Raw genomic sequence first — 115,343 nt, 5'->3', positions numbered from 1 at the left:
GCGCGGTCGGTCCGCAGTCTGGTCGACATCGATGTCACCGACGAGCGCAGCCTGGCCGCCGCGGTGCGTGACTCCGTCGCCCAAGCCGCGCCCGTTTCGCGCTAGTCGCACCCGATACCCGTGTGCCGTACCGGGTACGGTCGTCGTCGTGTCTGCGGTTGCGGCGATGTCCTGGTGGCAAGTCATTTCATTGGCGGTGGTGCAGGGTTTGACCGAGTTCCTGCCGGTGTCTTCCTCGGGGCATCTGGCGATCATGTCGCGGATCTTCTTCAGCGACGACGCCGGCGCCTCGTTCACCGCGGTCACCCAGTTGGGCACCGAAGCCGCCGTCCTGGTGTACTTCGCGCGCGATATCGTGCGGATTCTGCGGGCCTGGGTAGACGGTCTGGTGGTGAAGTCGCATCGCAACGCCGACTATCGCCTGGGCTGGTACGTCATCATCGGGACCATCCCGATCTGCATCCTGGGATTGTTCTTCAAAGACGAGATCCGCTCGGGGGTGCGCAACCTGTGGGTGGTGGCGACAGCCATGGTGGTGTTCTCGGGGGTGATCGCGCTCGCCGAATACCTGGGTCGCCAGCGCCGTCACGTGGAGCAGCTGAACTGGCGCGATGCCGTGGTGGTCGGCATCGCGCAAACCCTGGCGTTGGTCCCCGGCGTCTCGCGGTCCGGGTCGACCATCAGTGCGGGCCTGTTTTTGGGGCTCGATCGCGAGTTGGCCGCCCGATTCGGCTTTCTGCTGGCCATCCCCGCGGTGTTCGCCTCCGGGCTGTTCTCGTTACCGGACGCCTTCCACCCGGTGACCGAAGGGATGAGCGCCACCGGGCCGCAGCTGCTGGTGGCCACCCTGATCGCGTTCGTGGTCGGCCTTTCCGCGGTGGCGTGGTTCCTGCATTTCCTGTTGCGGCACAACATGTATTGGTTCGTGGGTTATCGGGTCTTGGCCGGCGCGGCAGTGCTTGTGTTGCTGGCAACCGGGACGGTGGCCGCGACATGACCGTCATCCTGGTGCGCCACGGTCGTTCCACCTCGAACACAGCCGGCATCCTGGCCGGGCGGTCCGAGGGCGTCGACCTTGACGACAAGGGGCGAGAGCAGGCGGCGGCCCTGATCGACCGGCTCGGTGACTTGGCGGTCCGGGCGGTGGTGTCATCTCCGATGCTGCGGTGCCGCAGCACCGTCGAACCGCTGGCTGATGCGCTGTGTCTGGAGCCGCTCATCGATGACCGGCTCGCCGAGGTCGACTACGGCGAATGGACTGGCCGCAAGATCGGCGACCTGACCAACGAGCCGTTGTGGCGGGTTGTTCAGGCACATCCCAGTGCGGCGGTGTTTCCGGGCGGCGAGGGGCTGGCGCAGGTGCAGGCCCGCGCGGTGGCCGCGGTTCGCGAGCACGACCGGCGGCTGGCCCTGGAATACGGGGGAGAGCACGGTGGCGACGTGTTATGGCTGGCCTGCACCCATGGCGACGTCATCAAGGCGGTGATCGCGGACGCCTACGGAATGCATCTGGACAGCTTTCAACGGATCACCGCCGATCCCGCGTCGGCGAGTGTGGTCCGCTATACCGAATTACGACCCTTCGTGCTGCACGTCAACCACACCGGGGCGCGGCTGTCGGCGGGGCTGCGTGCGGCGCCCCCGCCCAAGGAGGACCTTGGCAACGAGCAGACCGCGGAGTCGGACGGTCAGGTGCCATCCGGCGATGCGGTCATCGGCGGCTCCGCCGATTAGCACGATCGGCCCCCGCCGGCCCGGTCGATCCAGGGGCGTCCGCACGGTATTTTGGAGATGCCATGGCGCGCGCTATTCACGTATTCCGCACACCCGACCGCTTCGTCGCCGGGACCGTTGGCCAGCCCGGAAATCGCACGTTCTACATCCAGGCGGCTCATGACGACCGGGTGGTCTCGGTGGTGCTGGAGAAGCAGCAAGTCGCGGTGCTGGCCGAGCGCATCGGCGCGCTGCTGCTGGAAGTGAACCGCCGCTTCGGTACGCCGGTGCCCCCGGAGCCCGCCGAGGTCGAGGATCTGAATCCGTTGATCATGCCGGTGGACGCCGAGTTTCGAGTCGGGACCATGGGACTGGGCTGGGATTCCGAAGCCCAGACGGTGGTCGTGGAGCTGTTGGCCGTCACCGACGCGGAGTTCGACGCCTCGGTGGTGCTCGACGACACCGACGAGGGTCCCGACGCCGTACGGGTGTTCTTGACGCCTGAGTCGGCACGGCAGTTCGCTACCAGGTCCAACCGCGTCATCTCGGCGGGCCGTCCGCCGTGCCCGCTGTGTCAGGAGCCTTTGGATCCGCAGGGACATATCTGTGCACGGACCAACGGGTACCGGCGCGACCTGTTGTTCAGGTCTGACGATGAACCCGGGCAATGACGCATGTGAGGTGTTGCGCGACGGCGAATTGACGGTCCTGGGTCGCATTCGCTCGGCGAGCAACGCGACGTTTCTGTGTGAGGCGACGCTGGGCGACAGTACCGTCCATTGCGTCTACAAGCCGGTGTCGGGTGAGCAGCCGCTGTGGGATTTTCCCGACGGGACGTTGGCCGGTCGCGAACTCAGCGCCTATCTCGTGTCGGCGTGGTTGGGCTGGAACATCGTGCCCTACACCGTAATTCGCGATGGACCGGCGGGGCCGGGCATGTTGCAGCTGTGGGTGCGGCAACCCGGTGATTCGTTAGACGCCGATGCGCGTCCCGGGCCCGATTTGGTGGACCTGTTTCCGACGGGCAAGCCGCGGCCGGGCTATCTGCCCGTGCTGCGCGCCTACGACTACGCCGGCGACGAGGTCGTCCTGATGCACGCCGACGACGACCAGTTGCGGCGGATGGCGGTGTTCGATGTCCTGGTCAATAACGCCGACCGTAAGGGTGGCCACATCTTGTGCGGGATCGACGGCCGGGTGTATGGCGTCGACCATGGCGTGTGCATGCATGTGCAGGACAAGCTGCGCACGGTGTTGTGGGGGTGGGCGGGCAAGCCGATCGACGACCAGACGCTCGAGGCGGTGGCCAGGCTCGCCGAAGCCCTTGCCGGACCGTTGGACGATGCGCTGAGGGGCCACGTCACCAGCGCCGAGATCGCGGCGCTGCGCCGGCGGGCGCATGCCCTGCTGGACAGTCCGGTGATGCCCGGACCTAACCGTCATCGTCCGATTCCGTGGCCGGCGTTCTAGGGCATGCGATTGGCCATTGCCTATTCGGTGATACTGATCCGATGAGTCCGGCCGCCGATGACCAGCGTGCCGACCTGACAGACGCCGCACTGGCCGCTGACCTCGCCGCGGAAGCGGGTGAGCTCTTGCTCGCCGTGCGGGAGGAGGTCGGTTTCGACTACCCTTGGGCGCTCGGTGATGCCGGTGATGCCCGGGCGAACTCACTGCTGCTGCGCCGCTTACGCGAGGAGAGGCCACGTGATGCGGTGCTCAGCGAGGAAGCTCACGACGATTTGGCCCGGCTGAAATCCGACCGGGTGTGGATCATCGACCCACTGGACGGTACGCGCGAGTTCTCGACGCGAGGCCGCGATGACTGGGCGGTTCATGTCGCTTTGTGGCAGCGCACGACAAACGGCAGACCGCAGATCACCGACGCGGCGGTTTCATTACCGGCCCGCGGAAACGTCGTGTACCGCAGTGATACCGTGACCTGCGACGCGGCGCCCGCCGGTATTCCGGATGTCATCAGGGTCGCCGTCAGCGCCACCAGGCCGCCTGCGATCCTGCACTACATCCGGCAGACGGTGGACGTCGAATTGGTGCGGATCGGCTCAGCGGGAGCCAAGGCAATGGCCGTGATCGACGGCAACGCGGACGCCTACTTGCACGCCGGTGGCCAATGGGAATGGGATTCGGCGGCGCCGGCCGGAGTGGTGCTCGCCGCGGGAATGCACGCATCACGGTTGGACGGCTCGCCGTTGCAGTACAACCAACTCGATCCCTACTTGCCCGACTTGTTGATGTGTCGCAAGGAGCTGGCACCCGTTCTGCTTGGTGCTATCCGGCGCGCGTGGTGGTACGGCGCCCGGTAGTCGTCGAGTGTGGTCCGGTGGCGTCGAGTGTGGTCCGGTGGCGTCGAGTGTGGTCCGGTGGCGTCGAGTGTGGTCCGGTGGCGTCGAGTGTGCTGTGGTGGCGTCGAGTGTGGCCCGGTGGCGTCGAGTGTGGTCCGGTGGCGTCGAGTGTGCGCGCAGGGCGGCTGACGCGCCGTTCAAGCGCCGTAGCTGCACTATCAAAGCCCTACATTCACACTCGATGCGCCCCGCTACGCGGGCCGCTCGGAACGCTGGGGTCGCCGGGCTCGACCCGATCGCCCGGCTCCTCAACGCCCCGCTACGCTGGGGTCGCCGGGCTCGACCCGATCGCCCGGCTCCTCAACGCCCCGCTACGCAGGCCGTATCGTCGCCGGGCTCGACCCGATCGCCCGGCTCCTCAACGCCCCGCTACGCAGGCCGTATCGTCGCCGGGCTTAAAGTCGAGGGCATGCGGTCGTGGTCTTCTGCCCCGGTTCCGAACCTGCCGGGACGCGGGCCGGAGCTGCGACTATTCGACACCGCCGACCGTCAGGTGCGCCCCGTGACGCCTGGAACCAAGGCGACCATGTACGTCTGCGGGATCACCCCCTACGACGCCACGCATCTGGGACACGCCGCCACCTATCTTGCGTTCGACCTGATACATCGGCTGTGGCTGGACCTCGGCCACGACGTGCATTACGTACAGAACGTCACCGACGTCGACGATCCGTTATTCGAGCGCGCCGAGCGCGACGGCGTCGACTGGCGCGAACTCGCCGAGCGCGAGGTCAAGCTGTTCCGCGCCGACATGCAGGCGCTGCGGGTGCTGCCGCCCCACGACTACGTCGCCGCCACCGAGGCAGTCGCGGAAATGGTCGAGCTCATCGAAAAGATGTTGGCGTCCGGAGCCGCCTACACAGTCGACCCGGAAATAGGGGAGTATCCCGACATCTACTACCGGGCCGACGCCACCGTGCAGTTCGGCTACGAATCCGGTGGTGACCGCGACACGATGCTCACCCTGTTCGAGCAGCGCGGCGGCGACCCGGCCAGGCCCGGCAAGAACGACCAACTCGACGCCCTACTGTGGCGCGCCGCGCGCGTCAGCGAACCCAGTTGGCCGTCGCCGTTCGGGCCCGGCCGACCCGGCTGGCATGTCGAATGCGCCGCTATCGCCCTCAGTCGTGTCGGCAGCGGGCTCGACATCCAGGGTGGCGGCAGCGACCTGATTTTTCCGCACCACGAGTTCACCGCCGCGCACGCCGAATGTGTCACCGGTGAGCGGCGATTCGCGAGGCATTATGTGCACGCCGGGATGATCGGCTGGGACGGGCACAAGATGTCCAAGAGCCGCGGCAACCTGGTGCTGGTGTCGACGCTGCGCGCCCAGGGCGTCGAACCGGCGGCGGTGCGGCTGGGTCTACTGGCCGGGCATTACCGGGCAGACCGCTTCTGGACGCAACAGGTGCTCGACGAGGCCGCAGGCCGGCTGCAACGCTGGCGCACCGCCACCGCACTACCCGCCGGTCCGGATGCCGGCGACGTTATCGCAAGGGTGCGCCGCTACCTGGCCGACGACCTCGACACACCCAAAGCCATTGCGGCACTGGATGGTTGGGCTACTGATGCGCTCGAATACGGCGGCCACGACGAGAGCGCGCCGAAGTTGGTGGCAACCACGGTCGATGCCCTGTTAGGGGTGGACCTGTAGACCCGCAATGGTACGTTTCGGCCATGACATCGGTGCAGGACAAGGTCGTCTTCATCACTGGCGGTGCTCGCGGAATCGGGGCCGAGGTCGCTCGTCGACTGCATAACAAGGGCGCCAAACTGGTGCTCAGCGACGTCGGCACAGCAGAGCTGGCCAGCATCGCTGCCGAACTGGGCGGCGACGGGCGCCTGCTGACCGTCGTGGCCGACGTGCGCGATCTGTCCGCGATGCAGGCTGCAGCCGACCAGGCGGTCGAAAAGTTCGGTGGCATCGACGTCGTCATCGCCAACGCGGGCATTGCCAGCTACGGCTCCGTGCTCCAGGTTGATCCGGAGGCGTTCAGGCGGGTATTGGACGTCAACGTGCTCGGCGTCTTTCACACCGTGCGGGCCACCTTGCCGGCGGTGATCGAGCGCCGCGGCTACGTGCTGATCGTCTCGTCGCTGGCGGCGTACGCGGCGTCTCCCGGGCTGGCGCCCTACAACGCGTCCAAGGCCGCCGTAGAGATATTCGCCAACGCGCTTCGATTGGAGGTCGCCCACCACGGCGTCGAGGTCGGCTCGGCACACATGTCCTGGATCGACACGCCCCTGGTCCGCGACGCCAAGTCCGACCTGTCGGCGTTCACCGAACTGATAGCCAGATTGCCCTGGCCGCTGAACCAGACGACGTCGGTCGAAAAGTGCGCGGTGGCGTTCGTCGAGGGCATCGAGGCCCGCAAGACGCGTGTCTTCTGCCCGAAATGGGTGGGCCTGCTCCGCTGGCTCAAGCCGGTGCTGTCGACGTCGGTCGGGGAACGTCCGATCCGCAAGACCGCCGCCGAGTTGTTGCCCCGCATGGATGCCGAAGTGGCTGCGCTCGGTCGGTCCACCAGCGCCTACAACCAAGTGCTGGAGCAGAAATAGCCGACTGGGCGCTTCTGACGCTGGTGACGCAGTGAAAGTTGCCATCTGCGGCGCCGGAATCGCCGGGCTCACCATGGCCGAGCGGTTGTCGGCGCTCGGTGCCGAGGTGGTGCTGCTGGAAAGGTCATCCACTCCTCGGTCGCAGGACTGCATGATCGACTTTTTCGGTCCCGGCTATGAGGCCGCCGAAGCCATCGGTGTCCTGCCAGCGATCCAAGAAGTCTCCTATCACGTCGGCACAGCAAGCCTGTTCGACCAGGATGGTCGCCGACAAGCCCCGCTGCCCGACGAGCGCACGGTCACCGTCCTGGATGGTCGGCTATGCCGGGTAACGCGGAGCAGCTTGGAAAATGCGTTGCGCGACAACCTGCCTCGGGACGTGCAACTGCGCTTCGGGGTGCAGGTGTCGCAGGTGTCATCCGGTGACGACGGCGTGCTGGTGACCCTCGACGAGGGCGAGCAGCTGGAAGCCGATTTCCTGGTCGGCGCTGACGGGATTCACTCGACCGTGCGGTCCCTGGTATTCGGCGTCGAGTCGCAGTTTCTGCGCTACCTCGGATTCCATCTCGCCGCCTTCGTTTGCGATGCCCACGACCTCACCGATGCGCGCGGCGAGCATTACGTGCTGACCGACGCCGTGGACCGTCAGGTGAGCGTGCACGCCCTGCGGGACGGTCGGACGGCGGTGGTGGCGGTGTTTCGCGCGGCCGACCCCGAGTTGCCAGGTGATAGCCGCGCCGTCCTGCGGGACGTCCTCGGGGGCATCGGCTGGTCGGTTCCGGAGGTGCTGGACCGATGCCCGCCGGCAGAGGACATCTATTTCGACCAGGTAGCGCAGGTCGAGATGACGTGCTGGCATAAGAACCGGGTAGTCCTGCTCGGCGATGCCTGCTCGGCGGTTTCGCAGCTCACCGGACAGGGTCCGTCGATGGCCGTCGGGGGCGCCTATGTGCTGGCCGAACAGCTGCGCCGAACATCGTCGGTAGAGCGGGCGTTCTCTTTCTATGAGCGGCTGTGGCGTCCGGTCGTGCAGGCGAAACAGGAAGCCGGCCGCGATACGGTCGACTGGCTCCTGCCGGGATCACCGTCGAAGCTGTGGATCCGCCGCACGGCGCTGCGGCTGGCGTGGCTTCCCATGGTCAGCCGGCGCATCAACGCACGGTTGATCGGCGAGCCACCCGCCGTGATCGCGATGCTGCGCAACGGGTCGCCGGCAGATCCCGCCGATCCGCGACTCGTTTAGCGCCCAAATCCCGGTCGTCGGCGGCGCAGATAGCGCTCGAACTCGGCGGCCAGCGCGTCGCCGTCGATCGTGCCCAGAACGTCGTTGACGTCGACCGCGGCGTCGCCGTGCTGTTCCAGCGACTGCACATACTCGGCCAGCTCGTCGTCTTCGGCGGCCATCGCGCTGATCTCCTGCTCCCAGGCTTCGGCTTGGGTCGGCAAGTCGCCCAGCGGCACCTCGACGTCGAGCACGTCTTCGACCCGGCGCAGCAGCGCCACCGTGGCTTTCGGGTTCGGCGGGTGCGACACGTAGTGCGGCACCGCCGCCCAGAACGTCACCGCCGGGATACCGGCTGCCACGCACGCATACTGAAACACCCCGGCGATGCCGGTCGGCCCTTCGTAGCGGGTTTCCTGCAGCCCGAAGATCTGCGCCGATTCGGGGGAGTAGGCCGCGCCCGAGACCGGCACGGGGCGAGTGTGCGGGGTATCGGCCAGCAGCGCTCCGAGGATGACGACGGTGTCCACATTGAGCTTGTCGACGATGGCTAGCAGCTCGGCGCAGAAGGTGCGCCAGCGCATGTTCGGCTCCACCCCGTGCATCAAGACGACGTCGCGGTCACTACCTGGTGGGCGGCAGTGCGAGATGCGCATGGCCGGCCACTCCAATTCCCGGGTGACCCCGTCGACCTGACGGATGACCGGGCGGTTCACCTGGTAGTCGTAGTAGGCCTCGTCGTCGATCTCCACGATGGGACGCGAATCCCAGATGTCGGCCAGGTGCGAGACGGCGTCGCTGGCCGCGTCACCGGCGTCGTTCCAGCCCTCGAACGCCGCCACGACGACGGTGTTGTGCAGTTCGGGCAGCAGTTGGCCGCCGTCGGGCTCAGCATCCGGCAGAGTCACACGATCAGCGTACGGCCTGCATCTGACCTGTCAGAGCGCTGTCAACAACTGAGGCGAATCCATAGGCCGACTATCCTTGCCATGTGACTGCCGCGAACAAACCCCGCTACGACACTGATCTCCTTGACGTTCTGGCGCAGCGCGTGGTGGTCGGCGATGGCGCGATGGGCACCCAGCTGCAGGCCGCCGATCTCACGCTGGATGACTTCCGCGGCCTGGAGGGCTGCAACGAGATCCTCAACGAAACCCGCCCTGACGTGCTGGAATCTATCCACCGCAACTATTTCGAGGCCGGCGCGGACGCGGTGGAAACCAACACCTTCGGCTGCAACCTGTCCAACCTGGGCGACTACGACATCGCCGACAAGATTCGCGACCTGTCGGAAAAGGGCACCGCGATCGCCCGCCGGGTCGCCGACGAGCTATCCACCCCCGACCGTGAGCGCTACGTGCTGGGGTCGATGGGTCCCGGCACCAAGCTGCCCACCCTGGGGCACACCGAATACGCGGTGATCCGCGACGCCTACACCGAGGCTGCACTGGGCATGCTTGACGGCGGGGCCGACGCGATCCTGGTGGAGACCTGCCAGGACCTGCTGCAGCTGAAGGCCGCGGTGCTGGGCTCGCGGCGGGCGATGAAGCAGGCCGGCCGCCACATTCCGGTGATCGCCCACGTCACCGTGGAAACCACCGGCACCATGCTGCTGGGCAGTGAGATCGGTGCGGCGCTGACCGCCGTCGAGCCGCTGGGTGTGGACATGATCGGCTTGAACTGCGCGACGGGTCCCGCCGAGATGAGCGAGCACCTGCGGTATCTGTCGCGGCAGGCCCGCATACCGGTGTCGGTGATGCCCAACGCCGGCCTGCCGGTGCTGGGCGCCAAGGGCGCGGAGTATCCATTGCGGCCCGACGAGCTGGCCGAAGCGCTGGCCGGCTTCATCGCCGAGTTCGGGCTGTCGCTGGTCGGTGGCTGCTGTGGGACCACGCCGGACCACATCCGCGCGGTGGCCGCGGCCGTCCCGGACGTCGAGCGCCCGCAGCGTCAGGTGAGCTACGAGCCGGCGGTGTCGTCGCTGTACAGCGCCGTCCCGTTCGCCCAGGACGCCTCGGTCCTGGTGATCGGCGAGCGCACCAACGCCAACGGCTCCAAGGGTTTTCGTGAGGCGATGATCGCCGAGGACTACCAGAAATGCCTGGACATCGCCAAGGACCAGACCCGCGACGGCGCGCATCTGCTGGACCTGTGCGTCGACTACGTCGGCCGTGACGGCGTCGCCGACATGAAGGCCCTGGCCAGCCGGCTGGCCACGTCGTCGACGTTGCCGATCATGCTGGACTCCACCGAAACCCCGGTGCTGCAAGCCGGTTTGGAGCACCTCGGCGGCCGCTGCGCCATCAACTCGGTGAACTACGAGGACGGTGACGGCCCGGAATCGCGCTTTGCCAAGACCATGGAGCTGGTCGCCGAACACGGCGCGGCCGTCGTCGCGCTGACCATCGACGAAGAGGGCCAGGCGCGCACCGCCGAGAAGAAGGTCGAAATCGCCGAGCGGCTGATCAACGACATCACCACCAACTGGGGTGTGGACGAATCGTCGATTCTCATCGACACGTTGACCTTCACCATCGCCACCGGTCAGGAGGAGTCTCGCAAAGACGGCGTCGAAACCATCGAGGCCATCCGGGAACTCAAGAAACGCCACCCGGACGTGCAGACCACGCTGGGGCTGTCCAACATCTCTTTCGGCCTCAATCCTGCTGCGCGCCAAGTGCTGAACTCGGTGTTCCTGCACGAATGTCAGGAGGCCGGCTTGGATTCGGCGATCGTGCATGCCTCGAAGATCCTGCCGATGAACCGGATCCCCGAGGAACAACGCACGGTGGCGCTCGATCTGGTCTATGACCGCCGCCGCGACGGCTACGACCCGCTGCAGGAGCTGATGCGCCTCTTCGAAGGTGTGTCGGCGGCGTCGTCGAAGGAATCGCGCGCGGCCGAACTAGCCAAGCTGCCGCTGTTCGAGCGGCTGGCGCAACGCATCGTCGACGGCGAGCGCAACGGCCTGGAAGCCGATCTCGACGAGGCGATGACCCAGAAACCGCCGCTGGAGATCATCAACGAGAACCTGCTGGCCGGCATGAAGACGGTCGGTGAGCTGTTCGGCTCGGGCCAGATGCAGCTGCCGTTCGTGCTGCAGTCGGCCGAGGTGATGAAGACCGCCGTCGCTTATCTCGAACCGCACATGGAGAAATCCGATGACGACTCGGGTAAGGGTCGCATCGTCCTGGCCACCGTCAAGGGCGACGTGCACGACATCGGCAAGAACCTGGTCGACATCATCTTGAGCAACAACGGCTACGAGGTGGTCAACATCGGCATCAAGCAGCCGATCGCCACCATTCTCGAAGTGGCCGAGGACAAGAGCGCCGACGTGGTGGGAATGTCGGGGCTGCTGGTGAAATCCACGGTGGTGATGAAGGAGAACCTCGAGGAGATGAACTCCCGCGGCGTCGCCGAAAAATTCCCGGTGCTGCTCGGGGGTGCCGCGCTGACCCGCAGCTATGTCGAAAACGACCTCGCCGACATCTACGAAGGCGAAGTGCACTATGCGCGTGACGCTTTCGAGGGCCTCAAGCTGATGGACACCATCATGAGCGCCAAGCGAGGCGAAGCGGCGGACGTCGACAGTCCGGAAGCCATCCAAGCCCGTAAGAAGGAAGCCGAGCGCAAGGCTCGCCACGAACGCTCCAAACGCATTGCCGCACAACGTAAAGCCGCTGAGGATCCGGTCGAAATTCCGGAGCGCTCCGATGTCGCCGCCGATATCGAGGTGCCCGCCCCGCCCTTCTGGGGTTCGCGGATCGTCAAGGGCCTGGCTGTCGCCGACTACACCGGCATGCTCGACGAGCGCGCATTGTTCCTGGGCCAGTGGGGATTACGCGGAACACGTGGCGGTCCCAATAGTGAAGGCCCGTCGTATGAAGACCTCGTCGAGACCGAAGGGCGGCCGCGGCTGCGCTACTGGCTGGACCGGTTGTCCACCGACGGCATCCTGGCGCACGCCGCCGTGGTGTACGGCTACTTCCCGGCCGTGTCCGAGGCCGACGACGTCGTGGTGCTCACCGAGCCCGCACCCGACGCCGAGGAACGTTACCGCTTCAGGTTCCCGCGCCAGCAGCGCGGCCGGTTCTTGTGCATCGCCGATTTCGTCCGGTCGCGGGAGTTGGCTCGCGAGCGGGGCGAGGTGGACGTGCTGCCGTTCCAGCTGGTGACCATGGGTAAGCCGATCGCCGACTTCGCCAACGAGTTGTTCGCCGCCGACTCCTACCGCGACTATCTCGAAGTCCACGGTATCGGCGTGCAGCTCACCGAAGCGCTGGCCGAGTACTGGCACCGGCGTATCCGGGAGGAGCTCAGGTACTCGGCCGACCGGACGATGGCCGCCGAGGACCCCGACGCCGTCGAGGACTACTTCAAACTGGGTTACCGGGGTGCCCGGTTCGCCTTCGGTTACGGGGCATGCCCGGACCTTGAGGACCGCGCCAAGATGATGCAACTGCTCGAGCCCGACCGCATCGGAGTGACGTTGTCCGAGGAGTTGCAGCTGCATCCCGAGCAGTCGACCGACGCGTTCGTCCTGCACCATCCCGAGGCCAAGTACTTCAACGTCTGACTCGGCCACCGGCAACGGCGGACCGACTATCGCGGATTTCTTCGCCGCAGTTGGTCGCGACCGATCTGATATCAGTTCGATGACACGCTGTCTGTCCGCCGATCGGGGGACAGTCGAATTCCGCATACCGGTGGATACCGACCATCCTTGTTAATCGAAACAATCCTCTAAGTTCACCAGGATTTTTCCGGCGCGAAATCGAAACGGCCGGTTTGGCAATGGGTGGTAGCGGCGGTGCGGGTGGCTGAGGGGCTTGAAGTGGCGTTGTGTTCGGCGCGGTGGACCGGCCGCGGTGACGGGATCTGTGGCGCGGTTTTGCTGGGCCCGCCAGGGTTGAGCCCGGGTGGCCGCGGCCGGGATCGCCCGGCAGCGAGCGCTGACACGACGAAGTTGTGCCAGTGAGCGCGCCGGTATGGATGGCGTTCCCGCCGGAAGTGCATTCGGCGCTGCTGAGCGCCGGACCCGGACCTGCGTCCTTGATTGCCGCGGCCCAGGCGTGGTCATCGTTGAGGGCCGAGTACGGCACGGTGGCAGACGAACTGACCGCGGTGATGGCGGCGCTGCAGGCCGAGGCGTGGCGGGGTCCTGCCGCGCAATGTTGTAGCGCCGCCTATGTGCCCTATCTGGCGTGGGTGATGCAGGTGAGTGCCGAGTGCGCTCAGGTCGCTGCTGTCCATGAGGTCGCGGCGTCGGCGTACCAGGCAGCATTGGCGGCAATGCCGACACTGGGCGAGCTGGCTGCCAACCACGCCACGCATGCGGTGTTGTTGGCAACCAACTTCTTTGGTGTCAACGCGATACCGATTGCGTTCAATGAGGCCGACTATGCGCGAATGTGGATACAGGCCGCCACCACCATGAATGTCTACGAGGCGATTTCTTCACCGGCGCATGCTTCGACACCGCACACCCCACGCGCGCCGGTCATCATCAAACCTGGCGCCAGCCTCGTGACCGCCATTCAAACAACCATCACACCATTTCCGATTTGGCAGATTCTCCAAATATGGATCGATGCTGTCGTGGGGGTGTTGCATTACATCAAAGAATCGTTGGTGGCTACTATTCTTGCATGGCTGTTCATTCCTTTATGTGTTCTGCTCGCGGTGATTGCGCTATTAACCGGGCATGTCGCTATGGCCGAACAATTTCTTGGCTTCATAGTGAATTTGGCGATTTTTCCTTTCGAGTTCTTCCTCGAGGCCGGATGGATTTGCGTCGTGGGTCTGGCCGATATTTGCAAATTAGTGATTGCGTGGTTCTTGGGGAATCTAGGATTTGTCGGCGGTCCGGGCTTGGTGACTCAGTTGGCGACGACGACGGCGCTGTCCGGCGGTGCCGCTCTGGGCGTCGGCGCGTTGAAGGGCACGGCGGTGGCGCTGGAGCTGGCGCCGGCGTCGTTTGCCGCTACGGCTGTTGGTGCCGACGGGTCGCTTGCCACTGCTGGCAGCGTGGTTTCGCCCGCTGAGTTGGGCGGGGCCGTGGGCTTTGCCGGAACCATCACCAACGGGACCGTCCCGCAGGCCGGGGGGCTGACCACGCTCAGTGGCCACACGTGTTGTGACGGTGTGCCCGTGCCCATGTTGCCAAGCGGTTGGGCGCAGACCGTGTGCGGCGATGACTCCACCGGTTGGGTGCGTGGCTGAAAGTTGCTCTTGGCCGGGCCAACAACGTGCGGGTTTTGGCCTTTAGCGTCCACTTGACCGTGGCACACCCGAAAGAGCAGCGCGCCAACGACATTCGCGCAGCTACTGCTTGGTGAGCGCGATCTTCATCTGCGCCTGGTAGTCCTCGACGTGCTCGCCGCTGACGTCGACGATCACGCGGTGGATTCGGCCGTCGAACTCGAACGGCGGGTCGTAGTCGGGGGTTACCGACGAGCCGGTGTTGGCGCCGACCAGCATGGCTCCGCCCTGGGCCAGCCGCAGCGGCGTGGTTACCGGAAATTCGCCGCGGCCGACCGCAGAGCCGTCGACGAACAGCGTCACGTCGCCAGGAGTTCCGCTGCCGTTCTTGAGGTCCACCGGACCTGTCGGGGTGAATTCCACGCTGAGGAAGTGCCGCCCCGGCGGGATGCGTTGCGCCGAGCGAATCGTGAAGATCTCCTTGGCCACATAGTTGTGCGCATAACAGAGCTGACCGTCCTTGACGTACAAGGTGATTCCTCCGTCATTGCCGCCCATGGACAACAGGACGCCCGACGATTCCTCGGTGAGTTCAACCTCGGCGTTGATCGAGTACGGCCGGTTGAGAATCTTCGGTGCGGCGGCCGCGGGAATAGCCTGGGTGCCCGGATACAGCACGTATCGAGTGCGGTTCGCGGCGGCAATCTGCGGACGTTCCACGAAAGCGCGGGCCAGGCCGCGGCTGTCGATGGGCAACACGTTGTATCTTCCCGCTTCGCTGTACCAGAGCGTGATCATCGCGATCAGCCGCGCACGCTCCTGCCCGGCCAGGTTGGTGGTCTCGGCGGGATCCTGGGCGACGTGGTAGAGCTCCCACCCGCATTCATCGAGCTGACTGAGCATCTCCGCGGTGATCACGTCGCCGAACTTGTGGGCGGATTCGGCGAACGACGTTCCCGGCCAAGGACATACGGCGCGCCACCCGTCGTGGTAGAGCGAGCGGTGGCCCAGCATCTCGAAGTACTGGGTGAGATGGCGGGTGGGGGCGGCGGCGTCGTCGAAGGTGTGCGCGAAGCTGACCCCTTCGATCGGCGACTGGGTGACACCGCCGATCGATGTCGGTGGGTCAAGGCGCAGGGCATCGAGCACCGTCGGGACCATGTCGATCAGATGGGTGTACTGGGATCGCACCTCGCCCCGCGCGGCGATGCCGCGCGGCCAGGTGACGATCAACGGGTCGCTCGAGCCGCCGCGGTAGGTCTCGCGCTTCCACCGCCGAAACGGGGTGTTGCCGGCGTGCGTCCAGCCCCACGGGAAGTGGTTGAACACCGTGGGGCCGCCGATCTCGTCGATGCGGGCCAGCCCCTCCTCGACGGTGTCGGCGACGTTGTTGAAGAAGCGGACCTCGGTGACCGAGCCGGTGGGGCCGCCTTCGGCGCTGGCCCCGTTGTCAGAGACCAGCATGATCACCGTGTTGTCGTACTCGTGCAGGTCTTTGAGGAACTGCACGAGTTCGCCGATGTAGTGGTCGGTGTGCTCGAGGAAACCGGCGAACACCTCCATCATGCGGGCGTAGAGCCGGCGTTCGTCGGCCGGCAGCGTCTCCCAGTCCGCGACATCGGGATCGGGTGCAGACAGCTCGGCCGTTGCCGGCAAGAGCCCGAGTTCCTGCTGTCGCGTGAACACCTGCTGGCGGTAGGCCTCCCAGCCGGCGTCGAACTTCCCGGCGTAGCGGTCGGCCCACTGTTTGGGCACATGGTGGGGTGAGTGCGTCGCGCCGGGGGCGAAGTAGAGGAAGAAGGGCTTGTCCGGGGCGACCTGCTTGGCGTCGGCAATCATTGCCTTGGCCTTGTTCACCAGATCGGGCGTGAGGTGATAGCCCTGCTCCGGGGTGGCCTCGGGTTCGGTTTGGGAGTTGTCTCGCACCAGATCCGGGTAGTACTGGTGGGTGTCGCCGCCCAGGAAGCCGTAGTAACGCTCGAACCCGCGTCCCAGCGGCCACCGGTCGTAGGGCCCAGCCGCGGTCATCGTTTCCTCCGGCGCCAGATGCCACTTACCGACGCAGTAGGTGTTGTAACCCTGGGCCCGCAGAATTTCGGAGAGGAAGCCGTTCTCGAACGGTATGTAGCCGTCGGAGCCGGGGAATCCGGTCGACCCGTTGGTCAGACACGCCAGGTGGTTGGAGTGGTGGTTACGGCCGTTGAGGATGCAGGACCGCGACGGCGAGCACAGGGCGGTGGTGTGCATGTTGGAATACCGCAGGCCGTCGGCGGCCAACGCGTCGATGTTCGGTGTCGAGATCGGACTGCCGAAGCAGCCCAGGTGCCCGTATCCGGTGTCGTCGAGCACGATGAACACCACATTCGGCGCGCCTTCGGCAGGCCGCTTGAAAGCCGGCCAGGCCGGCGTCGACTCATCAGCGGTGCGGCCGATCACACCGGGAAACGTTGTACCGGTCTGATATTCGGTGATTGCCATGGCTTTGTCCTCGCTTCGGCTATCGGTGTCGGGCCGGGTTGAGTTGGTTCAACAACTCGTCGACGTCGATGCCGAAACTGCGCATCCGCGGCGGGAATTCGTGCAGCGTCGCCAGGAACCGCATCACTTGCAGGGCGGCGGGGCCGTAGAGCCAGGCATGGTTCTCCTGCCATTCGTCGAATCCCCGCGCCTTGTGGAAACGCTCGAACGGGTCGAGCTTGAGGTTGGTGATCAATGGGGTGGTCAGCTTCTGCTGGATGCCGTTAAACCACCGGTCCTGGGTCTTGAGCAGTACTTTCCAGTCGCCGTAACGTAATCCGTGCAGCGATGTCTCGGTGAAGTAGTAGAACTCCATGCGTTTGGATTTGCCGCGGCCGGTGAGCAGGTCGGTCTGGTCCACTCCGTCGAGGTGCACGCGGTACTCGTGTCCGCCGATGGTGGCGCCCTTCTTGAGTGAGTCCGCGAGATCCGGCTGGCCCAGCATCGACATGATGGTAGGAATCCAGTCCTCCATTGCCATGAACTCCCCGGTGGCGACACCGGCCGGGATCACACCGGGCCAGCGCACCAGCGCCGGAACCCGGAACGCGCCTTCGTAGCCGCCGACGCCCTTCTCCCGCGCGAAGGGATGGTTGCCACCGTCGGGCCAGCTGTTGCAGGCGGCTCCGTTGTCCGTCGACCACATCACCAGGGTGTTGTCGGCGATGCCGAGTTCGTCGAGCAGATCGAGCAGTTCGCCCACGTGATCGTCGAGTTCCATCATCCCGTCGGCATAGACGCCGTAGCCGCTCTTGCCGTCGTACTCCGGTGCCAGGTTGGTGCGGTAGTGCATCCGGGTCGAGTTGTGCCACACGAAGAACGGTGTTTCGGCGGCCGTCGCGTCTCGGATGAATCGCTTTGTCTCGGTGAGGAATTCACGGTCGAGGGTGCGTTGTCGCTCACGGCCGTACGGTCCGGTGTCTTCGATACGCTGGGTCCCGTCGGGATTGGCCCAGCAGTGCAACGCACCGCGCTGACCGAAGCCGAATTTCTTCACGATTTCCGGATTGGTCGGGAAGTCGTACTGTTCGGCGTACTCGCCGGCGTTGAGGTGATACAGGATCCCGAAGAACTCGTCGAAACCGTGCATGGTCGGCAAGTGCTCGTCACGATCGCCGAGGTGGTTCTTGCCGAACTGTCCGGTCGTGTAGCCCAACGGTTTGAGCATCTCGGCCAGTGTCGGATCTTCCTTCTGCAGACCGATATCCGACCCCGGGAGACCGACCGTGGACAAACCCACCCGGATCGGGTACTGCCCGGTGATGAAGGCGGCCCGGCCAGCCGTGCAGGACGCCTGCGCGTAGTGGTCCATGAAGATCATGCCCTGGTTGGCGATCCGGTCGATGTTGGGCGTTGAGCCGCCCATCATCCCGCGGTGGTAGGCGGAGATATTCCACATCCCGACGTCGTCGCCCCAGATCACCAGAATGTTGGGACGTGCGGCTGCGTCTACCATTTCGGATGCCATATCGAACCTCTCCAGCGATGCTAAGTCCGTAAGTGCTCCGGATTTGGTTGATTTCGCAGGTCAGTGGATGGTCGGTGGGTATGCATGGGCAGCGTACTGGTCCGGGGTGCGGTAGCCCAGAGCACGCCGGGCTATAGCCCGGGCCGTGCTGTCCGGCTCAAACCGCTGCAGCGCTTGCGAAATCACATCGTGGCCACCACCACCGGATCCAACCGATCATCGACGCGAGATTGATCGCGTTGCACCATTGCCGCGGCATCAGCGTTCACCTGTGACACAGTCGGGGTGCCGTTCAGTCGGTGGTACGGCGGTTGTCGATCTGTCCTACGAGTGCTGCGAAGGCGTCGTGCACGGCGGCTGGTTGTTCGATCCAGGGAAAATGGCCCGCGCCGGCGATGACGCGCCAGGTTGTGTTTGGGGTGTGGAATCGCTTGTCCTGCCACAACGTTTGGGTCACGATGCGGTCTGCCGAGCCGCTCACGATGAGTGTGGGCAGCGTTCTTGGCCACCAGGCTGATCGGTAGCCGTGATCGAAATTGGCCCCCGACCATTGCGCAGCCCGGCTGTTATAGGGCAGTCGCGCCAGGATAGCTGTCCCGCGGGCAACGGTGTGGGCGGCGAAGTTCCACGGCGCAGATTCGACAGCAACGCGGCGAAGGTGGTCGTTGCTGGGATCGGATAGGTAACGGGTGGTGGCGTGTTCGACGCCGGGTAACCGATTGTTACGTGTCATTTGCTCGAACACCGGTATCCACGATGCGTCAGGGGCGGTGCTGATGAGCACCAGACCTGCCAAACATCCATCCAATGCCGGGACTGAGAGCAGGTACTCGCCTCCGGTGGAATGTCCTACAAAAACAGGATGTGCAACGGCGTGGGCGGCTTCAAGCAGAACCTGAGGCCATAGGCCGTAGGGCTCGGCGGGTGCTCCCGGAGCGTTGATGTTGGAGCCATCACCAGGCAGGTCGACCATCCACGAGCAGCCGGGTACATCGACTGTGTCGACCAGTTCATGCAGGCTCTCCGAACCGATTCCTGGTCCACCGGGAAGAAACAGCCAGTTCAAATGCCCCGCACAACTGGCTCGTCGGCGCAACCGCACCCCAGACGTTGTCCACTGAATATCTCGGAGCACTATCGGACCCTGCTCAGCGTTGACGACGGTCTTCGAACCAACTCTTGCGGTCAGGCCAGAACGTGAAGCCAGAACGTGAAGCCAGAACGTGGAGATAGTGCCAGGACGGTTGCTGTTAGGGCAACTCCTTGACCTGGCGGTCGTGGCCTGCCCTATTGGGCGAACAGGTACTGCATGTGGGCTCACCCGGATGGCGCCGGCGGCTTCGCCGTGCACACCCCCAGCGGCCGCCGACGAGGAGCGCGACGAAACCGCCGTGACTTCGCTCGCCGGCGCATGGAACAATCGCTGGCCGTGAAGACCTTCGAGGATCTGTTCGCCGAACTCGGCGATCGTGCCCGCACCCGGCCCGCCGGCAGCGCTACCGTAGCCGCGCTGGACGCCGGGGTGCATTGGCTGGGCAAGAAGATCCTGGAGGAAGCCGGCGAGGTGTGGCTGGCCGCCGAGCACGAAACCAACGACGCCTTGGCCGAGGAGATCAGCCAATTGCTGTATTGGACGCAGGTGCTGATGATCTCCCGCGGGCTGGGCCTCGACGACGTCTACCGGAAACTGTGAGCATGTTACGCGTGGCCGTTCCCAACAAGGGTGCGTTGAGCGAACCGGCCACCGAGATCCTGGCCGAGGCCGGCTACCGGCGCCGTACCGACCCCAAAGACCTGACCGTCATCGACCCGGCCAACAACGTCGAGTTCTTCTTCCTGCGGCCCAAAGACATAGCCATCTACGTGGGTTCGGGGCAGCTCGACTTCGGGATCACCGGCCGCGACCTGGTCTGCGATTCCGACGCGCCGGTACGGGAACGATTGGCCCTGGGGTTCGGGTCGTCGAGTTTTCGCTACGCCGGTCCCGCCGAGCGGGATTGGACGACGGCTGACTTGGCCGGAAAGCGGATCGCCACCGCGTATCCAAATCTCGTCCGAAAAGACTTGGCTGCCAAGGGTATTGAAGCAACCGTCATCCGGCTCGACGGCGCCGTGGAGATCTCGGTGCAACTCGGCGTGGCCGACGCCATCGCCGACGTGGTGGGCTCCGGTCGCACCCTGAGCCTGCACAATCTGGTGGCGTTCGGTGAGCCGCTGTGTGATTCGGAGGCGGTGCTCATCGAAGGCGCCGACCGCGACGGCGCCGAGCACAGCGAGGCGCGCGATCAGTTGGTCGCCCGGGTACAGGGTGTGGTGTTCGGTCAGCAGTACCTGATGCTGGACTACGACTGTCCGCGCGCAGTGCTGGACCGGGCCACCGCGATCACGCCCGGACTGGAGTCGCCGACGATTGCTCCGCTTGCCGACCCGGACTGGGTCGCAGTCCGTGCGCTGGCGCCGCGCCGCGGCGTCAACGGCGTCATGGACGAGCTTGCCGCCATCGGGGCCAAAGCGATTCTGGCCTCCGATATCAGGTTCTGCCGATTCTGATCGCGGTAACACCCGGTAGGACGGTTGCTGTGTTAGCGTCCGCGGTGGACTGATTGCCCGTGGTCATCCATGGGCGGTCTCCGTATCGTCGCCAGGCTGTTCTTCTGTCCCCGGAAGGGATCGCTGTGACGCACGTACTCGTCCTCGTCTTGGCTTTGTTGATCGGTGTGGTCGCCGGGTTGCGATCGGTGACCGCTCCCGCGGCAGTCTCCTGGGCCGCTTTCCTCGGCTGGATCAACCTCAACGGCACCTGGGCATCGTGGGTGGGCAACATCGTGACGGTGGTGACCCTCAGTGTTCTTGCGGTCGCCGAACTGGTCAACGACAAGCTCCCCAAGACACCGCCGCGTACCGCCGCGCCGGTGTTTGCGGTGCGGATCATCCTGGGCGGGTTTGCCGGCGCGGTGATCGGCACTGCCTGGGGTTACAAGTTCGGCGGACTCGGTGCCGGGGTTGTCGGAGCGGTGCTGGGCACGTTGGGCGGCTATCACGCGCGCCGACGATTGGTGGCCGCCGGCGGCGGCCGTGACCTGCCGATCGCACTGCTCGAGGATTCGGTGGCCGTCTTGGGCGGATTCGCCATCGTGGCATCGGCGGCCGCGCTATGACGCGGCGATTCGACTCGATCATCGTCGGCGCCGGCCAGGCCGGTCCGCCACTGGCGGGCCGGCTGACCGCTGCGGGTGAGCAGGTCGCCGTCGTGGAGCGCAAGCTGATCGGCGGCACCTGCGTCAACAACGGCTGCATCCCGACCAAAACGCTGGTGGCCAGTGCCCACGCGGCCCACGTGGCCCGTCGCGGCGCCGAATACGGGATCGGCACCGGACCGGTCAGCGTGGACATGGCCAAAGTCAAGGCACGCAAGGACGCCGTCATGCTCAACGACCGCAAGGGCGTCGAGGACTGGCTGGAAAGCATGGACGGCTGCACCGTAATCCGCGACCACGCCCGGTTCGAGGATCCGCACACCTTGCGGGTCGGTGATGAGCTGCTGCACGCCGACCGGTTCTTCCTCAATGTCGGTGGCCGGGCGGTCGCGCCCAGCATCCCCGGGCTTTCCGACGTCGACTACCTCACCAACGTCTCCATCCTCGAACTCGACACGCTGCCGCAGCATCTCGTGATCGTCGGCGGCAGCTACATCGCGCTCGAGTTCGCCCAGATGTATCGCCGCTTCGGAGCCCAGGTCACCGTCGTGGAGCGCGGCCCACGGCTGGCGTCCAGGGAGGACGAGGATGTCTCGGCGAGCATTAGAGAGATCCTCGAAGCCGAGGGAATCGGTGTCGTCGTCAACGCTGATGACGTGCGAATTGCAAAGAACAGCAACGGCTTCGAGCTGACACCGAGTGCTGGTGCCACGCCGCTTCACGGTAGCCACCTGCTGATGGCAGTGGGACGGCAACCCAACACCGACGACCTGGGTCTTGAAGCGGCCGGTGTGCAGACCGACGCGCGCGGCTACATCACCGTCGACGATCAGCTCAAGACCAATGTCGACCACATCTGGGCGCTGGGTGACTGTAATGGCAAGGGCGCCTTCACCCATACGTCGTACAACGATTTCGAGATCGTGGCCGCCAACCTGCTCGATGACGACCCGCGTCGGGTCAGCGACCGCATCCTCACCTACGCCCTCTATATTGATCCGCCGCTGGGGCGCGCCGGAATGACCGTCGCTCAGGTTCGCGCGTCGGGCCGCAAGGCGCTGGTCGGCAAGCTACCGATGACCAAGGTCGGCAGAGCCGTGGAAAAGGGTGAGACGCAGGGGTTTATGAAGATCGTGGTGGATGCCGACACCCACGAGATCCTCGGCGCGGCCATCCTCGGCGTCGGTGGCGACGAGGTCATTCATGCCATTTTGGACGTCATGTCCGCCAAAGCGCCCTACACCACGCTGTCGCGCACGATGCACATCCATCCCACGGTCAGCGAGCTCGTTCCCACGATGCTGCAGGAGATGGAGCCGCTCGGCTAGCGGCGGGTCGCCACCATCGGATCAGCTGGGCACCGGCGCTGGACGAGGAGCGTCTGGGCCGAGGTGCCGAGGAAGCCGGTCTTGTCGTAGACCTCAGCGGTGGTCACACCCACGCCGTCGGGGCCGACCGATGCGCGAGCGCGCAGCGCGAAATCGTCACCGGCTGGAAGTCGATGCAGGTGCACCACGGTGTCGGTGTTCATGAAAACGAACCGATTCGGGTCCAGGACCGCACCGACACCGTTGGCGCAGTCCACCACGGCCGCAAGCCGCTGCAGCGCCGTAGTGGGGTCGGTGTCGACGATGTGAGCCGTTGGGGTGAACCAGGACACGGCGCCCGATTGCCCGTCGGACTGTTGGGGGCGCCAGTTGATCGCATCGAAATAGCCGCCGGCGTCGGCGAAGACGGCCGGAAGGGCCTCGGCGGATGCTTCCACCACCGGCGGATACCGCTCTGATGCGACGTCGGCGGTGTCACTGACCGCCATCAGCCATGCCGTCACCCGGGCCACCGCCCGGGTGGATCCGTCCGCGCGATCGGCGCGCAGCTCGGCGACCGTCAGGCAGACCCGCGACCCCGGGCGTTCTACCCAGGCCCTGGCCCGCACCGGGGCCACCGGGATCGCTCCGAGAATGTCGAGGCCCAGCCTGCCGATCCGCAGCCCCGAGTCCGCGGACAACTCTTCGATCAGCTTGGTCAGAAGCGCCAACGGGGGTGAGCCATGCTGGATTTCGGGATTCCAGTTGCTTCGCGTGTAGTCGCTGGAGTCGAAGACCTGGTATTCACCGTCGCCGCCGAGGCGACGGTAGAAGCAACCGTTCATGCCGCCGGTTCGCTCGGGCGCGAAACGGTATCGGCGCTCGGATGATTCGGCCAACCGGGGTATCGCGGCGGCGTTCCGCCGAAGGCCGGGCAATGCGCCTGGTGCGGACACCAATCGCACAGCCGGGACGGATTCGGACGGAAATCTCCTGACTTGCCCGCGGATTGGATCGCACGCCAGATCGCCATCAACGTCTTCTCGAAACGCAGCAGCTCGTCACGGTCCGGCGAGTAGTCCAGCACCTGGCCGTCGGCCAGGTAGATCAGGCGCAGCCGGGCGGGCAGCACGCCACGCGACCGAAACAGCGCCACCCCGTAGAACTTCATCTGGAACAGTGCCTTGAACTCGGCCAGCGCTCGTGCGGCCGGCGGCGCCTTACCCGTCTTGTAGTCGACCACCCGCAACTCGCCGGTGGCGGCGACGTCGATCCGGTCGATATAGCCGCGCAACAGCGTGCCGTCGGCCAGCTCCACCTCCACGCGGTGCTCGCAACATTGCGGGTCGAACCGTGTCGGGTCCTCCAGCCGGTAGTACCCCGACAGCAAGGCGCGTGCCTCGTCGAGCAGTTCCTGTGGTCGCAGGCCACCGGCCAGGTCGGGCTCGCCGGCGATCACCTGCTCCCAGGCCGACTCGACCAGCGACCGCGCGGTCTCCGGGACGCGCTGCACCGCGGGCAGTGCGTAGAGCTGTTCGAGTGCGGCGTGCACGACCGATCCGCGTAGCTGTGGCGCCGATGGGGCCTCGGGTAGCCGGTCGATCGCCCGGAACCGGTACAGCAGCGGGCATTGCTTGAAGTCGGCCGCGCGCGACGGTGACAGCGCCGGCCGGATCCCCAGATCCGCGCGGGGTGTTAGCTGGTCCGTCATGCTCGCAGCCTAAGACCGGGCGCTGACAACCCCGGACATCGGTGACGGCGAGTCGGCTGGCACGCTAGACGGCGTGCCAGCAACCGGTCCCTTCACCGCCGGCGAACGCGTTCAGCTGACCGACGCCAAGGGCCGCCACTACACGATGGTGCTCACCGCGGGCAACGAGTTCCACACCCACCGCGGATCGATCGCTCACGATGCGGTGATCGGGCTGCAGCAGGGCAGCGTGGTCAAATCCAGCAACGGTGCCCCGTTTCTGGTGCTGCGTCCGCTGCTGGTCGACTACGTGATGTCGATGCCGCGTGGGCCACAGGTGATCTACCCCAAAGACGCCGCGCAGATCGTCCATGAGGGCGACATCTTTCCGGGCGCCCGGGTGCTCGAAGCCGGCGCCGGGTCCGGCGCGCTGACCCTGTCGTTGTTGCGGGCGGTCGGGCCCGAGGGTCGGGTGATCTCCTACGAGCAGCGCGCCGACCATGCCGAGCACGCCTGTCGCAACGTGACGAATTTCTATGGTGGGGCTCCGCAGAACTGGCGCCTGATCGTCGGCGACGTCGCCGACTCCGACCTGCCCGACGGCTCGCTCGACCGGGCCGTGCTGGACATGCTGGCGCCCTGGGAGGTGCTGGACGCGGTGTCGCGGCTGGTGTCGGCCGGCGGGGTGCTGGTGATCTACGTGGCCACCGTCACCCAACTTTCGACGGTCGTGGAGGCGCTGCGGGCCCAACAACTTTGGACCGAACCACGATCGTGGGAGACGCTGCAGCGCGGCTGGAACGTCGTCGGGCTGGCCGTGCGGCCGCAACATTCGATGCGCGGCCACACCGCATTCCTGGTGGCCGCACGCCGACTGGCTCCCGGAGCCGTCGCGCCGGCACCGCTTGGCCGCAAGCGCCCGGGACGTGACGGTTAGTCTCGCCAGTCGTCGTGCTAATCGTCACTGCGGTGCAGACCCCGGCGCACCGACAGCAACTCCAACTCGGGGTGTGCGGCGACCAACCGTTCGGCCGCGTCGAGGACGTCGACGGCGTGACTGCGGTCGCCTGACACCGTGGCCACTCCGATGCCGGCGCGACGGTAGAGATCTCGCGAGCCCGTCTCGGCGGCGGACACGCTGAACTTGCGCTGCAGTTCGGCGACAACGGGACGAACCACCGACCGCTTTTGTTTCAGTGACCGCACGTCGCCCAGCAGCACGTCGAATTCGAGCCAGCCGATCCACATCTGCGCGCTCAGCCGGACGGCGCCGGCGACGGCGGGTTGGGTTCCGGTGCCGGGACTGGGTTGGGTTCCGGTGCCGGGGCGGGGTTTGGTTCCGGGGCCGGCGCGGGGCCGGGAGCCGGCGACGAGGCTCGAGAACTGCTGAGGGCCAACAGCATCTCCGCGGTTCGCCGCGATAGCTGCCAACCACCCTGGGTGGGTTTGAATTCCATCGGGAAGGTGAATTCGTGATCGTCGGGTTTGGCCGTGGTGACGACGATGGTGGCCGTCACGTTGGTCGGGTCCACGTCCGACGACGTGATGTTGCTCGCCGCGAAACTCAGTGGCAGGTAGCCGCCGTCTCGGGCAGCGGTGGTGAACCGGTCCAGGGCGGCGGCCGTCTGCGGAGTTGCGTCCTCGACGAGGCTTGTCTTGGCGGCTCCGGCGACCGCCGGGTCGGCTAGCCGGGACAACACCTCGACCAAGGCCTCGGGGGAAGGCAGGGAGGCGGCCGGCCTCGGCGCCACCGGGGTGGACGTGGCGGGGGGTACCGACGGGACAGAAGACCTCGCGGACTCGTGCCGCGAACATCCCGAGAGCTGCGCCGCCACGATGGCGACGACGCTCACGGCGATGCAGGCTCTGCGGAGGTGGCGATGCATCCAGCGGCTGGCCCGGCTATCGGCGGTACACGGCGGGTCGCGTTGAGGAGACCGACACTGCAACCGATGTCACACTGTCGGCTGCGGCACCGCTGCGGGCGCCGGCCGCACTGGCTGTGGCGAGGGATTTCACGGTCGCGGCGCTCCTTTCGATCGGGCCGAGTGGAAGCCGAGATTACCAGCGCGAAACAATTTGTTATTTCCGGCGGCATTTGGTTCCGCACATGAACTGGCGATGGCCGGTAGCGTTGAGGTATCCGCCGCACCGCTCCCGGTGCGGGAAAGGAGGGCAACATGGCTGAATCAGAGCGTTCTGAAGCATTCGGGACACCCCGCGATATGCCCCTGCCCAGCACCGATGCTGCCGAACTGGAACAGTTGCGGCGTGAAGCCGCGCTACTGCGCGAGCAACTGGAGAACGCGCTCGCGCACCAGAACCCGTCGCGACCCGCCCGCGATGTGCATCAGCTCGAAGCCCGTATCGACTCTCTTGCCGCGCGCAATTCGAAATTAATGGAAACTCTTAAAGAAGCCCGCCAGCAATTGCTGGCGCTGCGTGAGGAGGTCGACCGGCTGGGGCAGCCGCCCAGCGGCTACGGCGTGCTGCTGGCCACCCACGACGACGACACCGTCGACGTCTTCACATCGGGTCGCAAGATGCGCCTGACATGCTCTCCGAACATCGATGCCAACTCCCTCAAGAAGGGCCAAACGGTCCGGCTCAACGAAGCGTTGACCGTCGTCGAGGCGGGCAGGTTCGAATCGGTAGGCGAGATTTCGACGTTGCGTGAGATCCTCGCCGATGGTCACCGGGCACTGGTGGTCGGCCACGCCGACGAGGAACGCATCGTGTGGCTGGCCGAACCGTTGGTCGCCGAGGACCTGCCCGACGGAATTCCCGACGCTCTCAACGACGACACCCGGCCGCGCAAGCTGCGGCCCGGCGACTCGCTGCTGGTCGACACCAAAGCGGGATACGCCTTCGAGCGCATTCCCAAGGCCGAGGTCGAGGACCTGGTGCTGGAAGAGGTGCCGGACGTCAGCTACGAGGACATCGGCGGCTTGACTCGCCAGATCGAGCAGATCCGCGATGCGGTGGAACTACCCTTCCTACACAAGGAGTTGTACCGCGAGTACGCGCTGCGCCCGCCCAAGGGTGTGTTGCTGTACGGCCCGCCCGGCTGCGGTAAGACCTTGATCGCCAAGGCGGTGGCCAACTCGCTGGCCAAGAAGATGGCCGAGGTTCGCGGTGACGACGCCCGCGAGGCCAAGTCCTACTTCCTCAACATCAAGGGCCCCGAGTTGCTGAACAAGTTCGTCGGCGAGACCGAGCGCCACATCCGGCTGATCTTCCAGCGGGCCCGGGAGAAGGCCTCCGAAGGCACGCCGGTGATCGTGTTCTTCGATGAGATGGATTCGATCTTCCGCACCCGCGGTACCGGTGTGTCCTCTGATGTCGAGACGACGGTGGTTCCGCAGCTGCTGAGCGAGATCGACGGGGTGGAAGGGCTGGAGAACGTCATCGTGATCGGCGCCTCCAACCGGGAGGACATGATCGACCCGGCGATCCTGCGGCCCGGACGCCTGGACGTGAAGATCAAGATCGAGCGTCCGGATGCCGAAGCGGCGCAAGACATCTTCTCGAAGTACCTGACCGAGGCGCTGCCGCTGCACGCCGACGACCTCGCCGAGTTCGGCGGCGACCGCACCGTCTGCATCAAGGCGATGATCGAGAAAGTCGTCGAGCGGATGTACGCCGAGATCGACGACAACCGGTTCCTGGAGGTCACCTACGCCAACGGTGACAAGGAAGTCATGTACTTCAAGGACTTCAACTCCGGGGCGATGATCCAAAACGTTGTCGACCGGGCCAAGAAGAACGCGATCAAGTCGGTGCTCGAGACGGGCCAACCGGGGCTGCGGATCCAGCATTTGCTCGACTCGATCGTCGACGAGTTCGCCGAGAACGAGGACCTGCCCAACACCACCAACCCCGATGACTGGGCGCGGATTTCGGGCAAGAAGGGCGAGCGGATCGTCTACATCCGCACCCTGGTCACCGGCAAGTCGTCGAGCGCCAGCCGCGCCATCGACACCGAGTCGAACCTGGGCCAGTACCTGTAACGGTTCAGGCCATCACCAGCGAATAGCTGTTGGCGAGGTCGTCCTGCAGGACGCGGGCGGCGCGGGCGGTGGTGTCGATCCGCAGCTCGTCGGTAAGCCTGCGCGGCTGATAGGCCCACCCGCTGGGCAGGTTCAGCCGGTCCGCCAGCTTGGCCAGGTCGGCTCGGGACAGGGTGGGGTCGACCACCTGACTCCACGTCTGCATGACCCAGCGCTGCCCTTCGGGGTCGCGCAATTCGTAGATCTCTTCGCCGGCGTTGAAGATGAAGACGGTATTACGGCTGACCTGGTTGACGGTATACGGCGCCGGGTTCATCGACGACAACAAGACCGTGGCCTGCCGGAGCATCTCGATCCCGCCGAAGCTCTTGATCACCGGCGGACCCTGGGGCGCTTTTTCGATGGCGTTCATCAGCCAGTAGCGCGGACCGTTGAGCAACGCGGCCGCGGCACCGTGTTCGGTAGCGATCGCCTTCGGGTCGAGTGCCGACCATAGCTCGGCGGGACAGTCGTTGAGCGGGAAGCTGTTGTAGACGGTCGCTTGCGGACCTGCCTCGCCCGGGGTGACCAGAAGTACTTCGCCGTAACGCTTCCCGGACAGGTCGGCCGGTGGTTCCGGTCCGACTGCTCCGTCTTCGGTGATGGACATCAGGCGAAGTTAATCACTGTGGTCAGCGGCGTCAACACGAGGGGAGTAGCCGGTGATGCTGGCGTGATACCGGTTGCGGGCGATCAGGGTGGCATGCAGATCGTCGATCAGCGGGTCGACGAAGGTGGTGCGGTATTCGGCGTCGTCGACCGCGCGAGCGCTGATGTACATGAAGGTCAGCGCGCCCAGGAACAGGCACATGTGGATCAGCGAATCGGGCACCGGAAACGTCAGTCCCAACACGGTCGAGCTGCTGGGCGCGCCGCGGGTCCATTCGTCGAGCAGCGCCGAACTCAGCACGATCAGCCCGAGCATCACGTAGATCACTGCGGTCAGCAGTGCCACCACCATGATCTGCACCAGCTGCGAGACGGCCAGCACGAAGACCATGTTGACGCGTTCGGCCCTGGTCAGCGGGGGGCTGCCCGCAGAATCGGGCAGCGTCGCAAACGGTGTGAGCGCCAGCCGTTCACAGTCTCTGGGCAGCGCTGCGGGTGACTGCAGCATGGGCCGGACCCGCTCCCTGGTGGTGGAGACGACGAATGCGGCGGCGATGCTGAGCAGAAACGCAATGGCCAGTCCGAGTCGCTCGGCGCCGATCGTCGCGGCCATGAGCCAGACGTTGCCGTTGAAGAACACCAACGTGGTCAGCAGGACGACCGGCAGCGCCCGCACTGCCAGGGCGCCGATCGTCGCAAACTGCGAGACGGTGATACGCAACGCCCATCCGACTACCGACCCGACACCACTGGCGGTCAGAAGCAACACCAGTGCCGTGAAGATCGCTGCATCCGGAAGGCGCGACAGGTCCGTTTCGACGACGATCACGACGCCCACGACGCTAACCGCTACGGTGGCTGCGATCGCACGCTTGCGGCTGTCCGAAATCCGGGACACCCGCCAGCCGACCCCCACAATCAGAACGGGGGCTAGTGCGATGAGCGTGAGAAGCACCCACTCTTGGGGTGTGGGGTTGTCGTCGATGACGACATCTTCGCCGTGGGTGATGAGCATGACCGGCAGAGTCCAACAGTGCAATGCTGCGTAGCCCGCCAGCGTGGGCGCCGACCGCGACCACAGCCGTCGCAATCGGGACCGCTTGGTCAGCACAGTCGGTAACCCGCGCTGCAAGAACCAGCTTTCAGCCGCGGTAGTCGCCCGCAGCGGGCGTGCCGGCGTCCGGCGCGGGGAGAGTTTCATGCCGGCTCACCCTAGTCCTCAAATAAGCGAGCCGGAGCCGTCGCGCCGGGTGCGGTGGCGACGAGCATCCACCGAGGCCTAATTCAGCCGGCTGCAGATCAGTCTCTCGGTCTCGTTTCCGTCGATCACGCCGTCGCTCCGCTTGTGCATGTAGTCAAAGACTGTCGATTCGGCGACCTCGACGGTCTGGCCCGCATGCAGGTCCAGGCTGCTGGCCGGTTCGTTGACGAGGAACCCGGTAATCGCGTCATCGGTCCAGCTCGAGACCTCGACCCACATCCACTCCCGTACTCCGTCCGCGGCGTCGAACGGGGCCTTCAGTAGCAGGAATCCACCGGGTGCCAGCCCGTTGTTGAATAGCGCGCGCAACGCCGGCAGCTTGCTTCTGGCCCGTTGGCTGGCGGCGTTGAGTGCATCGTCATGCATCATCGGGACGACCGGTGACCCGGCGCCGAATACCGCGGCCAGCACCGCATGCCGCCGAGCGTGAACATCCTCGCCGGACCCGCGATCAAAGGTGGGTTCGAGGAGCCGGTTATCGGGATCACCGGCTTCGGGCGTCCCGACCTTCAGGGTGAGCGGCGCATTCCCGCTACCAGCGGAACCAATACGGCGGCCGTCGAGATCAAACTCTCCGCGACGTTCGACGACCGATCCGTCGGTGATCGCCTGACAGAACGCACTGACCAGATCCCCGACCTGCTAGCTGGCCGACCGCGGCAGCTGGTTCACCACGACGTCGGGCAGTCCGAATTTCGCCATGCCCAGCGTGACCACCCGCATGTGGCCGTCGGTCTGGTAGGCGTGAATCACGGTGTGGTCGCTGATCTCCGGCGTCGGATCGGCCCATCGGTCGATGCGCAGTTCGGTCCATGCCGCGGGGGTGAAAACTTCCCGTGTCTCGTTATCCCAGATGAGGCCCGCCGGTGCCGGCCGCCAGTTCAGCGGTTAGCCGCAGCGCCGTATGCAGGCGGCTCAGAGCCTGCTCCCTGGGGTAGCCGAAGTTGAGGATCAGTGCGGCCTGGGTGGCTTGCAGCGCCGCCGTCTGCTGCGGGCTTACCCCGCGACCGAACAGTTGCACAAAATCGGGACTCGGGGGTGGACAGTCGTGGTGCGGAGCGACGGAGATCCAGGCGTTCACGGTGGGTTCTTTTTCGTCTCCGCTGAGATAATCAGCGTGGTGGAATTCGCTGAATTCGCTGGCCAGCAGCGTATCCAAGGTGGCGGCCAGATCAGCCGCGATCGAGGGAAAGGCCACACTTATGCCCTATCAGCTACTTCGACCTGAAAAACCCGCGTGTGTGGTGAGCGGCTGTGTCGGGTGGTTCCCGGTTTGGGGCATGAATGTGGCTTGGGCGCTGTCGATCAGGCGGCGAGGGCGCTGATCTTGACCAGGTTGTGGGCCAAGACGCCGCGCCCGGTCCAGATGCGGGCTCCCTCGGTGGTGTCGATGCGGATGCGGTCCCAGCCGTAGCCACGCTTGAGGGTGATGCGGCCTTCGCTTCCGGTGCGCCACTTGATTGTTCGTCGGAACGCGGGCCGGTGCTCTTGGGCTCGCCGAGCCTGGGAGGGTTTGCCTTTGCGGGGAATCACCACGTTCTTCACACCCAGGTCGGCCAGCTCGCGATCGACGGCGGCTTCCCCGTAGCCGCGGTCGGCGGTGACGGTGCCCGGTGTGCGCCCCGCGCGTGTGGTGACCCGTTTCACCGCGGGCGCCAGTTGCGGGGCGTCGGGCGGATTGCCCTGCTCGACAGTGTGATCGAGCACGATCCCGTCACCGTTGTCGACGACCTGGGCTTTATAGCCGAACTCAACCGGTTTGCCCAGGCAGCCCTTGGCGATCGGGCGGGCATCGCCGTCGTGCAGGCTGACCCGCCGGGTCGCCCCGTCGGGGGTATGCCCGGCGATGCGCAGCCGGGTCTGCGCCACGATCTGTCGGGTCGCATCCAGCAGTTTGGCCAGGTCGTTGACCGCGCGCACCAGCCGGCCGCGCCGCCGGCCCGCCGCCGCGTCGTGCTCACCGCGGGCGGCCAGTTCGGCGGCCTTGGCCTTGGCCCGGCGCACCGCCCGCTTGGCGTTGACCAGCAGCCGCTGGGCCTCGCGTGCTGCGGTGTCGGCCAGCTCGGCCAACTCACCGGTGCAGCTCAGCACCGCGGCCTTGGCCTCGTCGCGGCCCAGCGCGACGCGGGAGCGCAGTTTCGAGGCGATCGCGTGCGCGCGCTTACCCGCCGCGCGCGAGCGGTCCCGCAGCCGGGTTCCCACCGCGCCGCCAGCGGCCTGGATCCGCTTACCGGTCGCCGCGATCCGCCGTACCGCCTTGCCCAGCAGACTCGAGTCGGTGGGAGAGGAGACATTCGCCGGCACCACCGTGGTATCCACCCGTAGCCGGTCGGTGCGCAGCAGTTTGGCCTGCACCGCCTGGCCAACAGCGTCTCGTTGAGCCCATCGATCGCGGCGCTGCCGCACCGGGTGGTCAACTTCATCAATGTCGTCGGGTGCGCGGCACCAACCCGTCCAGCGGGATCCGGCAGAACACCCGCCAGGTGATCGAGTCCGACACCTCCCGGCACAGCGACTCATAACCCAGCCGGTAGCGGAACTTCAAAAACATCAACCGCAGATAGGTCTTCATCGGCGTCGACGGCCGACCCATCCGCGGGTCGAAGAACGCCACGGACGGGGCGAAGAACGCCGCGTCGTCCAACAACGCGTCCACCCGCGCCAACTCCTCGGGCAGCCGCCGCACCTGCTCGGGCAGGATCGATTCCCACAACGAGCACTGATCCACCTACAGTACGAAACACGATGGCCCCAATCCCTTCTCGCATAAGGGCTTGAGGCCATCTTCCCAGCTCAGTAGCGTGAACCCGCGATTCAGCGCGCCCACTTTTTCAGATCGAAGTAGCTATGCTAATCTGCTCGGCTTGGAGCGGCCCCGCGGGAATCAAGTCAGCGCCGGGCTGTGCGTCCTGAAATGGGTCGGGGTTCACAGCGGGTCCCCGCACCTCGTCCGGCGGCGGCTCAGCGCCTCGGGAACCAGCAAAGGCCACAGCCGTTTTGGCGTCAACGCGGACACTCCGAAGTTTGGGGTGCACATGGTCGGGGCGGGTCGGGGCGACCGTACCAATCGGCAACTGTATGCGCCAGTCGATCAATGCGAGCGCTCGCGATCGACTCGCCGCAGGGGGCTGGCCAGCAGAATGTCGCCAGCCCGCCGTTGGCCCCGATTGCCCGCCTCGCCCCCTTGCCGCTTCGCGGCTGGGAGGTTTCCCCACAACGGCCCGCTACGTGGGCCGCATCGTCGCACGGCCTAGACATCCCAGGGTCGTAGGTTGTCAAGCGGCCTGGTCGCTGGGGGCGGTTTGGCGTCGGCATCCATCAGGTGAATATCGTGATGGGCTTGGGCCCCATCATCTCCAACGAAGATCAGTGCGATCGCCTCCCCAAATCGATGTGGTCGAACCCCTTCGAGCCCCAGGACACCCGGCGGCACCCCAATGGATCAGTGCTCAACAGGCACGACACCCCATCAGCGCTCTAGGCGACCTCACCGACCGGCCGGGGACACAATCTAGACTTAGGAATCAACAAACACTCCAGGCTCGAACAGTGCTCACCGGCCGGAAGCTCAAGATCAGCGTCCCCGGTCAACCAATTACTCATCGAAGGCTCGCTGGTCGACTCCCATTAGGCTCTAAAGCATGCAACGGATTATCGGCACGGAGGTCGAGTACGGCATCTCATCGCCGTCGGACCCGACCGCCAACCCGATTCTCACTTCGACGCAGGCGGTGCTGGCCTATGCCGCTGCCGCGGGTATTCAGCGCGCCAAACGCACCCGCTGGGACTACGAGGTCGAATCGCCGCTGCGGGACGCCCGGGGCTTCGACCTGAGCCGCTCGGCCGGGCCGCCGCCCGTGGTCGACGCGGACGAGGTGGGGGCGGCCAACATGATCTTGACCAACGGGGCGCGGCTCTACGTCGACCACGCGCACCCCGAATACTCTGCACCTGAGTGCACCGACCCGCTCGACGCGGTGATCTGGGACAAAGCCGGTGAACGGGTGATGGAGGCGGCCGCGAGGCACGTGGCCAGCGTCCCCGGCGCCGCGAAACTGCAGCTCTACAAGAACAACGTGGACGGCAAAGGCGCGTCCTACGGGGCGCACGAGAACTATTTGATGTCTCGTCAGACGCCGTTCTCGGCCATTATCGCCGGGCTGACGCCATTTCTGGTGTCCCGCCAGGTGGTGACCGGCTCCGGCCGGGTCGGTATCGGGCCCTCCGGCGACGAACCGGGATTCCAGCTGTCGCAGCGCGCCGACTACATCGAGGTCGAGGTGGGGCTGGAGACCACACTGAAACGCGGCATCATCAACACTCGCGACGAACCGCACGCTGATGCTGACCGGTACCGGCGGCTGCACGTCATCATCGGTGATGCCAACCTTGCCGAAACGTCGACCTACCTCAAGCTCGGTGCCACGGCATTGGTGCTCGACCTGATCGAAGAGGGTATCGATCTGGCCGATCTGGCGTTGGCCCGGCCGGTGCACGCGGTCCATGCGATCAGCCGCGACCCGTCACTGCGGGCCACGGTGGCCCTGGTGGATGGCCGCGAAATGACCGGCCTTGCGCTGCAACGGGCGTATCTGGATCGGGTGGCCAAGCTGGTCGACAGCCGCGACCCCGACCCGCGAGCATCCGACATCGTGGAAACCTGGACGCACGTGCTCGACCTGCTCGAGCGCGATCCGATGGAATGTGCCGCGTTGCTGGACTGGCCGGCCAAGCTGCGGCTGCTCGACGGTTTCCGGCACCGGGAGAATCTGAGCTGGTCAGCGCCCCGGTTGCATCTGGTCGACCTGCAGTATTCCGATGTCCGGCTGGACAAGGGCCTGTACAACCGCTTGGTGGCCCGCGGTTCGATGAAACGGCTGGTCAGCGAACACCAGGTGCTCGAGGCGGTGGATAACCCGCCCACCGACACCCGGGCCTACTTCCGCGGCGAATGCCTGCGCAGGTTCGGCGCCGATATCGCCGCCGCCAGCTGGGACTCGGTCATTTTCGACCTCGGCGGTGACTCGCTGGTGCGCATACCCACGCTCGAGCCGCTGCGGGGCAGCAAAGCCCACGTCGGCGCGCTGCTGGAGTCCGTGGACAGCGCCGCCGAACTGGTGGAACAACTCACCAGCTGAGATCCGTTGGCCCGGCGGGGAGCGTAAGCCCGGAAACGTCGTCGCTGACCGGTACTGTTAGGGAAAGACCAGCGGGCGTGCGGTACGGCGCCCGCGGCCTGTAAGCAGGCCAGGACGAGAGCAGGAGGCGGCGATGGCTCAGGAGCAGACCAAACATGGCGGTGGCGGCGGAGACGACGACGACTTCGCCGGCAGCACTGCCGCGGGCCAGGAGCGTCGCGAAAAGCTGGCCGAGGAAACCGACGATCTGCTCGATGAGATTGACGACGTGCTCGAGGAGAACGCCGAAGACTTCGTCCGCGCGTACGTCCAAAAGGGCGGACAGTGACCTGGCCGTTGCCTGATCGCTTGTCCCCTAAATCGGCACTTTCCGGATCCGCTGTAGACCTCTCCTCCTTCGCTGACTTCTTGCGCCGCCAGGCGCCGGAATTGTTGCCGGCAAGTGTCAACGGCGGTGTGTACTCGGGCACCGTCGGCGGGCAGTTGCCGCACGGCACCACCATCGTCGCGTTGAAGTACCCCGGCGGCGTCATGATCGCCGGGGACCGGCGCTCGACCCAGGGCAACATGATCGCCGGGCGCGACGTGAAAAAGGTGTATATCACCGACGACTACACCGCCACCGGTATCGCCGGCACCGCAGCCGTCGCCGTCGAGTTCGCCCGCCTGTACGCCGTCGAACTCGAGCACTACGAGAAGTTGGAAGGGGTGCCGCTGACGTTTGCCGGCAAGGTCAACCGGCTCGCGATCATGGTGCGGGGCAACCTCGCGGCAGCGATGCAAGGACTGGTGGCGCTGCCGTTGCTGGCGGGTTACGACATTCATGCCCCCGACCCGCAGACCGCGGGGCGCATCGTCTCGTTCGACGCCGCCGGCGGCTGGAACATCGAGGAAGAGGGTTACCAGGCGGTGGGCTCGGGATCGATCTTCGCCAAGTCGTCGATGAAGAAGCTGTATTCGCAAGTCACCGACGCCGATTCCGCGTTGCGGGTGGCTGTGGAGGCGCTCTACGACGCCGCCGACGACGACTCGGCCACCGGCGGCCCGGATCTGGTTCGCGGAATTTATCCCACCGCGGTCACCATCGGCGTCGACGGGGCGGTCGACGTCGCGGAAAGCCGCATCGCCGAGCTGGCCCGCGAAGTCATCGGAAGTCGTTCGCGCGCTGATACTTTCGGGCCCGACGGCGGTGCGAAGTGAGCTTTCCCTATTTCATTTCGCCTGAGCAGGCGATGCGCGAGCGCAGCGAGCTCGCACGCAAGGGCATCGCTCGGGGCCGCAGCGTGGTGGCGCTGGCCTACTCGGGCGGCGTGTTGTTCGTCGCGGAAAACCCGTCGCGGTCACTGCAGAAAATCAGTGAACTCTACGACCGGGTGGGCTTTGCCGCCGCGGGTAAATTCAACGAATTCGACAATCTGCGCCGCAGCGGGATCACGTTTGCTGACACCCGCGGCTACGCCTATGACCGTCGCGATGTCACGGGACGCCAGCTGGCCAATGCATACGCGCAGACGCTGGGCACCATCTTCACCGAGCAAGCCAAACCCTACGAGGTCGAGCTGTGCGTGGCCGAGGTCGCCCATTACGGCGAGACCAAGCCGCCCGAGCTATACCGGATCACTTACGACGGGTCGATCGCCGACGAGCCGCATTTCGTAGTGATGGGCGGCACCACCGAGCCGATCGCCAACGCGCTCAAGGAGTCCTACGCCGAGAACGCGGATCTGCCCGACGCGCTGCGGATTGCGGTGGAGGCGCTGCGGACGAGCAGCGCCGACACCTCGGGAAACGGTCAGCCCGCCCTCGGGGTGGCCAACTTGGAAGTCGCCATTCTCGACGCCAATCGGCCACGGCGGGCGTTTCGTCGGATCACCGGTGCCCAGCTGGGAACACTGCTGCAGAAGGCGACATCCCAGGAAGCCGAAGACGCCGAAGACGCCGAAGGCTCCCAAGAGTCCGACGAGCCCAAGGACTCCGACGAGCCCAAAGACTCGAAAGCCGACGGCAAATCGTCAGACTAAGACAGCGTGAGACCCTAGCCGCGCAGGGGGCGCTGCCTCGGCTTTGCGGTATGACGCACGTCTTTTCAGGGTTCTGGCTCGGCTGTCGCGGCGGCATCGAGGTCTTCTTGGATCGCCTTGTCGGGGTACACGATCCGCAGCGCCGGTTGACAGAAGATCGTGGTGGCCAAGGCCATGACCACCATGATGGTGAACATGTCGGTGTCGAAAATGCCGACCTCTTTGCCGACCGATAGGACCACGAGTTCGGTCAGCCCGCGGGTGTTCATCAGAACGGCAATTGCGGCGCTGTGCTGGACGGTCATTCGCTGCAGGCGTGCACCGGCGAAGGTGCCGCCAAGTTTTCCGATGCCAGCCGCGGTGAGCACCAACAGCGATTGCATTGCCAGGTCGAGTCGGGTGAAGTTACGCAGATCTACGTTGAAACCCGCGATGACAAAGAAGACAGGCAACAGCACCAGCGAATTGACGGTGCCAAGTCGGTCGAGGATCGCTCTTCTGAAATGTTGTGCACCCTGTCTGGGCATGATCGCTCCGAAAAGGAACGCTCCGAAGATCTCGTGGATACCAATTCTCGCCGTGATGAACGCCGACAGCAGGACGCCGCCGGCGACGACGACCAGCATGCAAACGGTGCGGCCGCCTGTCTTCTTGTGCCACTTGACGATTTGCGCGAGAAGTGGTCGCACCACGCCCAGCATCAAGGCGGCAAACAGCGCGGATAACAGGAGGGTCCTTACCACCTTCAGGACACCGTCGCCCTTGACGACGGCATACACGTATGCCAGCAGTGTCCATGCGAGCACGTCGTCAACGGCGGCCGCCGAAAGTGCCAGAACTCCGACCCTGGTCCGATATACCTTGCGTTCGGCGATAATCCGAGCGAGGACCGGGAATGCGGTGATCGACATGGCGATGCCCATGAACAGCATCAAGGTTGACAAGGGCACCTGCTTGCCGTCGACGATGTTGTGCCGCGGATGCAGGACCAGCGTCACCAGCAAACCCAGCGCAAAGGGCACCGCGAAAGACAGTACCGAGATGCTGGCGACAGCACGCCGACGTCCACGGATCAGCGTGAAATCCAATTCCAGGCCAACCATGAATACGAACAAGACCAGTCCGAGCTCGGCCAACATCCCGAGGTAAGGCATCGCCTCGGCGGGAAAGAGGCGAGTTTCCAGGTGACCCGGTAACAGGCCGAGCAGACTGGGTCCCAGCGCAATCCCCGCAATCACTTCGCCGATCACGGCCGGTTGCCCGAACCTCGTTGCGACTTTTCCGAACAAACGGGCAGTGACGACGATGACGACGACATCGACGATAGTCAGGAACACAAGCGAAAACGTGCGATCCATAGCATCCACCTGCTCATGTGGCGGCCGCCTCGGGCCTGGATGGAAACAGCCGCCCAGCATCTTCGTCGCAAGCCCGACGACAATGTCTCACGGCGAGCGCGTCGACTCACCTCCAATCCGTGTCTTCGAGGTGCGCCGGTCGGCGGGCGTCGGTTCCTGGCCAGGGCTCGAAACCCGCGCCGCTTCGTCTACCTGCGGTTCCCGATAAATTTCGCCCCTCGCGGAACAGGATGTTAGCGACTAACGTGACGGGAGGTCGGAACGTTGTCTCCGATCAGCGCTTGGGCAGGCCGACCAGCCGGCCAGTGACCGCGGTTTGAACGCCGCCCGTCGTCGATGCTTCGGTGAGGGGTATCGGATGCAGGGACCCGGGTTCGGTTCGCCAAGCGATTCGTTGGGGGAGCCGATCGACGTCCACGAATTGCTGACGAAGGCCCGAGAAACCCTGGCGCGACAGCGCGAGACGATCGAAAGACTCAGGGCCGGTCGCCGCGAACCCGTTGCTGTGCTCGGCATGGGATTGCGATTGCCCGCCGGCATCGAAACGGCCTCACAGCTGTGGTCGTTTCTGCGGGCCGGCGGTGATGCGATCACGCCCATCGACGACGACGGCTGGAATGTCACTCTCGATCGCGACGGTGCCGGGCGGCGCGACGACACATCCCCGCAGTGTGCCGCGCTCATTGCCGATCACGATGCATTCGACCCGGGATACTTTTCCATCTCGCCGAAGGAAGCCGCGGGAATGGACCCGCAGCAACGCATGATCCTCGAAGTCACCGACCGGGCATTCGCGGACGCCGGGGTGTCGATCCGTTGCGCGGCGCGTGAACGAACTGGGGCGTTCGTCAGCACGAGCAGCGACGACTATCTCCTGCAAAGCGCCGATCCGTGTCGGCGTGAGCTTTTCGATGCTTACACCGGGACCGGCACGGCTCGCGCCGTTGCGGCCGGCCGGCTGGGCCATGTCTTCGGACTTACCGGGCCGATACTGCACGTCGACACCGCGTGCTCGTCATCGCTGGTGGCTTTGCACTTGGCTTGCCGCAGCCTGCACGACCGCGAGTGCACTTTGGCGGTGGTCGCCGCCGCCAACCTCATCGCCGCCCCGCAAAACCTGTTGTTGCGCAAGGCGTTAGATGCGGTGGCGCCTCGCGGCAGGAGCAGACCGTTTGCCGAAGACGCCGAGGGCTTCGGGCAGGGCGAAGGGGCGTTGGCATTCGTGCTGCAGCCGCTGTCGGCCGCGTTGGCGGCCGGGAGACGGCCACGCGCGATTATCCGGGGCTCGGCGGTCAACCACAACGGCCGCGGCGCCGGCCTGACGGTGCCGCGCAGCACTGCGCAACGCGAAGTCATGCGTGAGGCATTGAGCTCGGCGGGCGTCGACCCCGACGACGTCGATTTGGTGGAGGCCCACGGCACCGGCACCCGGCTGGGAGATCCCATCGAGCTTGCCGGCCTGGCCGAGGTGTACGGGTCGACCGGCACGGTTCAGCTTGGCTCGGTCAAGTCGAATTTCGGGCACCTGGAGGCTGCCGCGGGCCTGCTCTCGGTGGCAAAAGTCGTGCTGTGCATGGACAACGACGAAATTCCGCCCACCCTGCATGCGGCCCGGTTGAACCCGGAAGTGCCCTGGGACACCATGCGATTCGCGGTTACCACCCGGCCTACCGCCTGGCCTCGCCGGCAGCGTGGACGGCTGGCTGCGATCAGCTCGTTCGGGATGGCCGGCACCAATGCCCACGTGACCCTCGCGGATGCGCCGGAAAGTGTTCCACCGCAACATTTTCCACGTCCGGTGCAGGTATTGCTGGTTTCGGGTCGCAGCGACGCGGCGCTGCATGACCTGGTTGCCGCCTACGCTGAGCTGCTCGATTGCGGTGCGGCCGAAGCGTTCCCCGACGTCTGCGCCAGCTCGGCGGTCGGTCGGGACCACCATCGATTTCGGCTCGTCGTCGTCGCGCCGGATGCCCAGACGGCACTGGGCGCGCTCAGGTCCTGGCAGTCGGCGCAACCGTCGGAGTTGGTGGCCGCCACCGACGCCGACGCGCCCAATCGGATCGTCCTGGTTCGTGACGATGCCGATGCTGCCACAGTCGATGCCGCACTCGCGAATCTGCTGCTGGGCCAGCAGTGGGTGGCGTGCACCGCACCGGCAGCTGCCCGCCAGGACGGGGTCCGTGTCGAATTCACGGCGGCGTCCCGCTGCGCAGCCGAATGCGACTGGACCAGCGCGCAACTCGATGACGAGCAGCGGTTGGCCATCGCACTGCACCTCGCCGGTGCCCACGTCGACTGGTCACGGGTCTATCCCGCCGCGACCTTCACGCCGGTGTCGCTTCCCGCGCATCCTTTCTACCGCAGACGACTCTGGATCACGCGGCCGCCGAAACCGCTTGACCGCAATAGCGCAATCAACGAAAGGACAGCCACGATGGCGGATCTCTCGCCTGCCGGTGTACGCCCGCCGCAGTGCAGCGCAGCGGTAACCGCGGTGGCGGCTGTCATCACGGGCTGGATCGCCGAGCTACTCGGCATGCAGCCAGATGAGGTGGAGCCGCGCCGCCCACTGCTGGAGCAGGGCGCGGACTCGATGGTCCTGGTAGAGGTGGTGAGCCGGGTCGATACGACCTTCGGGGTGGTGTTGGTGCTGCGCCAGCTTTTCGAGGAATTGCTCACCGTCGCGGCGATCACCGATTACGTCACGCAACACGGCGGCAAGGCGCCGTCTTCGGCTGACGATCGCGGCGACTACCTCGCCACGCTGACCGACACCTACACCCGCATGACCGCGCGTTCGATCGCCGAATATCGCTCCTACCTCCCGGTGATGTGCAATAACCGGCGTAGCGCCTCCGACGTACGGCCCGAGACGGCGGCTTTCGCAGCGCCGCTCCGGGTGGTCTCCTCCCGGGGCGCGCACCTCACCGATGTGGACGGCAACGACTACGTCGATATCGCAATGGGCTTCGGCGTCAACTTATTCGGTCATCAAGCGCCGTTCATCGTCGACGCCGTGCGCGAACAACTCGCCACCGGGATGCAGTTGGGCCCAGAATCGGCCGTTGCCGGCGAAGTCGCCGCGTTGCTGGCCGAACTCACCGGTCAGGACCGAGTGTTGTTCTGCAACAGCGGAACCGAGGCTGTGATGACCATGATGCGGCTGGCCCGTGCACACAACGGCCGCAATACGATCGCGGTGTTCCGCAACGCCTATCACGGTCACTTCGACTCGACTCTGGTCAACCCGACCGGAATCAACGACGTCTCGGCCGCCCCGATGGCCATCGGCATACCGCCGGGCCTGGTTCATGACGTGATCGTGCTGCCCTATGCCGACAACCGGGCACTCGCCGAGATCCGCAGCCGCGGCTCGAATCTGGCCGCGGTGCTGGTCGAACCCGTGCAGAATCGCCGCCCCGACCTGCATCCCGGCGACTTCCTCCGGGAGCTCCGTGACATCACCAGGTCGCACGACGTGCTCCTGGCCTTCGACGAGGTGCTCACCGGTTTTCGCATCCACCCCGGCGGCGCGGCAGCACATTTCGGCGTCGCGCCCGATATCGTCAGCTACGCCAAGGTCGTCGGCGGCGGTATGCCTATCGGGGTGGTGGCCGGCCGGGCCGACGTGATGAATCGCGTCGACGGCGGAGCCACCCGCCCGGGGCCACCGGTCACCTACACCGCCGGCACCTTCTGCCGCCACCCGCTGGCGATGGCCGCCGCACGTGCCGTGCTGGGCAAGCTCCGCGACGACGGACTACGGCTCACCGGCCGCCTCAATGAGCGCACCGACGAGCTGCGTGCCGAACTGAACGCACGATTCAGCGATCTGGGCGTTCCGTTCGCGATGCACAACTTCGGCTCCTTTTTCCGTTTCTCCATCAACGGCAACCTGAGCTTTGCCTACCAACCGGTGGAGATGGACTACTTCAACGCCGCGATGCTGACCAAAGGCGTGTACATCGCCGAAGGAGGCACCTGCTTTCTCTCCACCGCACACAGCGATGCTGATATCGAACGGGTAATCGCCGCGGCCGGCAGCGCGACCCGCGAGTTGCGCGATGTCGGCCTGCTCAACCGGGCGGCCGCAGACATTCCGGCGGCAACTAAACGAGCCGAACGGTTCGTCGAGACCACTGCGCCGGCCGCGGCCGGCGGTGTGGCTGAGACCCGCACAGTCCCAAGGGCACCCGAACCCCACACGCCGCAGGTGCGGATCTCCGGCGGGTCGCCGGCCCCGCTGCTCAGCCTCTCCTTCTTCGGCGACTACCCACGCAACACGCCCGGCATGTTCGACGTGATCCGCAACGCGGCCGCGGCGGCCGACGGGCGCCTCGCCACGTTGTGGATCCCCGAGCGCCACTTCCACTCCTTCGGCGGCCTGTCGCCCAACCCGTCGGTCTTAGGGGCGTTCCTCGCCGGGATCACCACCCAGATCCGGATCCACGCCGGCAGCGTCGTGCTCCCGCTGCACGACCCGATCCGGGTCGCCGAGGAGTGGGCGATGATCGACAACCTGTCCGATGGCCGGATAGGGGTTGCCTTCGCGTCCGGTTGGCAGCGCAACGACTTCATCCTCGCCCGCGAGCCGTTCGACCGGCGCCGGGAAGTGATGTGGCGGGACATCGACACCGTGCAGCGACTGTGGCGCGGCGTTCCAATCACGTTCCGGCGCAACGGTATCGAGGCCGAGGTCAGCCTGTATCCGCAGCCCCGGCAAGCCGACCTGCCGACCTGGATCGCGGCACTGGGCTCCCCGGAAACCTTCCGCACGGCGGGAGAACGCGGCCTGTCGATTCTGACCAACCTGGTCGGCCAGAGCGCCGAGCAGCTCACGTCGAACATTGCGCTCTACCGGGATGCGCGGCGCAGCGCCGGCATCGCCGGGCCCGGACACGTCACCGCCCTGGTCCACACGCTGGTCACCTCGGACGACTCGGCGGCCCGCCTGGCCCGCGGCCCGCTGCACCGCTATCTCGGGTCGTCGGTCGACCTGTTCAGCGCGGTCACCGGCAGCCGCGAACACCACGCTTTCGAACGGCTCACCGACAGCGAACGAACCTACCTGCTCGATAGGGCGGTCGATCGTTTCCTGCAGGACAACGCGATCATCGGCGATCTCGACCATGCGCTTGACGTCACCCGCCGGATCACCGGTCTGGGGGTTGACGAGATCGCGTGTTTCGTCGACTTCGGCGTCGCCGCAGACGATCTGCTGGGCGGTGTGGACCAACTGGTGCGGCTACGCGATCGGCTGCAGACCGCCCCGCGACCCCCGGCGCCACAGCCCGCGAAGGTGTCGGCTCGCACCGAGCGGGCGCGGGCGACCGCAGACCTGAGCCGCACCTTTGACCCCGACGAGATCACGCTGGCGGTGAAGGCGGCCGTCGCCGCCGAGCCGCGGCTGCAGAAGCTCGTCGAACCGGCCGGTCCGCCCACCGTGCACCTGGTCGACCTGTCCCTGCTGGATGACGCCGAACAGGACGAGCAAACGGCCCAGTTGTGGGACTGCGCCGAGGATTTCGCCGCGCGCGATTGCGGCGAAGTGCTCATGATTCGCCGGTCCGGCGGACGGACCCAGCTGATGGCGAGGCTGCCGGGGACCGCATCCTCCCGGGACGCCGAGCGACTGCTGGACGCGGTGGTGTCGGCGCTGCGCTCGTCCGGGACCGACGATGTGGGCGGTGTGGAAGCGGAACTCGCGGCCACGCCCAACGAGCAACTGATGTGGTGGGCCTGTGAGTCCGACTCCGATACGGCCCGAGCATGCCATGTCCGGACCTCGCTGGAGGTCGCGGAACGGCTTGACATCGACGCCCTGCAAGAGGCCGTGATCGCCGTGGCGGGGCGCCACCAGGCGCTGCGCGCGACATTCGGCGCCGAGGGCGAGACGCTGCTGGTGCACCGCGAACTGGTGCCCGTCGTACACGTCGTCGATTTCACCGCGCTGTCCGACGCCGATCGAGACGAGGAGCTGGCGCGCTGGTACGCCGAAGACGCGGAGCAGCTCATCGACGTGGCTGTGGGACCGTTGTGGCGGATCGCTGTGCTGCGCCTCGCCGAGCGGCAATGCCGAATTGTGTTGACTGCCCACCACATCGTCTTCGACGGCGTCTCGGAGCGGATAGTCCTCGACGAGCTCGCCGCCGTATATCGCGGTGCCGCCGCGGAGTTGCCGGCGCCCGTCGACTTCGCCGCTTGGCGTCGCGAACACGCCGGGCGGGCAACGGAAGCCGATCGCCAATTCTGGCGCACGAGGCTGGCGGGCACCGAGGCCACTCGTACCGCGCAGCTGGCCGCTGGCCCGGGAGGGCGGCTGCGGACCACGCTGCCGGCCGAGACCGTGGCCGCGCTGCAGCGCGTCGCCGCCGACATGGGCTGCACCCGATACGTCGCCCTGCTGGCCTGTTACGTCATGCACCAGGTCCGGTCGCGCGGCGGCGCGGACGCGGTGATCGTCGGCGTCTCGACCGATCCGCGCGATGCCGCGGCCCGGCACGGACTGATCGGCTACCTGTCGAACTTGTTGCCACTGCGGCTGCAACTGGATCCCCAGGCTCATGTCGCCACGGCGTTGCCGGTTGTTCGTGCCGCGTTGTTGGACGCCTACCAGCACCAGCAGCTGCCGTTCGCCGAGATCCTCTCGGAATCGCCCGGGACACATGTGTCCACCTGCTTCAACTGGGACCACGTGGGCCAACCGCGGTTCGGATCGGCCGGCGCGCGTGCCCTGCCGGACCCGGCGAGCCACGTGCGCTTCGGATTGAGCCTCAACGTGGTGGAAACCGATGACCCCCAGCTGATCTTGGAATGGGACTACACCAGCGACTGCTATGACGCTGACGGAATTGCCCGGGTGGCACAGAGTTTCGCCGACATCGTCGCCGAATTGGTCAGCGACGACGAGTTCGTCACCGGGGAGACCGTCCATGGGCGGTTCGCGGCACGGGCCGCCGACTCTCCCGCGACGGTGGCCGCTTACGACGGAACGTCGAGCGTCACCTTTGCCGAACTGGATGCGTGCTCGGACCGGATCGCCGCCGGCCTGCTGTCCGCCGACCTGCCGGGCGGCGCTGTCGTCACCATCGTCGGATCGCTGTGCGTGCCAATGGTCGCGGCGATGCTCGGCGTCCTCAAGGCCGGCGCGGCCTTCAGCGTTGCCGCGGCCTCGACGTCCGAAGCCGCAGTTGTGACACACATGCGGGCGTGCGGTTCCCAATTGGTCATCCATACCGCGGCAGCGCGCGGCACGCAGCGGCCGGATCGACACCATGATGTGGCGACCCTTGCCGAATCGACGTCAACCGTGCGGTTGCCGGTAATCCCTGCCGGGCAAGCGGCCTACGTCGTCATGACCTCCGGATCCATCGGCGAGCCCAAGCCGGTCGTCGTCACGCATGCCAACTTGTTGAGCTATCTCGACGCTCTGGCGCAGCGGGTGGACATGACCGGGCAACGTTGCCTGGTTGTGGGTTCACCGGCATACGACCTCTGTTACAGCACGCTGTGGTCCGCGCTGACGCGTGGGGGCACCCTGCTGCTGGCCGATGAAGACGCCTGCGCCGACGCCGAGACCCTGGTGGAGCTGACGTCACGACATCCGGCCGACGTACTCAAAATCGCCCCGACTCATCTGGATGCGTTGTTGAGCACGGGTTTCGATGCGTTCCTTCCGCAGGCGCAGCTCATCTTCGGTGGCGAGCCGCTGCGGTGGCCGGCGGTGCGCCGCGTGCGGGCGGCCCGCGGCGAGGTGACCATCTGGAACCATTACGGCCCAACGGAAACCACGGTGGGCGCTACCATGTACCGGATCGGTGACCCGGATCCGTTCGAGTCGCGTGCGACCGTGCCGATCGGCGCTGCGCTCAACGGACCGGTGCGGGTTGACGGCGGCGAATTGCTGGTCGGCGGCCCCGGGGTAGCCAAGGGCTATCTTGGCTTGCCCGCGGAAACCGCTGCGCGCTTCGTGTGGCGTTCCGAGCCGGACGGGGCCCGGACCCGTTGGTATCGCACCGGGGATGTGGTCGCCGAGGTTGCCGACGGATGTTTCGAGTTCGTCGGACGTCTTGACGACCAAGTCAAGGTCCGCGGTCACCGGGTTGAACTGGGCGCGGTGGACACGGCCCTACGGGCGGTGGCCGGGGTGCGGGCGGCCGCGGCCTGCGTGCTGGGCGACGGCGAAAACGCCTGTCTGGCTGCAGGTGTGGTGCTGGACGCAGCCACCTCACCGCAGGACGTGCGTTCCGAGTTGGCAACCACCGCGCCCAGCCACGTGATACCCACGACGCTGGTGGCGATGCAACGGCTGCCGCGTGCGGGATCGGGCAAGCTGGACCGGACCGCGTTGGCCGCCGCGATCAGTGCTGCCTCACCAGAGCGGCCGGCGGGCAACCAAACCGGTGCTTATCCGACCGATCCGCTCGACGCGATGACCAAGATCTGGCGAGACGTGCTGGAAAGGGACGTGGTTAGCCCAACCGACGACTTGTTCGACCTCGGTGGTCATTCTCTGCACGCGATCAAGATCGCGGCCCGGATACGCAAAGTGTTCGGCCGGCGGGTGCGCATCCGGGACGTGTTCGATTCGCAGACTCCGCAAGCGTTGCTTACGCATATCACCGAACTACCGGAAGCCGCTCGGTTGTCCTAAGGAGAGACGGTTATGAGCACCTCAGCGACGGCAGTCCCGGCCGCCGTGCTGCGCGCGTTTCCCGCGCTGGCGCGCCAACTCGATGCGAGCCCGGTGCCGGCGAAGGTCTTGTTCGTCCACGACGACTTCATTGTCCGAGCCGGACCCACACGGTACAGCCGAGAGGTCTTCAGCGACCCCACCGCGGCATGGCGCACGTTCTGCGCCAACAATTTCCGAGCCGACGACCCGTCGCCACCGGAAGCGGCCAGCCTGCCGTTGCACGAATGGAACACCGAATTCAGCTGGCGGCCAATCGAAGGACCGTCACGGCTGCTCGATGACGCCCAGCGCCGACAATACAACGACGACGGTTACTGCGTGCTGCCCGACGTGGTGCCGCCGGACGTCGTTGAGACGCTGATAGCCGAGGTGGACCGGTTGGAACGCATCGGCGAGCAACGACTGCGCGGAATGCAGGAGGGACGCGCCTTCATCGCACGCGCCGACGAGATCACCTTTACCACCCACATCGTTCGCAATTCACCGTTCACGCGACGTTTCTATACATCAAAGCTGTTCTGCGACTTAGTCTTCGACATCATTGGCCCGGACGTGCGGTTGTATTGGGACCAGGCGGTGTACAAGAAGCCGTTCTCGCCCCTGCCGTTCCCCTGGCATCAGGACAACGGGTACACCTTCGTCGAGCCGCAGCAGTACCTGACGTGTTGGGTGGCACTCAGCGACAGCGACGAGTCCAACGGTGGCCTGCAGATGGTGCCCGGCGTGCACACCCTCGGCACCATCGCCCACCGGCGTACGCCGCTCGGATATGTGTGCTATGACGAGACACCTGCCACCGCACAGTCATTGACGACGAAAGCCGGAACGATTGTGTGCATGAGCGGCACCACGCCGCATCAGACCGGACCCAACTCGACCGGGGATATCCGCCGCGCGCTGGTGGCGCAGTTCGTTCCCGAAGGCGCTGTCGCGATCACCAGGGAAGCCGACGGAAACATCGTGCGACTGCCGACCAACGACCCGATCCGCCAGTTCCCGATCATCGCCGCAGGTGCCAGTGTTGGCTGACGAGGACACCGCGACGGCGTTGTCCCCGTATCGATTCGGAGAATCGGCAGCCGGTATCGAGGCGGCGACGCTCATCGAACTGGCCGATACCGCGCGACGGGTCGTCGCGCTGTCGTTGGCTTTGCCGTCGCGGCTCGCGAACGCGGGCACGCTGGCCGAGGTCTTGCCCGAGGTCGACGAGGACTGGCTGGGCTTCGTGCTCGAGCCGCCCGACGGGCTGGACGGATGCCTGTCCAGACCCGACCTCATCTACTCCGACAGCCGGTTTCGCTGCATCGACGTCAATGCGGCCCACGCGGGCGGCTGGCTGGTCCATGTGTGCTGGGCCCAGCACCGCGGCTGGTCACCGGCGATTGCCGACCCGCTTGTCGCCGTGTGCGACATGGTGTACGCCTGTGCCCGGGAGTCGGGCGTGGTGAACGCGGGGGAATCCGTTGGCCTGGTGGTGGTCCGCGCGCCGGGCTCGGCGGAGTTCACCGAATCGGTCCGCCACGCCTGTCTTCCGGCGTGGCGCGCGGCGGCGGCCCGGGCGGGCGTCGCACCCGGCGGGTTCCACTTCGCCGGCTACGCCGACCTCGACGTTGGCCCGGACGGAATTTACTGTGCGGGGGAGCGCGTGCACGCCCTGCTGGAGGGTGACGTGCTCGACGGAGCGCCCCGGATGCGATGCGTCGCCGCGGCCAAGCGGGGGCTCGTCTCGTTGCATAGCGGCCCGATTGCCGCTGTCGTCAACGACCGCAGGTTGCTCGCCGAACTGAGTCGGCAAGCCGACGAGGCGCTACCGCTGTTGACGCCCGCGGAGCGCCGGCTGGTCTGCGACACCGTCGCGTGGACCCGAATCATCCGGCCGGGCACTACCCGCTGGCATGGGCAGTGGGTGGATCTTCCCGGCCTGGCCGTCTCGCGGCAGCCCGACATGGTTCTCAAGCAGGCCACGTCTGACGGCGGCAAGCAGGTTTATCTGGGTCGCTACACCCCGCCCGCGGCGTGGCGCGGCATCATCGAAAATGCCTGCGACACCGGGGATTGGGTGATCCAAGAGTATCTGCCGCCACAGTATCCACCCGGCGTGCCGGGGGCCGACGCCGACATCGATCCGATCTGGAGCGCCTTTGTTCTGGACGGACGTTACGCGGGCGGGCTGGTCCGGCTGCTGGACGCCGACGACTACCCTGACATCGCCGCCGCCACCAGCATGGCCGACAGCCGAAACGGTGACGACAACGTTCGGCTGGCGCCCATCGCCACGAACTTCGAGCTGAAGGAGGCTAAGTGAGCATCGGCAGCCTGGGATCGGACCTGCGGGCCGATATCGCCCGGATACTCGCTGACTCCCCAGATGCGTTGGACTGCACAGTTATTGAGCGCAGCACTGAGGCGGGTGAGCGACGCCTGGTCGCCTACGTGGTGCCGGCGCGACCGGTGACCAGCCGCGGGATCCGGGACGCGATCACCGCCGCCGCGGCGCCGGCGCAGGTCGACGTGGTGCTGGTCTCGAGCGTGCCCCGCACCGCCGACGGTGAGGCAGACATCGCGAGCCTGGCGATGCTGCCGGTGCTCGACGAAACGACGCTCGCCCGAACCGGAGCCGCGATTACCGGCCGTGGCGCGGCTCCCGCGGTGACCGTGGCCTTCGCACCGGCGTCCGCGGATGGGTATGCCGGCGCAATCGGCACGGCCCGGCGGCCAGCGCAGGAACCAATCGGCGACCAACCGGCGGCGCCTTCCATCCTCAGTGGCGGGGAGGCCCGCAGCGGCGGCCCGGCGACGCTGGGTGAACTGCTCGTTTCGGCGGCCGCCGAATGCCCGCATCGTGACGCGCTACGCCTGCTCAGCCGGGATGGGCGACCCACCGTGGCCGGTTATGACGAGCTTCTCGGCGAGGCTCAGCGGGTGTGCGGCGGCCTGCAACAACGCGGGTTGCGACCCGGGGACCGCGTTGTGCTGGCCTGCGGTGAACCCACCGGGTTTGTGCCCGGCTTCTGGGGTGCGGTGTTGGCCGGGCTGATCGTTGTCCCATCGCCGCTGCCGGACACCGTTGAGCCGCAAGCCGCAATACGTGCCCTGCAGACCGTCATGTCGTCGGCCGCGGCGGCTGTGGTGGTGACCGACCTGACCACGGCGCGAAACACGCCGGGCTTTGCCAACATTGATGAGTTGTGCGCGGCCCCGCCCGGCTCGGTGGTGACCCGATCGCCCGACGACCTGGTGCTTGGATTGCCCACCAGCGGCAGTACCGGCACGCCCAAAATTGTCGGTCAGACGCACCGCGCGGTCCTGTCCAACGCCGCATCGGCCTGCGCCCACAACGGATTCAGCGCCGCGGAAATCTCACTGAACTGGTTCCCGCTCGACCACGTCGGTGGGCTGGTCATGTTCCACATCCGAGACGTCTGGTTGCGTTGCCGGCAAGTGCAGGTGCCCACCGAGGTGGTCCTGCGTGAGCCGCTGACCTGGCTGGAACTGGTTGACCGGTATCGGGTCACGGTCACCTGGGCGCCCAACTTCGCCTACCAGCTGGTGACGGCGCGGCTGCAAGCGTTGCCGCCCGACGAGCGGCCCGCATGGGATTTGTCTTGTCTGGCATTCATTCTCAACGGCGGCGAACCCGTCGTCGCCGATCAATGCCTGGACTTCCTGACCGCCCTCGCCCCCTACGGCCTGCCGGCCGGGGCGATGCACCCGGCCTGGGGGATGTCGGAAACGTGTTCGGGGGTGGTGTATTCGGCCGGCTTCGCCCCGGGGGTGGTCGATCGGTCGAGCGCGCACGTGCCGGTGGGGCAACCGATTCCGGGGTGCACGGTACGGGTGGTCGACGACGCCGGAGCGGTGCGGCCGCACGGCGAACCAGGGCAGCTGCAGGTTCGGGGGCCGATGATCACCGCCGGCTACCTCGACGACGACGCGGCCACCGCGGCGGCGGTGGATCCCGACGGGTGGTTGCACACCGGAGATCGCGCGGTGATCGGACCCGCGGGCCTGACCATCATCGGCAGGGACAAAGACGTCATCATCGTCGGCGGCCGCAACATCACCGCGAGCGAGGTCGAGGCCGTCGTCGACACGGTCTGCGGGGTCGACCCGACGTGGAGCGTCGCCTTCGGTGTCCGTGAGATCGGCGCCGGGACCGAACAGATCGCGGTCGTTTTCGTGCCGCTGCCCGGGCACCCCGCGGCGGAGGTGGCCGAACGGGTGCGTCGTGCGGTGCTGCGGGAGTTCCACGTCAGCCCCGACCCCATCCGTTCCGTTACCCGAAATGACGTGGCCAAGACGTCGATCGGCAAACCGAAACGGGCACTGATTCGCCAGCGGCTGTTCGGTTGGGCGCCGGGCTTAGGCACCCGTCCTCCGGTGGTCGAGGTGTTGTGCACACCCACCCTCGAATCAGCGCCCCGCGGCCCGGCCCTGCCGGTGTTGTTGCTGGGGGACCGCGGGGAGTTCACCGCCGCGCTGGCCCAGGCATTGCAGAATCGCGGACCTGCGTTGAGCGCCAGCACTTTCGATCCCGCGGATGCCCAGGACCGCAGGCGTATCCGGTCGCTGCTCGCCGGCGGCGCCGAGCATGTGGTCTATGTGCCACCCGCGGGACCGCCGACACCCGACGACGTGGCCGTTCGGTGCGGCGATCTGGCCACCGTGCTGCACGTCATGGACCAAAGCGGGTCGCGACCGTCGCGGCTGTCGGTGGTAACCCCGGCGGGCTGCGGCTATGGCCAGGCACTGGCGGCATTTGCGCACAGCGCCGGCCGGGACCTGCCCTGGCTGTCGGTCCGGGTCATCGGCTCAGCGGTCTCACCCGAAGCGGTAGCCGACGAGTTGTCCCGGCCGGAACCGGCCGAGGTGGACCTTGGGCTGCCGGTCCGGCGGATCCTGACCACCGCGCCAGCGCCCAACCCGGGGACCGCTGAATCGGCAATCCGGGCTGGCGGGCGCTACCTCGTCACCGGCGGCCTGGGCGGTGTCGGCCGGCACGTCTGCGAATACCTGCTCCGCCAATTCGGCGCGCGCCTGCTTGTTGTGGGGACATCGGAGCTGGACTGCGCCCAGCCCGCCGGGCCGCGCGGGGGCAACCTGCTCGCGCTCCGCGAGCTGGGCCGCGAGATGGGAGACGTGACCTATCTCGCGGTCGATGTCGCCGACGCCGTGGCCATGCGCGCTGCTGTCGAGGTATTCGAGCAGCAGGACGGCGGGCCCATCGACGGGGTGTTCGCGCTGGCCGGCGAGCTGGTGCCACGGTCAGCGGTGCAGCTGTCGGCGGCCGACATCGACGACATGCTCTACGCCAAGGGCCGTGGCGCCATCGCCGTCGAGGGGCTCCTGGCCGAGCGCCACCGCGCGATCGAGGTCTATTTCACCTCGGTGCATAGCCTCATCGGTGCGCCGGAACTGGCCGCCTACGCGGCCGCCAACCGGTTCCAGGACGCCCTCGCCGCCCGTCACCGGGACCGGGGCAGACGTGCCTGGTCGATCGCATGGAGCCGGTGGGCCGGTCCCGGTATGAGCCAGGACGTCGCCGGCGGTGACCTGGCGGCCGAGATGGGGCTGGCCACCATCGACCCGGCGGCGGGGATCGATGCGCTCGATGCCGTCCTGCGTTCCCGGCCGGGCTGGTACGCGGTGGGGTTGGATACCGGTAATCGGCGCCTGGCGCATTTGGCCGGAGGCCTGCGGCCGCTGGAACGGATCGAGGTCCGGATAGCGGGGCCCGCAACGGATCTCGTGCCGGCGATCACCGACGCTTTCGGGGTCCCGGTCGCGGTGCACATGCTGGGACAGGAACCGGCCGGCCCGCCGGTACAGGCACCGGCCGCCGCGGGTGATCGGGACTCGACCATGGCAGTGCTCGCCGGCATCTGGGCTGAGATGCTCAAGCTGACCGACGTGTCGGCAGAGGATGACTTTTTCGAACTGGGCGGGCATTCGTTATTGGTGCCGCGGTTGCAGGAGCGGGTCCAGCAGTTGCTGGGTGTGGCGTTGCCCGCGGTCGCGGTGTTCGAGTACCCGACGCTGCGGGAACTGGCCCAGGTGATCGAGGACCGCGGCGCCTGCGAGGTCAGCAGCGCGGACCAGAGCCCGCCACCAGTCGATGATCCGCGCGCAAACCTGCGCCGGCGCGCGTCGTTGCGCGAGGCGTCCGGGACGAGCTGATGAGCGAGTTCGACGTCGCCGTGATCGGGCTGAGCTGCCGGTTCCCCGGTGCAGCTGACCCGGACTCGTTCTGGCGCAACATGGTTGCCGGGGTCTGCTCGATTCGCCGGCACTCGCGCGCTGAGCTGCTACGCCACGGTGTTCCGCCGAGATTGGTTGACGCGCCGGAGTATGTGCCCGTCGATGGGTTCCTCGAGGACGCCGATGCCTTCGACGCGACGTTTTTCGGCGTCAGCGATCGGGAGGCGACGCTGACCGATCCGCAGCACCGGCTGTTCCTCGAATGTGCCTGGGCGGCAATGGAAGACGCCGGGTATTCGCCGCAATCACCGGCGGCCGTCGTCGGTTGTTTCGCCGCCGCCGGGATGAGCCTGTATGCGGGCGCCAGAATGTCGTCATACCTCACCGAGGCGGTGCTCGCCGACACCGACCTCGTGGAAGGCAGCGCCGTGCCGTTGATTTCGGTGGCAAACCGGGGCGACTACCTGGCCACCCGGGTCGCTTTTCAGCTGGGCCTGCGCGGGCCGGCGATCAACGTGCAGACCGCGTGTTCGAGCGCGCTGGTCGCGACCCACTTGGCGATCCAGAGTCTGTTGTCGGGCGAATGCGATATGGCGCTCGCCGGGGCCGCCGCGGTGCACGTCCCGCTTGCCTGCGGCTACCTACACCAAAGCGGCGGGATTCTGTCGCCGAGCGGCCGCTGCCTACCGTTTGACGCGGATGCTGACGGCACCGTGGGTGGCAATGGTGTCGGGGTGGTGGTGCTCAAGCGGTGCGCGGATGCCGTCGCCGATGGCGACCCCATCCGGGCGGTCATCACCGGATCGGCGATCAACAACGATGGCCGCGACAAGTCGAGCTTTGCCGCACCCGGCATGCGGGGCCAACGCGAGGTGATCGCCGCGGCCCACGCGCTGTCTGGGCACAGCCCGCAGACCGTCGGCCTGGCAGAGACCCACGGAACCGGTACCCGGCTCGGCGATCCCATCGAGATCCGTTCCCTGCGTGCGGTATTGGACGCCGACGATAGCAACGGTTGCGCCATCGGGGCGGTCAAGGCCAACATCGGGCATCTGGACACCGCGGCGGGCGTGGCCGGTCTGATCAAGGCGGTGCTGGCCGTGCAGCACGGCGTCATCCCTCCGGTAGCGGGCTTTCGCAGGCTCAACCCGGAGATCGATCTGGCCGGCAGCCGGCTCTATGTGCCGACCGTGGCCGCGCCGTGGCCCGGACCGGAGGGGGCCCGCCGACGTGCCGCCGTCAGCTCATTCGGCGCCGGCGGAACCAACGCGCACCTCGTGGTCGAACAGGCACCGGTTGCAACGGCACGCCAACCCGGCGTGAGCGGTCGGTACCTGATCGCCGTCTCGGCCCGCGACGGCGAGGCCCTGCGTGACTGCGCGCTGCGGTTGGCCGACCGGCTGCGCGGCACCGAAGACGTCGATCTGGCCGACGTCTCGCTGACCAGCCTGGCCGGCCGTGCGCCGCTTCGCGCGAACCTGTCGGTGGTGGCCGCCACCACCGCAGAGGCCGCCGACCGCCTGACCGTCGCGGCCGAATCCGTCGACGGCGCAATGCATGTGACGCCCGCCGCGGCAGGCCCGGTGATATTGCTGTTCCCGGGACAGGGGGGCGAGGGCTGGTCGGTGCTACAGCGGTGGCTGGACGTTGACGAGGATTTCCGGCGCGCGTTCGACGCGCTTCATCGGCAGGCCCGCCGCCGCCTTGACGCCGACCTCGCCGAGATCATCGCCGGCAGCGACGACCCGCGGCGGCGACAGGCCGCCCACCTTCAACCGGCCTTGGTGGCCGCCGCGATCGCGCTGGCCCAGACGCTGATCACCGCGGGCGTGCGGCCCGCCCTGGTGCTCGGGCACAGCCTCGGCGAGCTGGCTGCCGCCGCGATCGCCGGGGTGTTCCCTCCGGTCGAGGCGGTGGTGTTGGCCGGGGTGCGGGGCCGACTGATGGACCAGCGGTGCGCGGGCGGCACGATGGCGGTAGCGGCCACCGACGCTCGGCGCGCCGCTGCCGCCATCGATGCGGCCGGCGCCGCCGATGTCGCAGTGGCAGTGATCAATTCCGAGCACAGCGTCGTGTTGTCCGGGCCGGAAAGCCAGCTGGCCGCCGTGAGCGAGGTACTGCGCTCACGCGACGTGAGGCTCACACCGCTGGGCACCACGCACGCCTTCCACAGCCCGATGATGGAGTCGATCGTCGCCGATGTGGCTGCTGCGGCCGCGATGGCCAACCCGCGCCCGCCCGACATTCCGATGCTTTCGAGCGTGACCGCGCACACCGGTGACCAGGTCGCCGACCCCGCGTATTGGGGTCGCCAGGTGCGCGACCCGGTGTTGTTCGGTGACGCGGTGCGGGCCTCGGTCATCCCCACCGGCGCCGTGTTCGTCGACCTCTCGGCCTCCGGCGTTCTTGCGGAAGTCGTCGCTGTCAACCGTCCGGCGCTGGCAGATCATCTGATCCGGCTGGAGCGTCACGACCAGGCTCCGCCCACCGGGCGCCTCCTGCTCGGGCTGCGTGACCGAGGCATTCCGATTGACTGGTCGGGCACCGCACTGCACCGGCGCGCGCGCCGGATTGCCCTGCCCGCCTACCCATTCCGGCGAACCACCTACTGGCCACGCCAACACGCGGCCGGCCCCGTCCCGGTGCTCCGTCCGGTCCGGCTTGCCACGGTGGTGTGGACGCCACTGGACGCCGGCACGTCAACCGTCGACGGTAGGCGTCCGGTGGTGCTGGCACCCTGTGCCGCCGCATCGGCGGTGGACGCGGTGCGGAGCCGATTGCCCGGCTGCCGGACGGTGCCGGACTGGGACGAACTGCTGCGGACAGACCCGGCACGGGCAACCCAGGTGCTGGAGAACGCACTGCAGTCGGCCGACGGGATCGTCGACCTTACCGCGCTCGGCGGCGTCGACGCGACGGACGCGACAGACCCGGCGCAGGAATGGATCTCGCTGCGGTCTGCGATGGCCGTGGCCGCAGCCAGCAATCAAGTGCCCGTCGTGAGCGTCACCGTCGGGGGTGCCGGCGTGCCGGGATCGGCGCTCGACCGCCCCGATCAAGCGGCCGTCTGGGGCTTCGTCCGGTCTGCGCGTGCCGAGTCACCCGGCTCCGGCTGGCGACTGGTGGACTGTGACAGCACTGTTGACACGCAGACGCTGAGCGCGGAGATCCTCCGCACCGATCACTCGGAGATCGCCCTGCGAAACACGCTGCGGCTTGCCCCGCTCCTGATCGACGCGCCCGACACCTCCGGCGAGGCATCAGTCGTCGGACTCACCGGACTCACCGGCCCGCGGGATACCGTCGTGATCGGGGGTGGCACCGGCGGCATCGCCGCCCGGATGATCGAGCGGTGCGCCCGCAACGGCGCGCGGAAAGTGGTGCTGGTCGCGCGCCACCCACCCGGTCAACCCGCGACCGGCCCACCCGGCTGCGTCGTCGAGTTCGCCCGGGCGGATGTGGCGGTGCCTGCCGACGTGGAGCGCCTGAGCCAGTCGCTACCCCAGGGGTCGGTGTCGCTGGTGATCGCCGCACCCGGGGTGCTTCGCGACGCGATCGCCTCCCGGGTGACAGAATCCGACCTGCGCGCGGTGCTGGCACCCAAGGTGCTGGGCACCGCACTGCTGGCGCGGCTGGCTGCCGAGCAAGGCTGCCCGATGTTGGTGATGTCGTCGCTGGCGTCGCTGTTGGGTTCGCCGGGACAGGCCGCGTACGCCGCCGCCAACGCGGCGCTGGAATCGATGAGCCGGGCAGCCGGACCGACGGTAACCGCCGTTGCCTGGGGGCCGTGGCACCAGGTGGGGATGAGCCGCGACCTCGACCCCCGCTCGGGGCCGCGGGCCCTGCCGGCAGACCAGTGGCTCGACGCGCTGGATCGGGTACCGATGGACGGGGGCATCCGCTACGCATTTCCTGATCCCGTTGTCGCAGATGGCGATTCCGGGGTGGTGCTGAGGCCGGAGGCGTTGGCCACGCAGGTCTGGGCCGAGCCAGGGGATCACGACGCGGCTGCTCGCAGCGACCAGTGGCGGGCCGCCGTAGCGGGCGGAGAAATCACCGGGTTCGTTTGCCGAGCGGTCTCGGCACTGCTGCGCCGCGACTGGGTGGCCGTTGATGCTCCGTTGGTAGATCTCGGCTTGGACTCGCTGGCGGGCCTTCGGCTGCGACGAGATCTGATGGCCGCGACGGGAATCGACCTGCCGCAGACCCTGATCTACGACTATCCCCATTGCGCTGCGCTGGCCGCCCATCTGGCCGCCCATCTGGCCGCCGTGACGGCGCCAGGCGACGGTCCGGCGCCGCACTTCAGCGCCATCGGCTCCATCGGCTCCACCGCGGAGCTGGGCGCCGAATTGAAGCGGGAGCTCGCACGATCGCTGGAAGCTCTTTAGTGAATCGGAAAGGATTCTCAATGAGTGGTGTAGCCAACCTGATCGAGGACCCGGACCTGCGCGCGTTCGAGGAGAACGGCGTCATCGGGCCTTTCAGGCTCTACTCGCCCGACGAGGCGAAAGCGATGTTGCGGCGCATTCGTATCGGCAACCAGGACCGCAGCCACGTCCTGTTTGACAACGAAGTCAACTACGACCGTCATTTCGACATCCCCGAGCTGGCACAACATATCGGGCATCCGACAATCGTCGAGAAGGTCGGCAAAATTCTGGGGCCGGATCTGCTCGCCTGGCGCACCGAGTTCTTTCCGAAGTTTCCGGGCACGCCGGGCACCGAGTGGCATCAAGTCCGCAACTATCAATACGCCACCGGCACCGCGATGCTGCAGCACAGCACCCAATCCGACGACCTGCCGCTCGATATCACCGTGTGGACCACCTTCACCGAAGCCACCAGGGAAAACGGCTGCATGAAATTCCTGCCCGGGTCACATCGCACCCTCTACTACGACGAAAGCAAGTCGATCACCATGGGCCGCGGCGGCCAGTACAGCTCCGTTAATGCCATGGAGGACAGCGGATCGTTCTTCGGCTACGACTTCAAAGAATTTCGCGTCGACCCCGAGTGGGTACCACCCGAGGAGGAAGCGCTGGCCATGGAAATGCAAGCAGGGCAGTGCGTGATCTTCACGGCCAGGTGTGTGCACGCCTCCTATCCGAACACCACCCAAAGGTCCACCCGGTTCGCGATCGCGTCGCGATACGTGCCGACGGAAGTCAAGGTCTATCCCGGTTGGCCCTCGTTCGAAGCCCACGGCGGGTACTTCGATCTCACCCACTACGGTGCCGTCCTGGTAGCCGGCCAGGACACATACGGCCACAACAAGATTCGTAGCACCGACAACAGAGGCCGGCCATTTCCGCACCACACCGTGGCCGCGGCGGCGAGGTGACTCGTGGCCGGTTACCAACGGCAGGCCGCCGGCTTCGGCCTGCTCTGTTACGGACCTGCGGACACCGCGGATCCGCAGCGCTCACTGCTGGCCTTCCCGCACGGCGGGGGCAGCCCGCACTCGTTTGCCAGGCTTAGTGCCGAGCTCGCTCCGGGCTACCGCGTCACCGCCGTCGATCCGCCCGGACGACCACGCTCGGGGGGCCCCGTCCTGCGCGAGCTTGGCGATCTGGTCCAGTTCTACCTCGAGCACCTGCCGGAGCATCTGCTCGGCGGGGTGCTGATCGGTCACAGCGTCGGCGCTTACGTAGCGTCGGCGCTGGCTGCGCGCCTGGAACGGGAGGGCCGGCCGGCGCGGGCCGTCGTCATGTCGGCGGTGGTGCCGCCGGCCTATCTCGACCCGACCCGGCCGCTGTCGAAAATGACTGACGCGCAACGGCTTGGCTGGTGCCGCGCGCTAGGGACCTTCCCGGCCGCCGATAAGGACAGCGGCGCCTTGTTCACCCTGTTCGCCGACGCCATCCGAGCGGATTGCGAGGTGTTCGAGTCCGCGATGGGAGTGTCGCTGGACCATACGACGCCGTTGCTGGTGCTCGCCGGTGACGCGGACCCGGCGTGTCCGGTCCCGCAGGTAGCCCACTGGCCGGACACGCACCCGCAGGCGGTGATCCGGACGCTGCCCGGCGGTGGACACATGCTCCCGCAAGATGCCGCGCCCAGGTACGCGGCGGAAGTGGCCGGCTTCCTGCGCCGCCGTAACGGCTCCGTACCGATGCGGCGAGTCAGCGGGCACCGGCGGTCCTGGCGCCGGGAGGATATGTGGTTGCGCGGCCGGGAAGGCCGCCGATGCCTGCCGGTCGTGGTGCCCCGAGGCCGTGACGCGCCGGCGGCGCTGGCCGAGGTTCTCGTCGAAAACGACTGTCTGACAACACTGATGGCCGAACATGGGGCGCTACTTGCCCGCGGGTGGAACGTGATCGACGCGGACGGGCTGCAGGCGATCGCAAGGCGGGCGGGCATTGAGCCGACACCGTATACCGGCGGGAATTCGCCCCGGACCGCGTTGGGAAACGGAATCTATACGTCGACCGAGTATCCACCCGAGGCAACGATCAGCCCGCACAACGAAATGTCGTATTCGGACCGCTGGCCCAAGCGGCTGTACTTCTGCTGTGTGCGGCCCGCGGCCCAGGGCGGTGAAACGCTGCTCGCCGACGGCCGCGCCCTGGTTGTGCACCCCCGGCTGCAGGAAGCTGTCGATTGCATGCGGCGCAAGGGGATTCGATACCTGCGCACCATGCACAGCGGGTCGGGGCCGGGCAGGTCATGGCAGCAGACCTTCGAGACCGCCGACCGGGAGAAGGTGGCCGGTTTGTTGCGAGATTCGGGTGCGACGGCGACGTGGCTGCCCGGCGGAGCGCTGCGTATCGTCGAGTGCCGGCCGGCATTCATCCGTGATCCGGACTCGGACCGACAGGTGTGGTTCAACCAGGCCGAACAGTGGCATTATTCCGCTCTTCCGGTCGAGATTCGCAACCTGTTGCTCGATGAGTTCGGCGAAGAGGGGCTGCCGCACAATGCGTCCTACGGCGACGGCGAGCCGATACCGGAACGCCATCTCGACGCCATTCGCCATGTCCTGGAAGCCATTTCAGTGGCCCACTCGTGGCGTCACGGTGATGTTCTGGTGGTGGACAACGTGACGACGCTGCACGGCCGAGCGCCCTACCGTGGCGAGCGGCGCGTTCTTGTCGCGATGACTGACCCGGTGGCGCGCGAGTGAGCGTGCCTGATTGGCTCATCGGGCTACGTGACGCTCGCAGTCCCCTGGGAGCCGATTTTGCACCGCTGGTCTTCCAGGCTTCCGGCATTGATCCGGACATGCTGGTTGCGCGGCTGCCCGTCCTGGCGTCGCGGCACGAAGCGTTACGACTGGTGTGGCCCGACTTGTCCGTGGATTCGCCCGAAGCCGTGGTGGACGCCGTTCTTGGGGTCGATACCCATGGCGGGGACATCAGCAGCGTCGCCGCGGCGCTGGCGCTGACTGGGTACCGGTGCGCGGGAAAACCGTTGTGGCGGGTGCGATTGGTCGCAACGGTCCAGCCGCCGCAGCAGTATGTGGTCGTGGGCCTGGACCGATTGATCACCGACCCGTGGTCATTGCATGTGCTCGCCCAGGAGCTCTGCTTGTTGTGCCAAGCCGGTCCGCTGCCGGACTTGGGCCGGTTACCGGCGCAATTCGGCACGGTGCTGGCTGATCGGGCCGGTGGGTCGGATGATTCCGACGCGAGGACCGAGCGGCTGTACTGGCGGCGACAGCTTGCCGGTGCGAATTTTGGCGCCGATCCGCGGGTGTCGCGCACCGCGGTGACGGCGGCACGAATACGCCGGGTGCCGCTGACGCCCGACGACGAACAAGCCATGGTTGCGCTTGCTTCGGCGTACCGGACCACGCTGCTGGCGCCGGTTGTTGCGGCGGTACACATGGTCTGGCGGCGCCAGGTCGACGCGGCCGAAACTGTGCTTTTGACCGAGGTCGGCTACCGCGACACCCAGGAACTGGACGGTGCGGTGGCGCCCCTGATGGAGCCGCGTCCGATGCGAATGGTGTCGGATGTACATGCGGGGCAGCGTATTTCGCGGGCCCGCGATGCACTTCTCGACGTCTTGGACAACAGCTGTGTGCCGCTGGCCACCGATCCCGCGCCGATGCAGCTGTTTTTCGATCACCCCGACCGGATGACGGTGCTGGCCGAGTTTGATACCCCCAACCGGCCCGCGGTGTCCGATTCAGCGCTCAATCTGCTTGACCAGCCGAGCATCTGGGCGCTCGGCCCACCGCGCGCGGACGTGCACGTGATGGTCCGGGGCGAGCATCAGGCGCCGTCGGTATATCTGGCCGATAACCCGCTTGCGGTAACCGATCAATTCGCCGATGAGTTCGCCTACGGACTGGTTTCGGCGCTGCGCGAGATGAAGTCCGACATCGACGCCTGAGCATTCGCTGCTACGCCGGGCACGCCGCGGGCAGCGAAACGCGGAACACCCGGTGTGCACCCACCGTGCGGCGGTGCGTCGCTCCGGCCCGCTCGGCCAGGCAGCGACCGGCGGCGCCTCGCGAGACCAAAGCGGCGGCGCCGAAGGCTCCCGCCAGCACCGGCCATCCGATCAGTCCGACTGGCATCAACACGGCCATCACGGCAGGACCGATGACCTGTTGACCGGTGTAGGCGAGGCTGAAGGCGCCGAGGTAGCGGCTCAGGGCCGCCGCGGGTGACAGTTCTGCGGACAGCTCGTAGGCGGCCACGTTGTGGAGGTTCTCGGCGACCGAGAGCAGGATGACCGCCGTCAACACCGCCACGACCGCAATGGCGGTGGGCGCGGCCTGGCCGATGGCCAAGAAGCCACAGCAGGCTATCAACAGCAGACCCGCAAGTCCCAGTAGGCGATTCGCGGCCGCAGCCCCGTCGGCGAATCGCGCCACGTAGACCTGCAGCACCGCGGTCAGCACCGTGTTGACCGCCATAAAGACAGGCACCCACCCCGCGGACACCGCGGTGTGTTTGATGACCCAAATCGGCAGTAGCACGATGAGCACGCTGTCGTGCAGCCACAAGATGCCATTGCCGATCGTGAAAACCACAAACCACCTGTCGCGGAACGGGGACCGCTGGCACGCCGCGGCGCCGGTTGCCGGACCGGGCGTCGTAATCCTGGGCGCTACCACGGCCTCTGTCCGCGAAGCCGTCGACCACACCATGGCGGCCGCCACGAGGAAAGAGACCCCGTTGGCAACAAAGAGGACGGTGAACACCGACGTCGCAGCGGTGGCGAAGGCGCCCGCGGCGAGCAGGAAGCCCGCGGTGAGGCCCACGTTGCGCACGCCGCGGATAGCGGCCATTGTCCGAGTGCTGTCCTGGTTGCCGATCAACGCCCGGACCACCGACTGCTGCAGCGGGGTGCTCGCCCGGTCGGCGGCGGTGAGGACGACGGTGAGTACCAGAAAACCCTTGAAGTCGGAAACGCCTGCATAGCAGCAGTAGCCGAGACCACGCAGCACCAGTAGGCCGATGTAGAGCCTTCCGGGCCCCAGTCGGTCCGCCAGGCGGCCCAATGGCACCGGGGCGAACAAGGCGAGGATTCCGGCCGCGGTGCTGGCAAAGGCGACTTGGGCCGCTCCGAGTTTGACGATGCCGACGAAGTACAGCGTGAAGGAGGCGAAGAACAGCCCGGTGCCCAGCGAATCGATACCCGCACTGATCGCCAGTTTGCGACCTGCCGCGCCGCCGGGCAGCAGCATCGCACCCAGCCGGCGAATTCCTGCGTGCGTCGCCGGGCGACTGGAGAATTCCCTGCGGTTGGTGCCAGCCATTGGTGTTGGTGCTCTCTTCCAAGGCCGCGATCGCGGCGCGAGTACGTCGACCAGCACAGCTTCGCCGCAGGCGCTACGTGAATCCTTGGCGAATTCTGGAAACGCAATAGGCGCTAGGAGCAGCCAGCTCGAGACGTTGCAGGCGACGCACCATCGAGCGATCTGGTTTCGCCCGGATCGGGTGTAGGTTGAATATCTCGCAGGAGCCGAGTGCAGGGATATATCGCGATGCGTGTCCGCCGGTACGTCAGCGTGGAAAACACTTGTGGCCCTAAATCGGTCACGCGTTATCTGCACCCTCGTCGCCGCACCCTTGGTGCCTGGCCTGGTCATCCGCATGGGCACGGCCGCTGACGGCGTCCAACCATTGGTGGCTGCGACGCGGCCGAAGCCGGTGCCGTTGTCCTATGCGCAACGTCGGTTGTGGTTCATTGACCAACTGGAAGGGCCGTCCCCGATCTACAACATGGCGGTGGGGCTGAGGTTGTGTGGACCGCTGGACACCGAGGCGCTGCGCGCGGCGGTCACCGATGTAGCGGGCCGCCACCAATCGCTGCGCACCGTCTTTCCGGTCACCGACGGTATCCCCGAGCAGCGCGTCATCGATGCCACCGCCGCCGACGCGGGCTGGCAGGTCACCGACGCCACGACGTGGTCGGCAGCCCGGCAGCAGCAGGCCATTGCCGCGCTGGTTGGCTACCGGTTCCATCTGGGCAGCCAAATCCCGCTGCGGACAGAGCTTTTCAGCGTCGGCACCGAAGAACACGTGCTGGTCATCGTGATGCACCACATCGCCGCCGACCGGTGGTCGCTCAGGCCGCTGCTGCGCGATCTGGCCACCGCGTACGCTGCCCGCCGCGCCGGAGGGGTCCCCGGCTGGGATGAGTTGGCACTGCACTACGCCGATTACAGCCTGTGGCAGCGTGCCCAGCTGGGCGACCCAAACGACCCCGCCAGCACCATCTCCGCCGGGCTGGCGTATTGGCAGCAAACCCTGGCCGGCCTGCCGGAACGGCTGGAGCTGGCCACCGACCGGCCCTACCCGCAAGTGGCCGGGCACGAGGGTGCCAGCATCGGCGTCGGCTGGCCGGTGGCATTGCACCGCAGGGTCTCGTGGCTGGCCCGCGAGCATCGCGCCACCAGCTTCATGGTCATTGCGGCCGGCGCGGTTGCATTGCTGGCCGGCCTCACCGGCAGCACCGATATCGCCGTGGGCATTCCCATTGCCGGGCGCACCGACGCCGCGCTCGAGGAGATGGTCGGGCTGTTCGTCAACACGGTGGTGTTGCGCGTCAGCCTGGCCGGTGACCCCAATCTCACCGAGCTGATCACCCGGGTCCGGGAGACCAGCCTGGACGCCTACGACCATCAAGAAGTGCCTTTCGAGGTGGTCGTCGAACGGCTCAACCCCACCCGCAGCCTCACCCATCACCCGCTGATCCAAGTCATGTTGGCCTGGCAAAGCCCGGCCCCAGTCGACGAATTGATGTTGCCCGGGCTGCATGTCAGTTCCGTACCTGCCGATACCCACGCCGCCCACCTTGACCTGACCCTCACCTTCGGCGACCGCTTCGCCCCCAGTGGTGCGCACGCCGGCGTCGACGGCGAAATCACCTACCGTACTGATGTTTTCGATGCGGCCAGCATGGAGAGGTTACGCGACCGGCTGGGACGGCTGCTGACCGCGATGACCGACGATCCGAGCGCGCCGCTGTCGTCGATCGACGTGCTCGACGCCGGCGAACACGCTCATCTCGATGAAATCGGCAACCGCGCAGCGCTGACAAAAACCGTTGCGCCGGAATCGATTCCGGCGCTGTTCGGCGCCCAGGTCGCTCGCACACCGCAGGCGGTGGCGCTGATCGGCGTGGACCGTACGCTGAGCTACGCTCAACTGGAACGGGCAGCGAACCGGCTGGCGCACGCGTTGATCGATGCCGGGGTGGGCCCCGGCGCGGTCGTGGCGCTGCTGCTGGCGCGCTCCATCCCGGCCACCGTCGCCATCCTCGCGGTGCTCAAGACCGGGGCGGCCTACCTACCCGTCGATACCCAACACCCAAGCGCCCGCATCGGTTTCATGCTCAACGACGCGACCCCCAAAGCCGCGATCACCACCACCGACCTCGCCCCGTTACTCGTTGCCGCCGGAGCCGCGCCCGATCTGGTAGTCATCGACGTCGACGATCCCCGAATCGACACCTATCCCGGCAGCGCGCCGCCGACCCCCGGCGCCGACCACATCGCCTACATCATGTACACCTCGGGTACTACCGGCACCCCCAAAGGTGTTGCGATCACCCACCGCAATGTCACCCAACTCTTCGACGTACTGCCGCCGTTCACCGCCACCGCCGGAAAGGCCGGCGCCCAATGCCATTCGTATTCGTTCGACTTCTCGGTGTGGGAGATGTGGGGAGCGCTCCTGCACGGTGGTCGACTGGTGGTGGTGCCGGATGCGGTGGCGCGCTCCGCGCCGGATTTGCATGCGCTGCTGGTGCGGGAACACGTCGATGTGCTGACTCAAACGCCCTCTGCCATAGGGATGTTGACCCGGCGTGGGCTGGAGTCCGCGGCGGTGGTGCTGCTCGGCGAGGTGTGTCCCGTCGAATTGGTGGATCGCTGGGCGCCCGGTCGGATGATGATCAACACCTACGGCCCGACTGAGGCGACTGTCTGGGTGTCCACGAGTGCACCGCTGGTCGCCGATGCGGCGCCGCCGCCGATCGGTTCGCCGGTGCCGGGTGCGGCGTTGTTCGTGTTGGACGGCTGGCTGCGTCCGGTGCCCGTGGGTGTGGTGGGGGAGCTGTACGTGGCCGGTGCCGGGGTGGGCTGCGGGTATTGGCGCCGGCCCGCGTTGACCGCGGCCCGGTTTGTGGCATGCCCCTATGGGGTCGGGCAGCGGATGTATCGCACCGGGGACTTGGTGCGCTGGCGCGCCGATGGGCAGCTGGACTATCTAGGTCGCGCTGACGAGCAGGTGAAAATCCGTGGTTACCGCATCGAGTTGGGTGAGGTGAGCACCGCGCTGTCCGAGGCCGCCGGGGGGCGGCAGGCGGTGGTGATCGCGCGTGAGGACCGTCCCGGTGACCGGCGGCTGGTCGGGTACGTAGCCGGGGAGGTGCAGGCGGATCAGCTCCGCGCGCGGCTGGCCGAGCGGCTGCCTGACTATATGGTGCCCGCGGCGGTGGTGAGCGTGGCGGCGCTGCCGCTGACGGTCAACGGCAAACTCGACAAACGTGCCCTGCCGGCTCCCGACTACACCGACACAACCCGCTACCGCGCCCCGAGCACCGCGGTCGAGGGAACCCTCGCCGGCATCTACGCGCAGGTGCTGGGCCTACCACGGGTGGGCATCGACGAATCCTTCTTCGATCTGGGCGGCAACTCGCTCCTGGCCATGCGGGTGGTCGCCGGAGTGCGCAGATCCTTGAACGTCGACCTCACGGTTCGCAGCCTGTTCGACACGCCGTCGGTGGCGAGCCTGAGCCAACAGCTGCGCCAACCGACGCGTTCACCGGAGGTGACCCCGGTGGAGGTGCTGCGGCACGGTGTCGGGGTTCCGCTGTTCTGCATTCATACGGCCGTGGGGTTGAGTTGGCCATATCACGCCCTGGGTGCTTACTTGGACTGCCCCATTGTTGGCATTCAGCAGGTTCCAGACGATGGACCCGGGCCCGAGTCGATTCGCGGCATGGCGCAGGCCTATGCCGACACTGTCCAGTCGTTGTATCCCGGCGGGCCATATCACCTGCTCGGCTGGTCGTTCGGGGGGCTTGTGGTGCATGAGCTTGCCGTCGAGCTTCGCCGGCGAGGCTGCGTCGTCGCGCGGCTCATCGTTCTCGATGCGACTCCGCGCGCCGACGAAGTGACTGACGACATCACCGCCGCGGTGCGGGAAGGTGAAATCTTGAAATATGTGCTGCGCGCAAATGGGATTGAGCTGCCGGCAGATGATCGTGAACCCTTTACCTATCAGCAGGCAGAGGAATTAATCCAAGAACGACAGCACGCCTATTTCGGGCTCCCGTCCGCCCAGCTGCTGCAGATTCTGGTGACGAACAGCATCGCCAATGAACGGCATCGGTCCAGGCATCGGCCGACGGTCTTTGACGGCGACCTGGTCATATTCGCGGCTACCGGGAGCGGAAATGGTTCGACGCTGCTCGAGGATTGGCGGCCGTATGTCGGCGGCCATATCGTCGAGTACGCCGTCGACTCCACACACAACGAAATGTTGAATGCCGAATCGCTCCAGTTATTTGGCGCACAACTGAAGGCTGCACTAGTCGACGGCCGGGTATTGGGGCGTTAGCGGCCGGGGATTGATTGTTTACGTTTTTGGGTTTCACGTTCCGTCCGCGCGGGATGCGGGCCAAAGACGGACACACCTTTGTCTCGTTTTTACCCGCGATCAGCAGGGACGCCTTGACGAAGATCGGCCGGCAGGTGCGGTCCTGGCGACTGCACCACCGCACCGGGCGATCCTTCGCTGGCCTTGCACGCTGGATCAACCCCATCGTGCGGGGCTGGATGAACTACTACGGCGCCTTCTTCCGGTCGGCGCTGCATCCTCTCCTGGCGCGCATCAACACCTACCTGATGGGTTGGGTCCGCAACAAATATCGGCGGTATCGGAGCCGCGGTGCATTCCAGCAGGCCTGGCAGCGGGTCACCACGCGGTACCCGCGTTTCCTCGCGCACTGGCAATGGACCACCACCGTCCCCGCCGTCTGGTGATCAAGATGACAAGAGCCGGATGAATCGAGAGGTTCACGTCCGGATCTGTGGGAGCCGGAGGGTGCAATCCCCTCCGGCCACCCGACCTTCGAGTGTGCGCCGACGGCTTCGAGAGTGCGCCTGTGGCGAGCTCACGGCCCTTCTGCCGCCATGGTTACACGCTGGGAACCCTCAGCGCACAGTCGACGCCCTCAGCGCACAGTCGACGCCCTGGACGCACGCTCGACACCGTGGACGCACGCTCGACACCCTGGACGCCTCTGCCACGTCCGCCGACGCCCCGGACGCCTCCGCTGTGCCCGCCGCGAGCTTCGAATGTGCACCGACGTCGTCAAGTGTGCGCCCGTGGCGAGTTCACGGCCCGTCGACCGCCGCGGCCAAACCCGGGGTACCACGCACGCCGGTCAACCAGCGGGGCGTTCCCGGATATTCGAGGTACCGCCGATGCGTGGCAAATCCGATGGGCGACAAATCCATTGCGCGCCTTAAGTTGTCGCTCAAAGGCGGGCAACTCGGATACCAACTCCCTCCTCAATAGGTGCGACACCCATGACTGCCGCGCAACCGGCGCGCCGTGAACGCCCCGAGACGCCCCTCACAGCAACACCGTCCTAATCCCCGCTATCGGGGCCTGCCCAGCCAGGCGGTGCCGCGCACCGGTCAGACTGGGTCGGCCGACCACGGCGCGGCTTGCTCACCGCCGAGTCACGACAACCAGTACCCTCGATTACGTGCAGCGACGAATCATGGGCATCGAGACCGAGTTCGGTGTCACCTGCACCTTCCACGGCCATCGTCGGCTCAGCCCCGACGAGGTCGCGCGCTACCTGTTCCGCCGGGTGGTGTCCTGGGGGCGCAGCTCCAACGTTTTCCTGCGCAACGGCGCACGCCTCTACCTCGACGTGGGCAGTCATCCCGAATACGCCACCGCCGAATGCGACAGCCTGGTGCAGCTGGTCACGCACGACCGGGCCGGTGAATGGGTGCTCGAGGACCTGCTCATCGACGCCGAACAGCGCCTTGCCGACGAGGGCATCGGCGGGGACATCTACCTGTTCAAGAACAACACCGATTCGGCGGGCAACTCCTACGGTTGCCATGAGAACTACCTGATTGTGCGGGCCGGCGAGTTCTCCCGCATCTCCGACGTGCTGCTGCCTTTCCTGGTCACCCGCCAGCTGATCTGCGGGGCCGGCAAGGTGCTGCAGACGCCCAAGGCCGCGACGTTCTGCCTGTCCCAGCGTGCCGAGCACATCTGGGAGGGGGTATCCAGCGCCACCACCCGATCACGTCCGATCATCAACACCCGCGACGAGCCGCACGCCGACGCCGAGAAGTACCGGCGGCTGCATGTCATCGTCGGCGACTCCAACATGTGTGAGACGACCACCATGCTCAAGGTGGGCACCGCCGCGCTGGTCCTGGAAATGATCGAAGCCGGGGTGGCCTTCCGTGATTTTTCGCTGGACAACCCGATCCGCGCCATCCGCGAGGTCAGCCACGACGTCACCGGTCGCCGGCCGGTGCGGCTGGCCGGGGGACGCCAGGCCAGCGCGCTGGACATCCAGCGCGAGTATCACGCCCGCGCCGTCGACCATCTGCAGAACCGGGAACCCAACCCGCAGATCGAGCAGGTCGTCGACCTGTGGGGGCGCCAGCTCGACGCGGTCGAGAGCCAAGATTTCGCCAAGGTGGACACCGAGATCGACTGGGTGATCAAACGGAAGCTGTTCCAGCGCTACCAGGACCGCTACAACATGGAGTTGTCCGACCCGAAGATCGCCCAGCTGGACCTGGCCTACCACGACATCAAGCGGGGGCGCGGCGTCTTCGACCTGCTGCAGCGCAAGGGCCTGGCGGCACGCGTCACCACCGACGAGGAGATCGCCGACGCCGTCGACCACCCGCCGCAGACCACGCGCGCCCGGCTGCGCGGTGAGTTCATCAGCGCCGCGCAGGCCGCCGGCCGCGATTTCACCGTCGACTGGGTACATCTCAAACTCAACGACCAGGCGCAGCGCACCGTGCTGTGCAAGGACCCGTTCCGTTCGGTGGACGAGCGGGTCAAACGGCTGATCGCCAGCATGTGACTCGCGGCTCACCGGTTGCGGGTGGTCGAACCGCAACTGTGATAGCGCATGTGCCACCACGATTGAGAAGCACTCCCGCCCTCCAACGCGACATTGATGTGGCAGCTGTGACTATTGAGACGGCACGGCTAATGCAGGCGACGGGTGGGGGCATCTAACCTGGTGTAAATGGCGACCTCGAAAGTCGAACGGCTGGTCAATCTCGTCATCGCGCTGCTGTCTACTCGCGGCTACATCACCGCCGAGAAGATCCGCGCCACCGTGGCGGGATATGCCGATAGCCCGACCGCCGAGGCGTTCTCCCGGATGTTCGAGCGCGACAAGAACGAACTGCGCGACCTCGGCATCCCGCTGGAGGTCGGCAAGGTGTCGAATCTGGACCCCACGGAGGGCTACCGCATCAACCGTGACGCCTATGCGCTGCCACCCGTCGACCTGAACCCGGACGAGGCGACCGCCGTTGCCGTCGCCACCCAACTGTGGGAGTCGCCGGAACTGATCACCGCGACCCAGGGCGCGTTGCTCAAGCTGCGGGCCGCTGGAGTAGACGTCGACCCCCTGGACACCGGGGCGCCGGTGACCATCGCCTCGCCGGCCGGGCTGACCGGGCTGCGCGGATCCGAACACGTGCTGGGAATCCTGTTGTCCGCCATCCACTCTCGGCAGGCGGTGCAGTTCCCGCATCGGTCGTCGCGGGCCGAGCCGTACACCACCCGCACCGTCGAGCCGTGGGGCGTGGTCACCGAGAGGGGCCGCTGGTATCTCGTCGGCCACGACCGCGACCGCGACGCCACCCGCGTTTTCCGGCTGTCGCGGATCGGTGGGGAGATCACCCCGATCGGCCCGGCCGGCGCGATCACCGTGCCCGACGACGTCGATCTGCGCGGCATCGTGGCCGCGAAGGTCACCGAGGCGCCAACCGGTGTGCAGGCCACGGTCTGGGTCGCCGACGGCCGGGCCACCGCGCTGCGCCGAGCCGGGCGACCCGTCGGTCCCCGGAGACTGGCCGGTCGCGACGGCGACGTCATCGAACTCGACATCGGATCCAGTGACCGGTTGGCGCGCGAGATCGCCGGCTACGGAGCCGACGCGATCGTCTTGGAGCCGGCCGCCCTGCGCGACGACGTGCTGGCCCGATTGCGTGCTTACGCCGAGGCAGCGCTATGACGGCCGTGTCCGCCCGGCTGGTGCGGCTGCTCAACATGGTGCCGTACTTCCAGGCCAACCCGCGGATCACCCGCGCGGAAGCCGCCGCAGACCTCGGGGTGTCGGCCAAGCAGCTCGAGGAGGATCTCAACCAGCTGTGGATGTGCGGACTGCCCGGCTATTACCCGGGAGACCTCATCGACTTCGAGTTCTCCGGGGACACCATCGAGGTGACGTTCTCGGCGGGCATTGACCGCCCGTTGAAACTGACGTCTCCGGAGGCCACCGGGCTGCTGGTGGCCCTGCGCGCGCTCGCCGACATCCCGGGCGTCGTCGATCCGCGGGCGGCCCGCAGCGCGATCGCCAAGATCTCGGCGGCGGCCGGCGCGGCCGGCCCCGACAGCACGGTTTCGGCCGCCGACCAACCCGCGCCGGCCGAGCACGCGGCCGCGGCGACGGTGCGCGCAGCGGTGCGCGACAAACGGGCGCTGACCATTGACTACTACTCGGCGTCGCACGACACCCTCACCACCCGGACCGTCGATCCCATCCGGGTGCTGCTGATCGGCGGCCACAGCTACTTGGAGGCCTGGTCGCGCGAGGCCGAAGGGGTTCGGCTGTTCCGGTTCGACCGGATCGTCGACGCCTCCGAGCTGGACGAGCCGGCCGCACCGCCGGAACCAGCGCTGCAGGCGCCGCCGGACACGGCGCTGTTCGACGCGGATCCGTCGCTGCCGTCGGCAACGCTGCGGGTGGCGGCCTCGGCGTCGTGGATGCTGGAGTACTACCCGATACGGGAGCTGCATGAGCTGCCCGACGGGTCCTGTGAGGTGGCCATGACCTACGCCTCGGAGGAGTGGATGACTCGTCTCATGCTGGGCTTCGGCTCCGATGTGCAGGTGCTGGCGCCGGAATCGCTCGCCCGGCGCGTGCGGGCGGCCGCGGAGGCCGCAGTGCAGGCCTATCGGGCCGCTGTGCACCAGTGACGGCGCGGCCGGGCGGCTTGGCAGCTCTGCTGCGGTAACATCGGGTCAACGTCTGGAGGTAATCAAAGTGGGCAGTCTTAGTCCGTGGCACTGGGCGATCCTCGCCGTCGTGGTGATCGTGCTGTTCGGCGCCAAGAAGCTCCCCGATGCGGCGCGGTCGTTGGGCAAGTCGATGCGCATCTTCAAGTCCGAGATCCGGGAAATGCAGAGCGAAACCAAAAACCAGCCGCCCGCCCTCGACACCAACCCGGCCAGCCCGATGCCGGTGCAGTCGCAACGAGTCGAGCCGCCGGCGAGCACTGAGCCGGGTCACACCGAGGCGCGGCCGGCTTAGCCCGGCACCACCGTCTCGGTGCCCAAGCGTCACTGATCGAACGTGGGGAATGGTTTCCGGGCCTCAGCGCGTGCCGCCACTGTTCTTAAACGGCTGAACCCCCGTAGCAGGCGCAGCCGCGTCAATCCTGACGCAACGATGTCGCTGGTCGATCATCTGACCGAGCTGCGGACCCGGCTGCTGATCTCGCTGGCGGCCATCCTGATCACCACGATTTTCGGGTTCATCTGGTATTCGCATTCGGTGTTCGGGCTGCAGAGCCTGGGCGAGTGGCTGCGCCATCCCTATTGCTCGTTGCCGCAGTCGGCGCGGGCCGATATCAGCGCCGACGGGCAATGCCGGCTGCTGGCCACCGCGCCGTTCGACCAGTTCATGTTGCGGCTCAAAGTGGGGATGACGGCCGGCGTCGTGCTGGCCTGTCCGGTCTGGTTCTACGAGCTGTGGGCATTCATCACGCCGGGGCTGTACAAGAAAGAGCGCCGCTTCGCGGTGGCGTTCGTGATCCCGGCGGCGGTGCTGTTCGTGGCCGGTGCGGTGCTGGCGTATCTGGTGCTGTCCAAGGCGCTGGGCTTTCTGTTGACCGTCGGTAGCGACGTTCAGGTGACCGCACTGTCGGGCGACCGGTACTTCGGCTTCCTGATCAACCTGCTGGTGGTGTTCGGGGTCAGCTTCGAATTTCCTCTGCTGATCGTGATGCTCAACATGACGGGCATGCTGACCTATGAACGGCTCAAGTCCTGGCGGCGCGGCCTGATCTTCACCATGTTCGTGTTCGCCGCGGTGTTCACGCCCGGATCCGACCCCTTCTCGATGACCGCCCTCGGGGTGGCACTGACCGTGCTGCTCGAGCTGGCCATCCAGATCGCCCGGCTGCACGACAAGCGGAAAGCCAAGCGGGAGGCGCTGATTCCCGATGATGAAGCGTCGGCCATCGATTCCCCCGAGCCGGTACCGGCGCCCTCGGTCATCGGCGGATCACATGACGACGTCACGTAGGGACCGCATCAGGGCGGTGGTGTGACAGATCTGCCCGAGCTGGCGCGGTTCACTGCCGAGCTGCCGTTCGCCCTCGACGACTTTCAGCGGCGCGCCTGTGCCGCCCTGGAATGTGGCCACGGTGTTCTGGTCTGCGCGCCCACCGGCGCGGGCAAGACGGTGGTCGGCGAGTTCGCCGTACACCTGGCCCTGGCGGCCGGGGGCAAATGCTTCTACACCACACCGCTGAAGGCCCTGAGCAACCAGAAGCACACCGACCTGACGGCGCGCTACGGCCGCGACCAAATCGGACTGCTGACCGGAGATCTCTCCGTCAACGCCAACGCGCCCGTGGTGGTGATGACCACCGAGGTGCTGCGCAACATGCTCTACGCCGATTCTCCTGCGCTGCAAGGCCTTTCCCATGTGGTGATGGACGAGGTGCATTTCCTGGCCGACCGGATGCGCGGGCCGGTGTGGGAGGAGGTCATCCTGCAACTGCCCGACGAGGTGCGGGTGGTAAGCCTGTCGGCGACGGTCAGCAACGCCGAAGAGTTCGGCGGCTGGATGCAGACCGTGCGGGGCGACACGACCGTCGTCGTCGACGAGCACCGGCCGGTGCCGCTGTGGCAGCACATCTTGGTGGGCAAGCGCCTGTTCGACCTGTTCGACTATGACACCGACGCACAGCAGCCGCGGGTCAACCCGGACTTGGTGCGCCACATCGCGCATCGCCGTGAGGCCGACCGGATGTCGGACTGGCAGCCGCGGCGGCAGGGGGGACGAGGAGGCCCGGGACGGCCGCGCTTCCACCGTCCGCTGCCGCGGCCGGAGGTGATCGCGAAGCTCGACTCCGAGGGGTTGTTGCCGGCGATCACGTTCGTGTTCTCCCGGGCCGGGTGCGACGCCGCCGTCCAGCAGTGCCTACGCTCGCCGCTGCGGCTCACCGGCGAGGACGAGCGCGCCCGGATTGCCGAGGTGATCGACCACCGCTGCGGCGATCTGGCCGACGCCGACCTGGCCGTACTCGGCTACTACGAGTGGCGCGAGGGCTTGCTGCGCGGTCTGGCCGCCCACCATGCCGGGATGCTGCCGGCATTCCGGCACACCGTCGAGGAGCTTTTCGCCGCCGGCCTGATCAAGGCGGTGTTCGCCACCGAAACGTTGGCGCTGGGCATCAACATGCCGGCCCGCACCGTGGTGCTCGAGCGGCTGGTGAAGTTCAACGGTGAGCAGCATCTGCCGCTGACGCCGGGGGAGTACACGCAGCTGACCGGCCGGGCCGGCCGGCGCGGTATCGATGTCGAGGGTCACGCGGTGGTGATCTGGCATCCCTCCGACAACACCAGCGAGCCCGCCGAGGTTGCCGGCCTGGCCTCCACCCGGACCTTCCCGCTGCGCAGCTCGTTTGTCCCGTCGTACAACATGACGATCAACCTGGTACACCGGATGGGTCCGGAGCAGGCGCACCGGCTGCTGGAGCAGTCATTCGCCCAATACCAGGCCGACCGATCCGTCGTCGGACTGGTCCGCGGCATCGAACGCGGCAAACGATTGCTCGACGAGATCGCCGCCGAACTCGGTGGTCCGAACGCGCCGATCCTCAACTATGCGCGGCTTCGCGCCCAGGTGTCGGAGCTGGAGCGTTCGCAGGCCCGCGCGTCCCGGTTGCAGCGCCGCCAGGAAGCCAACGATGCGCTGGCGGCGCTGCGCAAGGGAGACATCATCACCATCACGCACGGCCGGCGCGGCGGGCTGGCGGTGGTGTTGGAGTCCGCCCGCGACAGCGCCGACCCGCGGCCGCTGGTGCTGACCGAAAACCGGTGGGCCGGGCGCATTTCGTCGGCCGACTATTCGGGTGGGGTGCCGCCGGTCGGATCGATGGCACTGCCCAAGCGCATCGAATACCGCCAGCCGCGGGTGCGCCGGGATCTGGCGTCGGCGCTAAGATCGGCCGCCGCGGGCCTGCCCGCGCCGGCTGATCGCCGCGGCAAGAAACGCGCGCGTCATGACCCGGATCTGGAGTCGCTGCGCCAACAACTGCGCCGCCATCCCTGCCACCACGCTGCCGATGTCGAGGTTCAGGTTCGCCAGGCGGAGCGCTACCTGCGCATCGAACGCGACAACGCGCAGCTGCAGAGCAAGGTTGCCGCGGCCACCAACTCGTTGGCCCGCACCTTCGACCGGATCGTCGGCCTGCTGACCGAGCGGCAGTTCATCCATGGACCGCCGACCGATCCCGAGGTCACCGACGACGGCCGGTTGCTGGCTCGCATCTACAGCGAAAGCGACCTGTTGGTGGCCGAGTGCCTGCGCACCGGCGCCTGGGCGGGCTTGAAGCCGCCGGAGTTGGCGGCGGTGGTTTCGGCGGTGCTCTACGAATCGCGCGGTGGTGAAGAGCCGTCCGGTGTGGAGGCACCCACACCGGGGTTGCGCCAGGCGCTCAGGCAGACCGCGAGGCTGTCGGCGCAGTTGCGCGCCGACGAGCAGACGCACCGGATCAGCCAGAGTCGGGAACCCGACGACGGCTTCGTCACCGTCATCTATCGTTGGGCGCGCACCGGTGATCTTGCGGCCGCATTGGCTGCCGCTGATGTCAGCGGCACCGGATCCCCTTTGTCGGCAGGCGATTTCGTGCGCTGGTGCCGGCAAGTGCTCGATCTGCTGGACCAGGTGCGTAACGCCGCCCCGGACCCCGAGGTGCGCGCTGCGGCAAAGCGCGCCATCAACGACATCCGGCGCGGCGTCGTCGCAGTTGACGCCGGGTAGGCTGGCCCGGAGCTACGGTTATGTCCGGAATGTGACCGCAGGAGGACCAGGAGAAACGATGAGCGGACCGCAGGGATCAGACCCGAGGCAGTCGTGGCAGCCGCCGGGGCAGGGCGATCATTCCTCGGACCCGACCATGGCCGGGTCACCGTGGCAGCAGCAGCCAACTCAGGACGCGACGTGGCAGGCTCCGGCCTACACGCCCGCGGAGTATCCGCAGTATCAGCAGCCGGTGGACCCGGCGTATCCGCAGCAGTATCCGCAGTCCGCCCCCGCCTACGGGCAGCCCGATTTCGGTTCGCAGCCCACCCAATTCGGGGCACCTCCGCAGTTCGGCCAGCCCGGGCAGTACGGTCAGGCGGCCCCGCCCGGCCAATACGGCCAGCCGCCACAGTACGGCCAGCCCGGCCAGTACGGGGCGCCGGGCCAGCCCGGCCAATACGGTCAGCCCGGTCAATATCCCGGGCAATACGCTCCCTACGACCAGTCGGCTAAGAGCTCCAAGCGTTCGATGGCGATCATCGGCGGTGTCGTCGGCGTGATCGCCGTGCTGGTCATCGGCGTCGTCTTGGTGCTCGGTTTCTGGCAGCCCGGGTTCTTTGTCACCACCAAACTAGATGTGAACAAGGCGAACGCCGGCGTCCAGCAGATCCTGACCGACGAGACCAACGGCTACGGCGCCAAGAACGTCAAGGACGTCAAGTGCAACAACGGGGCTAACCCGACCGTCAAGAAGGGCGCCACCTTCGACTGCACCGTCAGCATCGACGGCGCGTCCAAGCACGTGACGGTGACGTTCCAGGACAACAAGGGCACCTATGAGGTCGGCCGGCCGCAGTAGCGGTCACGATGCTGTCATGGTGGCAGTGCGTCCAGTGCCTTCTGTAGCCGGGTGATCGATGACCCGACGCCGTAGCGAGTCGCCAGTTCGGCAGTGCGCGCCGGGTCGGCGGCGACCAGCGGTAGGGCATCGGTGGGCGTCGAAAGCTGCACCGGGGAGTCGGTGGCCACTCGCACCACCGAACCGGCGACCTCGATGTAGTCCGATGCGCCAAGCACTTTCGCTCGCAAACTCTTGGCCATCCCCGACCTGGGGTCGTGAGCGGCGGCCATGATCTGATCCAGCGAGCCGTGCGCGGCCAGCAGGGCGGCTGCCGTCTTCTCGCCGACGCCGGGTACCCCGGGCAGCCCGTCGGAGGGATCGCCGCGCAGCAACGCCAGTTCGGCGTAGGCCGATCCGGCCCGATCCGCCGGCAAGCCGTACCGTTCGGCCACCTCGGCGGGCCCGAACAGGGTGGCTTTGGACAGCCCGCGCCCGAGGTAGAGCACCCGAACCGGCACCGGATCGTCGGCCACCACCTGCAGTAGGTCGCGGTCGCCGCTGACGACGACCACCGGATCGGTGCGTTCCTGCGCCGTCAGGGTGCCGATCACGTCGTCGGCCTCGAAGCCCGGTGCGCCGGCCGTCGGGATCCCGTATGCCTCAAGAAGTTCCATGATCATGTCAACCTGTGGGGTGAGGTCGTCGGGCACCTCCTCGATGTCGGGCCGGCCTTCGGGCTCGGTTACGGCGACGCGGTGTGCCTTGTAGGACGGGATGAGGTCCACCCGGAACTGTGGCCGCCAGTCCAGATCCAGGCACACCACCAGCCGGCCGGGCCGCTGCTGGGTGATCACCACCGCCATCGAGTCGATGAACCCGCGCACGGCGTTGACCGGCCGGCCGTCAGGGGCGGTGATCGACGACGGCACGCCGAAGAACGAGCGAAACCACATGCTGGCGCCGTCCAGCAGCAGCAGCAGGGGAGCGGGCATGTGGGCAATCCTGCCAGGCCCGCCGGGCGCGGTTAGCCTGGCTGCCATGAACTCTCGCCGATTCGACTCCGAAGTGTACGCGCGACGGTTGGCTGCGGCGGCCGCCAGGACCGCCGGCGCCGGTCTGGCCGGCCTGGTGATCACCCCGGGCTACGACCTGCGCTACCTCATCGGTTCGCGCGCGGAGACGTTCGAGCGGCTCACCGCGCTGGTGTTGCCGGCCTCGGGTGAGCCGACTCTCGTCGTGCCGCGGCTGGAGCAGGCCAGCTTCACGGAGTCTGCCGATGCTCTGGGGCTGGGCGTGCGGACCTGGGTCGACGGGGATGATCCCTACCGATTGGTGAGCGCCGCGTTGGGCGGCGGCCCGGCGCCGACGGGAGTCAGTGATTCCATGCCGGCTTTGCATCTGCTGCCGCTGGCCGCTGCGTTGGACATGCTGCCGGTGTTGGCCACCGATGTGCTGCGCGAGCTGCGAATGATCAAGGAGGAAGCCGAGATTGACGTGCTGCACGAGGCGGGTGCGGCCATCGACCGGGTGCATGCCCGAGTGCCGGAGTTGCTGGTGCCGGGCCGTACCGAGGCCGACGTCGCCGCCGATATTGCCGAAGCGATTGTCGCCGAAGGGCATTCGGAGGTGGCGTTCGTCATCGTCGGCTCCGGCCCGCATGGTGCCGACCCGCATCACCGGTTTTCGGACCGCGCACTGCAGGCGGGCGACATCGTCGTCGTCGACATCGGGGGGACCGTCGAGCCCGGATACCACTCCGACTGCACCCGTACCTACAGCATCGGCGAACCCGATCTAGTTGTGGCGCAGCACTATTCGGTTCTGCAGCGGGCGCAGCGCGCCGCGTTTGAGGCCGTGCGCCCCGGTGTAACCGCCGCCCAGGTCGACGCCGCGGCCCGTTGCGTGCTGGCCGAGGCTGGTTTGGCCGACTATTTCGTGCACCGCACCGGGCACGGCATCGGGCTGTGCGTGCACGAAGAGCCCTACATCGTGGCCGGCAATGACGTGGCGCTGGCTGCGGGCATGGCGTTTTCCATCGAGCCGGGGATCTACTTCCCGGGCCGGTGGGGGGCCCGCATCGAGGACATCGTGGTGGTAACCGGGGACGGTGCCCTGTCGGTCAACCACCGGCCGCACGAGCTGACGGTGGTGCCGGTTTGATGTCGGCGGTGCCGGGTAGGTTGGCGTCGTGTCGCTGTTGGATCTGACTCTGCTTCCGTTGCGTATCGCCCGCCACGTCGCCGATGTGGTGGTCCGCCCCGCGTCGCCGGCGCCTCCTGCCGAATTGGTCGTGGTCGACGGGATGCCGGAGGGGGTGCCGCCGGCCGCGCGCAAACCCGAGCCGAAGCTGCCGGTGCCGTCGGGATGGCCGTTCGGCGAGGAGTTCCCGCGTACCTGCGGGGCGGCTCGGGTGGCCGGCGGGGCGTTGTTCTGGACCGACTTTCTCTACGACGACCACGGTGCGACGGGTCTGCCGGTCGGAGATCTGAAAGTCCAGGCGCCGCCGCGGGGCACCTACGTCTATCCGGCCGGGCCCGCGGCCGGCAACGGCGCCGACATCTTCCGCGTCGCGATCGGGCTCACCGAGACCCACACCTGGTGGCGCGTCGACTGGAACACGCTGGTGGACGCGACCGTGCCGATCGCGCTGTTCACCTTCGACACCGACCGGGGCCGGGCCGCCTCGGCCGACTGGCCGGCCGGGGCGGGGGTGCGTTCGGCAGGCATCGACATGGCCCTGCTGGTGTCGGGCCGCAGCGCCCGGCTGATCGACCTGACCACACAGGTTGCCACGCCCGTCGAGCACAGCGTCGACCTGCCGGCGCGGTCGTTTCTGGCGCAGGTGCCGCGGTCGGCGCTGGAGCCCACCGGCACCTGGACGGTTCGGCTGGCCGCGGGACTGGCCAACGCCGCAGGCGACGGGTTCGCCGACGTGCCCGCCGAGCGCGGCGCGCTGCCCGGTCAGCCCAACGTCTACAACGTCGCCTTCCGTACCCATGACCAGGAGAAGCCGCATCTGAACTTCTGGTCCGACGCGGCCCAGGCCGCCGCGCTGACCAGCGGCGACATCTCCGAGTTCGCGGTGGCGGTGCAGTGGGACCGGCTGGCGGCCCGTGAGACCGCTGCCGAACCGGTGATCACCGGACCGTCGACCCGCTGGTACGTGTCCTCGGTGGAGCTGGGTCAGGGTGTTGCCGATGGCACTGTTCTGGACACCGATCCGCAGTTTCTGGGTCGGGTGCAGCCGTATTCGGTGTGTCTGCCGTCGACGTATGCGCCCGGGCAGGCGCTACCGCTGACGCTGTTGCTGCACTCGCTGGCGCTGGGGCAAACGCAGTTCGCCGCGATTGACCCGCGCCTGCTGCACGAGGTGTGCGAGACTCGCGGCTCGGTGGTGGTCACGCCGCTGGGCCGGGGCCCGTCGACGTGGTACTTCGACGCCGGCGAACTCGACGTGTGGGAAGTGTGGGCGCGGGTGGCCGAGCAGTTGGGCACCGATCCCAACCGCACGGTCATCTCGGGATATTCGATGGGCGGTTATGCCGCCTACAAGCTGGGGCTGACGTACCCGGAGGTGTTCGCCCAGGCCGTGGTGCTAGCCGGGCCGCCGACATGTGGGGTGCGGCTGCTGCCCAACGTCGACATTCCGGCCGACTTGAACCTCGATTCGCATTGTGCCCGTGAGGGCGACACCTGGGAGCTGCTGGGAAACGCTCGCTGGTTGCCGTTCGTCATCGCCCACGGGTTGCTCGACGAGTTGGTTCCGTTCGCCTCGGCCGCCGAGCAGGTGCTGGAACTGGACCGGCTGGGTTATCGCTACCGGTTTACCGTCTATCCGCTCGAGGATCACATCGCCTGGGTACTACAGGACAAGTTCGACGATCCGATCGCGCACATGGGAACCGGTCTGCGCCAAGCGGATCCGGGTCACATCACGTTTGCGTGGTATCCGCAATTGGTGCGTGCGGACCTCGGTATCGGGCCGCACCAGGTGTGGTGGTTGTCGGAGCTGATCGCCGATCCCGCCGTGACTGCCCGGCGCGGCGCTACCGCGGAGGTCGATGCCCGCTCGTATGCGCGGCCGGACCCGATGCACAGCATTCGCCGGCACCGCGGCTTTGTCCCGCACTTCGACCCGACACCGGGGCTCTACACCGAATTGGATTGGCGGGTGGACGGTCCGGCTCCGGTGCTGCCGTATCTGACGTTGCGGCTCACCGGAGTCGCCAGCCTGACGGTCGATGTCGAGCGGGCCGGGCTGGCGTCGTTGCCGTCGTCGACGATAGCGGTGGCCACCGACACCGCGGTGCAGCTCACCCTTGGCGGTTTGGCTGACGGCGTGCAGGTGCGCCTGGATGGTCAGGCGGCCGGGTCGACGGTGGCGATACCTGCTGGGCGGCACCAGATTTCGTTGGTGCGAACGGGATAATGAGCGCGGCGGCAGCTAGCCGCAGCTTCACTGGCCGCGAAGCTGGTCTTTGATGCTGAACCCGTTGCTGTCAGTGCGGTGGTTATTCATATTGCGGCATTCGCCGGAAAGCTCGATCGCCCCATCGGCGCCGAGAAATGGACTTACGCCGATAGTTGCCATGACACCATCTTTGTGAATCACCGTTCCGAACACGTGCTGTCCCGGCGGGCCGGACGACCAACAGTGAGCCACCATCGTCGCCGCAACTTGCTCGAAGTAGCTGCTGTGGTCGATGCCAAGCGGAACGATGAAGGTCATGTCGACCCGACCACGGTAGGGTGGATCGCCCTGATCGTTGCAGGACTCCCAGCTGAACTCCTGAAACATCTTGCAGCCCTGCTATTTTTGCGATCTGCTTGGCCGGCTCGATCACCTGGGCCATGGCCTGCTCGTCAGAGAGCGGATGCTCGGGGCGATCAGCATCGTACGCAAACGGATACATCAGTGAACAACCTCCCAACAGGAAAACCATTGTCAGCGCTGCGGCCGCAAGCCGCAGTAGGCCTGCCCGCCGACAGTTACTTGAACTCGTGGTCATTGGTGACGGAGTCCCCTGTCCGGTCCCATTCGCGGTCGACGGTGACGGGTGTGGTGATCTCGACGTGCGGTAGCGGAATCGTTCCAAACGGGGTATGTATCTCGGTCGGTGTGGTATCCGCTTGTTTGGCTCTGTGGGCGGGCACATGTTGAGCGTCACTCAGGATGACGATGACGGCGTCATTGGGATTGAAGTGATCACGTTAAGGAGGACGGCCCGCTGGGCATGTTGAGCGGGGCCGTTGTGGGCGTGTTGACGGCGTTGTCGCCGGGCTGACGCGGTGGTGGTCGGGTTGAGGCGGACTGGGTTCAATCCGTGGCGGTTTCGGTGATGGCGATGCGTGCTGCCTTTTCGTCGACGATGCTGTGGTCGGCGGCGAACGCGGCGGTCAGTGCGTGTAGGGCCAGGTTGTTGACCGCGCGGGGGTGACCGCGCGAGGCGTTGTGGATCAGCCCGATGGCGTCTTCGGAGAACAGGGTGTCGGCTCGTCCGGAGATTTTGCAGTGGTGGCGAATGTAGTCAGCGGTGTCGGCGCCGTTCATCCCGGCGATGTGATATCGGACGGCGATGCGCTGATCCAGCGCGGCGAGCACGCCCAGCCGCAGCCGCTGGCGCAGACCGGGTTGGCCGATCAAGACGACCGCGAAGGGCGATCCGGAGTCCATGTCGTGGTTGGTCAACAGTCGGATCGCTTCGAGCTGATGGTTGTCCAAGAGGTGGGCTTCGTCGACGACCAGGACGGGGTTTCGGCCCCGTTCGGCGTGTTCGGTGGCAAGGGCTTCAGCGGCTTGTGGCGTGAGGGCGGAGCGGTGGAAGGCCGGGGTGTGCCCGAGGGTGGCCACGATGTGTGTGAGCATGCCGCGCACTCCGACGGTGGGGTTGGCCAGGTAGATGAACACGTGGCGGGACGGATCCAGGCTGGCGGCGCTCGCCCGCACGGCTACGGTCTTGCCTGCGCCGACAGCGCAGGCGACAGACTGCAACAGCTTCGCGCGGTGCTGCCGTGCGAGATCACGGTAACTGATCGCGCGCACCCATTGTACGGGGAACAGTTGCGAGCGTTGTCATTTCGTCGACGACAGGGCGTGCTGAGGCTGGTGGTCGTGCTGCCGGACGGCACGCCGGGCATGGTGGCGGCCGACGCGACGGATGTCTTCGGTAGCGACGCCGCCGTGTTGGCGGGGTTGGCGACGACGTTGTCGGTCGAGGGGGTTCGACGGTTGCGGTCCCGGCTGGCGCGTGACACGGGCGTGTCGTCGTGACCGGGTCCGACCAGTTACGGCCGGGATGGGCAAGGCTCACCTCACTGGATCCGCGCCAACGAGACCAGGAGGTGAGCCGTGCGAGGAGTCAGGATAGCGGCCGCGGTGCAACTGCGGCTGCCGTGGGAGCAGGAGCGTGTCGCCGGGAGCTGGGAGCAGCTGCCGGAACCCACACGGGCGCAAGTGTTGTCGCTGCTGGCCCGGATGATCGCCAGGGGTGTGCTGGCCGAGGACGGCAGCGATGGCTGAGCTGACCAAGATCCGGGCAACGCACCTGCAACGACAGGCGTGGGTGTATGTGCGGCAATCGACGATGACGCAGGTGCGGGAAAACACCGAAAGCCTCAACCGGCAATACGAACTCGCGCAGCGAGCGCAGCACTTGGGGTGGCCAGCTGACCGGGTACGGGTGGTCGATGACGACCTGGGTTGTTCGGGCGCGGATGCGAACGCACGCAACGGGTTTCAGGAATTGGTCGCCGCGGTCGGGTTGGGGCAGGTCGGCCTGGTGCTGGGCATCGAAGTGTCTCGGTTGGCGCGCTGCAACGCAGACTGGTATCACCTGCTGGATCTGTGCGCGATGACCGACACCCTGATCGCCGACGCGGACGGGATGTATCACCCCGGTGACTACAACGACCGGCTCGTGCTTGGGTTGAAGGGCACGATGAGCGAGGCTGAGCTGCACGTGCTGCGGTCGCGGCTCAATGCCGGGCTGCGGCACAAGGCCGCGCGGGGCGAGCTGCGCCAACTGCTGCCGGTGGGGCTGGACTATGACCAGGACGACCGGGTGGTGCTCAGCCGGGATGAGGCGGTCCGCGCCGCGATCACGGCGGTGTTCGACCGGTTCGACGAGCTGGGTTCGGCGCGTCAGGTGGTGCTGTCGCTGCGTGCGGATGGCCTGCGGCTGCCGCGCCGGTCCGCCGGCGCGCGGGTCATCCGCTGGGCCGAGGCGACCTACCCGGCGGTCCACGATTTTTTGACCAACCCCGCCTATGGTGGGGCGTACGTGTTCGGGCGAACGAAGGTGAGTCGGCGTCTGGACGAGGCCGGCCGCATCGTGGTCCGCGATCAGGAATTGCCGCGTGAGCAGTGGGAGGTGACCATCCCGGATCATCATCCCGGCTATGTGTCCTGGCAGACCTATCTGGCCAACCAGGATCGGTTGCGCGCCAACGTGCACCCGCCCAAAGGGCAGGGCGGCGGGGCGGTGCGTGAGGGCCGCGCCTTGCTGCAGGGGCTGGTGGTGTGCGGCAAGTGCGGGCGGCGGATGCTGGTCGGCTACTCCGGCCCCGATGGCCGAGTCCCACGGTATCTGTGCGCGCAGGGACTGCGGTTGTACGGCTCGGCGCGCAGCTGCCAGAGTCTGAGCGGACGCCGCCTGGACGCCGCCGTGGTCGAGGAGATGTTCACCGTGTTGCAGCCGGCCGCGTTGGCGGCCACCGCCGCCGCACTGGCCGAGGCCGAGGATCAGCATGCCCGGCGGGTGCGCGCGTTCGAGCTGGGCGTCGAGCGGGCCCGTTACGAGGCCCAGCGAGCCCGCCGCCAGTTCGACGCGGTCGAGCCGGAGAACCGGTTGGTCGCCCGCAGCCTGGAACGCGACTGGGAAGTACGGCTGGGCACGCTACGTCAAGCCGAGGCCGACCTGGCCGCGCAGCAGTCCCGGCGGCCGGCGGTGCTCACCGAGGAAGAGGTGGCCTGGCTATCCCACGCGGGTGCTGACCTGCGGGCGGTGTTCGACGCCGACACCACCACCATCCGAGAACGAAAGCAGTTGCTGCGGTTGCTGATCGGTGAGGTCGTCATCAACGTCGACCGCGACGCTGGTCAGGCCGCGATCCGGATCCGGTGGGAAGGCAGCGCTCATACCGATATCACCGTCGCGTTGCCGCGCCGCGGCGTGGACAGCGCGATCCGCACCGAGGCCGACACGCTGGAGCGTATTCGACGGCTGGCCGCCCACTACGACGACGCGACGATCGCGCGCCTGCTTGCCCGGCAAGGCGTGATCACCGCGACCGGGTTGCCGTTCACCCGCGACCGGGTCGGCAGCCTGCGCCGCAAACACCGGATCGCCGGTCCCAGCGAACCTGTCGGACCCATCGACGAGGATGTGCACATGGTCAGCATCGCCGAAGCCCAGACGCTGCTGGGCACCTCCCGAGCCACCCTCTACCGGTGGCTGGCCAGCGGGTTCATCCGCGGCGAGCAGCACGGCCCCGGCGGCCCGTGGCGAATCCGCATCGACGCCGAGCTGCAAGCCAAGATCACCCCGGACGCGCCCGAGGGATGGGTTGGGCTCGAAGCTGCTGCCCGCCGACTCGGCGTTGCCAAACAGACTGTCCTGGACCGGATTCAACGCGGCGAGCTCAACGCGGTGCATGTCAACCGCGGCCAACGCAAGGGCCTGGCCATCCAACTGCCACCACCGGAAGATGCTTTGTTCGCTGCAACGCCATGAAACGCCGAGGCCAGCGTGTCGCATCCGGTCCAGAGCACCCGGTCGCACCATCTGCGTGACCATGAAAACCCATAACAACGCAGCATCCGGCCCGAATCTGGACCGGATGAGACAACCAGGGAAAGGAAATTAGTAGTGAGAACCCGGCTCGACCTCGCCGGTGATCACCCCGATCGCGTGCTGGTCCACACACCAGCTGATGCGGGCGACCGCCTCACCGTGGCCGCTATGGCGGTGCAGCATGCTCGGTGCCAGGTCACGCCCGAACGGCATCCGGGTGAATCCCCAATGTGATTGCAGCCGTTGGATACTCATGCCGACATTTCTCCTTGTGAGTCGATGTTGTTTTCGATGTCATCGATGGATAGCTGGCCGGGGATTTCGCTGTCATCGCCGTAAAGGGCGTGGTATCCGATGCGTTCGTCGTGTCGTAGCTGCTCCTCGTGGGTGGCCGCGGTCAACGACAAGTAGTCGATCCCGGTCGCTGCCGGCGGCTCGGGTTCGGGTGTCTCGGGTTTGGCTTTCGGGTGGGTGTGACGGGAGATCTTGTGCGGCAGGGCTTTCCCATAGGACTTGTCGTGGTAGCGGACCTCGATGGTTTCCAGGTCAAATGGGCAAAACACCAGCTCTACCCGACGTCCGACCAGCGCTGGATCGACCTGGTAGGTGTTGGTGTGCAGCGACACGGTGGCGGTCTTGGTGACCACGCGGTATTCCGACCACAAAAACGCCTCGGTCAGCTCGTCAGCGCTGGGCATGGCCGGGACGCGGCCAACCCGGTCCCAGCCGGCCTGCCAGCGCGCCAGCGGTGCTTGTCCGGTTTCGGTATGGGTACGGCGGTGATATTCGGTTTCTACCCAGGCCATAAACAACCGGTTGAGCTCCAACAACGCGGTGGCGTCATCGACGCCGGCGGCGACGAGGTCCTCGCTGGTGGTGTCGGTGACCTCGACGAGGAACTGTTGGCGCACGCTACGAAACCAGCGTTCTATCTTTCCCCGTCCTTGAGGACGACCTGGTTGAGAATGAACCAGGCGCACACCGAGTTTCGCGCAGGCCCGCAGCAGCCACGCATCGACGAAGGCGCTGCCGTTGTCGACGCAATGCCGATATCGGCATTGCGTCGATTATGCCGACCTCACGATTATGCCGACGTTTCTGGGTAGCTGCTGGTCAGCGACGTGAGAAGGGTTGAACTGTCGGCATAATCAGGACTGATATCTCCTTCGACGGGTTTCTGACGAAGGAGGATGTGATGGGCAAGCCGGTCAGCAAGGTCACCGACGTTCGGTTCGAGGGTCCGCTCGCGCCGTTCGCGGATGGCTTTCGGGATAAGTTGCGGCAGTTGGGATATACGCAGTTGTCGGCGGTGCACCAGCTGCGGCTGTTGGCGCACTTGAGTCGCTGGCTGGACGAGCACGGCTGGTCGGGCCGGGATCTGACCGAAGGATGTGTCGTCGAGTACCTGGCCTCACGCCGCGCGACTGGTTATACGCTTCACCGCGGCCGGCGTGCGATGGTGCCGCTGCTCGACTTCCTTGTCGCGCAACATGTCACGCCGATCGCGCCGCCGCCACGTCCGCCGTCGAATGGGGTCGAGGCTCTGCTGGGCGGGTTCGAGCGTTACCTCGCGTCGGAGCGGGTGTTGTCGCGGTCCACGATCACGGCGTACATCGCTCGCGGTCGGCGGTTCCTGGTCGACTACACCATCGACGGCAAGGTGAGTGCGCTAAGCCTGAATCCGTGGATCGGCTGGTGGTTTGATCGGCGTGTGAACAGCGAAAATGCCTTCTGGCCTGGGATAATACGAGTGCTGAAGTCGTCTTTTTCCAGTGTTCAGGAAGGCATTTTCGGTGCATTCATCGTATACGTTCACTCTCGGGTCGGCGGTGTTTGACGAGCCGAATCTGGTGTCGGCCGCGGGTTTGGTTCCGGTGCTGGAATTGGCTGAGCAGACCGGGCTTTCGGAATTGATCGGTGAGCATGTGGATCTGCCGTCGACACGGGTGGCCTCCGGTGCGGTCAACCCGGTCGGGAAGCTGACCTCGATCATCGCCGGGATGATGTGCGGCGCGGACTGCATCGACGACGTCGACGTGTTGCGTGCCGGCGGCACGCCACGGGTGTTCAACGAGGTGTATGCGCCCTCGACATTGGGGATCTTCTTGCGCGAGTTCACTTTCGGGCATGCCAACCAGCTCGCGGCCGTGGCTCGCGCGCATCTGGTGGCGCTCGCGCAGCGGGTGCCGCTGTTGCCCGGCATCGAAGAGCGCGCCTTTTTGGACATCGACTCGCTGCTGCGTCCGGTCTACGGGCGCCATAAGCAGGGTGCTTCGTTCGGGCACGCCAAGATCGCCAGCCGTGCGCTGCTGCGGTTGGGTCTGTCGCCGCAGATCACCACGATCTCGACCGCGCAGGCCCCACCGGTGATCGCCGAGGCGCGGCTGCGCAGCGGTAAGGCCGGCTCCGGCCGCGCCGCGGCCTGGCAGGTCAAACAAGCCATCACCACCGCCCGCGGGTGCGGGGCCGGCAAGATCATGCTGCGCGGCGACACCGCGTTCGGCAATAAAAAGGTGATCGGCGCCTGCATCGCCGAAGGCGTCGAGTTCTCCCTGTCGATGACCCGAAATCGGGCCATTACCACCGCGGTCGAGGGCATCGACGAGGCCGCCTACACCCCGGTGCACTACCCGGGCGCGGTCGAAGACCCTGACACCGGGGCGCTGATCTCCGATGCCGAGGTCGCCGAAACTCCCTACACCCTACGGCTGGGGCGGGGCAAGAAGATCACGGCCCGACTGGTAGTGCGCCGGGTCAAAGACGCCCGCTACCCGGATGCGTTGTTTCCGGTGTGGCGCTATCACCCATTTCTGACCAACTCCGAGCTGCCCACTGCCGAGGCCGACATCACCCACCGCCGCCACGCCATCATCGAGACCACCTTCGCCGACCTGATCGATGGCCCACTGGCTCGGATCCCTTCAGGGCTGTTCGCCGCGAACTGCGCCTGGTTGGCCTGCGCGGTGATCGCCCATAACCTGCTGCGCGCCACCGGGACCCTCGCCGGCGGTCACCACATCGTGGCCCGCGGTGCCACCCTGCGCCGCGACCTGGTCAACGTGCCCGCCCGCTTCGCCGCACCGGCCCGCAAACCGATGCTGCACCTACCCGTCCACTGGCCCCGACAAGTCGAGTGGAAAGCCCTGTGGGACAGCGTCATCGGCTACCCGACTGCGCAACCCCGCGCCGCTTGACCAAGCGGCCAGCCCCTGTCCACCCCGCCATCCAGGCCCGACCCGAGGAACCCCTAAAGGAAAAGCTGGTGCAGGCCAGCGGATCACATACACGCCAAAGTGTCCACGCCCCAGCGCCACTCGCCCGAACCCGCCGATGACCACCCGAAATCATCGATCCACGGATTCAGGCTAAGGGCGGCGGATGTGACCCACGCGATCACCGCCGAGGCCGGGCGGGTGTCGGTGGGTGGGGTGCAGTACTACGTGGCCGCGGTAAGAGCGCTGCTGCGGTATTGCCATCTGCAGGGCCTCGTCGATGCGGACCTCTCGGCGGCGGCGTTGGCCGCGACCGGTCGCCGGATGTCACTGCTGCCCCGAGGAATCGGCGACCACGACGCGCCAGCGCTGCTGCACGCGTGCGATCGGCGCCGCCCGATCGGCCGCCGCGACTACGCGGTGCTGGTGGTGCTGTTGCGGCTGGGACTACGCGCCGGTGAGGTCGCCCGGTTGCGGCTCGACGACATCGATTGGCGGGCAGGTGTACTGGTCGTCCACGGCAAGGGCGGCCGAATGGATCGGATGCCGCTACCGTCCGACGTCGGCGCCGCGGTTACCGGCTATCTGCAACGCGGACGACCATCCACCGACCTGCGGGAGGTGTTCGTCACCGCCATCGCCCCGATTCATCCGCTCACCCGTGAAGCCGTCGGCGGCATCGTGCGCCGCGCGTGCGTGCGCGCTGGTGTGAGTCCGGTTGGGCCGCATCGGCTTCGGCACACGGCCGCGGTGCGGATGGTGCGGGCCGGGGTTCCGCTGCCGCACATCGGTCAGGCGCTGCGCCATCAGGGCCTGACCACCACCGCGGTCTACAGCCGCGTCGACATCGCCGCGCTGCGGATGCTGGCGCGGCCCTGGCCGATCGGAGACCCACGATGACCGCCGAGCTGCGCGCCCATCTCGACGACTACTTGCGGCTGCGGCGAGGGCTGGGATTCGCGCTGGCCGGCGACGGCCAGGTGTTGGCCCAATTCCTCGACTTCCTGCGCCAGCGGGCGTCGACATCGATCACGACCGAGGCTGCGATCGCGTTCGCGCGACTGCCGCGCAATGTCGACCCGGTCAACTGGTCGCACCGACTCGGCGCGATCCGCGGATTCGCCCGCTACCTGGCCACGATCGACCCGGCAACCGAAATCCCACCCACCAAGGTATTCCCCGGACAGGGCAAGCGGCCCACACCCTACATCTACACCGATGCAGAAATACAACGGATCCTGCACGCCGCCAACGACCTTCGCCCCGAGATGCGTGCCGCGACCCTACACACCCTACTGGGGCTGCTTGCAGTGACCGGCCTGCGGATCGGGGAAACACTGCCGCTGCGCCGTACCGACGTGGACCTGCGGGCGGGCGTGCTCACCGTCGCTGGCCGCAAGGCCGGCCACCCCCGCCTCATACCGCTGCACCCCAGCGCCGTCGAACAGCTGCGCCGCTACGCCCGCCGCCGCGACCGCCGGATACCGCCGCCGCGACGATCGGAGACGTTCTTTGTGGCCACCACCGGCGCCGCGCTGCGATACTCGTCGGTGCATGAGGCGTTCATCGAGATCACCACGACGATCGGACTACGCACCGCCACGGTCCGGCCCCGCGCACATGATCTTCGGCATGCCTTCACCGTGAGCTGCCTGCTGGACTGGTACCGATCCGGCGTCGACGTCGCGGCAATGATGCCGGTGCTGTCCACCTACCTCGGACACGTCAACCCGGCCAGCACCTACTGGTATTTGACGGCCACGCCCGAGTTGATGGGCCTTGCCGCGCAACGGCTGCAGGCGAGCAGACCCGGAGGCCGGCGATGACCGCGCTCGCCCCGATCCTGCAGGCCTACTTCACCGACCGGCTCATCGGGCAACTCCAGGCCAGCCCGAACACCATCGCCGGCTACCGCGACACGTTCCGGCTGCTGCTCGGCTATACCGCAACCCGCACCGCCAAACCGCCCAGCCAGCTCGACCTCGCCGATCTGGACGCGCCCTCGGTCGCCGGGTTCCTCGACCACCTCGAACACGATCGTGGCAACAGCGTGCGCACCCGCAACACCCGGTTGGCGGCCATCCACTCACTGTTCGGCTACGCCGCACTGCGCCATCCCGAACACGCCGCCTCGATCCAACGCGTGCTGGCGGTCCCGCCGAAACGCTTCCAACGCAACCTGATCACCTACCTCACCAACGAGGAGGCTGACGCGCTGCTGGCCGCCTGCGACCCCGACACCTGGGCCGGACGACGCGACCACGCGATGCTGGCGCTCACCTTGCAGACCGGGCTGCGGATCTCCGAACTGACCGCGTTGTCAGTCGCCGACCTGCAGCTCGGCCGCGGCGCGCACGTACACTGCATCGGCAAGGGCCGCAAACAGCGAAACACACCACTACTGCCCGACACCGTGGAAGTGCTGCGGGGCTGGCTCGCCGAACGTCGCGGCGCCCCCGACGACCCATTGTTCCCCACCAGCACCGGCAGATCGCTCAGCCGCGATGCGGTCGAGCGCCGAATCACGCTCTACACCAACCGCGCCCGCGGATCGTGTCCGTCGCTGCGCAGCAAGCGGGTCACCGCCCACACCCTGCGGCACTCCGCGGCCATGGCCCTGCTGCTCGCTGGTGTCGACATCACCGTCATCGCCTTGTGGCTTGGTCACGAACAGACTGCCACCGCCGAACTCTACCTGCACGCCGACATGACCCTGAAGGAACGCGCAATCGCCGCCACCGCACCCACCCACACCAAGCCCGGGCGATACCAGCCGCCCGATCCGATCCTCGCGTTCCTCGAAGGCCTCTGATTATGCCGATACCCCGCGACTGAACCCCCTGCACCACAACCGATCCCACTCAATATCGGCATAATCGTGAGGTCGGCATAATCGACGTAAATCCCGGCGGGAACACCGCGTGCGGCCAGCGCCGGGCGCAACGCCGCGGCCAGCCGCACCGTGTCTTCAGCGAAGCCGAACCGGTAGCCGACGGCCAGCCGCGAGTGATCGTCAAGGAAGGCAAACAGGTAAGTTTTGCGGTCACCGACCCGCGGCCCGTGCAGGGCGTCGCCGACCCAAATCTGGTTGGGGTCGGTGGCCTCGAACCGGCCGAACACCGCCGGGGCCTCACCAGCATTCGGGCCCGTCAACTCCAGTCGGTGGAAATGACGCAACAGGGTCGACTCAGAGGGCGTCCACCCGGTCGCGGTGCGCAGGATGCGGGCCACCTGCGCCACGGTGCGGGCCGGATTCTCCCGCTTGAGCGAGGCTGCCAGCTCCAGCACCTGGGCGTCGGTGCGCGCGGCCAGCCGCCGCGGCGCAGGTACCAGCGCCTCAAACCCGCCGCCGCGGTAGCGGCGGATCCAGCGGTCCAGCGTCTCGCGCGAGACCCGGGTCTGGTTTCCGAACGGGTCGGTGTGGGTAGCGGCGGCGATCTCGCGCACCAGCTTGCCGCGCTGCTTGGTCGATAGCCCCTCATCCAGGGCCGGACAGATCAGCTGATAGCGGAACAACCCGATCGCTTGGGCTCGCTCGCGGCGCTTGTGTTCCTCCAACGACACTTCGTGGTTCTCCTCTGCAATCCAAGGCCCGCCCGAACCGTCGTCGAGCAGCGCCTTGGCGAGGATCACCGATCACCCGGTGCCGGCGTCAGGGGCGATTCGTGTTGCCCAAGCTCAGCGCCGTGGTGGCGACCATGCCGGTGCCAGCAGCCGACCGGCGCTGACCGCGACCACCACCTGCTGCGGCGTCACCATGTCGACCAACCCGGCCGCACCGAAACGGAACCGCAGCGCCGCAGTCGCGGCTGTTACCGCGGCCACCAGGTCACGCCACGCACAACCCGTCGCATCCGGGATCGCCACGTCCACCCCGGCCGCGACCGCCACACCCACAAAGCAGACTCGAAGCGCTTCAAGCCGTGACCCTGCGCGGCGCAGCCAGCCCCGTACTGTCGCCGCCGGTATCTGCAGGCCGGCGCCGATCCGGCGATGCCCCGCGCCGGTAGCGCGGGCGGTCACCACAGCCCAAATCCGTTCCGCCGCATAGGCTCTACGTAACAACACCGTCACCGGCAACAACACATGGGTGACCGCGCAGGATCGACAACGCCCACGCCGCGGCCGCAGCGGATCACCGATTCCATCGATCTGGCGGACACGGGCATACCCCCACTTACCCAACACACCATCACGGCACGTCGGGCATCCGATCCCCCCAACTGCCAACCGCGACTCGACGCGGACAGGATCAGCCTCTACCGTCACCATCAGTGCCTCCAAGCACTACAGCGCGGCACCCCGCAAGCCAGCCAAGACTTTGGCGGGGTGCCGCGCACCCATCAGTTCCTCGTCACACTGATGGTGCACACGAACCAGATCAACCCCGCCAGCACACCGGCCGCCGCATCGGCAACCTCAATGACGAATGCCTACCCAGTGGTCGTCATCCCAAGAGACGGCCAACAGGCACATTCGTTCACCAGATAAGTAGCCGTCACGGCCGATAGGACTTTCGGCCATTTTGCGCAGGGCCTCGCTTTGCGAATTATGTTGGAGCAGGGGACTGCAGTGTCATTTTCGGTGGGCTTATGCTCCCAGTAACTGATCGGTCACGTCGTACCATTTTCCGTCGTGGCGGTGATCGTCAATATTGCGGCACTCACCGGAAAGCTCAACCGAGCCGGCCTTAATTGTCCCGCCGCTCTTCCCGATGATCGCCATGACACCGTCAGCATGGATTACCCTGCCAAAAAATCGCATTCCCGGAGGCGGACCTTCTGACCATCCCTGCGCCACCATGGCCGCGGCGATCTGCCCAAAGTAGGTATTGCTATCGGTACCAGCGGGTATATCAAATGAAATGTCCGCTCGGCCTCGGTAGGGCGGATCGCCCTGGTCGTTACACGATTCCCAGCCGAAGACTGCTGATACGTTCTGTAAATTAGCGGTTCTTGAGATTTGCTTAGCCGGATTTACCACCTGCGCCTTAGTCTGCTCGTCGGAAAGCGGCTGAGCGGGATGGTCCGGGTCGTGCAAGAATGGAAACATACTTGAGCATCCTCCTAATACAAGGACTACCGCGAGGAGCGCGGTGATTCGGCGAACCTTCATTTCGAATGCAACTGGTCTTCGATCGTGCACTAGTTTTGCCAACCATCTTCTAAGCCAAAGACAGCGGCGTTCACTCATTTCTGGCTGTACCACCCATTGCCGGAATCGCCTACTTGAACTCATGGTCATTGGTTAGGGAGTCTCCAGGCCGGTCCCATTCGGGGTCGACATTAACAGGTGTGATGATCTCGACGTGCGGTAGCGAAACGGTTCCAAAAGGGGTATGCATCTGGGTCGGGGTAGAGATTCGTTCTTCGGCTCGGGGTGGGGCTAGCATTCATTCAGTACGAGATGCGTTGGTGTCGTTCAGACTTCATCCTCCACGTAGCTGGTCGCTGTTATTGAGCCAGCGGNCGTGACGATGGTCGCGCATGTTGCGACACTCGCCGGGAAAGTTCGACATCGCCATCCGCGCCGAGAAAGGGGCTCACCCCGATGATTGCCATGACGCCATCTGTGTGGATCGCCGTTCCGAACGGGCGCAGCCCAGGTGGGGGGCCGGCCAACCAGCCATGCGCCACCATCGTTGCGGCCACTTGCTCAAAGTAGGCGATGCGATCCATGCCGGCGGGGACGTTAAACTTGACGTTTACGCGGCCACGGTAGGGCGGATCGCCCTGGTCATTGCAGGACTCCCACCCAAATTCTCCCGAGACATCCTGTAGTCCAGCTACTTTGGCGATCTGCTTCGCTGGCTCGATCACCTGGGCCATGGCCTGCTCGTCGGATAGCGGATGCTCGGGGGCGATCAGCATCGTGCGCAAACGGATACATCAGTGAACAACCTCCCAACAGGAAGATCGCGGTGGTCGAGCCTGCCAGGCGTACTCGCCACCGCCGGAATCCATCGTTCGAGCTCATGGTTTCGTTGGTGTGTTGTCGATGCGGTAAAGCCGTTGCGGGCACGGGTTTTATCCCGCATTCAGCTGGTCTTTGATGCTGACCGCGTTGCTGTCAGTACGGTGGTTGTTCATGTTGCGGCACTCGCCGAAAAGGTCGATAGCCCCGCCTTCTCGCCATCCGGGGATTATTCCGATGACTGCTGTGACGCCGTCTTTGTGGATCTGACCGCGCTCACTGAAATTCCCCACTGACGCTCATCGAAATTCCCCATCCGTGTGGCTCCGCCGAGAAGGGCGGGCCTCCTTCGATGCTGCTGGTGTCTGAAGCCTGCAGCGCTGCCGAAGGAGGCCCGCTTTCTCATGCTCACATGGGAGGACGATGTGGAAGTACATGCCCTACGCAAACGTGGTTGGACGATCTCGGCGATCGCCCGCCATACCGGGTTTGATCGCAAGACGGTCCGCAAGTACGTGGACGGGGACGGCACGCCCGGGGTGCGTGCCCGACCGAGTCCGGATCCGTTCGATCCGTTCGTCGACTACGTCACCGCGAGGCTGACCGAGGACCCGCATCTGTGGGCCCGCGCCCTCTACGACGAGTTGGAGGAGCTCGGCTTCGGGTTGTCGTATCAGAGCCTGACCCGCAACATCCGCCGACGGGGACTGCGTCCGGCGTGTCAGGCGTGTCGCACGGCGACCGAACGTCCCAACGCGGTGATCCCGCACGCCCCGGGCCACGAAACCCAATGGGACTGGCTGGAATTGCCAGATCCACCTGCATCGTGGGGGTGGGGTAAGACCGCGCATCTGTTGGTCGGCTCGCTCGCTCATTCGGGGAAGTGGCGAGCGGCACTGTCTGCGCTGGAGGATCAGCCGCACTTGGTCGCCGCGATCGACCACGTGGTGCGCGGCATTGGTGGCGTGAGCCGGGTATGGCGCTTTGATCGGATGGCTACCGTCTGTGATCCTGGTTCTGGGCGGGTGACGGCGTCGTTCGCGGGGGTGGCCAAACACTATGGCGTGGCAGTGGCGATCTGCCCGCCGCGGCGCGGCAATCGCAAGGGTGTGGTCGAGAAGGTCAACCACACTGCCGCACAACGCTGGTGGCGCACCCTGGCTGATGACCTGACCCCAGAGCAGGCCCAAGTCAGTGTGGACCGCTTCGCCGCGGTGCGTGGGGACACCCGGCTGCGCGCGACCGCTGACGGGCGGTCCTCGGTGGCCACCGTTGCCCAGGCTGAGCCGTTGGCACTGGTCCCGGCGCTGCCCTATCCGGTGATCATCTCCCAGACCCGCACGGCCTCGCGCCAAGCGTTGGTGTCCTACCGCGGTAACCGCTACTCGGTGCCACCGGAGTTGGCCGCCGCCCAGGTGGTAGTCAGCCATCCCGTCGGCGCACAGTGCTGCGACATCGCCACCACCAGCGGCATCGTCGTTGCCCGACACCGCCTGGCCGCCGACGGCCTCGGGGTGATGGTCCGTGACAGCGGCCATGTCATCGCACTGGATACGGCCGCCATGACGACCGCCACGACGGGGCGCCCGCATCGCCGCAAGGAACGCATCCCGCCCGGGCCGGCGGCCAGATCCGCCGCCGCACAACTGCTGGCCGGGCATGACACCGACCCATCAGTCAGCGAATCCTCCACTGCATCAAATGAATCCACAGTCATCGACCTGTCCGTCTATGAGCGGGCAGCCCAGAAAAGGACCTTGAAATGACCGCTACCCCACGTACGCCGAAGACCAGCCGGGCCGCGAGTACCGAGTCGCCGGCTCAGTCGGCCAGTCGCTATCAGCAGCTGCGCTCGCATCTGGCCGAACTCAAACTGCACGCTGCCGCTGAAGCCCTGCCCGCCGTCCTGGATCAAGCCACCGTTGAGGGCTTGTCGTTGACCGTGGCGCTAGAGCGGCTGTTGGCCGTCGAGGTCGATGCGAGCACCGCCCGACGGTTGGCTGGGCGGCTGCGCTTTGCCTGCCTGCCCACCCCGGCCACGCTGGCCGACTTCGATGTTGATGCCGCCGCCGGCATCGACCGCAAGCTGATCAATGAACTGGGGACCTGCCGCTACCTCGAATCGGCTACCAACATTTTGCTTATTGGTCCGCCAGGTACGGGAAAGACGCATCTGTCCGTCGGATTAGCCAGGGCGGCAGCGTACTCGGGGTATCGGACCTATTTCACTACCGCCGCGGATCTGGCCGCCCGCTGTCATCGTGCAGCCATTGAAGGCCGTTGGGCCACCACCATGCGGTTCTTCGCTGGGCCGACGCTGCTCGTCATTGATGAACTTGGGTATTTGCCGCTGCCCGCCGAGGCCGCTTCAGCGTTGTTTCAGGTTGTCTCCCAACGATATTTGAAATCCAGCATCGTGATCACCACCAACCGCGGCGTTGGGGCCTGGGGCGAAATCCTCGGCGACACCACCGTGGCTGCAGCCATGCTCGACCGCCTCCTACACCGCTCCGTGGTCATCAACCTCGACGGCGAGTCCTACCGACTACGCGACCACCAAGCGGCCGCACAAACCCTCCGCAGAGCCGCCACCGGCACCCAACCAACTACACTGAGCCCTGCTCACAGGTGAGGAATTTCGGCGAGCACACCTGAGGATTTTCGATGAGCGCGATCAGATCGTTGTGCCGAACAGGTGCTGACCCGGCGGCGCGCCGGACGACCAACCATGGGCCACCATCTTTGCGGCGATTTGCTCGAAATAGGCCTGCTGGTCGACCCCTGCGGGTACGCTGAGTGAGACGCCTACTCGGCCCCCGTAAGTTGGGTCACCTTGATCGTTGCAGGACTCCCAGCCAAAGCCGCCTGAAACGTCTCGCAAGTCGGCGATTTTGACGATCTGTTTGGCCGGATCGATTACCTGTGCCATGGCCTGCTCGTTAAAGAGAGGGCGTTCGCGCTGGTCAGTATCGTGCGCGGACGGATACCTCAGCCAACAACCTCCCAACAGGAAAACCGCGCCGGTCGACGCTGCTAAGCCTAGCCGCCAGCGCCGGATTCGATCACTCGGTCTCGTGATTCGTTGGTGAATTGTCGATGCTGTAAACCCTTGCGCGCACCGGCTTATCTCGCATTCAGCTGGTCTTTGATGCTGAAGCCGTTGCTGTCAGAGCGGTGGTTGTTCATATTGCGGCATTCGCCGGAAAGCTCGATAGCCCCGTCGGCGCCGAGAAATGGACTTACGCCAATAGTTGCCATGACACCATCGTTGTGGATCGCCGTTCCGAACAAGTGCTGTCCTGAGGGTGCTCCAGATGACCAACCGTGGGCCACCATCGTCGCCGCGACTTGCTCGAAGTAGGCGCTGTGATCGATGCCGGGGGGAACGTTGAAGGTCATGTCGACCCGACCACGGTAGGGTGGGTCGCCCTGGTCGTTGCAGGACTCCCAGCTGAATCCTCCTGAAACATCCTGTAGTCCAGCTACTTTCGCAATCTGTTTGGCCGGCTCGATCACCTGCGCCATGGCCTGCTCGTCGGAGAGCGGATGCTCGGGGTGATCAGCATCGTGCGCAAACGGATACATCGGAGAACAACCTCCCAACAGGAAAACCATTGTCAGCGCTACTGCCGCAAGCCGGAGCAGGCCTGACCGGCGGAAGTTACTTGAAATCATGGTCATTAGTGACAGAATCTCCCGGCCGGTCCCATTCGGGGTCGACAGTGGCAGGCGTGGTGACCTCAACGTGCGGTAGCGGAATGGTCCCGAACGGGGTACGTATTTGAGTCGGGCTGGAGATCCGTTCTTCGGCTCGATGGGGGGCCAGCATTCCCTCTCGCGCGAGGTGGTCACCATGGCCGACAGTGATTTCGGTGATATTGTGCAGCGCCTCGCTGCCCTTGTTGTAGTAGTGCGAATGGTCGTTGAACCAGGGGGTCACGTTGTGCGTGCCGGCGACTTCGGCGCGGAAGCGCACCGACCCGAAACCGTCGTGAGCGGGATCGGTGCCCAGTCCCGCTAATGGCCCGAGAGGGGCGCCGAGTGCGTCGTTGACCCAATTGGGCACCGCGCTTCCTGATTCGCCGATCCAGCTGATCGCGTCGGTGGAGGCGGCACCTACATAGACTTGCCCGCCGTTGAGGTGAAAATCAGCGGCGCTGTGCGCAAGATCGGTTCCCGGGCAGCCGATCAACACGGCGTCGTTGGCGCGCATGCCGCTGTTGGCGAACGCATCGGCGACTGTGGTCGATCCGTAGGAGTGCCCGATGACGGTGACGTGCGACGGAGTGCCACCTTCGTGGGTAACTGCTAGGCCGTTGACGTCGGCGGCCAGCACCGCACCACCCTGGCGCGCCATCCACGGAGTGCCGACCTGTTGCAGCTTGGTCGGGTCGGTGACAGCCGCTTCGGGATTTTGGAAGTCGAACGCGGGAGCGTCATAGCCCATCCAGCCGATCACTGTGGTGGAGTGGGTGGGGTCCGCTTTGGCCGACTGGTCGTAGAGATTGATGGCGTCATTGTGCCCGTCGTACAACCAGCCTCCTTTCACGCTGCTGTTAGTGCCGGGCACGATGACGGAGGTGTTTTGTGCCCTGTCGGGGTTGCCGATGGCGATCGCTGCCCTGCCCTTGCCGTTATAGGCCAGCGGATCGTAGGCCCATAGCATCACGGGCCGCGGGTGATCTGGGTCATTCCCCTTGTCGTGGTTGAGGCCCTCATTAGTCTTTACCGCGTTCTGATACCGGGTGATATCTGCGGCGGTGAGGCCGTACTTGCCGGGGTTGCTGAACACATCGTTGTCCCGATTGTTGAGCGCGTTATCCCGAAGGCTCCCTGGCGATAGTCCATGCTGTCCGGCGGCATCTTCGACGCGGCGGAGGTCGTCGTTCATCACCGCGACGTTGACCTGATCGCGTACCTCGGCCGGAATGCCATTGAGGTTGCCCAACTCCTGCGGGTGCTGATCGACCAATAGGCGTCGTTGCTCGTCGCTGAGGGAATCCCACCAGCGCTTGACCAGCTCGGGGTTGGTGTCAGGTGGTGGGATCAAGAGTTCGTCGGCTACTTCTATCTCTGCCGGGTCGACGCCGTCGGCGCGCAGATTGCCGAGCCTGCTTTGCAGGATCGCCGAATAGCTGTCGCGAATGTGGTTGAGCTGGACCAGCACTGCCCGCGTTTCGGCAACGGCGTCGTCGCACAGCGCATTGGCCTCATCTTGATCATCGTTGGCGAGGGCCTCACCGATCTCGCAGTCGATATCCTCAAGGTCCTGCTCGAGCGCCGAGATATACCAGCCGGCGGACCGTTGCGCCTCAGCCAGGGCGGCCGCGATGTTCTCTAAATCGACAGCAATCTTCGGCAGTTGCGCAGCCTGGAGCTTCAGCGACGTGGTTACGCGTTGCACTTCAGCGGAGTCGTTGATTGGGTGATCGCCGTTCTCCCGGTTCCAGGCCCATTCGAAACGCTGGCCGCGCCTGATTGAATGCTGCGTCGGCCTCGGCCGTCGAGACACCCGCGTCATGGAAAGCTCTGGCTAGATCGGAAATCTGAGCCGGGCGACCCCGCTTGGAGGCTCCTGTTGACCGTCCACGGATCGCCGCCGGCTTCGGCAATCAGGAGGGCGATGCTTATGTAGCGGAGTTCCATTGGATCACCGGATGTATTGCGGCCCAACGTTTCTCGTTCTGCAGCCTATTCTTCCGCGGCGGCTGGCGCGCTATTGTCCAGTTGCGCGTCGGGCGGATGACGCTGCCGGTGTCGACCAACATCACGAACTCATCCTAGCCAGCTGTGCGGATGCAATGCTTGCAGTGCATCGGCCGCGGCTTGTCACACCACATCGAGCAGGCGCCGGCACCCTTGCGGCGGCGCGGATCTCGGCAACAATCGCTGATGCCATTGCCGGGTGCTCCGCTCGCGCGTGCTCTTGTTTCGATAGCGCTGAATTCCTGGGGGTACTGGTCGACCAACAGGGCGTCGCTGCAAATTGCTGGGCGGATCCCGCCAACGCTTGGACTGGTCCTGGCGTCGGGATCAAGAGTTCGTCTGGTCGGTCCCCGTGGGCCCAGTTCACGGCGACCGATGACCTCGGGTGAGTTGCCGACCCGCGCCACATCATTAGACTTCCCGAGGATGGAGACCGGTGAGCTGCGTGTCGATGTCTATCAGCTCAGAGCCTCGGCGAGCCAGTGGCGTGAGCTCAGCACTAGGTTCAGCGTCCTGGCATCACCGACACCGGGGCGGCCGTGTCAACCCACGACCGCGGCGGTGGGCGGCGCTCATACGGCGGTCGGCCTCGCCGCAGAAGTCTTGACCAACCGGACCCAGGCGACGACCGGTGCGGTGGAGACTGGTGCCGTGGGGTATGGCAGCAACGAAGTGACGGCGGCGGGGGAGATGGCGGCCGTCCGACCGCGGATGGTGTAGATGCTTCCGACCCTGTCGCAGCTTCAGGGCCTGGGATACCGAGCATCTCATCGATGCGGCCCACTACTGGTCCAGGACAGCCGACCTGTGGGAGGACGTGTTGCTGCAGATGCGCAACCAATCTCACACCATTGTCTGGGACGGCGCTGGCGGCGAGGCGCTGCGAGCGCGAACCGGCGGTGATTTGGTGATCGTCACCGCCAAGGCCGACCAGCTGCGTCAGGCCGCGGTCATCGAGCGTGAGGGCGCCGGAACCATCGGCGCCGCCCAACGGCGGGTCATCTATGCCGTCCAAGAAGCCAACGACGCCGGCTTCAACGTCGGCGAAGACCTCTCTGTCGCCGATACCCGAACCAGCCGCAGCACCGCAGAACAGGCATCTCGTCAGGCACAAGTACAAGCTTTCGCCGCCGACATCCGCCAACGCGCCACCCAGCTCGTCGGGGTCGAACACGAAGCAGGCGCCAAGATCACCGCTGCGACGGCAGGAATTGCCACCACTAGCTTTCCGGAGACCCCCCACGACCACGAACCTCACATCCAGGCCGTCGACCACACCTGGAAACAAGGCCCACCTCCGCCGGAGCAGCCGATGTCGCGTGAGCAAGCTGCCGCTGGGTTGAAGGATGTCAACAAGAGGATATGGGAGCACAACCATATCTATAAGCCATTTATTGAATCGCTCCCCCCCAGCGATCCACGAAGATCTGATTTTCACGTCGAAACCCAATTACTTAACGCCGAAAAGCAACAATACCTAGACGTCTTACCGCAGCAGCACCCGCCCACGAATGTAATCGGCCCGGGCGGAGTCAACCTGCCCGGCGTTCCGCCTGGAGTTATCTCAGACACCCCGGCGAAATCTGGACAAGGTTGGATCTATTCGATAACGCCAAATCAACCAGGCATTGATCCACGCGTCGTATCGATCCGAGTGATGGAACCAACAGCCCAGTACCCCCACGGATATTTGAATTACCTCAATATTATGAGTCAAGAAGTGGACCTGTTTACTGGTCGGACGATGTTATCTTCAGATCCCTTTGCGCATATACCCGTGCCAAACTGATGATAGGATCTTTCATATGAACGCTTATTCGATTCGCGAACTTTATGAGTTCGCGCCGGAGGTCATGCTGACTACAGTTTCTAACCTGACTTCGGTCACTTTTCCGGTTTGGGGTTGGCGCGACGCTTGGACCTGCTGTTTTGTGGTCGTTGGGGCCGGAATGTGTGCACTAACGGATGGGTTCGTAGGGTGCCGGAGTGGCCTATATGCGGACGGTGAGGACCAAGTCGGGGGCGACAGCGGTGCAGATTGTGTGGTCGTCGCGGCGCGGTGCACGCTCGATCGAGCATGTGGGTTCGGCTCATGACGCGGTGGAATTGCAAGCACTCAAGACGGCGGCCGTACGGCGGCTTACTGTCCGTGGCCATGAAAAAGTACCCACTGGTGGCCAAGTCGAGGTATCCGTTTTTGGCCAGATAAAAGTATCCACCCCGTGTTCGTCGTGTCGATCAGGAACTGCGGGCCCCGATGGTGACGGTGAAGGCGCCAACCACTCAGCGCCACCACCGGGGAGTTCCATTGAAATCTGCGAAGGACCGAATGGACATCATTTCCGCCTACCAACAGCTCGGGTCGTATAGGGCTGCCGCCGAGCACTGCGGCACCACCCACCGCACCGTCAAGAAGATCGTGGACAAGTTCGAGGCCGACCAGGCCGGCGTCCCGCCACCACCGCGGGCCGAACGGGCCCACAACTACGACGCGGTCGCCGATCTGGTCGCCGAACGCGTGGAGAAATCGAAGGGTCGGATCTCGGCCAAGCGGCTGCTCCCGAAGGCCCGTGCGGCGGGCTACACGGGTTCTGATCGTAACTTCCGCCGCCTCGTCGCGGAGGCGAAAGCGTTGTGGCGCAGCACCAATCACCGAGGCCGTCGTCCAGCCGTGTGGGAACCCGGTGAGTACCTGGTCATCGACTGGGCTCAAGTCGGACCGGGGTTGTTCCTGTTCTGTGCGGTGCTGGCGTTCTCGAGGTGGCGCTTCGTGCGCTTCGCCACCAACGAGCGTGCCTCGACCACGTTGGCATTGATCGCCGAAGCCCTGGCCGCCGCGGGTGGGGTCCCGGCGCGGGTGCTGGCCGACCGGATGGCCTGCCTCAAGGGCGGGGTCGTGGCCAACGTCGTCGTCCCGACTCCGGACTACGTCCGGCTGGCCGGTCACTACGGCTTCGCTCCCGATTTCTGTCATGCGAGTGACCCGCAGTCCAAGGGCATCGTGGAGAACCTGTGCGGCTACGCCCAGGACGATCTTGCCGTCCCGCTGTTGACCGAGGCCGCCGTCACCGGAACACCGGTCGATCTGCGTATCGCCAATGCCGCGGCGGAGGTGTGGTGCGCGGAAGTGAACGCCGCGACCCATTCGGAGATCTGCGCGGTTCCCGATGAACGGTTGATCGTCGAACATGAACTGCTGCAACCACTCCCATCCCTGCGACTGCAGATCGGGGCACCATCGGTGCTGCGCAAGGTCGACCGCCTGTCCTGCATCCGGTACGGGTCGGCGCGCTACTCGGTGCCGATGCGGTTGATCGGCACCACGGTGGCCGTGGTCGTCGACCACGGCGCCATCTGTCTGCTGGAGCCCGGCACCGGGGTGATCGTGGCCGAACACGAACTCGTCGCACCCGGCGGCACCTCGATCCTCGATGAGCACTACGACGGACCCCGGCTAGCACCCAGTCGCGGCCCGCGCCCGAAGACCATGGTCGAGAAGCAGTTCTGCGACCTCGGCGCCGATGCGCAGGCGTTCCTGGTCGGCGCCGCGGCGATCGGCAACACCCGGCTGGCCTCGGAGTTGGAGATCCTGCTCGCCCTCGGCGCGGCCCACGGCACCGACGCCCTGGTCTCCGCGCTGCACCGGGCGGTGGCGTTCCGCCGGTTCCGAGCCGCCGACGTGCGTTCCATCCTGGCCGCGGGCACCGGGGCGCCGCAGCCCCGACCCGCTGGCGACGTGCTCATCCTCGACCTGCCCGTGGCCCCGACCCGCTCCCTGGACGCCTACAGGATCACCCCCGCCGTGGCCGATGGCGAGGTGATCCCATGAGCAGGACGCCACCCATCACCGACGCTGAACCCGTTGCACCGAAATCGATTCCACCCCTCGCCGCCGATCTGGATGCCGGGTTGCGACGGTTGAAACTGGCCGCGGTGCGGCGCACCGCACCCGAAGTCCTGATCACCGCCAAGACCCAACGCTGGACTCCCGAGGAGGTTCTGCGCACGCTGGTCGAGACCGAACTGGCGGCCCGCGACGCCTCGAACGTCGTCAACCGCCTCAAAGCCGCGGCGTTCCCCGTGCCCAAGACGTTGGAGAGCTTCGACGTGGCCGCCTCCTCCATCCCGCCGAAGACCTTCGACTACCTGTCGAGTCTGGAATGGATTCGCGCGCAACAGAATCTGGCGATCATCGGCCCCGCCGGCACCGGCAAGTCCCACACCCTGATCGGGTTGGGAACCGCCGCGATCCACGCCGGACACAAGGTCCGCTATTTCACCGCCGCCGACCTCGTCGAAACCCTCTACCGCGGCCTGGCCGACAACACCGTCGGCAAGATCATCGAATCGCTGCTGCGGGTCGACCTGATCATCCTCGACGAACTCGGGTTCGCCCCCCTCGACGACACCGGCACCCAGTTGCTGTTCCGGCTCGTCGCCGGCGCCTACGAACGCCGCTCGCTGGCCATCGGATCGCACTGGCCCTTCGAGCAGTGGGGCCGCTTCCTGCCCGAACAGACCACCGCGGTCAGCATCCTCGACCGCCTCCTGCACCACGCCACCGTCGTCATCACCGACGGTGACTCCTACCGCATGAAAGACGCCAAACACCGGAAGGAGACGCCCACACCAACCTAGGAACTACCGCACGGGGTGGATACTTCTATCTGGCCACCAGCGGATACTTCAACCTGGCCATTGACACTTACTGGAGGTCAGCAGACCCTCGACCTTGATGTCGGTGACACCGAAATATCCGGTGCCTCTTTGGAAATCGTCTCTTCGCGGATGGCGTTTTTGTGGGACAGCTTGTGCGCTGCGTATGTCCGGCTTGGCTTCGATCGGGCCGCTGGAGCCGATGAGGTGTTCCGGGATCTGGTGCTGGCCCGGATCATCGAGCCGACCAGTAAGGCCGACTCGCTGCGGGTACTGGCCGAGACCGGTATCGCCACGGTGTCCTACCGCACCCTGACCCGGCACCTGCCGCGGTTCGCCACAGCGGCTTTCGGCCGGGCGTTGTCCAAGGCGTGCGCGGTTCAGGCGGCGTTGGGGCCGGCGTCGTTGGTGCTCTACGACGTCTCGACGCTGTACTTCGAGACCGATAAGGCCGACGGATTCCGCGAGCCCGGATTCTCCAAAGAACGTCGGCTCGAACCGCAGATCACCATCGGCCTGCTCACCGATGCGACTGGATTTCCATTGGCAGTACACGCATTTGAAGGCGACAAGGGTGAAACCAAGACGATGCTGCCCGTCATCAACGCCTTCAAGAAGGCCCACCAACTCACCGATGTCACAGTGGTCGCTGATGCCGGCATGATCTCCGAGGACAACCAGAAAGCGATCTACGCCGCCGGGCTGACCTTCATCCTCGGCTCCAGGATCCCGTTCCTGCCCGGCGTCATACGCGAATGGCGCGACAAGCATCCCGGCGAGGACATCCCTGACGGGCACATCTTCACCCAGGCCTGGCCGGCCAGCAGCAAGGAGAAGGCCCGCGGGATCCCCGACCGGGTCATCTTCTACCAGTACCGTGCTGACCGGGCCCGGCGCACCCTGCGTGGTATCGATGAGCAGGTAGCCAAAGCCCAGGCCGCCGTCGACGGGAAGGCCCCCCTCAAACGCAACCGGTTCATCACCGTGACCGGCGAGAACCGGTCGGTGAACCGGGAGTTAGAAGCCAAAGCCCGCGAGTTGGCCGGGATCAAGGGCTACACCACCAACCTGACCGGCCAGACCGCAGACTTCGTCATCGATGCGTATCACCAGTTGTGGCGGATCGAGAAGGCGTTCCGGATGTCCAAGCACGACCTGGCCGCCCGCCCGATCTACCACCACAAACGCGAGTCCATCGAGGCCCACCTAAACATCGTGTTCGCCGCGCTCGCAGTCAGCCACTGGATCGAACACCAAACCGGTTGGAGTATCCGGCAATTCGTGCGCACCACACGCCGATACCGCACCGTGGACATCCGAGCCGGCCAACACACCCTCACCGCCGCCGATCCACTGCCCGCCGACCTACGCGACGCCCTCGCCCAAATCAGCGGAGCCGACCTACGCACTAAATGACCGAAGTCAGGTCCAGGCCGTCGACCACACCTGGAAACAAGGCCCACCTCCGCCGGAGCAGCCGATGTCGCGTGAGCAAGCTGCCGCTGGGTTGAAGGATGTCAACAAGAGGATATGGGAGCACAACCATATCTATAAGCCATTTATTGAATCGCTCCCCCCCAGCGATCCACGAAGATCTGATTTTCACGTCGAAACCCAATTACTTAACGCCGAAAAGCAACAATACCTAGACGTCTTACCGCAGCAGCACCCGCCCACGAATGTAATCGGCCCGGGCGGAGTCAACCTGCCCGGCGTTCCGCCTGGAGTTATCTCAGACACCCCGGCGAAATCTGGACAAGGTTGGATCTATTCGATAACGCCAAATCAACCAGGCATTGATCCACGCGTCGTATCGATCCGAGTGATGGAACCAACAGCCCAGTACCCCCACGGATATTTGAATTACCTCAATATTATGAGTCAAGAAGTGGACCTGTTTACTGGTCGGACGATGTTATCTTCAGATCCCTTTGCGCATATACCCGTGCCAAACTGATGATAGGATCTTTCATATGAACGCTTATTCGATTCGCGAACTTTATGAGTTCGCGCCGGAGGTCATGCTGACTACAGTTTCTAAGGCGAACCCATTAACCGAGCAGGGCGCTCTAAATGAAGCCGAGTTTATCGATATGCGCCTTTCGCCGCAGCGCTCGCGCGCCGGAATTATCTTCGATATCCGATGGAGCGGTTTCGAGGATTCAAATACTGCTCTCGTCGTGCTAACGGGTGTCGGGAAGGTCGACTGGTCGAACGATGCCAGTCGCCAGTATCCGTGGTACTCCACACGAGGCTATTGGACACCGACAACGTCTAATATCCCTCCGCTGATCGCACCGAATGGTGGCGACATATGGGCAAGAGACGCGGATCGTCCCGGAACAGTTGCTGATCCAAGGGCGATGCCCGCCATTGAAAAATTGACCGAGTATGTCTTGAACTTCGATTGGTTGTCCATGTCGGGACTAACCGCTCGGATCTACATCGGACACGTCGATGGCCTAGACGGCGCGCCGCCGGACATGATGGAGTTGTCCGATGCAGAAATAATCGCCGGATTTCCCCAGTGGGAATCAGTGATGGAGGTGCGCGAGCAGTACACGTATTCGCCATGAACGAGAGGCTCGTACGGCCAGACCCGATGGCTGCCGCCCTCTGACGAAAGTCTCACGAATCGCCAACATGAGCCAAGGCAATCCGACCGTGCCCGGCGGTGGACAGAAGGGGGTGATCACCATGTATCCCCTGGCAGGGGGTAGTGGAGTAGTAGAAATTGGGCCGAACTGGACCTGGACACCACCGTGGGTGAACAACTATGTCCCCATCAACTGATCCGGCAGAAGGGCAGCGACAGTTCGCCTCCGATGTGCTGCAAAAGTTGTTGCGGTACATCGTGATTAAGAACGCTGACAATGCCGGGAGAGAAGCGCCGGGGTACTACGTGTTCTTGGTTTCCCATGCGTGGACCGAAGGTCCCATGATGTACCTGGTGTACCAGGCGCCACCGTCAGAAATTGCTTGGGGCCTCGTCCGTGACACCAGGAAGTCCCTCATAGATCCTGGGCCGTGGACCGACTTTGATGATCCGGCGTTGTATTACTACCTCCTCGACCTTGAAGAGGGCTGGTCGGGTCCGGTTTGCGTTGAGCCGCAGGATGATCTAGACACCATCCACTGGCGAGGCGATCAAACCGAAGGCCTCCCCGAGCGTGTGTCAGACATTCCCAACGAGTATCGGCATGCGCCGCCGGAAATACGGCGCAATGAAGCCTCGCCGGCAGTCAATGAACCCCGGCGCTACGCAAATCCGCTGTAGGCGTGTCGACACCGGCGCTGTCGGCGCTCTACTCCAAACTGGCCCGACCGGTGTCTGAGGCCTAAACGGTGGTGCTGAGCGCTTCCAGTGCGCCGAGTGCGTCGGCGGCGGCTCTCTGTACCGCCTTAAGCTGGCTGCCGATACCCGGCCCGTCGCCGCGAATTTCGGCAACCACCGCCGCTGCCATTGCACGGCGTTCGGCTCGCGCGTACGCCTGTTCAATGGCGATGGCCGTACTCGCCTGCGCCACAACGTTATCCAGATCTATAAGTAGCACGTCGAGATCGTGCATCTCCCTGCCGGTGTTGGTTTTCGAGCGGCGGGCCTGCCATAGCGCAACCAGGCGCTGATAGACGGGCTCACGGGCCGCCTGCACACCGTCGCGCAGCGGGCCATAACTGAGTTGCTCGCCCGGCTGTCGATCCAGCAGGTAGCGCACCGCGATCATCAGCTCACCGGCGGCGCGAAAATCGGTCGACGCCTCTCCGCGTAATCGCCGTGCGACGTCTGCGCGGATCACCTCGATCGGCCCGCTTGGATCAACATCCTCCGCCACCACCGTGCCGCGCGCCGAGACGCGGATCGCCTCGGTGACCGCTCGGTGCACCGCGTTGCGTCGTGCCACGACAACCGTTGTGTCGCCACATATTTCAGCGATGACCGCGGCCGCCATCGCGTGCTGCTCGGCCAACGCGTAGGTCCGCTCGACCGCTGCTGCGGCGATGGCCGCCAACAACACATTCAGTACGTCACGTAGCAGTGCCCGCACGTCGCGTTGACCAGCGAGCCACTGTTCCCGTCGTGCTTCGAGCACCTCACGGCGGGCATGCCAGAGCCGCGTCAGGTGTCCATACAGCTCGGCGCGGGCCGTCTTCAGGGCCTCGTACAGCACGCCTTGCGCGATAGTGGCCGGCCGCGGCTCTATGTCGAGCGCAATAACGGTGTGTAGCAACTCGAATGCCGCGCGCTCGTCCGCGAACACTTCGCCGCCGCGCAACTGGCGTTCGATCTCTGAACAAATCACATCGAACGCCGACAGCGGATCCTCAGTCACCGTCTGTCTTCTCGTCGGACCCGGTGCGCCCGGGGTCCTTATAGTCGGGCAGCAGGATCCGTCGCGTGGATCGGGTGACGACGGGCGGTTTGTCGTCACTTGTCTTCACCGGAACACTGGGCGGGGCCGTTAGGCGGCCCTTGACCGGTTGACCATTGGGCACGCCCGGGGCTGTTACTCGCTTTTCCACCGGCTTGTCCTTACTGCCCCCTTGGCCGCCTGCGCCCATCGCGCCCGGGGGCATCATTGGCATCCCGGTTGCGCCCATCGGCGTCGACGTAGGCGGCGTGCCACCGGGAGGTGTCGCTGCAACGGACTTTGCCGCTGAGCCAGCAGGAGTGGTCGGCGGTGACGACGTCGGCACGGGTGGTGGTCCCAGGTAGCCGGTGGGCGTAGTGCCACCGCCGATGCCGGAGCCGAGCTCGCCGCCAGCGCCGCCTCCGCCGCCGCCAAGACCCGATCCGTCTTCGAGGTTGTCCACCAGCCGTGCCCCGTCTGCCGCCTCCAGACCCTCAGCACCGTGGGCCTGCTGGAAAGCGCTCATCAATGGCTGCATTGCGCCCTGTCCGGCTTGCATGGCCTGTTGCGGAAGTTGGGTGAGCGGGCCCAAGATCCCGCCGACCGCCCCCCCGATCGCGCCTGTAATGCCCGACACTGCCTGTTGGATCATCTGGGTGGCCTGCTGAGCTCCGCCCTGAGCGCCAACGCCCTGGAACTGCTGCGCCGCGTCGGCCTCATTGGCCGGAAACTTGCGCGCGGCGTCGGCCGCGTGCCCTCGGCGATCGGCATCGTCGGCCGCGATGTCGGTGTTGGTGGTTCCGAGATCGGCGTTGGTGGACAGGCCAAATCCCGTCACGCCAACGTCCATATACCCTGTCCCACCAGCATGCACCGGACCGGGAGCCAACGGCGTCGGCGCCGGTGCATCGGCGGCCCCCCCATAAATGCCGGGATATGCCTTGAATCCGGTCATGTGCATCTCCTCGTTGACGTGGTGGCTAGTGCCCAGGCGAGGTGATAGTTCGCCCCCGTTTGGTCTCCATCAATCAGAGCACCAATCGCCGCTAAAAGCATCCAGTCGACCACCGAAGCTATGTCGTGGTCGGGGTATGCGGTCAGTACTGATTGGCGGATTTCTGTGGTCTTGTCGCGTATTAGTTCGGCTTCGTTGTCGGGGACGCCGTATTTGCGGACGGCGGCGATGGCGACTGCTTGGGCGACGCGGGGTAGTCCGTCTTGGCGGCGGACGTGGTCGATCAGGGTTGGCCCGAGTTCGTCGATGGTGGGTGCGCTGCGTGCGGTGCGGTCGCCGCTGAGCGCGGGGGCGTCGGGTCCGGCTTCGCTGACGTAGCCATGGGGGTGGTGTACGGCTGCGACCGTGACGGCGCCGAGCAGGTCTTCAACCGTGGCGTCGCGGCGCCGGGTGGCCGGTTCGAGCAGGGTCAGATGAGCAGGCAGCCGAACATGCGGGGGGATCCAACCGCCTGCGAGGTCGGTGACCAGCAGGGTGGTACGCGCGTCGTCGCGTAGCCCGGCAGCCCAGGAGAGGGCCGGCTCTTGGCGGGCCACCGCATCGACGATGCGCCGCAAGCGCTGCTGTTCAGCTGTTCGCCGGCCGGTGTCGCCAGCGGCGGCGCCCGCGGCTGCGGCTACCGTGGCGCCGGCTAGTGGTGAGGAAGCGCTGGCTGGTTGGCCTTGGGCCGCGGTTTGGCTGGTGGATTTGGCTACCGGTGATACGAGTGAGCTGCCGGCCGAGGGTGATGATGAGACGGAGGCCGCCACGGCCGCACCCGAGACGGGTCCTGTCGGCGTCGCCGGTGCAACCGGTGGGGTGATGACGGGTGGACGCAAATCAGCGCCGTATGCGGGCAAGGGTCCGGCCGGCGTGGCACTGACCGGTGCGACGGGTGCGGGGGCTTGGCCACTGGTCATCACCGGTGCCACCGACGTCATGGTGGTATCAGCGGGTGGCGATACCACCGGGGCCGGGCTGGCAGCCGCTGCTGCGTCGGGAACATGCTGCACAACCGGTGCGCTGGCCGGGATTGTCGGGGTGCCCGCCATAGGTGGGGCAGTAAACGGTGTTGCCGGTGAAAGTGGTTGGGTGGCCGCATGCAGCGCACCCTCCGATAGGGATTGGGTACCCGCGGCCGCCGGCGCGCCAGTCATCATGCCTGTCGTGAACGACTGGCTCAACGACTGCGGTGACAGCGGGGCGGTTGCGGCCGCTGGTGATGCTGGCGCTGAAACGCCTGGCACCGACGGGCCACCGATAGCGGGGACACCCGGAGGCGGCGAGGGGGTGATGGTATTCGTTGGTGGGACTGCTGGAGCCATTTGAGCACCCGCGAATGGCACCGTTCGAGCGGGTGTTTTGGGTGAGCTGCCACTCGCTGGCGGGGCCACTGACCCTATTTGAGCACCATTGAATGGCGCGATTTCGGGCGATGCTTTCGAGGCTTCTTCACCCGCAGGCGTTGCAGGTGCCAATTGCCCACCGCTGAATGCTGCTGCAGACGGCGCTGTCGACGGCGACTGCAAGTCTTCGGCGGTGATTGGCCGCGATGGTGGGGGGCCGTCGAGGTTCACGCCGTGTTCGCGCAGCCATGTGCGGGCATCACCACCGATGGTTACGTCAAGCACCCGCTGGGTCGCATCGACAAGGTTGGACATCGCAATTCCTGCCGCATTGGCCGCGGTTGCATTCTTGGTCGCGATGACCGCATTCACTGCGGCAACTTTTGATTCTGTTGACCCCTGACCGGAAATGATCTGGTCGATCTCCTCGTTGCCCGACTTCGCAATTTCTTTCAGTCGGTCACGCAAATGATTCACCGCATCCGCGACACGATCACTCTGTTCACTTTTAACCTGGCATTGGTGAGCAATCGTCGTCAGACGTTGCTCGCCGCGCCAATACCGATCCAACAAATCCTCAGCAGTACGACCCTGATTAACTCCCAAATGCGTCCGCCTGTCGTGCAGATCGCTGGCCTCGTTGCGTTTGACCGCCCCTGCATTGCTCCAATAGGTGACCGCAGATGTCACCGCATCCGGTCGTCCGCACCACCACGGACCCACCAATACTGCCGACCACTTGCCCGGCGGAAGATCAGCCGGCACCGCACAAGGCCTTCATACGTGCGTCCTTCGCGATTACATCATCGATCAAAGCCTGGCCCGCTGGATCGTCTCGACTGGTGAAGCTACCCACAGCGTTAGCGTTGGTATAAGACTCAGCGAGTGCGAGCGCGGCGGCGCGCTCGGCGGGTGCAAGCGCCGGAGCTGCACGTATTGCCTGTTCCAACATGACCGCGCCGTTAACGGTCGCAGCGACTGCGAGCGGTTGGTTGTCGCCACTGGTGTGTATCTGCACTTCCCGCGCCGCCAGTTTGTACACGTCACATAACTTCTGGTGCGCGGCGGCGGTTTCGGCGGGGGTGTATATCGGCGATGCTGTCGTCGCCGGTGCTGCGGCTGGGCTGCTGGATGGAGGGCGCGTCAAAGCCACGATCAAAGCCGCAGCGCTCAGCACTATGGCCACAATGCCGATGCCCGCCACGGCTACTAACGGCCAGGTGCGTGAGCGTGGTGCGAGCTGAACGGGGTGGGGCGGTGTCCACTGCGGTGCGGGCGGCTGGTTAGTCGTCACCTCAGTAAGGTTATTCGCGTTGTCGCGCTTGCGCACTCCACTGCGTATCGGCAGCGTCCGGTGTCGATGATCGCTGCGGCCATACCCCCCCCCCCGCGCCGTATCCAGGCTGGCCTGGGCGGACTCTCACCCGACGAATACGAGGAGGTTTACTACACCGAACACGACCAACAACCACCGGCTACCCTCCAGAGGATGTCCCGAGTCCCGTGGAACTTCGGTGGCGGTCCGGTGAGCATCAGGCTGCGCTCACCTGATCATTGTGCGCGACGGGTCCGACATGTTTGGCGGCTTCATGTTCGAGCGCGGTCCGTAGTGCCGGCAGGTGCAGGTGACCGTTGACGCGACGGAACTGCTTGCCGGCCTCGACCATCCCAGCCGCGCACCAGCGCAGCGCCATCTGCCCGTCGCGCCAGCGTTTGACGTTCCCGGCGTGCTCGCGGCACACCGAGATCATCGATTCGATGCTGTTCGTCGAGCGTAGTGTCCGCGCCAGCGTGGGCGGCACGCCGAGGCGTAGCACCGTGAGCGTCTCATCGAGGCCCTCGCGCAGGCTGGCCGCCGCGCCCGGGTGGGTACGGTCGAGTTCGGCGGCCAGGGCCAGCAGGGCCGCCTCGGCCTCCAGCGCCGAGTCGGCGTGGTAGGCGTCGGTCATCCTGCGGCCGGCGGTGCTGCGAAGCCGTTGCGGCAGATGGTCTTTCACATTCCTGATCTTATGGAGCTGACAACGTTGGATGACCGGATGGTCGAGCACGTCGACTACCGCCTTGCGCAGCGCCTTGGACCCGTCCAGGCCGACCAGCATCGGCCGGGTCACGTCCAGGCCCCGTTCCCGCAAGTCCACCAGCAGGCCGGTAACCAGGGTCGCGTTCTCCGTGGAGCCCTCCACCAACGCCAACGGATGCTTGACCCCGTCGATGCCGATACCCAGGGCCACCACACAGCACGATTCGGCGAAGTGCACCCCATCGATCATCAACGCCACCAGATCCAGCCCCGACAGATCCGCGGCGAGCAGCTCGGCCAGCGCGGTCTCGGTCATCGCGACGAACCTGCGGGAGACCGCTGACTTGCTTGTCGCCGAGGATGTTTCGGTGACCTGCTGCCCGACCGGCTCCAGCCCGACCGGGTAACGGCGGGTCGAGAGCCCGGCGAGCATCTTCTCCATCGCCATCTTGCCCAGAATCTCCGTCGAACTGAACAACTCATACGAGGCGACCGGCAGTTCGCCCGCCCCGTCGGCGGCCCGCACCCGTGGGCGGGTCACCGGCACCCGGCGACCACCCAGGGTCACCGAGCCGCGTTCACGGCCGTGGCGCACCGCTGTCCGCGCCGCATCATGGCGGCCCTTCGGCCCAGCCAACGCTGTCACGTCGGCCTCCATCAGCATCTGCATCACCTGCAGACCGGCGCCCACGGCCAAAGCCAGCAGGCCCTCCTGCATGTTCTCGGCGATCTCGGCCATCGCCACACTGACGTGTTCTGGGATCGCGGGCGCCGTCGCGTCCACGGCCAAATTCTGGTTAGTCTTCTTCACGGTGGTGGTCCCCTTGCAGTTGGTGTTCTTGGCGGAACGCCCGACACCTACCACACGGCAGGTCTCAAGCGGGGGACCGCCACCTCAAGTTCTACGACGCCCGGGACAACCTCACCCTCCAACTCGAGGGCGCCAATCCCAGGTAGCAAAGTCTCCGGGAAACCGGGGGAACTTCATTCATGCGTGCGTCCTTGGCATTGACCTCGTTGACCACCGCCTGCCATTCGGGATCGTCACGACGCAAAGAGCTAGCTCTGGCATTGGCACTCGTGTATGCCTCGGCGAGTGTCAGGGCGGCGACGCGGTCGGTGGACGCGAGCGCCGGGGTGCCGTTCACCGCTTGCTCAAGCATCACCGCTCCGTTGATTGTGGAAATTCCTGCGAGCGCCGAGTCGCCGCT

General features: G+C 66.1%; 86 protein-coding genes and 10 pseudogenes (2 of these 96 only partly in view). 62 read left to right on the top strand and 34 right to left on the bottom strand.

The window, feature by feature from the left end; genetic code table 11:
• The 9 genes from EET10_RS16445 to EET10_RS16405 all read left to right on the top strand — a co-directional run.
• Positions 1-105 carry the 3' portion of a hypothetical protein gene (locus tag EET10_RS16445; RefSeq protein WP_036406878.1) on the top strand. It extends 198 nt beyond the left edge of the window, so the window shows 105 of its 303 coding nt (coding positions 199-303); its start codon lies off the left edge, out of view; it ends in the stop codon at positions 103-105.
• Positions 106-166: 61 nt separating this feature from the next.
• Positions 167-997: an undecaprenyl-diphosphate phosphatase gene (locus EET10_RS16440; RefSeq protein ID WP_099187413.1), complete on the top strand. Its 831-nt coding sequence runs from the start codon at positions 167-169 to the stop codon at positions 995-997.
• Entirely contained in the window at positions 994-1,734 is a 741-nt protein-coding gene (locus EET10_RS16435; protein WP_063467954.1) for a histidine phosphatase family protein, read from the top strand. Before EET10_RS16440 ends, EET10_RS16435 begins: the two co-directional genes overlap by 4 nt.
• A 62-nt stretch (positions 1,735-1,796) precedes the next feature.
• Entirely contained in the window at positions 1,797-2,384 is a 588-nt protein-coding gene (locus EET10_RS16430; protein ID WP_036406879.1) for a DUF3090 domain-containing protein, read from the top strand.
• A complete protein-coding gene (locus tag EET10_RS16425; RefSeq protein WP_036406881.1) occupies positions 2,368-3,183 on the top strand; it encodes an SCO1664 family protein in 816 nt (271 codons plus the stop codon). Before EET10_RS16430 ends, EET10_RS16425 begins: the two co-directional genes overlap by 17 nt.
• Positions 3,184-3,224: 41 nt before the next feature.
• Positions 3,225-4,037 (top strand): 3'(2'),5'-bisphosphate nucleotidase CysQ, encoded by an 813-nt coding sequence (locus EET10_RS16420; RefSeq protein ID WP_036406883.1) that lies wholly within the window; start codon positions 3,225-3,227, stop codon positions 4,035-4,037.
• Between the two features lie 448 nt (positions 4,038-4,485).
• Positions 4,486-5,730 (top strand): cysteine--1-D-myo-inosityl 2-amino-2-deoxy-alpha-D-glucopyranoside ligase, encoded by a 1,245-nt coding sequence (gene mshC, locus EET10_RS16415; protein ID WP_063467955.1) that lies wholly within the window; start codon positions 4,486-4,488, stop codon positions 5,728-5,730.
• Between the two features lie 23 nt (positions 5,731-5,753).
• Complete coding sequence (locus EET10_RS16410) at positions 5,754-6,635, top strand: SDR family oxidoreductase (protein WP_063467956.1); 882 nt, start codon at positions 5,754-5,756, stop codon at positions 6,633-6,635.
• A 31-nt stretch (positions 6,636-6,666) separates the two neighbouring features.
• On the top strand, positions 6,667-7,878 hold the full coding sequence (locus EET10_RS16405; RefSeq protein WP_036406889.1) for an FAD-dependent monooxygenase: 1,212 nt from the start codon (positions 6,667-6,669) through the stop codon (positions 7,876-7,878).
• On the opposite strand, the gene EET10_RS16400 is transcribed toward EET10_RS16405, so the two are convergent.
• Positions 7,875-8,759 (bottom strand): PAC2 family protein, encoded by an 885-nt coding sequence (locus EET10_RS16400; RefSeq protein WP_036406976.1) that lies wholly within the window; start codon positions 8,757-8,759, stop codon positions 7,875-7,877. The two genes, EET10_RS16405 and EET10_RS16400, sit on opposite strands and share 4 nt — an antisense overlap.
• An 89-nt stretch (positions 8,760-8,848) precedes the next feature.
• On the opposite strand from EET10_RS16400, the gene metH reads away from it, so the two are divergent.
• Together metH and EET10_RS16390 are read left to right on the top strand one after the other, a co-directional pair.
• Complete coding sequence (metH, locus tag EET10_RS16395) at positions 8,849-12,436, top strand: methionine synthase (RefSeq protein ID WP_036406891.1); 3,588 nt, start codon at positions 8,849-8,851, stop codon at positions 12,434-12,436.
• Between the two features lie 416 nt (positions 12,437-12,852).
• Positions 12,853-14,082, top strand: a complete 1,230-nt coding sequence (locus EET10_RS16390; RefSeq protein ID WP_244601975.1) for a PPE family protein — start codon at positions 12,853-12,855, stop codon at positions 14,080-14,082.
• A gap of 102 nt (positions 14,083-14,184) precedes the next feature.
• Here the strand turns inward: EET10_RS16390 and EET10_RS16385 are convergent, their stop codons facing one another.
• The 3 genes from EET10_RS16385 to EET10_RS16375 form a co-directional block, all read right to left on the bottom strand.
• A complete protein-coding gene (locus EET10_RS16385) occupies positions 14,185-16,539 on the bottom strand; it encodes an arylsulfatase (protein ID WP_063467959.1) in 2,355 nt (784 codons plus the stop codon).
• A 19-nt stretch (positions 16,540-16,558) separates the two neighbouring features.
• Entirely contained in the window at positions 16,559-18,034 is a 1,476-nt protein-coding gene (locus tag EET10_RS16380) for an arylsulfatase (RefSeq protein ID WP_036406979.1), read from the bottom strand.
• Between the two features lie 304 nt (positions 18,035-18,338).
• Positions 18,339-19,466, bottom strand: a complete 1,128-nt coding sequence (locus EET10_RS16375) for an alpha/beta fold hydrolase (RefSeq protein WP_246013648.1) — start codon at positions 19,464-19,466, stop codon at positions 18,339-18,341.
• Here EET10_RS16375 and EET10_RS16370 point away from each other — a divergent pair.
• From EET10_RS16370 to EET10_RS16355, 4 genes are all read left to right on the top strand, one after another.
• Entirely contained in the window at positions 19,458-19,739 is a 282-nt protein-coding gene (locus tag EET10_RS16370) for a phosphoribosyl-ATP diphosphatase (RefSeq protein ID WP_036406895.1), read from the top strand. The genes EET10_RS16375 and EET10_RS16370 overlap by 9 nt on opposite strands.
• A gap of 2 nt (positions 19,740-19,741) precedes the next feature.
• The gene (gene hisG, locus EET10_RS16365) at positions 19,742-20,596 is read left to right on the top strand and encodes an ATP phosphoribosyltransferase (protein ID WP_036406897.1); all 855 of its coding nucleotides are present in this window, start codon (positions 19,742-19,744) and stop codon (positions 20,594-20,596) included.
• 125 nt (positions 20,597-20,721) lie between these two features.
• Positions 20,722-21,204, top strand: coding sequence for a membrane protein (locus EET10_RS16360; protein ID WP_036406899.1), 483 nt, complete (start codon positions 20,722-20,724; stop codon positions 21,202-21,204).
• Positions 21,201-22,571 (top strand): FAD-containing oxidoreductase, encoded by a 1,371-nt coding sequence (locus EET10_RS16355; protein ID WP_036406901.1) that lies wholly within the window; start codon positions 21,201-21,203, stop codon positions 22,569-22,571. The genes EET10_RS16360 and EET10_RS16355 overlap by 4 nt, the downstream gene beginning before the upstream one ends.
• Here EET10_RS16355 and EET10_RS16350 read toward each other — a convergent pair.
• The gene (locus EET10_RS16350) at positions 22,568-23,395 is read right to left on the bottom strand and encodes a thioesterase family protein (RefSeq protein WP_063467962.1); all 828 of its coding nucleotides are present in this window, start codon (positions 23,393-23,395) and stop codon (positions 22,568-22,570) included. The genes EET10_RS16355 and EET10_RS16350 overlap by 4 nt on opposite strands.
• Positions 23,392-24,261: a RecB family exonuclease gene (locus tag EET10_RS16345; protein ID WP_036406904.1), complete on the bottom strand. Its 870-nt coding sequence runs from the start codon at positions 24,259-24,261 to the stop codon at positions 23,392-23,394. The genes EET10_RS16350 and EET10_RS16345 overlap by 4 nt, the downstream gene beginning before the upstream one ends.
• Positions 24,262-24,334: 73 nt before the next feature.
• On the opposite strand from EET10_RS16345, the gene trmI reads away from it, so the two are divergent.
• A complete protein-coding gene (gene trmI / locus EET10_RS16340; RefSeq protein WP_036406906.1) occupies positions 24,335-25,177 on the top strand; it encodes a tRNA (adenine(58)-N(1))-methyltransferase TrmI in 843 nt (280 codons plus the stop codon).
• Between the two features lie 17 nt (positions 25,178-25,194).
• Here trmI and EET10_RS16335 read toward each other — a convergent pair whose 3' ends face one another.
• Together EET10_RS16335 and lppK are read right to left on the bottom strand one after the other, a co-directional pair.
• Positions 25,195-25,488, bottom strand: a complete 294-nt coding sequence (locus tag EET10_RS16335; protein ID WP_036406909.1) for a DUF503 domain-containing protein — start codon at positions 25,486-25,488, stop codon at positions 25,195-25,197.
• Between the two features lie 8 nt (positions 25,489-25,496).
• On the bottom strand, positions 25,497-26,126 hold the full coding sequence (gene lppK / locus EET10_RS16330; protein ID WP_167480186.1) for a lipoprotein LppK: 630 nt from the start codon (positions 26,124-26,126) through the stop codon (positions 25,497-25,499).
• Positions 26,127-26,420: 294 nt separating this feature from the next.
• Here lppK and arc point away from each other — a divergent pair, with 294 nt between their 5' ends.
• Positions 26,421-28,250 (top strand): proteasome ATPase, encoded by a 1,830-nt coding sequence (gene arc, locus EET10_RS16325; protein ID WP_063467964.1) that lies wholly within the window; start codon positions 26,421-26,423, stop codon positions 28,248-28,250.
• A gap of 4 nt (positions 28,251-28,254) precedes the next feature.
• Here arc and EET10_RS16320 read toward each other — a convergent pair whose 3' ends face one another.
• The 5 genes and pseudogenes from EET10_RS16320 to EET10_RS16305 form a co-directional block, all read right to left on the bottom strand.
• Positions 28,255-28,899: a hypothetical protein gene (locus EET10_RS16320; protein WP_051490765.1), complete on the bottom strand. Its 645-nt coding sequence runs from the start codon at positions 28,897-28,899 to the stop codon at positions 28,255-28,257.
• 9 nt (positions 28,900-28,908) lie between these two features.
• A complete protein-coding gene (locus tag EET10_RS16315) occupies positions 28,909-30,099 on the bottom strand; it encodes a hypothetical protein (RefSeq protein ID WP_063467965.1) in 1,191 nt (396 codons plus the stop codon).
• Between the two features lie 78 nt (positions 30,100-30,177).
• Positions 30,178-30,528 (bottom strand): DUF2314 domain-containing protein, encoded by a 351-nt coding sequence (locus tag EET10_RS30935; RefSeq protein WP_246013647.1) that lies wholly within the window; start codon positions 30,526-30,528, stop codon positions 30,178-30,180.
• Between the two features lie 475 nt (positions 30,529-31,003).
• On the bottom strand, positions 31,004-31,357 hold the full coding sequence (locus EET10_RS30930) for a hypothetical protein (RefSeq protein WP_246013646.1): 354 nt from the start codon (positions 31,355-31,357) through the stop codon (positions 31,004-31,006).
• 107 nt (positions 31,358-31,464) lie between these two features.
• Positions 31,465-32,903, bottom strand: a pseudogene (locus EET10_RS16305) (ISNCY family transposase).
• 897 nt (positions 32,904-33,800) lie between these two features.
• On the opposite strand from EET10_RS16305, the gene dop reads away from it, so the two are divergent.
• From dop to prcA, 4 genes are all read left to right on the top strand, one after another.
• Positions 33,801-35,297 carry a pup deamidase/depupylase gene (gene dop, locus EET10_RS16300; RefSeq protein WP_036406914.1) on the top strand — a complete coding sequence of 499 codons (1,497 nt, stop codon included), beginning with the start codon at positions 33,801-33,803 and terminating at the stop codon, positions 35,295-35,297.
• Between the two features lie 133 nt (positions 35,298-35,430).
• Positions 35,431-35,625, top strand: coding sequence for a ubiquitin-like protein Pup (locus EET10_RS16295; protein ID WP_036406917.1), 195 nt, complete (start codon positions 35,431-35,433; stop codon positions 35,623-35,625).
• A complete protein-coding gene (gene prcB, locus EET10_RS16290) occupies positions 35,622-36,497 on the top strand; it encodes a proteasome subunit beta (protein ID WP_036406920.1) in 876 nt (291 codons plus the stop codon). Before EET10_RS16295 ends, prcB begins: the two co-directional genes overlap by 4 nt.
• Complete coding sequence (gene prcA, locus EET10_RS16285) at positions 36,494-37,318, top strand: proteasome subunit alpha (RefSeq protein WP_036406923.1); 825 nt, start codon at positions 36,494-36,496, stop codon at positions 37,316-37,318. The genes prcB and prcA overlap by 4 nt, the downstream gene beginning before the upstream one ends.
• Positions 37,319-37,383: 65 nt before the next feature.
• Here prcA and EET10_RS16280 read toward each other — a convergent pair whose 3' ends face one another.
• Positions 37,384-38,676, bottom strand: coding sequence for a cation:proton antiporter domain-containing protein (locus tag EET10_RS16280; RefSeq protein WP_051490768.1), 1,293 nt, complete (start codon positions 38,674-38,676; stop codon positions 37,384-37,386).
• A gap of 358 nt (positions 38,677-39,034) precedes the next feature.
• Between EET10_RS16280 and EET10_RS16275 the strand changes: the two genes are divergently transcribed.
• The 8 genes from EET10_RS16275 to EET10_RS16240 are packed head-to-tail and all read left to right on the top strand — an operon-like array spanning position 39,035 to position 61,909.
• Positions 39,035-47,329 carry a MupA/Atu3671 family FMN-dependent luciferase-like monooxygenase gene (locus tag EET10_RS16275; RefSeq protein ID WP_122502318.1) on the top strand — a complete coding sequence of 2,765 codons (8,295 nt, stop codon included), beginning with the start codon at positions 39,035-39,037 and terminating at the stop codon, positions 47,327-47,329.
• A gap of 12 nt (positions 47,330-47,341) precedes the next feature.
• Positions 47,342-48,400 (top strand): phytanoyl-CoA dioxygenase family protein, encoded by a 1,059-nt coding sequence (locus EET10_RS16270; RefSeq protein ID WP_036406931.1) that lies wholly within the window; start codon positions 47,342-47,344, stop codon positions 48,398-48,400.
• Entirely contained in the window at positions 48,384-49,676 is a 1,293-nt protein-coding gene (locus tag EET10_RS16265) for an ATP-grasp domain-containing protein (protein WP_136624743.1), read from the top strand. Before EET10_RS16270 ends, EET10_RS16265 begins: the two co-directional genes overlap by 17 nt.
• Positions 49,673-53,548: an SDR family NAD(P)-dependent oxidoreductase gene (locus EET10_RS16260; protein ID WP_099187411.1), complete on the top strand. Its 3,876-nt coding sequence runs from the start codon at positions 49,673-49,675 to the stop codon at positions 53,546-53,548. The genes EET10_RS16265 and EET10_RS16260 overlap by 4 nt, the downstream gene beginning before the upstream one ends.
• Positions 53,548-57,960 carry a type I polyketide synthase gene (locus EET10_RS16255; protein ID WP_122502316.1) on the top strand — a complete coding sequence of 1,471 codons (4,413 nt, stop codon included), beginning with the start codon at positions 53,548-53,550 and terminating at the stop codon, positions 57,958-57,960. The genes EET10_RS16260 and EET10_RS16255 overlap by 1 nt, the downstream gene beginning before the upstream one ends.
• Before the next feature lie 20 nt (positions 57,961-57,980).
• Positions 57,981-58,913, top strand: a complete 933-nt coding sequence (locus tag EET10_RS16250) for a chlorinating enzyme (protein WP_036406945.1) — start codon at positions 57,981-57,983, stop codon at positions 58,911-58,913.
• A 3-nt stretch (positions 58,914-58,916) separates the two neighbouring features.
• Positions 58,917-60,695 (top strand): alpha/beta fold hydrolase, encoded by a 1,779-nt coding sequence (locus tag EET10_RS16245; protein ID WP_081260678.1) that lies wholly within the window; start codon positions 58,917-58,919, stop codon positions 60,693-60,695.
• Positions 60,692-61,909 (top strand): condensation domain-containing protein, encoded by a 1,218-nt coding sequence (locus tag EET10_RS16240; RefSeq protein ID WP_136622961.1) that lies wholly within the window; start codon positions 60,692-60,694, stop codon positions 61,907-61,909. Before EET10_RS16245 ends, EET10_RS16240 begins: the two co-directional genes overlap by 4 nt.
• 10 nt (positions 61,910-61,919) lie before the next feature.
• Here the strand turns inward: EET10_RS16240 and EET10_RS16235 are convergent, their stop codons facing one another.
• Positions 61,920-63,284, bottom strand: coding sequence for an MFS transporter (locus EET10_RS16235; protein ID WP_122502315.1), 1,365 nt, complete (start codon positions 63,282-63,284; stop codon positions 61,920-61,922).
• A 295-nt stretch (positions 63,285-63,579) separates the two neighbouring features.
• On the opposite strand from EET10_RS16235, the pseudogene EET10_RS16230 reads away from it, so the two are divergent.
• Together EET10_RS16230 and EET10_RS16225 are read left to right on the top strand one after the other, a co-directional pair.
• Positions 63,580-67,596 (top strand): annotated as a pseudogene (locus EET10_RS16230) (non-ribosomal peptide synthetase); the annotation flags it as partial.
• Between the two features lie 26 nt (positions 67,597-67,622).
• A complete protein-coding gene (locus EET10_RS16225; RefSeq protein ID WP_063467714.1) occupies positions 67,623-68,021 on the top strand; it encodes a group II intron maturase-specific domain-containing protein in 399 nt (132 codons plus the stop codon).
• A gap of 354 nt (positions 68,022-68,375) precedes the next feature.
• Here the strand turns inward: EET10_RS16225 and EET10_RS31685 are convergent, their stop codons facing one another.
• Entirely contained in the window at positions 68,376-68,498 is a 123-nt protein-coding gene (locus tag EET10_RS31685; protein WP_276863125.1) for a hypothetical protein, read from the bottom strand.
• Positions 68,499-68,752: 254 nt separating this feature from the next.
• Between EET10_RS31685 and pafA the strand changes: the two genes are divergently transcribed.
• The 7 genes from pafA (at position 68,753) to EET10_RS16190 (ending at position 77,162) form a co-directional block, all read left to right on the top strand.
• Positions 68,753-70,111, top strand: a complete 1,359-nt coding sequence (gene pafA / locus EET10_RS16220; protein ID WP_099184121.1) for a Pup--protein ligase — start codon at positions 68,753-68,755, stop codon at positions 70,109-70,111.
• A 168-nt stretch (positions 70,112-70,279) separates the two neighbouring features.
• On the top strand, positions 70,280-71,278 hold the full coding sequence (locus EET10_RS16215; RefSeq protein WP_122502314.1) for a helix-turn-helix transcriptional regulator: 999 nt from the start codon (positions 70,280-70,282) through the stop codon (positions 71,276-71,278).
• On the top strand, positions 71,275-72,243 hold the full coding sequence (locus EET10_RS16210; RefSeq protein ID WP_036406953.1) for a helix-turn-helix transcriptional regulator: 969 nt from the start codon (positions 71,275-71,277) through the stop codon (positions 72,241-72,243). The genes EET10_RS16215 and EET10_RS16210 overlap by 4 nt, the downstream gene beginning before the upstream one ends.
• 67 nt (positions 72,244-72,310) lie before the next feature.
• A complete protein-coding gene (gene tatA, locus EET10_RS16205) occupies positions 72,311-72,577 on the top strand; it encodes a Sec-independent protein translocase subunit TatA (protein WP_036406955.1) in 267 nt (88 codons plus the stop codon).
• Positions 72,578-72,715: 138 nt separating this feature from the next.
• On the top strand, positions 72,716-73,573 hold the full coding sequence (gene tatC / locus EET10_RS16200) for a twin-arginine translocase subunit TatC (RefSeq protein WP_023364669.1): 858 nt from the start codon (positions 72,716-72,718) through the stop codon (positions 73,571-73,573).
• Between the two features lie 21 nt (positions 73,574-73,594).
• On the top strand, positions 73,595-76,321 hold the full coding sequence (locus EET10_RS16195; RefSeq protein WP_036406961.1) for a DEAD/DEAH box helicase: 2,727 nt from the start codon (positions 73,595-73,597) through the stop codon (positions 76,319-76,321).
• Between the two features lie 58 nt (positions 76,322-76,379).
• The gene (locus EET10_RS16190) at positions 76,380-77,162 is read left to right on the top strand and encodes a DUF4333 domain-containing protein (protein WP_036406964.1); all 783 of its coding nucleotides are present in this window, start codon (positions 76,380-76,382) and stop codon (positions 77,160-77,162) included.
• Between the two features lie 14 nt (positions 77,163-77,176).
• Here the strand turns inward: EET10_RS16190 and EET10_RS16185 are convergent, their stop codons facing one another.
• The gene (locus tag EET10_RS16185) at positions 77,177-78,136 is read right to left on the bottom strand and encodes a 5'-3' exonuclease (protein ID WP_036406967.1); all 960 of its coding nucleotides are present in this window, start codon (positions 78,134-78,136) and stop codon (positions 77,177-77,179) included.
• 46 nt (positions 78,137-78,182) lie between these two features.
• Here EET10_RS16185 and EET10_RS16180 point away from each other — a divergent pair, with 46 nt between their 5' ends.
• A complete protein-coding gene (locus EET10_RS16180) occupies positions 78,183-79,304 on the top strand; it encodes a M24 family metallopeptidase (protein WP_122502313.1) in 1,122 nt (373 codons plus the stop codon).
• A 28-nt stretch (positions 79,305-79,332) separates the two neighbouring features.
• On the top strand, positions 79,333-81,573 hold the full coding sequence (locus EET10_RS16175) for an alpha/beta hydrolase-fold protein (protein ID WP_122502312.1): 2,241 nt from the start codon (positions 79,333-79,335) through the stop codon (positions 81,571-81,573).
• Positions 81,574-81,600: 27 nt separating this feature from the next.
• Here the strand turns inward: EET10_RS16175 and EET10_RS16170 are convergent, their stop codons facing one another.
• From EET10_RS16170 to EET10_RS16165, 3 genes and pseudogenes are all read right to left on the bottom strand, one after another.
• Positions 81,601-81,942: a hypothetical protein gene (locus tag EET10_RS16170; protein ID WP_244601972.1), complete on the bottom strand. Its 342-nt coding sequence runs from the start codon at positions 81,940-81,942 to the stop codon at positions 81,601-81,603.
• Between the two features lie 191 nt (positions 81,943-82,133).
• Positions 82,134-82,298 carry a hypothetical protein gene (locus EET10_RS29685; protein ID WP_167480185.1) on the bottom strand — a complete coding sequence of 55 codons (165 nt, stop codon included), beginning with the start codon at positions 82,296-82,298 and terminating at the stop codon, positions 82,134-82,136.
• 163 nt (positions 82,299-82,461) lie between these two features.
• A pseudogene (locus EET10_RS16165) lies at positions 82,462-83,115 on the bottom strand (ExeA family protein); the annotation flags it as partial.
• A 99-nt stretch (positions 83,116-83,214) separates the two neighbouring features.
• On the opposite strand from EET10_RS16165, the gene EET10_RS29235 reads away from it, so the two are divergent.
• The 3 genes from EET10_RS29235 (at position 83,215) to EET10_RS16160 (ending at position 85,876) form a co-directional block, all read left to right on the top strand.
• Positions 83,215-83,415: a hypothetical protein gene (locus tag EET10_RS29235; protein WP_136623063.1), complete on the top strand. Its 201-nt coding sequence runs from the start codon at positions 83,215-83,217 to the stop codon at positions 83,413-83,415.
• Between the two features lie 78 nt (positions 83,416-83,493).
• Entirely contained in the window at positions 83,494-83,664 is a 171-nt protein-coding gene (locus EET10_RS29680; protein ID WP_167480138.1) for a hypothetical protein, read from the top strand.
• Positions 83,657-85,876 carry a recombinase family protein gene (locus EET10_RS16160; protein ID WP_036407760.1) on the top strand — a complete coding sequence of 740 codons (2,220 nt, stop codon included), beginning with the start codon at positions 83,657-83,659 and terminating at the stop codon, positions 85,874-85,876. Before EET10_RS29680 ends, EET10_RS16160 begins: the two co-directional genes overlap by 8 nt.
• Before the next feature lie 141 nt (positions 85,877-86,017).
• Here EET10_RS16160 and EET10_RS16155 read toward each other — a convergent pair.
• Together EET10_RS16155 and EET10_RS16150 are read right to left on the bottom strand one after the other, a co-directional pair.
• Positions 86,018-86,191, bottom strand: a pseudogene (locus tag EET10_RS16155) (ExeA family protein); the annotation flags it as partial.
• A pseudogene (locus tag EET10_RS16150) lies at positions 86,188-86,976 on the bottom strand (Mu transposase C-terminal domain-containing protein); the annotation flags it as partial. The pseudogenes EET10_RS16155 and EET10_RS16150, both read right to left, overlap by 4 nt.
• 155 nt (positions 86,977-87,131) lie before the next feature.
• On the opposite strand from EET10_RS16150, the gene EET10_RS16145 reads away from it, so the two are divergent.
• The 5 genes from EET10_RS16145 to EET10_RS16125 all read left to right on the top strand — a co-directional run bounded on the left by EET10_RS16145 (position 87,132) and on the right by EET10_RS16125 (position 91,960).
• Entirely contained in the window at positions 87,132-87,773 is a 642-nt protein-coding gene (locus EET10_RS16145; RefSeq protein ID WP_122502311.1) for a hypothetical protein, read from the top strand.
• Positions 87,730-89,130: an IS1380 family transposase gene (locus EET10_RS16140; protein WP_122502310.1), complete on the top strand. Its 1,401-nt coding sequence runs from the start codon at positions 87,730-87,732 to the stop codon at positions 89,128-89,130. The genes EET10_RS16145 and EET10_RS16140 overlap by 44 nt, the downstream gene beginning before the upstream one ends.
• Positions 89,131-89,316: 186 nt before the next feature.
• Positions 89,317-90,048, top strand: a complete 732-nt coding sequence (locus EET10_RS16135) for a tyrosine-type recombinase/integrase (protein WP_122502309.1) — start codon at positions 89,317-89,319, stop codon at positions 90,046-90,048.
• Positions 90,045-90,974, top strand: coding sequence for a tyrosine-type recombinase/integrase (locus EET10_RS16130; RefSeq protein ID WP_036404012.1), 930 nt, complete (start codon positions 90,045-90,047; stop codon positions 90,972-90,974). Before EET10_RS16135 ends, EET10_RS16130 begins: the two co-directional genes overlap by 4 nt.
• Positions 90,971-91,960 carry a tyrosine-type recombinase/integrase gene (locus EET10_RS16125; protein ID WP_122502308.1) on the top strand — a complete coding sequence of 330 codons (990 nt, stop codon included), beginning with the start codon at positions 90,971-90,973 and terminating at the stop codon, positions 91,958-91,960. The genes EET10_RS16130 and EET10_RS16125 overlap by 4 nt, the downstream gene beginning before the upstream one ends.
• Before the next feature lie 80 nt (positions 91,961-92,040).
• On the opposite strand, the pseudogene EET10_RS16120 reads toward EET10_RS16125, so the two are convergent.
• From EET10_RS16120 to EET10_RS16110, 3 genes and pseudogenes are all read right to left on the bottom strand, one after another.
• Positions 92,041-92,712: pseudogene (locus EET10_RS16120) on the bottom strand (DDE-type integrase/transposase/recombinase); the annotation flags it as partial.
• Between the two features lie 114 nt (positions 92,713-92,826).
• Positions 92,827-93,420 carry a hypothetical protein gene (locus EET10_RS32340; protein ID WP_036404345.1) on the bottom strand — a complete coding sequence of 198 codons (594 nt, stop codon included), beginning with the start codon at positions 93,418-93,420 and terminating at the stop codon, positions 92,827-92,829.
• Between the two features lie 318 nt (positions 93,421-93,738).
• The gene (locus EET10_RS16110) at positions 93,739-94,200 is read right to left on the bottom strand and encodes a hypothetical protein (RefSeq protein ID WP_122502812.1); all 462 of its coding nucleotides are present in this window, start codon (positions 94,198-94,200) and stop codon (positions 93,739-93,741) included.
• 839 nt (positions 94,201-95,039) lie between these two features.
• Here EET10_RS16110 and EET10_RS29230 point away from each other — a divergent pair.
• The 3 genes from EET10_RS29230 (at position 95,040) to istB (EET10_RS16090) (ending at position 97,693) form a co-directional block, all read left to right on the top strand.
• Complete coding sequence (locus EET10_RS29230; protein ID WP_136624742.1) at positions 95,040-95,357, top strand: hypothetical protein; 318 nt, start codon at positions 95,040-95,042, stop codon at positions 95,355-95,357.
• 108 nt (positions 95,358-95,465) lie between these two features.
• Positions 95,466-96,827 carry a Mu transposase domain-containing protein gene (locus EET10_RS16095; protein ID WP_036403653.1) on the top strand — a complete coding sequence of 454 codons (1,362 nt, stop codon included), beginning with the start codon at positions 95,466-95,468 and terminating at the stop codon, positions 96,825-96,827.
• A complete protein-coding gene (istB, locus tag EET10_RS16090) occupies positions 96,824-97,693 on the top strand; it encodes an IS21-like element helper ATPase IstB (RefSeq protein ID WP_036403655.1) in 870 nt (289 codons plus the stop codon). The genes EET10_RS16095 and istB (EET10_RS16090) overlap by 4 nt, the downstream gene beginning before the upstream one ends.
• 42 nt (positions 97,694-97,735) lie before the next feature.
• Here the strand turns inward: istB (EET10_RS16090) and EET10_RS16085 are convergent, their stop codons facing one another.
• The 3 genes and pseudogenes from EET10_RS16085 to EET10_RS16075 all read right to left on the bottom strand — a co-directional run bounded on the left by EET10_RS16085 (position 97,736) and on the right by EET10_RS16075 (position 100,707).
• Positions 97,736-97,990, bottom strand: coding sequence for a hypothetical protein (locus EET10_RS16085; protein ID WP_122502306.1), 255 nt, complete (start codon positions 97,988-97,990; stop codon positions 97,736-97,738).
• 194 nt (positions 97,991-98,184) lie between these two features.
• Positions 98,185-98,742 (bottom strand): hypothetical protein, encoded by a 558-nt coding sequence (locus tag EET10_RS16080; RefSeq protein WP_244601970.1) that lies wholly within the window; start codon positions 98,740-98,742, stop codon positions 98,185-98,187.
• A pseudogene (locus EET10_RS16075) lies at positions 98,723-100,707 on the bottom strand (putative alpha/beta hydrolase). The gene EET10_RS16080 and the pseudogene EET10_RS16075 overlap by 20 nt, the downstream one beginning before the upstream one ends.
• Between EET10_RS16075 and EET10_RS29675 the strand changes: the two are divergent.
• From EET10_RS29675 to EET10_RS16035, 11 genes and pseudogenes are all read left to right on the top strand, one after another.
• Positions 100,627-100,845 carry a hypothetical protein gene (locus EET10_RS29675; RefSeq protein WP_167480095.1) on the top strand — a complete coding sequence of 73 codons (219 nt, stop codon included), beginning with the start codon at positions 100,627-100,629 and terminating at the stop codon, positions 100,843-100,845. The pseudogene EET10_RS16075 and the gene EET10_RS29675 overlap by 81 nt on opposite strands.
• A gap of 348 nt (positions 100,846-101,193) precedes the next feature.
• Complete coding sequence (locus EET10_RS16070; RefSeq protein WP_122502305.1) at positions 101,194-101,487, top strand: hypothetical protein; 294 nt, start codon at positions 101,194-101,196, stop codon at positions 101,485-101,487.
• A gap of 97 nt (positions 101,488-101,584) precedes the next feature.
• Positions 101,585-102,556: a hypothetical protein gene (locus EET10_RS30910; protein WP_246013643.1), complete on the top strand. Its 972-nt coding sequence runs from the start codon at positions 101,585-101,587 to the stop codon at positions 102,554-102,556.
• Between the two features lie 197 nt (positions 102,557-102,753).
• Positions 102,754-102,909: pseudogene (locus EET10_RS30905) on the top strand (IS1634 family transposase); the annotation flags it as partial.
• Positions 102,910-103,075: 166 nt separating this feature from the next.
• Positions 103,076-104,596: an IS21 family transposase gene (gene istA / locus EET10_RS16055; RefSeq protein ID WP_122501925.1), complete on the top strand. Its 1,521-nt coding sequence runs from the start codon at positions 103,076-103,078 to the stop codon at positions 104,594-104,596.
• Positions 104,593-105,405: an IS21-like element helper ATPase IstB gene (gene istB, locus EET10_RS16050; protein ID WP_122501800.1), complete on the top strand. Its 813-nt coding sequence runs from the start codon at positions 104,593-104,595 to the stop codon at positions 105,403-105,405. Before istA ends, istB (EET10_RS16050) begins: the two co-directional genes overlap by 4 nt.
• Positions 105,406-105,471: 66 nt before the next feature.
• A pseudogene (locus EET10_RS16045) lies at positions 105,472-106,839 on the top strand (IS1634 family transposase); the annotation flags it as partial.
• 64 nt (positions 106,840-106,903) lie between these two features.
• Positions 106,904-107,380 (top strand): hypothetical protein, encoded by a 477-nt coding sequence (locus tag EET10_RS29225; protein WP_136624741.1) that lies wholly within the window; start codon positions 106,904-106,906, stop codon positions 107,378-107,380.
• 16 nt (positions 107,381-107,396) lie between these two features.
• The gene (locus EET10_RS29220; protein ID WP_136624740.1) at positions 107,397-107,999 is read left to right on the top strand and encodes a hypothetical protein; all 603 of its coding nucleotides are present in this window, start codon (positions 107,397-107,399) and stop codon (positions 107,997-107,999) included.
• Positions 108,000-108,066: 67 nt separating this feature from the next.
• Positions 108,067-108,216: a hypothetical protein gene (locus EET10_RS29670; protein ID WP_167480094.1), complete on the top strand. Its 150-nt coding sequence runs from the start codon at positions 108,067-108,069 to the stop codon at positions 108,214-108,216.
• Positions 108,200-108,700: a hypothetical protein gene (locus tag EET10_RS16035; RefSeq protein ID WP_122502303.1), complete on the top strand. Its 501-nt coding sequence runs from the start codon at positions 108,200-108,202 to the stop codon at positions 108,698-108,700. The genes EET10_RS29670 and EET10_RS16035 overlap by 17 nt, the downstream gene beginning before the upstream one ends.
• Before the next feature lie 61 nt (positions 108,701-108,761).
• Here EET10_RS16035 and EET10_RS16030 read toward each other — a convergent pair whose 3' ends face one another.
• From EET10_RS16030 to EET10_RS32330, 6 genes and pseudogenes are all read right to left on the bottom strand, one after another.
• Positions 108,762-109,754, bottom strand: a complete 993-nt coding sequence (locus EET10_RS16030) for a hypothetical protein (protein WP_122502302.1) — start codon at positions 109,752-109,754, stop codon at positions 108,762-108,764.
• A gap of 685 nt (positions 109,755-110,439) precedes the next feature.
• Positions 110,440-110,544: pseudogene (locus EET10_RS32335) on the bottom strand (hypothetical protein); the annotation flags it as partial.
• 179 nt (positions 110,545-110,723) lie between these two features.
• Positions 110,724-112,877, bottom strand: coding sequence for a DUF5631 domain-containing protein (locus EET10_RS29665; RefSeq protein WP_167480184.1), 2,154 nt, complete (start codon positions 112,875-112,877; stop codon positions 110,724-110,726).
• Positions 112,867-113,154 (bottom strand): hypothetical protein, encoded by a 288-nt coding sequence (locus EET10_RS31985; RefSeq protein ID WP_321191437.1) that lies wholly within the window; start codon positions 113,152-113,154, stop codon positions 112,867-112,869. Before EET10_RS31985 ends, EET10_RS29665 begins: the two co-directional genes overlap by 11 nt.
• A gap of 490 nt (positions 113,155-113,644) precedes the next feature.
• Entirely contained in the window at positions 113,645-114,943 is a 1,299-nt protein-coding gene (locus tag EET10_RS16000; protein ID WP_122502811.1) for an IS256 family transposase, read from the bottom strand.
• 91 nt (positions 114,944-115,034) lie between these two features.
• A protein-coding gene (locus tag EET10_RS32330) for a hypothetical protein (protein WP_425461709.1) crosses the window boundary here: on the bottom strand, positions 115,035-115,343 show its 3' portion. The gene runs 198 nt beyond the window's last position; the window shows 309 of its 507 coding nt (coding positions 199-507); its start codon lies off the right edge, out of view; it ends in the stop codon at positions 115,035-115,037.

The organism is Mycobacterium pseudokansasii (assembly GCF_900566075.1).
Classification (GTDB): Bacteria; Actinomycetota; Actinomycetes; order Mycobacteriales; family Mycobacteriaceae; genus Mycobacterium; species Mycobacterium pseudokansasii.
Note: the sequence above shows the minus strand (reverse complement) of the source record. Positions and strands in the feature narration are given on the sequence as shown.

Excerpts from the sequence above, each read along its gene's own strand:
- EET10_RS31685 (WP_276863125.1), bottom strand. The coding sequence starts at position 68,498 with ATGGATTTGTCGCCCATCGGATTTGCCACGCATCGGCGGTACCTCGAA.
- EET10_RS16385 (WP_063467959.1), bottom strand. The coding sequence starts at position 16,539 with ATGGCAATCACCGAATATCAGACCGGTACAACGTTTCCCGGTGTGATC.
- EET10_RS16440 (WP_099187413.1), top strand. The coding sequence starts at position 167 with ATGTCCTGGTGGCAAGTCATTTCATTGGCGGTGGTGCAGGGTTTGACC.
- EET10_RS16035 (WP_122502303.1), top strand. The coding sequence starts at position 108,200 with ATGTCCCCATCAACTGATCCGGCAGAAGGGCAGCGACAGTTCGCCTCC.
- EET10_RS16425 (WP_036406881.1), top strand. The coding sequence starts at position 2,368 with ATGAACCCGGGCAATGACGCATGTGAGGTGTTGCGCGACGGCGAATTG.
- EET10_RS16370 (WP_036406895.1), top strand. The coding sequence starts at position 19,458 with ATGGAACAATCGCTGGCCGTGAAGACCTTCGAGGATCTGTTCGCCGAA.
- EET10_RS16380 (WP_036406979.1), bottom strand. The coding sequence starts at position 18,034 with ATGGTAGACGCAGCCGCACGTCCCAACATTCTGGTGATCTGGGGCGAC.
- EET10_RS16255 (WP_122502316.1), top strand. The coding sequence starts at position 53,548 with ATGAGCGAGTTCGACGTCGCCGTGATCGGGCTGAGCTGCCGGTTCCCC.
- EET10_RS16125 (WP_122502308.1), top strand. The coding sequence starts at position 90,971 with ATGACCGCGCTCGCCCCGATCCTGCAGGCCTACTTCACCGACCGGCTC.
- EET10_RS16070 (WP_122502305.1), top strand. The coding sequence starts at position 101,194 with ATGGAGACCGGTGAGCTGCGTGTCGATGTCTATCAGCTCAGAGCCTCG.
- EET10_RS16130 (WP_036404012.1), top strand. The coding sequence starts at position 90,045 with ATGACCGCCGAGCTGCGCGCCCATCTCGACGACTACTTGCGGCTGCGG.
- EET10_RS16250 (WP_036406945.1), top strand. The coding sequence starts at position 57,981 with ATGAGTGGTGTAGCCAACCTGATCGAGGACCCGGACCTGCGCGCGTTC.
- EET10_RS16085 (WP_122502306.1), bottom strand. The coding sequence starts at position 97,990 with ATGGCACAGGTAATCGATCCGGCCAAACAGATCGTCAAAATCGCCGAC.
- EET10_RS16350 (WP_063467962.1), bottom strand. The coding sequence starts at position 23,395 with ATGAACGGTTGCTTCTACCGTCGCCTCGGCGGCGACGGTGAATACCAG.
- EET10_RS16160 (WP_036407760.1), top strand. The coding sequence starts at position 83,657 with ATGGCTGAGCTGACCAAGATCCGGGCAACGCACCTGCAACGACAGGCG.
- EET10_RS16435 (WP_063467954.1), top strand. The coding sequence starts at position 994 with ATGACCGTCATCCTGGTGCGCCACGGTCGTTCCACCTCGAACACAGCC.
- EET10_RS16080 (WP_244601970.1), bottom strand. The coding sequence starts at position 98,742 with ATGACCATGATTTCAAGTAACTTCCGCCGGTCAGGCCTGCTCCGGCTT.
- EET10_RS16280 (WP_051490768.1), bottom strand. The coding sequence starts at position 38,676 with ATGGATCGCACGTTTTCGCTTGTGTTCCTGACTATCGTCGATGTCGTC.
- mshC (WP_063467955.1), top strand. The coding sequence starts at position 4,486 with ATGCGGTCGTGGTCTTCTGCCCCGGTTCCGAACCTGCCGGGACGCGGG.
- EET10_RS30935 (WP_246013647.1), bottom strand. The coding sequence starts at position 30,528 with ATGATGCATGACGATGCACTCAACGCCGCCAGCCAACGGGCCAGAAGC.
- tatC (WP_023364669.1), top strand. The coding sequence starts at position 72,716 with ATGTCGCTGGTCGATCATCTGACCGAGCTGCGGACCCGGCTGCTGATC.
- EET10_RS32340 (WP_036404345.1), bottom strand. The coding sequence starts at position 93,420 with ATGGTGACGGTAGAGGCTGATCCTGTCCGCGTCGAGTCGCGGTTGGCA.
- EET10_RS16180 (WP_122502313.1), top strand. The coding sequence starts at position 78,183 with ATGAACTCTCGCCGATTCGACTCCGAAGTGTACGCGCGACGGTTGGCT.
- hisG (WP_036406897.1), top strand. The coding sequence starts at position 19,742 with ATGTTACGCGTGGCCGTTCCCAACAAGGGTGCGTTGAGCGAACCGGCC.
- EET10_RS16345 (WP_036406904.1), bottom strand. The coding sequence starts at position 24,261 with ATGACGGACCAGCTAACACCCCGCGCGGATCTGGGGATCCGGCCGGCG.
- lppK (WP_167480186.1), bottom strand. The coding sequence starts at position 26,126 with ATGCATCGCCACCTCCGCAGAGCCTGCATCGCCGTGAGCGTCGTCGCC.
- EET10_RS29220 (WP_136624740.1), top strand. The coding sequence starts at position 107,397 with ATGAACGCTTATTCGATTCGCGAACTTTATGAGTTCGCGCCGGAGGTC.
- EET10_RS16095 (WP_036403653.1), top strand. The coding sequence starts at position 95,466 with ATGCTCACATGGGAGGACGATGTGGAAGTACATGCCCTACGCAAACGT.
- EET10_RS16215 (WP_122502314.1), top strand. The coding sequence starts at position 70,280 with ATGGCGACCTCGAAAGTCGAACGGCTGGTCAATCTCGTCATCGCGCTG.
- istB (WP_036403655.1), top strand. The coding sequence starts at position 96,824 with ATGACCGCTACCCCACGTACGCCGAAGACCAGCCGGGCCGCGAGTACC.
- EET10_RS16320 (WP_051490765.1), bottom strand. The coding sequence starts at position 28,899 with ATGTCCATCACCGAAGACGGAGCAGTCGGACCGGAACCACCGGCCGAC.
- EET10_RS29670 (WP_167480094.1), top strand. The coding sequence starts at position 108,067 with ATGAGCCAAGGCAATCCGACCGTGCCCGGCGGTGGACAGAAGGGGGTG.
- EET10_RS29225 (WP_136624741.1), top strand. The coding sequence starts at position 106,904 with ATGTCGCGTGAGCAAGCTGCCGCTGGGTTGAAGGATGTCAACAAGAGG.
- EET10_RS16410 (WP_063467956.1), top strand. The coding sequence starts at position 5,754 with ATGACATCGGTGCAGGACAAGGTCGTCTTCATCACTGGCGGTGCTCGC.
- EET10_RS16170 (WP_244601972.1), bottom strand. The coding sequence starts at position 81,942 with ATGTTTCAGGAGTTCAGCTGGGAGTCCTGCAACGATCAGGGCGATCCA.
- EET10_RS16190 (WP_036406964.1), top strand. The coding sequence starts at position 76,380 with ATGAGCGGACCGCAGGGATCAGACCCGAGGCAGTCGTGGCAGCCGCCG.
- EET10_RS16145 (WP_122502311.1), top strand. The coding sequence starts at position 87,132 with ATGGGCAAGCCGGTCAGCAAGGTCACCGACGTTCGGTTCGAGGGTCCG.
- EET10_RS16420 (WP_036406883.1), top strand. The coding sequence starts at position 3,225 with ATGAGTCCGGCCGCCGATGACCAGCGTGCCGACCTGACAGACGCCGCA.
- EET10_RS16210 (WP_036406953.1), top strand. The coding sequence starts at position 71,275 with ATGACGGCCGTGTCCGCCCGGCTGGTGCGGCTGCTCAACATGGTGCCG.
- EET10_RS16270 (WP_036406931.1), top strand. The coding sequence starts at position 47,342 with ATGAGCACCTCAGCGACGGCAGTCCCGGCCGCCGTGCTGCGCGCGTTT.
- EET10_RS16185 (WP_036406967.1), bottom strand. The coding sequence starts at position 78,136 with ATGCCCGCTCCCCTGCTGCTGCTGCTGGACGGCGCCAGCATGTGGTTT.
- EET10_RS16335 (WP_036406909.1), bottom strand. The coding sequence starts at position 25,488 with ATGTGGATCGGCTGGCTCGAATTCGACGTGCTGCTGGGCGACGTGCGG.
- EET10_RS16355 (WP_036406901.1), top strand. The coding sequence starts at position 21,201 with ATGACGCGGCGATTCGACTCGATCATCGTCGGCGCCGGCCAGGCCGGT.
- EET10_RS16430 (WP_036406879.1), top strand. The coding sequence starts at position 1,797 with ATGGCGCGCGCTATTCACGTATTCCGCACACCCGACCGCTTCGTCGCC.
- EET10_RS16110 (WP_122502812.1), bottom strand. The coding sequence starts at position 94,200 with ATGTTTCCATTCTTGCACGACCCGGACCATCCCGCTCAGCCGCTTTCC.
- EET10_RS16295 (WP_036406917.1), top strand. The coding sequence starts at position 35,431 with ATGGCTCAGGAGCAGACCAAACATGGCGGTGGCGGCGGAGACGACGAC.
- EET10_RS16235 (WP_122502315.1), bottom strand. The coding sequence starts at position 63,284 with ATGGCTGGCACCAACCGCAGGGAATTCTCCAGTCGCCCGGCGACGCAC.
- EET10_RS16390 (WP_244601975.1), top strand. The coding sequence starts at position 12,853 with ATGGCGTTCCCGCCGGAAGTGCATTCGGCGCTGCTGAGCGCCGGACCC.
- EET10_RS16275 (WP_122502318.1), top strand. The coding sequence starts at position 39,035 with ATGCAGGGACCCGGGTTCGGTTCGCCAAGCGATTCGTTGGGGGAGCCG.
- dop (WP_036406914.1), top strand. The coding sequence starts at position 33,801 with ATGCAACGGATTATCGGCACGGAGGTCGAGTACGGCATCTCATCGCCG.
- EET10_RS16315 (WP_063467965.1), bottom strand. The coding sequence starts at position 30,099 with ATGAAACTCTCCCCGCGCCGGACGCCGGCACGCCCGCTGCGGGCGACT.
- arc (WP_063467964.1), top strand. The coding sequence starts at position 26,421 with ATGGCTGAATCAGAGCGTTCTGAAGCATTCGGGACACCCCGCGATATG.
- istB (WP_122501800.1), top strand. The coding sequence starts at position 104,593 with ATGAGCAGGACGCCACCCATCACCGACGCTGAACCCGTTGCACCGAAA.